Raw genomic sequence first — 87388 nt, 5'->3', positions numbered from 1 at the left:
ACCTTGTAACCCAGACCACGCACCGTCACCAGGTAACGCGGCGCACCCGGATCCGGCTCGATCTTGGCGCGGAGGCGCTTGACGTGGACATCGAGGGTCTTGGTGTCGCCGACGTAGTCCGCGCCCCAGACCCGGTCGATGAGCTGCATACGGGTGAGCACGCGGCCCGCGTTGCGCAGCAGCATCTCCAGAAGGTCGAACTCCTTCAGCGGCAGGTCGACCTTGCCGCCCCCGACCGTGACCACGTGGCGGTCGACGTCCATGCGGACCGGGCCGGCCTCCAGGGCGGCCGGGGTGACCTCCTCCGGCTCGCCGCGGCGGCGCAGGACCGCGCGGATCCGGGCGACCAGCTCCCGCGAGGAGAAGGGCTTGGTGACGTAGTCGTCGGCTCCTATCTCCAGGCCGACGACCTTGTCGATCTCGCTGTCCTTGGCGGTCACCATGATCACCGGGACGTTCGAGCGGCCGCGCAGCTGGCGGCACACCTCGGTGCCGGGCAGGCCCGGCAGCATCAGGTCAAGGAGGACGAGATCCGCTCCGTTGCGCTCGAACTCGTCGAGGCCGTCGGGCCCGGTCGCCGCCACGGCGACCTCGAAGCCTTCCTTGCGGAGCATGTACGACAGGGCGTCGCTGAAGGATTCCTCATCCTCGACGACAAGCACACGGGTCACGGAAGGACCTCCGGGGCGATGAGCGATTCGGTCATGAGTTCTGGTGTAGTTACGTGGGTGGCGGAGGCCGCTGCCGGGGCGGACCGATCGCCGCCGCCGACGCGCCCGTTGCCGCCGTGGTGTCCACGGGTGTCGCCGTGGTCACCGTCACTGCCATGGCCGTTGCCGAAGCCGTCGCCGTCACCACCGCCGGCACCTTCGGTGAAGGCGTCTTCCGCGTCGGGATCGGCGTCGAAGTCGTCTCCGGCGTAGTCCCCACCGGCGCCGGCGGCGCCGGCGGTGTCGGCGGAGCGCCGGGAGCGCGCCGCGCCCGCCTCCGGCAGCCGCAGGGTGAAGGTCGAGCCCTGGCCCTCGGTGCTCCACACCGTGACCTCCCCGCCGTGCGAGGCGGCCACGTGCTTGACGATGGCGAGGCCGAGCCCTGTACCGCCGGTGGCCCGGGAGCGGGCCGGGTCTACCCGGTAGAAGCGTTCGAAGATCCGCTCGCGGTCCCGGTCGGAGATGCCGATGCCCTGGTCGGTCACGGCGATCTCGATGAGGTCGCCCCCGGGGGCCGCGACGCGGCGGGCGGCGATACCGACCCGGGTGCGGGCGGGCGAGTAGTTGACGGCGTTCTCGACGAGGTTGCCCAGGGCGGCGGCGAGCTGACCCCGGCTGCCCCAGACATGGAGATCGGCCGCGCCTCCGGCGGCCATGGTGATCTGCTTGGTGGAGGCGGTGTGCCGGGAGCGGTCGATCGCCTCGGCGACCAGTTCGTCCACCCGTACCGGCTCGGAGTCCTCCAGCGGGTCGTCGTTCTGCACCCGGGAGAGATCGATGAGTTCCTGGACGAGGTTGGTCAGACGGGTGGCCTCGATCTGCATCCGCCCCGCGAAGCGGGTGACCGCCTCGGGGTCGTCGGAGGCGTCCATGACCGCCTCGGAGAGCAGGGAGAGCGCTCCGGTCGGGGTCTTCAGCTCATGGCTCACGTTGGCGACGAAATCGCGCCGTACCGCTTCGATCCGGCGGGCCTCGGTGAGGTCCTCCACGAGCAGCAGTACGAGCCGGGAGCCCAGCGGGGCGACCCGGGCGGAGACCGCCAGGGCCTCGCCACGACCGGTACCGCGCCGGGGCAGGTCGAGTTCGACCTGCCGTATCTCTCCGTCGCGACGGGTGTCACGGGCCATGTTGAGCATGGGCTCGACGGCCAGTTTCCCGCCGCGGACCAGGCCGAGCGCGTACGCCGCCGAGCTGGCCTTGACCACGGAGTCGCTCTCGTCGAGGACCACCGCGGAGGACCGCAGCACGGAGAGCACGGTATCGACGCCGGGCGGCAGCACGGCGTCGGTGTGCAACGAGGTACGGGTGGGTTTCGCCTGGTCGCGCTCGCTCCAGCGGAACGCCAGCATGGCGATCACGCCGGTACATACTCCGGCGATCGCGGCCAATGCGGCAACCGCCGCGTTCACGTCCATGCGTCCAGGTTATGCGGGTCCGCCGACACTCTCCCAGCCGTCACGGTGACTGCTCGAACACTCGTCGCCCAGAGTTCACCGAGGGGACGGATGTGATTCACATGCCACGGAGGGCAACGGAAGCCGCGTCGCCCAGAGTTCACCTGGAAGACGCATCCGGTTCACGCGGGCGGCCGGATCAGGACGCGTACGGGCCGGACCGTGGGAGCGTGGGGGTCCGAGCCCTCGCGGGACGGACCGATTCCGGGAACGATGCCGGGGCCGATTCCGGGCCGATTCCGGGCCGATTCCGGGACCGGTGCCGCACGAGGACCCGTACGGCACCGGGCACGGGACCGGAGCCAGGCCCGGGCCCGGTTGTACGGCCTTCGGACCACGGGCTCCGAGCCGGCCGCCCACGCTCCAGCAACGCGACGCGACGAAGGGACACCCATGCGGGACGCGTACCACGAGGAACTTGACTCGATAGGCGAGGGCCTGGTCGAGATGGCCCGCCTGGTCGGGTCCGCGATCGGGCGGGCCACCACGGCCATGCTGGACGCCGACCTGAAGCTCGCGGAGCATGTGATCGCCGCGGACCGGAAGGTCGACGACCTCCAGCACGACCTGGAGGCGCGCGCGATCGCGCTGCTCGCGCGACAGCAGCCGGTGGCGACGGATCTGCGGATAGTGGTGACCTCGCTGCGGATGAGCGCCGACCTGGAGCGCTCGGGCGACCTGGCCCAGCACGTGGCGAAGCTGGCACGGCTGCGGTTCCCGAACCGCGCGGTGCCGGACGACCTCCACGCGACGATCCTGCAGATGGGACAGCTCGCGCAGCGGCTGATGGCGAAGGCCGCCGAGGTCATCATCACCAAGGACGTCGATCTCGCGCTCCAGCTGGAGCAGGACGACGACGAGATGGACCTGCTGCACCGGACGCTGTTCCAGCACCTGATGGACGACCGCTGGAAGCACGGCATCGAGACGGCCGTGGACGTCACCCTGCTCGGCCGTTATTACGAGCGGTTCGCCGACCACGCGGTGTCGGTCGCGAAGCGCGTGGTCTACCTGGTGACGGGCGAGCACGCGGACGAGCTCCAGCCGGTGGAGACACCCGTCGAGGGTGCCTAGCCGTGTCCGACGCGTGAGGGCGCGCGGGGGCGCGTGAAGGGCAGGGAGCGCGGGGCGTACGGGTGTGCCGGAGCAGGGCTTCGCACACCCGTGCGCCGTTGATGCGCCGTACGGGACAGGGTTCGAATGACGGGAGGGCGAGGTACGCCTCTCACGGAGCCAGGGAGGAACCCCATGGCCGAATCCGCTCCGAACACCGTCCCCCCGATACCGGAGCCCGCGCGTGTCGCGAAGTTCCTGCCCGTCCTCGGCGCCTGCGGGTGCGGTTCGGGCTGCGGCTGCGGCTGCCAGTCCGGCGGGTCGTGCAGCTGCGGCGGCAGCTGCGGCTGACCGCCGGCGCCGCCGACTGCGGCTGCGACTGCGGCTGCGGCTGCGACTGCGGCCCGTGCGGCTCCCGCCGGTTGTGACGGTGCGGGCCCCGCTCTCCTGACAAGCGGGGCCCGCCCTGTCACGCGCCTGAGACCGCGCCTGTGGCGGTGGCGGTGGCGGCGTTGCCTGGGGTGCTGCCGGTGGTGCTGCCGGCGCTCAGGTCCAGGACGCCCACCGCCTGGTCGCCCGCCCTCTCTCCGGTCTCCCGGAAGCCGAGCTCGCGGTAGAAGGCGCCGGGGCCGTGCTCGCCTTGATGCCAGGTCACGTACATCTCGTACGTCCCACGCCGCCGCAGTTCCTCGGCGACGGCCCCGACGGCGTACCGCCCGTACCCCTTGCCCTGCTGCCCGGCCTCGATGTTCAGCCGCCATAGGCCGCTGCGGCGCCCGGCCGGACCCGGGGCGTCGTCGCCGCTCCACGGGAGATCGAGAAAGGCCATCAGGAATCCGACGAGCCGGTCCCCGTCGAAGATCAGCCGGGGCCAGGCGCTGTCCCCGTACGCGTACGCCTCGGCGAGCGAGCGGACGACGGGCGCGACGTTGTCCTCCTGGTGGGGGTGGACCCGCAGGTCGAGGGCGGCGTCGACGTTTCCGGGGGTGACGGGCTCCAGCCGGAGGCTTTCCGGGCTTTCCGTGGTCATGCCACAGGACGCTAGACGAGCCGGGGTCTCCCCCGCGCGCGAATATGCCGGCCCGGCCCTCCGTCCGGCCCTCTGTCGCTCAAGGGCGCCGTCGCCCAGGATGGCCGCCATGACGTCGTCCGCACCCGCGCCCCTTTCCCGTACACGAACCACCGCGCCCTCCGGCTCCGGCGTGCTCCTCGACCGGGCGGCGACGCCCGGAGAGGTCCCGCCCGGCCTGCGGCGGCGGCTGATCGACTGCTGGATCGCGGTGACGAACGCGGGTGGCGCCGCCGGGTTCCCCTTCCCTCCGGTCGGGGAGGCGGAGGTCGCCCCGGTCCTGGACAGGCTGCTCGCCCGGCTCGCCCCGGACGGCCACCGGCTGATCACCGCGTCCGCCGGCGGCGCGCTCGCCGGCTGGGTCGTCCTCGGCCGCGACCGGGACCCGCTCGTCGCGCACTGGGGCACGGTCCACCACCTCCAGACCCACCCGGACTTCCGCGGCCGAGGCATCGGCACCGCCCTCATGCGCGAGCTCCACCGCGTCGCCCGCGAGGAACTCGGCCTCGACCACCTGCGCCTGGCCGCCCGCGGCGGCGAGGGCCTGGAGTCCTTCTACTCCGCTCTCGGCTGGCACGAGACCGGCCGCTGGCCGAACGCCCTGCGTCTGCGCCCCGACGACACCCGGGACGAGGTGCTGATGCGGTACGACTGCGAGGGTGCGGGCTGACCCGTTCCCCCCGCGCGTACGGAGAACGCATACACGGAGCGCGTACGAGGAAGGGGACGCCGCGCGGCATCCCCTTCCTCACCCCCCGGGGCGGTCAGTCCCCCTTCTCCAGGAAGAGCACCGAGCGCAGCTTGAGCCGGTCCGTGGCGGGGCGGCCGTGCGGGCGCAGTTTCCAGGAGTCGCCGCCGCAGTCCCGCCCGGTGAAGACCAGCGCCGGCGCGTCGGTGTCGTTGTGCGGCGCGAAGGCCGGTTCGGAGGCGCCCTGGTCGGCGACCTCGGGCAGCGTGACGCACTTGCCGGTCTCCGGGTGGTGCAGGACGGCCGACCGGGGTTTGCCGTCCGGCCCGGCGAAGCGGTAACCGAAGTCGCCTTGGGCGGCGAAGGCGGGCGCGGCCAGAACGGCGGCGAGCGCGAGAGCGCCGCACGCGGCGGTGACGGTGTGCCGAAGGCGCACGGGGAAGTCTCTTTCGTCAGCGGAGAACAGCGGAGAACGGTGACCATCGAGGTCACCCGTTTCCCTGCGCCCCTGGAACCCCACCCATACCCCGCTCCCCTGCCGGAAGGTTTCTCCGTCCCCCATCCGGGCTAACGGCAGGATGGCCCGCTTTGCACCCCCACTCCTCCGTGCTTGATGCACACTGTGTGACGGATTGACGCGGAGTGTCGCCGGGCGTACCCTCTGGACATACCCCGCCGGGTCTGCAAGGCCCCGGTTTGACGGCCCCGTAAGGGGCCGTTTTTGTATTCAGGCAGGTTGTGCACGATCGGGAACGAATCTCTTCGCTTCCTTCGCAGACGAGCGCATCCGCTGCGGGAGGGCAACGCCGCATGGCGCATCTGATCGCTTACGTCGACGGGTTCAACCTGTACCACGGCCTGCACGGCAAGTACCGGCACAGATACCTCTGGCTGGATCTCGTGGCCCTCACCCGCAGCCTCCGCCCTCGGGACGAACTGGTGAAGGTGAAGTACTTCACCGCTTCGGTCATGAACGACCCGAGCGCACTCAGCCGACAGGAGACCTACCTTCAGGCCCTCGCGGCGCATTGCGGGACGCAAATCGAGATCGTCATGGGGCGCTACCAGTCCAAAGAGGCCCGGTGCCGCAGTTGCGGTGCCACATGGACCCGCTACGAGGAGAAGGAAACGGACGTCAACATCGCGGTCTCCCTCGTCGCCGACATCGCGACGAAGGCGATGGACTCGGCCGTGATCATCAGCGCGGACAGCGACCTCTCCCCCGCGGTACGTACGGCGCGGGCTCTCGCGCCGGGCGCTCACATCGTCGCGGCGTTCCCTCCGGCACGGTTCTCCCATGAACTGAAGAGGATCATGCCTGCCTCCTTCACCATCGGCCGAGCGAAGTTCTCCGGTGCGCAGCTGCCCCGGACCGTCACAGACCCGCTCACCGGGCACGCCCTCGAACGCCCCCGGAAGTGGGCGGCCGAAGCGGTCCCTCCCCCTCGGCAGAACACCGAAGCACCCTCCCGGCCCCGTACCCACACCTGCTGAAAAGGCCCTCACCTGCCAAGAACGCAGGTGAGGGCCCAACAGCGCGCGTGCTTACTTCTTCTTGCCCTGGTTCTTCACGGCCTCGATGGCGGCCGCCGCGGCCTCCGGGTCGAGGTAGGTGCCGCCCGGGTTGAGCGGCTTGAAGTTCTCGTCGAGCTGGTAGCTCAGCGGGATGCCGGTCGGGATGTTGAGGCCCGCGATGTCGGTGTCCGAGATGCCGTCGAGGTGCTTGACGAGCGCGCGCAGGCTGTTGCCGTGGGCGGCGACCAGGACCGTGCGGCCGGCCAGCAGGTCCGGGACGATGCCGTCGTACCAGTACGGCAGCATGCGCTGGACGACGTCCTTCAGGCACTCGGTGCGCGGACGGAGCTCCGGCGGGATCGACGCGTAGCGGGCGTCGCCGGCCTGGGAGTACTCGTTGTCGTCGGCGAGGGCCGGCGGCGGGGTGTCGTACGAGCGGCGCCACATCATGAACTGCTCCTCGCCGAACTCGGCAAGGGTCTGCGCCTTGTCCTTGCCCTGGAGCGCGCCGTAGTGGCGCTCGTTCAGACGCCAGGAGCGGTGCACCGGGATCCAGTGGCGGTCGGCGGACTCCAGCGCGAGCTGCGCCGTGCGGATCGCGCGCTTCTGGAGGGAGGTGTGGAGCACGTCGGGCAGCAGGCCGGCGTCCTTGAGCAGCTCACCGCCGCGGACCGCCTCCTTCTCGCCCTTCTCGGTGAGATTGACGTCCACCCAGCCGGTGAACAGGTTCTTGGCGTTCCACTCGCTCTCGCCGTGGCGGAGGAGGATCAGCTTGTACGGTGCGTCGGCCATGCGTACGAGCCTAGACGACGCCGGTCAGCGGGCTCCGCATGCCCGACGATTGACGCGCACCGTCAATTCACTGGCGCCCGGGACGGCCGCTGCGTAAGTTACGAGAGCCATTAGAGGCACTTACACGCAGCATGATCACACAGTACGCCGCAGGGGGCCGCCCGCTCATGTCCATCGCCGCACTCAGACGTTCCGCACGCGCGACGGTGTCGGGCTTTCCCGGGGGATTCTGGTGGCTCTGGCTGTCGACCCTGGTCAACCGGACCGGCGCCTTCGTCCTCACCTTCCTCTCCCTCTATCTGACCCAGGAACTCGGCCACTCCGCCTGGTTCGCCGGACTCGTCGTCGCCCTGCACGGTCTCGGCGGCGTCGTCGGATCCCCGCTCGGCGGCTCGCTGACCGACCGCTGGGGCCGCCGTCCCACCATGGTCGCCATGCACCTGGCGGCGGCCGGCTGCGCGGCGCTGCTCGCGTTCGTCACCAGCGCCTGGGGCGTCGCGCTCGTCGTCCTCCTGATGGGCGTCGCCATGCAGGCCGTCCGGCCCGCGATCAACGCCGCCATCGCCGACCTCGTCCCCGCCGCCGAGGTCCGCCGCGCCTACGCGCTCAACTACTGGGCCCTCAACCTCGGCTTCGCCATCGCCGCCATCGGCGGCGGCGCCGCGGCCCTCCTCGGCTATCACACGCTCTTCCTGATCGACGCCGCCGCCACCGTGCTGTGCGCGCTGATCGTCTTCCTCCGGCTGCCGGAGACCCGGCCCGAGGCCGCCACCACCCCCAGCACGGGGAAGGGCTCCGGGAAGCCGCGGGCCGAGTCCGAGGTCGGCATCGGCACCGTTTTGCGCGACGCGCCGTTCCGCACCCTGGTGACCCTCAACCTGCTGGTCTGCCTGGTGTTCACGGCCCCCTGGATCGGGCTGCCGCTCACCATGACCGCCAAGGGCCTCGACCCGTCCGCGTACGGTGTCGTCATCGCCGTCAACGGCGTCGTGATCGTCGCGTTCCAGCTGCTGGTCAATCGGATCACGGACAAGCGCTCGCCCGTGATGCTCCTGACGGTCTCCTCGCTCCTCTTCGCCGCCGGCACCGGAGCCACCGCGCTCGCCGGGAACTCGGTCGCGTTCGCCGCGACCGTCGTCGTCTGGACGATCGGCGAGATGGTCCACGTCCCGACCAACGCCGCCGCCACCGCCCGGCTCGCGCCGGAGCACGCCCGCGGCCGCTACCAGGGCGTCATGGGCATGTCCTGGTCGGTCGCCGGGTTCGTCGCCCCGGTCCTGGCCGGCTGGATCGTCGACGGCCCCGGACCGGTCATCCTGTGGATCGCCTGCGCCCTGATCGGCGCCGTCGCCGCCGTCGGCTACCAGACCCGGCTCCGCAGCGTCCTCGCCGACGCCGACGACGACCCCAAGGACCCCAAGGCCCCCAAGGACCCCAGGGACCTCAGGGACCCCAAGGACGACATCAGGGGTGACGGTACGGGTGAGAGCGCGGACACAGGCAGCAGGAAGGGCGAGGGGGCTCCGGAGCCCCGGGCCGCCGTTGTCGCCACCGCCGACGCCACCGTCTGAACCCTTACGGGTCTACGGGTCTACCGGTCCACGGGTCCACGAGCCCGTCGGCCCCCGGCCGGCGGGCGCTCAGCTCGCCGGCTTGCCCGTCAGGTTGCGGAAGGCGTCGAGGTTACGGGTCGACTCGCCGCGCGACACCCGCCACTCGTACTCCCGCCGGATCGCCGTCGCGAACCCCAGCTCCAGGAGGGTGTTGAAGTCGCCGTCCGCCGCCTCCAGGACCGAGCCGAGCAGCCGGTCCAGTTCCTCCGGCGTGACGGCGGCCAGCGGCAGCTTGCCGGCCAGGTAGATGTCGCCGAGCCGGTCGATCGCGTAACCGACGCCGTACAGCTTGAGATTGCGTTCGAGCAGCCAGCGGTGGACGCCGGCCTCGTTCTCGTCCGGGTGGCGGACGACGAAGGCGTTGAGGGAGAGGGAGTGCCGGCCGGCGCGCAGCGACAGCGTCGTGAAGAGCTTGTGCGTGCCAGGGAGCCGTACGACGTAGGAGCCCGGTTCGGGGGACTCCCACTCCAGTTCCGCGTCCTTGAACGCGTCCTCGATGATCCGCCGGACGCCCTCGGTGTCGACCTCAGCCATGGTGCGAGCGTACGCGACGGCGCTGCTCGCGGTGTTCCCGGTGATCACGCAGCCGGTGGTCGTGGATGGCGGCCGTGTACACGTCCGCCGTCCGCCCCGCCGCCGCGTCCCAGCCGAACGAGCCGGCGTGCCGGGCCGCCGCCTCGCCCATCCGGGCGGACAGCTCCGCGTCGCCCGCGAACCGGGCGAGCATCCGGGCGTAGTCCGCCGGGTCATGGCCCTGGACGAGGAAACCGGAGACCCCGTCCCGTACGGCCACGGGCAGACCGCCCACCGACGCCGCGACGACCGGGGTGCCCGCCGCCTGCGCCTCGATGGCGACCAGGCCGAAGGACTCGCTGTACGAGGGGACGACGAGCACACTGGCCGCGCGGAACCAGTCCGCGAGCCGGTCCTGCCCCACCGGCGGCTGGAAGCGCACGACATCGCCGATGCCCAGCTTGGCGGCGAGCTTCTGAAGCTCCTCCGGCTTGGCGAGACCGCTGCCGCTCGGCCCGCCGACCACCGGCACCACCATCCGCGAGCGCAGCGACGGATCACGTTCCAGCAGGAGCGCGATGGCACGCAGCAGGATGTCCGGCGCCTTCAGCGGCTGGATACGGCCCGCGAAGGCGGGGATGAAGGCGTCCTCGGGGAGTCCGAGACGGGCCCGGGCGGCGGCCCGGCCGTCGGCGGGGCGGAAGCGCTCCAGGTTCACGCCCGGGTGGACGACGGCGATCCGGGCCGGGTCGGCCTCGTAGAAGCGGGCGAGTTCGCCGGCCTCCTCCGCCGTGTTGGCGATCATCCGGTCGGCCGCCGAGACGATCTGGGTCTCGCCGATCACGCGGGCGGCGGGCTCGGGCGTGTCGCCCTCCGCGAGCGCCGCGTTCTTGACCTTGGCCATGGTGTGCATGGTGTGGACGAGCGGGACGCCCCAGCGCTCGGCGGCGAGCCAGCCCACATGGCCGGAGAGCCAGTAGTGGGAGTGCACCAGGTCGTAGTGGCCGTGGCGGTGGCCCGCCCAGGCCTGCATCACTCCGTGCGTGAACGCGCACAACTGGGCCGGCAGCTCCTCCTTCGCCAGGCCCTCGTACGGACCGGCGTCGACATGCCGGACCAGGACACCGGGCGCCAGCTCGACCACCGGGGCGAGGCCGCCGGCGGTGGCCCGGGTGAAGATCTCGACCTCGACGTTGATCGCGGCGAGCCGCTTGGCCAGCTCGACGATGTAGACGTTCATGCCACCCGCGTCGCCGGTGCCCGGCTGATGCAGGGGGGAGGTGTGCACGCTGAGCATGGCCACGCGGCGCGGCCCGCGCTGCCGGCCGGGGAGCCGGAGCCGGGGCGGCACCGCCAGAGTGCCGGCGAACCGGGACACGTACTGGCTCACGTCGGCGATCCTTCCGCTGTCGGGCTGAGGGCTGTCGGGCTGAGGCTGGTGTTGGTGTGGGTGTTGGTGCTGGGGCGGGCCGGCTCGGTCCGGGCGGGCCGGGGCCGGCGGTGGGGCCGGGCGGGGCGGACCGTTCCGGGCTGTCGGTCGGAGGCGGGCGGCGGGTCGGCAGGCGGCTGGCGGGGCGGCTGCCGGTCGTCGGCAGGCGGTAGGACTGTCGGGGCCGGTCCGGCCCACCCTGGCGGGGCGGCGCGGGGGCGCCGGCGCAAAGGCGTACCGAACAGACGGGCGATCCCGCCCGCCAGCTCCGACAACACCGGGCCGGCTCGCTTTCATTTCCGCCGCCTCGGGCGTTTTGCCAATTCCTTACCGTCCATTGTGCGGGTTCGCCCGAAAGTCATGGGTGGGTCAGGGGCGGGCCGGTCAGGGGCGGGGGGACGGGGGTGTACGGGGAGCGAGAGCGGTGTCCTCGGGCCTCGCGCCCACCCCGTACGCTCGTCGTATGGCCCCGCGCACCACTCGCCCCGTCGGCACCGTCACCCGCGGGACCACCAATCCCAACCGGCTGCGCCGCCAGGACCGCTGGATCGCCGCCGTCCACGGCCCCGCGCTGCGCCGCTCGGGCCCGCCCCCGCTCGCCGTCGACCTCGGGTACGGCGCCGCGCCCTGGACCGCCGTCGAACTGCTGGCGCGGCTGCGTACCGCCGACCCTCGCACCCGGGTCGTCGGCATCGAGATCGAGCCGGCCCGGGTCGCGGCGGCGCAGCCGTACGCGCGCGAGGGGCTGGAATTCCGGCACGGCGGCTTCGAGGTGCCGGTGCCCGGCGAGGTCGCGCTGATCCGGGCCGCGAACGTGCTGCGTCAGTACGACGAGGCGCAGGTCGCGGACGTCTGGGCGCGGCTGTGCGCCCGGCTCGCGCCGGAGGGGCTGCTCGTGGAGGGGACCTGCGACGAGATCGGCCGGCGGCACGTCTGGGTCGCTTTGGACCGGACCGGGCCGCGTACGGTCACCTTCGCCACCCGGCTCGGCTCCCTCGACCGGCCCTCCGACCTGGCCGAACGGCTGCCGAAGGCGCTCATCCACCGGAACGTGCCGGGCGAGCCGGTGCACGCCTTCCTGCGGGACTTCGACCGGGCGTGGGCGGCGGCGGCCCCGTACGCCTCGTACGGGGCCCGGCAGCGGTGGATCCGTACTGTGCGCGACCTGGCGGCGGACTGGCCGGTGACGGACGGTCCGCGGCGGTGGCGGCAGGGCGAGATCACGGTGCGGTGGGAGGCGCTGGCACCGGTCGGGGGCTGACGGCGACGGGACTCCGGTTTCGGTTTCGGCTCCGGCTCCGGCTCCGGCTCCGGCTCCGGCTGGACGCTGATGGCGCGCCCGCCCTGGCTACTCCCGACACCCCTGGCACACCTGGCACACCTGACGCACCGGCCACCCGCGCCGCCCCGGCCGCTCCCGTCACGTCCGGACCCTCCCGGCACACCGGGCGCACCACTCTCTCCCGGCCTCGGAACCTTCGGGGCGTGCACGGCGCGCACGCGGCGCGGAGCACTCGCGGGGAACGCATCACGCGCCGCACTCGTCCCTGAGAGGGGAACTGACCCCGCAGGCTCTGTGTCCCCCTGTTGCTTTCGGGGCTCTCATGGCACTATCGCCAAAGGTCACACCCAAGTTACTGACGGTAAGTCAGTTTTGTCGACCGGCCGCACACACGACCAGACCAGACACGGGTGCCGCGCGCGCCCGAGGGGGAGCCAGTGAACCGACACCGCCATGCCCTTGCCGCGTTCACCGTGGCCTGTGCCCTGACCGTGCTGGCCTCGCCCGCCCTCACCCTCCAGGCGACGGCGGCCCCGCTGCCCTCGCCGCCGCCGCTGCCAGAGAAATCCCTGGAAGAGGTGCGGCTGGAGATCGACGGCCTCTACCGGGAGGCGGCCACCGCCACCGACGCCTACAACCTCGCCGAGGAACGCGCCAAGCGGCAGTCCGGCGAGATCGTACGGCTGGCCCGGATGATCGAGAACGGCCGGAAGCGGATCGAGGGGCTGAAGGCGCAGGCGGGCGCCGCGGCCCGCGCCCAGTACCGCAACGGCGGGCTGCCGGAGGGCGCCCAGCTGGTCCTCACCAACGACCCCCAGCTCTTCCTCGACAACGCCGGCCGTCTGCAGGAGGGCCAGAAGGCCACCAAGGACCTGATCTCCGACCTGACCCGCACGCAGGACGAACTGACCACGTACGCCAAGGAAGCCGGCGACAACTGGACCAAGCTGGAGGCCGGCCGGGTCAAGCAGGCCCAGGCGAAGAAGGAGATCAACGACAAGATAGAGGCGGCGAAGAAGCTGGAGTCCAAGCTCGCCGCCGACGAGCTGGCCCGGCTGCACGCCCTGGAGCTGCGCGAGCAGAACCGGGCGCAGACCGCCTGGCTCGGCTCCGGCATACTCGCGGGCCTGAGCGAGCGGACCAGCCCGGAGGCCAAGCGGGCGGTGGAGTTCGCCACCGCGCAGATCGGCAAGCCGTACGTGTGGGGGGCCGAGGGCCCGAACTCGTACGACTGCTCGGGGCTCACCCAGTCCGCCTGGATCGCCGCCGGCCGCACCATCCCGCGCACCTCGCAGGAGCAGTGGCGGCTGCTGCCGCACATCGACATCAAGGACATGCGCCCCGGCGACCTGATCATCTACTTCCACGACGCGAGCCACGTCGGGATGTACGTGGGGGACGGCCGGATCGTGCACGCGCCGCGCCCGGGGCGGGACGTCACGATCACGGGCGCGGGGACGATGGACATCCTCGGCGTCGTACGGCCGGGCTGACGGGTTCCGGCCCAGGGCGGCCAGGGCCCGTACGGGCCGGCGGACCGGCGCGGGTCCCGGCGCGGGCCGGCGGACCGGCACGGATCGGTTCGGCTGCCCCTACGGGTCGGCCGACCGGCGCGAACCGGCTCTCCCCGCGTATCGGCCCCCTAAGGGTCGGGCTGCCCTTACGGGTCGCCCGACCGGCCGTTTCCCCCTGCACCACGGCGTTCCGGGGAGTGACGTTCGTCATCGCCGACCGTCGCTTCCGGGGTGCATGTAAGGCGGCTACCTCCCCTTCCGTGGCATATGCCATACGAATCGGGCGCTTCCCGGCCCGTCCGGCGTTCCCCGGCGGACGGCGCACCCACTAGGGTCGGTCCCCGGCCCTCGGGGGGAGGGAAGGAAACAGACCGATGCCCGTACCCGTACCGCGCCAGAGGACCGAGACTCTCGCGGCACCGGCACCCGGAACGCACGGCGTCGCCGGGGACCTCACGCTGCTGGTCGTCGAGGACGACCCGGCGGGTGCCCTCGCCGTACCCGAATTGCTCGACGCGGCCGGCACCCGCGTCCGCATCCGCACCGCCCGCAACCTCACCGAGGCGGAGCGGCTGCTCACCGACGACGTGCACTGCGTTCTCGTCGACCTCGCCCTGACCGATCCGCGCGCGGCCACCGCCGACGACCCGCTCGCGCCACTGCGGCACGTCCTGCGTCTCGCGCCGCGCCACGCCGTCCTCGCCCTCGCCCCGTCCGCGGACGCGGAACTCGCGGCCGAGGCGGTACGGGTCGGTGCCCAGGACCACCTCTTCCGCGAGGAGCTGGACGGGCGGGTGCTCAGCCGCGCCATCCGGTACGCGGTCGAACGCAAGCGGGCGGACGTCGTCCAGGTCAAGCTCACCGAGTCCCGGCTGCGCGCCCAGGAGAACGCCCGCCTGGAGCGCGGGCTGCTGCCGACGCCCCTGCTCGACGGTTCCGATCTGCGCTTCGCCGCCCACTACCGGCCCGGCCGGTCCCGGGCGCTGCTCGGCGGCGACTTCTACGACACCGTCCGTACCTCCGACGGCACCGTTCACGCCATGATCGGCGACGTCTGCGGCCACGGCCCCGACGAGGCCGCGCTCGGCGTCGCCCTGCGGATCGCGTGGCGCGCGCTGATTTTCGCGGGGCTGTGCGGCGACGAGCTGCTCTCCACCCTCCAGCAGGTCCTGGAGCACGAGCGCGAGAGCGACGAGATCTTCGCGACCCTCTGCACCCTCGACATCGCCCCCGACGGCCGGCGCGCGGGCCTGTGCCTGGCGGGCCACCCCTCCCCGCTGATCGCCCGGCACGGGCGGGCGGCCCAGCTGCTGCCGTACGAGGACGGGGGGCCGGCCCTCGGGCTGCTGCCGCGCGCCCGCTGGCCGCGCCGGCAAGTGGACCTCGGGGCGTCCTGGAGCCTGCTGATGTACACGGACGGCCTGATCGAAGGCCGTTCGGCGGGCCCGGGTTCGCCGCGGCTCGGTCAGGAGGGGATGCTCGACATGATCAACCGGCAACTGGCGGCGGGACTGCGCGGCGAGCCGCTCCTGGAGGCGGCCGTCACGGAGGTGCGGTCGCTCAACGGCGGCGAGCTGACGGACGACGTGGCCGTGCTGGCCCTGGAGCGGCTGGAGACCGCCGCCGGACCGGGAGTTCTCTCGGGTCCGGGAACCGGGACCCTGGCGGCGGAACGCGGCAGGGCCTGGGGATAGGCCCCCAGGCCCTGTGTCCGCCGGTCCCCGCCGCGTCCGCGTCGGGTCCCAAGTTGTTCCGGCCCCGGCGGTCGGCGGCGGGTGTCAGCACTTGGCTCCGACGTGGCCGGGTGTCAGCGGCCGCCGTTGTAGGGGCCGTACGGGCCGTCGCTGCTGGAACCGCCGCCGCGGCGGCGGCCACCGCCGGTGACCTCGCGCAGCGCGGGCCGTACGTCGACCATGAAGACGATGGCGGCGACGAGCCCCGCGATCTGGAACATCATGAACATCGGCCCGAGCAGCCCCGCGCCCACCAGGTTGACGACGAGGTTGCCCCCGAGCAGCAGCAGCCAGAACTTCTTCGTCTTCTTGTCGGCGGCGCGGTAGGCGTCCTCACGGCCGAGGGCGGCGAAGACGAGCGCGACGACGGCCATGCCGAGGAGGACGAGCGTGGTCACGACCCACAGGGCGCTGTCGAACTTGTCCATCAGCATGCTGGGCACCGCCTTGAGGAGCTGGAGGGGGAACGCGAGGCGAGAGGGACGGGAGCGGGGAAAAGAAAGGGAAAGCCGCCTCCCGGCCAAGGTACCTCGTACGACGCGGCCGGCACTGGTGGACGGCCCGGACGGTCTGGACGGCCCGGCCGGACGACCGAGGACGCGATCACGCCCCGCCCGGTCGTCCGTCGTCCGCCCGCTCGTCCCGTCCGGTGCCTGCCGGCCCTGCCGGCCTCGGCTACTCCGCGCCGTCCGCCGCTTCCGCCGCCACGCCCTTCTTGCGGGCGGCCTCGGGCTTGCCCGCCGGCTCGGACTCCCCGGCCGTCTCGGGCTCGGCGACCGGCTCGGTCACCAGCACCGGCTCGGTGACGGGCTCGGTCACCGGTTCCGGCTCGACGGCGATGGCGATCTCGGTGCTCTCCTCGGCTCCGTCGCCGCGCCACGTCCGGACGGTCTCCTCGCCGTGCGCGGCGAGCTCCTCGTACTTCTCCCGGGCCTTGACCGCGTACTCGGCGGCCACGCCGACCCCGCGCAGCGCCAGGTCCTGGGCCTGCTCGCCCAGCTTCTTCAGGTCGGTGTCGAGGCCGCCGACGAACTCGGCGAACTTCGCCTGCGCCTTCTCCTGCACCGCCTTCGGGTCCGTCTTCCGTACGGCCTCGATCCGCGCCGGCGCCTCGGCGGCCAGCTGCTCGATCAGTCCGGGCACCTTCTTGGCCTGCTGCACGGCGAGGTCGGCGGTGCCGGCGGCGAAGTAGAGGGGGGTGCGCAGTTCGTCGATGATGGCCATGGTCGTGGTCCTCCCAGAGGTTCTACGAGGTGCTACGTATCGGTGGAGTGCCGTGCGGCGTTCTCCGCCGCCTTCTCGGCGGCGTTCTCCTTGCGGAAGGAGTCGTAGATCTGGAGCAGCACCTGCTTCTGCCGCTCGTTGATCGAGGGATCGGCCAGGATGACGGCGCGCGTCTCCAGCTCCTCCCGCTCCTTCTCGTCGAGGATCCCGGCCCGCACGTACAGCGTCTCGGCGGAGATCCGCAGGGCCTTCGCGACCTGCTGGAGCACCTCGGCGCTGGGCTTGCGGAGCCCCCGCTCGATCTGACTCAGATACGGATTCGACACGCCCGCGGCCTCGGCGAGCTGCCGCAGGGACAACTGCGCGGTCCGCCGCTGTTCGCGGAGGTACTCACCGAGATTGCCGACGTTGAGCGATGCCATGCTCCGACCCTGCCACTCGTTGCTAACTATTGCAAGCAGACGCTTGCAATAGTTCTGTCACAGCCGCCGGGGCGGGGTCGCCGGCCATGGGCCCGGCCCGAAAGCTGTGGACCGGTGGGCGCGGCGGTGGCATCGTCGGCGCTCGTGACCGAGTACGGAGACGGGTTCCTGGCGGTGGCGCCGCAGCGCACCTCGACGCGCGAGCTGCTCGCGGCGGCGGCGCGGCGGCGGGGGATGCCGGTGGAGGCGCTTCCCGCTCCCTCCCGCGACGGCGCGGTGGCGGTGGACGGGGGCGGGCGGTCCGGTGGCCACTACTACGGTGGGCCCGCCTTCGGCGCGCGGGTCGTGGACGCCCTCGGGGTCGCGCTCCTGGAGCCCTCCGACGACTGGCTCACCTCGCTGCCTCTCGCGTACACCGGGCGGCAAATCACCCTGGCGACCCTGGGCGAGGCGCGCCGGCTGACGCGGCCCGCGTTCGTCAAACCGCCGAGCGACAAGAGCTTCCCGGCCGCCGTGTACGCCGACGGCCGCCGGCTCCCCGTACGGCCGGAGCTGCCGCCGGACCTGCCGGTGCAGATCGCGGACGTGGTGACCTGGGCGGCGGAGTTCCGTCTGTTCATGCTCGACGGCGAGGTCCGGACGGGCTCGCAGTACGCCACCTTCGGCCGGCTGGACGCCCGGCCGCTGGACGGGCACCGGCAGGAGCACGCCGTCCGGGAGTTCGCCGCCGGCCTCCTGGCCGCGTGCGGCGACGGTCTGCCCAGCGCGGTGGTCGTGGACGTCGGGCTCCTGACCCCGGCCGAACCCGGCGGCAGCGGGCACAGCGCGGGTGATCAGTGGGCCGTGGTCGAGGCCAACATGGCGTGGTTCAGCAACTGTTACGCCGCCGATCCCGACCGCGCCCTGGACGTCGTCCTGCACGCCGCCGGGCCTCGCACGCGGCTGGCCGAGCGCGACCGCCGGTTCTGCCGGCATCTGTGACCGCAGGCGCACTCGTACGTACGCCTCCTAAGCCCTCCCGCTCTCGCGCACCCGTAAAGTCGGTTGGCTCCGCTCCCCCCAGCGGTGAGACTGCCGGGCGTGACGCTTCACGAGAACGAGATCCCGGCCGACGAGACGCTCGTCCGCTCGCTGCTGGCGGCGCAGCGGCCGGAATGGGCCGACCTGCCGCTGTCCCGCGCGGGCGCGGGTACCGACAACACCATGTACCGGCTGGGTGACGACCTGCTCGTACGGCTTCCGCGCACCGCCGAAAAACAGCGGTCGCTGCGCAAGGAGCGGGATTGGCTGCCCCGGCTGGCGCCCCATCTGCCCCGCCCGGTCCCCGAGCCCGTCCACGCCGGGGAGCCCACCGACGCGTTCCCGCTGATCTGGTCCGTCTACCGCCGGCTCGACGGCGCCGAGGCCGGACCGGACACCGTCCAGGGCTGGGCCGCGTTCGGGGCCGACCTGGCGGAGTTCGTCCGGGAGTTGCACCGTGCCGACCTCATGGGAGCGACCCGCGAGGACGGCCTCGACTGGTATCGCGGCGGCAGTCTCAAGCCCTGCGACACATGGGTCACCGACGCGTTCGAGGACTGCCGACGTCTGACGGGCCCCGGCTCTCTCGACCTCGCTCTCGATGTCGACACGCTGGAGAAGCTGTGGCGGGACGGGCTCGCGCTGCCCGATTCCCCGACTCCCCAGGGGTGGTTGCACGGCGACCTCAAGCCGTCCAACCTCCTGGTCCAGGACGGCCGGCTCCACGCGGTCATCGACTTCGGCGGACTCTCGATCGGCTTCCCCGACGCCGAGCACGCCACCGTCTGGGACCTGCCGGCCCCGGCCCGGCGGGCCTATTGGGACGCCCTGGACCTCGACGACGCGACCTGGACCCGCGCCCGTGCCTGGGCGGTCGCGGTGGCCGTCAGCGGCATCGCCTACTACTGGGACACCTTCCCCGCCTTCGTCGCCGAGTGCCGCGCCCGCGTCGATTCGATCCTGGACGACGCCGCGACCCGCTGACGCCCCCTCCCCATGGCCCAACTCCCCATGGCCAACAGCCCGATGCTCAGACGCTCATGTCCGGGGTGCCGCGCACCGCGTACGCCGGGAGTCAGGCGCGCCCCGGGCCTAGAACACGCCGGCGGGCGGGTGTGAGCCGCGACACATGCTGTCACAGGTGTCACGGACCCGGTGTCTTGAGGCCGAACCCTGAAACACAGGGGGACGGAGGAGGGACACCATGAACACCGAGAACAGCACCGGCATCGACACCAAGGCCACCGCCGAGACCCGGGTCGTCGTGATCGGCGGCGGATACGCGGGCGTGATCGCCGCCAACCGGCTCACCCAGAACCCCCGGGTCCGCGTCGAACTCGTCAACCCGCGCCCCGACTTCGTCGAGCGGATCCGGCTGCACCAGCTGGCCGGCGGTACGCACGCGGCGGTCGCCGACTACCGGCAGCTGCTGGCCGGGCGGGTCCGGCTCGTCGTCGGCAAGGTGACCCGAATCGACGCCTCCGCCCGTGAGTTGACGCTCGCACCGCCCGACGAGGGCGCGGCCAAGGGCAAGAACGAGGGCGTGAACAAGGAGGAGCGGACGCTTCGTTACGACTATCTCGTCTACGCGGTCGGCAGCGGCAGCGCGGACCTGGACGTGCCGGGGGCGGCCGAGTTCGCGTATCCGCTCGCCAGCCTGGAGGAGACCCGGCGGCTGCGGACGGTCCTCGACGCCACGCCCGCCACGCACACGGTCACCGTCGTCGGCGCCGGCCCCACCGGCATCGAGACGGCGGCCGAACTGGCCGAGCAGGGCCGCCGGGTGACCCTGGCCTGCGGCGGGACGCTCGGCCCGTATCTGCACCCGAAGGCCCGGCGCACGGTGGCCCGCCGGCTCGCCGCGCTCGGGGTGACCGTGCTCGCGGGGCCCGGTACACGGGTCGCGGCCGTGGCGCGCGAGAGCGTCACGCTCACCGACGGGCGCGAGCTGCCGAGCGCGGTGACCGTGTGGACCGCCGGGTTCACGGTGCCGGACCTCGCCGTCCGCAGCGGGCTGCGGACCGACGCCCTCGGCCGGCTGCTCACCGACGAGACGCTGACCAGCGTCGACGACGACCGGATCGTCGCCGCCGGCGACTCGGCGGCCCCGTCCGGTCTGCCGCTGCGGATGAGCTGCCAGATCGCGATGCCGCTCGGCGCGCACGCCGCCGACACCGTGCTGCGCCGGATCGGGGACGAGCAGGCGAAGCCGATCGCGATGGGTTTCGCCGGGCAGTGCCTGAGCCTGGGGCGGCGAACCGGGCTGTTCCAGATCTCACACAGGAACGACGTCGCGCGCTGGATCCACATCTCCGGGCGGCCCGGGGCTCATCTGAAGGAGTCCATCTGCGCCGGCATCGTCAAGCAGCTGGTGCGGGAGGGGGAGAAGCCCGGTTCGCTGAAGTGGGAGTGGGCGAAGGACCCGAAGCGCGCGGAGCAGCTGCGTACGCGGGCCGCCACCGGGCAGGATCACAAGGCTGTAGCCTCCCATCCCAACGCCAACTCCGTTGGTATCAACCTGTCCTGATGTTACGTCAGCCCTCCGGAAGGATGCCGTCGTGGATGCCGCCGACCCGGCGACCGAGAGCTTCGTCGCCCATCGCAACCTGCTCTTCACCGTCGCGTACGAGATGCTCGGGTCGGCGGCCGACGCCGAGGACGTCCTCCAGGAGACCTGGCTGCGCTGGTCCGGCGTCGACCTGACGGAGGTCCGCGACCAGCGCGCGTACCTGGTCCGGATCACCACCCGGCAGGCCATCAACCGGATGCGGACGATGAGCCGCCGCAAGGAGTCGTACGTCGGCCCGTGGCTGCCCGAACCGCTGCTCACCTCCCCCGACGTGGCGCAGGAGGTCGAACTCGCCGAGAGCGTGTCGATGGCCCTGATGCTCGTCCTGGAGACGCTGGCGCCGACCGAACGGGCGGTGTTCGTGCTGCGCGAGGTGTTCGACGTCGGGTACGAGGAGATCGCCGCCGCCGTCGACAAGACCCCGGCCGCCGTCCGCCAGATCGCCCACCGCGCGCGCCGCCACGTCGAGGCCCGCCGCCCCCGCGAGGTCGTCCCGGCGAAGGTCACCCGCGCGGCTCTCGACTCCTTCCACGGCGCCCTCGTCACCGGCGATCTCCAGGGCCTGCTCGACGTCCTGGCCCCCGATGTCGTCCTGCTGGGCGACGGCGGCGGCATCAAGCAGGCGGCCCGCCACCCGGTCCTCGGCGCGGACAAGGTGGCACGCTTCCTGCTGGGCGGCATCGGCAAGCACGGCGTCGCCTTCTCCGTGACACCGACCCTCGTCAACGGCGCACCGGGCCTGATCATCACCGTCGGCGGCGAGGTCGAAGGCGTCCTCGCGTGCCACGTCGAGAGCGACCGGATCGCCGGCCTGTACTTCGTCCGCAACCCCGAGAAGCTGACCAGGATCGGGGAGGAGACGCCCCTGTCGCTGCGCTGACCAGCGGCTCGGGCGCGGATCCGGTCCCGGCGGCTCGACGGCTCCGGGGTACGGGCCCGGGGTACGGCCGGGGACCGGCGGCCCCACGGCTCCCGCGTACGGCTCCGGCCCCGGCGCTCCGGTCTACGGCTCCGAGGGCGACGACCCGTCCCACGTACCGAGCGCCCGGGCCAGCTCGTCGTTCCGCTCCCGGGTGATGCCCGCCGCGAGCCGCACGCCGGAGCGCGGGCTCCACTCGCCGTCGCAGTGCAGGATGCCGGGGTACGGCTCCCCGCCGCCCGACAGCGGGGACGCCTCGGCGGGCGCCCAGGTGACGGGCTCCCACAGCGGGTGGTCGGTCAGGAGCAGGCGCGCCAGCCGCCGCACGCCCGCGACCGGGGCACCCACCCGCACGAGGGCGTCGGCGACCATGCCGAAGGCCTCCGCGGGCAGGTCCTCCTCGCCGAGTACGGGCAGCAGAAGCAGCAGTCGGGCATCCGCGTCCCGTACGTCGGAACCCCTGAGGGTTCCGGACCCCCCGGACTCGGGGCCGGTCTCGGGGTCAGGGCCGGTCTCAGAGTCGGACTCAGGGCCGGGGCCGGACTCAGGGTCGGAGTCAGGGGTACGGGCGATATGGACCAGCTCCCGCCAGGCGAGGCCCGGCCCGGCCTGGTGGCCGTCGATCGTGGCCAGTTGGCCGGTGCGGTCCCAGGCCGGGTGCGTGACGACGTACTCCGTCCCCTGGTCCTCGGGCATGTTCCGGCCCAGCACCACCACCGAGTGCCCGCCACCGAACGCGATCCGGAAGACCGGCCACCGCTCCGGGTCGCTCAACGCCTCGTAGGCAGCGCCCATATCGGCCTCGTCCGCCCCGAACCAGGCCGGGTCCGGCTCCAGTTCCGAGTCCGGATCCTCGTCCGCGCCCTCGCCCTCGCCCTCCGTGAGCCAGAGCAGATACGCCGCCCAGAAGCCCGGCAGAGCGAGCAGCGACTCTCCCCCGACGAGCGGCGCGTCCTCGTAGTCGGCCCCGTACGCGCCCCTGTATCCGTCCGCCTGCCCGCTCATCTCTCCGTACCCGTACCCATGCCCATGCCCATGCCCTTGCCCAGCCGCCGGCGTCAGGCGGTCACTCTCCCACGTACCGCGCCAAGTGCTCCCCCGTCAGGGTGGACCGCGCCGCCACCAGCTCCGCCGGGGTGCCCTCGAAGACGATCCGGCCGCCGTCGTGGCCCGCGCCCGGCCCGAGGTCGATGATCCAGTCGGCGTGGGCCATGACGGCCTGGTGGTGCTCGACCACGATGACCGACTTCCCGGAGTCGACCAGCCGGTCGAGCAGCCCCAAGAGCTGTTCGACATCGGCGAGATGGAGGCCGGCGGTGGGCTCGTCGAGGACGTACACGCCGCCCTTGTCGCCCATGTGCGTGGCCAGCTTGAGCCGCTGCCGTTCGCCGCCCGAGAGGGTGGTCAGCGGCTGGCCGAGGGTGAGGTAGCCGAGGCCGACGTCGGCGAGCCGCGTGAGGACGCGGTGCGCGGCGGGCGTCCGGGCCTCGCCCTCGCCGAAGAAGGCGGCGGCCTCGTCCACCGGCATCGCGAGGACCTCGGCGATGTTCCGGCCGCCGAAGCGGTAGTCGAGCACCGCCGCCTGGAACCGCCGTCCCTCGCACTCCTCGCACTCCGTCGCGACCCCGGCCATCACCGCCAGGTCGGTGTAGACGACTCCCGCGCCCTTGCAGGTCGGGCAGGCGCCCTCCGAATTGGCGCTGAACAGCGCCGGCTTCACGCCGTTGGCCTTGGCGAACGCCTTGCGGATCGGGTCGAGCAGACCCGTGTACGTGGCCGGGTTGCTGCGCCGCGAGCCGCGGATCCCGCTCTGGTCGACCGACACCACGCCCTCGCCCGCCGGGACCGAGCCGTGCACCAGCGAACTCTTCCCGGAGCCGGCCACCCCGGTCACCACCGTGAGCACGCCGAGCGGGATGTCGACGTCGACGCCCCGCAGGTTGTTCGCACTCGCGCCGCGGATCGCGAGGACGCCGTCCGGCTGCCGTACGGCGTCCTTGTCCTTGACGCGGGCACGGTCGCCGAAGTGCCGCCCGGTGACCGTGTCGCTGTCCTTCAGCCCGTCCACCGTGCCCTCGAAGCAAACGCTGCCGCCCGCCGTACCGGCGCCCGGCCCGAGGTCCACCACATGGTCGGCGATCGCGATCGTCTCCGGCTTGTGCTCGACCACGAGCACCGTGTTGCCCTTGTCGCGCAGCCGCAGCAACAGCGCGTTCATGCGCTGGATGTCGTGCGGGTGCAGCCCGGTGGTCGGCTCGTCGAAGACGTACGTGACGTCGGTGAGCGACGACCCGAGGTGCCGCACCATCTTCACGCGCTGCGCCTCGCCGCCCGACAGGGTCCCGGCGGGGCGGTCGAGCGCGAGATAGCCGAGGCCGATCTCCACGAACGAGTCGAGGGTCTGCCGCAGATTCGCGAGCAGCGGCGCGACCGAGGGGTCCTCGATCCCCCGTACCCATTCCGCCAGATCGCTGATCTGCGTCGCGCAGGCGTCCGCGATGCTCACCCCGTCGATCTTCGCCGACCGCGCGCCCTCATTCAGGCGGGTGCCGTCGCACTCGGGGCAGGTGGCGAAGGTGACCGCGCGCTCCACGAAGGCCCGGACGTGCGGCTGGAGCGAGTCGACGTCCTTCGAGAGGACGGACTTGCGCAGCTTGGGGATCAGGCCCTCGTAGGTGAGGCTGACGCCCTCGACCTTGATCTTGGTCGCCTCGCGGTGGAGCAGGTCGTCCAGCTCGCGCTTGGTGTACCGGGCGATCGGCTTGTCCATGTCGAAGTAGCCGCTGCCGGCGAAGATCCGGCCGTACCAGCCGTCCATGCTGTAGCCGGGGATGGTGAGCGCGCCGTCGGCGAGCGACTTCGTGTCGTCGTACAGCGCCGTCAGATCGATGTCGGAGACCGTGCCCCGGCCCTCGCAGCGCGCGCACATGCCGCCGGTGACGGTGAACTCGCGGCGCTCCTTCACCGTCCGCCCGCCCCGCTCGAAGGCGACCGCACCCGCCCCGCTGATCGAGGCGACATTGAACGAGAACGCCTTCGGGCCGCCGATGTGCGGCGTCGCGAGCCGGCTGAAGAGGATGCGCAGCATGGCGTTGGCGTCGGTGGCGGTGCCGACGGTGGAGCGCGGGTCGCCGCCCATGCGGCGCTGGTCGACGCTGATGACGGTGGTCAGACCGTCGAGGACGTCGACGTCGGGGCGGCCGAGGGAGGGCATGAAGCCCTGGACGAAGGTGCTGTACGTCTCGTTGATCAGGCGCTGCGACTCGGCGGCGATCGTGTCGAAGACCAGGGAACTCTTGCCGGAACCCGAGACTCCGGTGAAGACGGTGAGCCGGCGCTTCGGGATCTCGATCCCGATGTCCTTGAGGTTGTTCTCGCGCGCGCCGTGGACGCGGATCATGTCGTGGCGGTCGGCGGCGTGCGGGGTGTTCGTGTCCGCGCTCGTGCTCGTGCCCGTGCCCGTCTTCGTGCTCATGTCCGTGCTCATGTCCGTGCTCATGCTGTGGCGTCTCCCCTGGTCTCGGCCTCGCGGTCAGACTAGGCACGCGGGGACGGGGAAGGCTTCTCCATTCCTGACTTCCCGCTCCGGCTCCGGACCCGGTGCGGCAGGCTGGGCGCGTGACTCCGACCCTCGACGACCTCGTACGACTGCGCCACGCGCGCGACATGATGGACCGCGACTACGCGGATCCGCTCGACGTCCCGGCCCTGGCACGGGCCGCGCTCATGTCACCGGGCCATTTCTCGCGCAGTTTCCGGGCTGCGTACGGGGAGACGCCGTACGGCTACCTCATGACGCGCCGCGTGGAGCGGGCCAAGACGCTGCTGCGGCGGGGCGACTTGAGCGTCACCGAGGTCTGCTTCGCGGTCGGCTGTACGTCGCTGGGGTCGTTCAGCTCGCGTTTCACGGAACTCGTCGGGGAGAGCCCGAGCGCGTACCGGGCGCGCGACCACGAGGCGGGGGAGGCGATCCCGGGGTGCGTGGCGATGTACCTGACCCGGCCCACCCGGGCCGGATCGGCGGGCCGGCCCGGGGCAGCGGACTGACGGGTCGGGGCGGACTGACGGGTCGGCCGCCGCAGGGCCGACGGGCCTGCCCGCGCCGGTTCCGGAACCGGTCAGGAATGGAGAAGCGGACCCGTCCGGCCGCCTCGTAACGTCGACGCCATGAACACCGACACCAGCCACACCAGCCACACCATCAACCTCGCCCAGTGCTTCATCGCCGTGGACGACCACGACAAGGCGCTCGCCTTCTACCGCGACGCCCTCGGTCTGGAGGTCCGCAAGGACGTCTCCTTCGAGGGCATGCGCTGGGTGACCGTCGGGTCGCCCGCGCAGCCGGATGTCGAGATCGTCCTCGAACCGCCGCTCGCCGACCCGAACGCCCCCGCCGCCGACCGTCAGGCCGCCGCCGAACTGCTCGCCAAGGGCATGCTGCGGGGCGTCAACTTCCGTACGGACGACGTGGACGCGACCTTCGAACGCGTCCGCGCGGCGGGCGGCGACGTCCTCCAGGAGCCGATGGACCAGCCGTACGGGACGCGGGACTGCGCGTTCCGGGACCCGGCGGGCAACATGCTGAGGTTCAGCCAGCCGCGCGGGTGAGCCGGGGGCGTCCGGGGCCGGGGGCGTCCGGGGCCGGGAGCACCCGGGCGGCTTTGGCCGGCGTACTCAGTCGCTCCCGTACGCCATCTGGTCCAGCCATGCCGTGACCGCCGTGTAGTCGGCGTCGCCGAGCCCGGTGCACGGGTCGACGCGGTGCAGCAGGGCCGGGGCCGGGTGGTGGGCCGTGGCCCAGGCGCGGTCGGCGGGGCCGATCTCGTCGTCGAGCCAGACGTACGGCCGCCCGGCGGCCCACACCGACAGCGGGCGGGTCTTCCAGTGGAGGCCCGCCCGCACGTTCTCCAGGTCCGCCCAGTCGGCCAGATCCCCCGGGCCCTCCTCCGGCCAGTCGACGACCGGCAGCGGCGGCAAGCCGAGCCGGGGCGCCATGATCGCGTTCGCCTCGTCTCCCCACGTCGTCGCCCAGACCAGCTCACAGCCGAGCGCGGCGAGCCGGGGGCCGTGGGCGGGATCCACCCGGTACAGGAGGGGATGGGAGCCGGGCGGCGGGACGGGGGCGTGGGAGGGGTACGTGTACGGGGGCGGGGCGCCGAACGGGATCAGGGGGCCGTCGACATCCAGGAACAGCAGAGGCCGCATGCCGCCCAGGGTGCCACCGTTCCACCGGCCGCCACAGCCGCCCCTCGGGTCAGGGGGCCAGGTCGTCCATGGGTCCCGCACTCCCCGTCAGCCCTCACCGGTACCCACCAGCGCCGCCGGCAGCGGACGGGCGTGGACCAGGTCCAGGCGGGAGACCGCGCGGGTGAGGGCCACGTACAGGCGGTGCGGGCCGCGCTGTTCGGCGGCCACGATGGCGGCGGGCTCGGCCACCACGACGTGGTCGTACTCCAGGCCCTTGGCGAGCGAGGCCGGGACCACGGTGACCCGGTCGGCCGGAAAGCCGTACTCCCGCAGCGGGCCGACGGCCGCGTCCGCCGCGATGACGCCGATCGAGCCCTCCTCGGCGAGCGCCGCCCGGACCGCCTCGGCCACGCCGGCCGGGACATCGTCCACCGGCCGTACGGTCACCTCGCCGCCCGCGCGCAGCGAACGCCCCGCCCAGTCGGCCGCGCCCAGTTCCGGCAGCAGCCGGTTGGCGAGGTCGACGACGGCGGCCGGGACGCGGTAGCCGGTGGTGAGGGGCACGATCGTCGCGTCCGGCTTGCCGAGGTGGGCGAGCTGGGACGGCCAGTCGCGGGCGGCCCACGGGGTGGTGCCCTGGGCGAGGTCGCCGAGGACGGTGAGGGAGCCGAACCCGGCGCGGCGCGCGATGGCCCGGCACTCCATGGGGGACAGGTCCTGGGCCTCGTCGACGACGAGGTGCGCGTAGCCCTCGGGGCGTTCGATCAGACCGGCGAGTTCGTCGAGGAGGACGAGGTCGGCGGCGGTCCAGCGGGCGCTCCGGTACGAGCGCGGGGGCCTGGTCCAGCGGATCGCGGCGCGTTCGGCGGGCGTGAGCCCCACCCGTACCCCCTCTCCCGCGCCCGCCGGGTCAGCCGAGTCCGCCGGATCCGCCGGATCCACCGGATCCACCGGGGGCTCGGTCAGGACCTCGGCGAGGACCTCCTCCGGGGTGACCTTGGGCCAGCAGGCGTCGAGGCAGGCCGTCACGGGCCGGGCCCGCTCGATGCGGCGCGTCCAGGCGGCACCGAGCACCCCGGCCCGGCGTTCGGCGCGCAGCTGGAGGGCGCGGACGACGCGGGCGCGGACCCGTTCACGCCCGGTGGCGTAGGGCGGGGCCTCCTCCCGTACCGCCGCGACGATCCCGGCCAGCTCGCGGGCGGGGACCCGCCATTGGTACGAGCCGTCCGGCACCACCAGGTCCTCGGCCCCGGCCGACGCCTGGTCCACGCGCGCGTAGAGCGCCCGGCGCAGCACCTCCGCCATCCGTATGTCGTGCTTGACGAGGGCCGCCGCCTCGTCGTCCTCGGCGCGCACCTCGTGCCGGGCGATCTCGTCGTGGACGGTGGACTGGCGTACGCCGGTCTCGCCGAGCGCGGGCAGCACCTCGGCGATGTAGGAGAGGAAGGTGCGGTTCGGACCGAGCACGAGAAGGCCGGAACGCCGCAGCCGCTGCGGATGCGTGTACAGCAGATACGCGGCGCGGTGCAGGCCGACGGCGGTCTTGCCGGTGCCGGGGGCGCCCTGGACGCAGATCGAGGTGGCGGGGCCGGAGCGGACCAGATCGTCCTGTTCGGGCTGGAGGGTCGCGGCGATGTCGCGCATCGGACCGACGCGGGGGCGCTCGATCTCCCCGGCGAGAATCGCGCTCGGTGGGCTCGGTGGGCTCGGTGCGCTCGGTGGGCTCGGTGCGCTCGGCTCACCCTGCGCGCGCGGCCCACCCGGTACATCGGCACCGGCCCGCTCCCCCGTACGCCCGTCCCCCAGGTACTCGTCCTCCAGCGCCGTCAGATCCTCCGACGCCCCGAGGCTGCCCGGCGCCCAGCCGAACCGCCGCCGTCGTACGACGCCCTGCGGGTCTTTCGCCCCCGCCTGGTAGTACGCGCGGCAGACCGGCGCCCGCCAGTCGACGACCAGCGGCGGCGCGGCCGGGTGCTCGGCGACCCGGCGCCGGCCGATGTGGTGAATCTGGCCGTCCGTACGGTCGAGACGGCCGAAGAAGAGCGGCCCGGGCGGCATCTCGCGGAACACCTTGGCGCGGCTGCGCAGGTGGTAGCCGAGGGCCTCGGCGTCCGCGCCGGAGGCGGCGGTGTCCTCGCCGGTGACAACCTGCTCCTCGACGCCCTCGATCATCCGGGCGAGGGCGGCGCGGCAGGCGTCGTGGTGGTCGCGTTCCTCGTCGAGGTCGTACCGGAGCGGGTCGTGACGGAGCGGCTGCATGCCGCCAGGGTCCCTCGGGATCCGACAGAAATGCAACTCGGTTACCTTTTTTACTTGGTCAGCACAGGTCGAGCCTCGCGCGGTCCGTACGAACGACAATCAGTACGGCAGGCCCTCCGCCAGCTCCCGGAACGCCTCCCGCGTCGCCGTCACCGCCCCCGGCAGCACCGTGTCGACCGGCTCCCCCGCCGTGATGCGCCGGATGTTGTCGTCCGCCAGGACCCGGAGCACCACCACGATCTGCGCCGCCGCGAGCCGCGCCCGCAACGGAACCCCGGCCGGACCCCCGGCCGCCCCTTCAAGTGGGTCCGCCCCTCCGAGCCCTTCGAGCGCGGCGGCGAGCACCCCCTCCGAACGCGCCTGGAACGCCTGCATCCGCGCCACCAGCGACGGCGTCCCGTACAGCAGCCGCAGGAACGCCAGCACCTGCGGCGCGTCGTTCAGCCCGGTCACCGGGTCGCGCCGCTCCAGGCCCGCGAGGACGTGGTCGCGCAGGGCCGTGAGCGGCGGCACCCCGGCCGCCCGGGCGGCGGCCACCACCCGGGCCGGCTCGCCCTCGTGATCGGCGAACCGGTGCAGGACCAGGTCCTCCTTCGCCGGGAAGTAGCGAAACAGCGTCGGCTTCGACACCTCGGCCGCCGCCGCGACCTCCGCGACCGACACCGCGTCGAACCCCTTCTCCAGGAAGAGCGCGATCGCCACCTCCGAGAGCGTCTGCCGCGTCCGCTCCTTCTTCCGCTCCCGCAGTCCGCTCATCTCCCGGAACCCTCCACCTGTCGCCACCACCGTCGTCTTCCGCCGATCAGAAGACGTCCATGCTCCACGGTCGGCGCGAGGTCCGCAGCAGCAGGTCCGCCCGCGCCGCCGCGCCGTCCGTCGCCTCCTCGATCCGGCCGAGCGCCGCGAGCCGCACCGCGGACTCGTCGCCGAGCGCCAGCGTGGCCAGCTCCGCCACGTCCAGGACCAGGTCGGGGACCGACGACACCGGCGTACACGTCCCGCCCTGCGGGGAGGCGTCGAGCCGGAAGCGTCCGCCCGCGAACCCGGCCGCGTCCTTCACGTCCAGGACCAGCGTGCCCTCGGTCGCGTACGTACGCGGCTCGAAGACCTTCGGCACGTCCAGGACGCGCAGCCACAGCATGTCGGCGTGGGTGAGGACACGCGCGGCGCGCGGGTCGGGGAGCAGCAGCGGCACAAGGTCGTCGGGGGCGCGGTAGCCGGTACGGACCTGGGTGATCCAGTCGATCGAGCAGACGTACCGCCACAGGGCGCGCTCGGCGGCCGGGGTGACGGCGACCAGATCACGCACGCGCAGGGTGTTGTGCGGCTGCTTGCCTTCGTTCCACTTGCCGTCGGCGAGGTACGCGACGTAGCCCTCGGCCTCGCCGGAGTCGCCGCGGTAGACGGCGTAAAAGGGCTCGGTCCACGGCTCCACCGGATAGGCGTTGCCGGTGCCCATGTCCCAGCCGCGCTGGGTACGGCCGGTGATTCCGGCGCGGCTCGCGGCGAGCCGGCGGTGCAGCGCGGGGCCCTCCTTGCGGATCTGGGCGCCGTCGGCCAGCTCGATCCGGCCGCCGCCCTCCTCGGCGGTGGGGCCGGACCACCGGCGGTCGAAACCGGCACGGGCGACGTCGATCGTCCACTCGGTGAGCCAGCTCGCCGGACCGAAGCCGAACCGGCCGTAGATCGGGTACTCGGCCGCGACCAGCGTCGCGCACGCGTCGCCGCGCTCCTTCGCCGCCGCCAGGTCGCCGGCCAGCATCCGGCTCAGCAGGCCGCGCCGGCGGTGGGTCGGGGAGACGGTGACACCGCTGACCGCGTTCGCGGCGAGGTCGGCGCCGCCGACCGTGCTCAGCGTCTGGTCGAAGGAACGGTACGTGGCGACCATCCGGCCCTGGTCGAAGGCGGCGAACACGCGGGACAGGTCGTGGTGCGGGAGCCGGTCGGCGACCTCTTCCTCGGACACCACCGGCTGGACGAGGAAACCGACCCTTCTGACCCGCAGCCATTCGGGGAACTCGGACTCGTCGACAGCACGCACTTCAAGGCTCATCGCCCAAGGCTAGAAAACCGCGCCCGCCGCCCGCACTCCGGTTTCGGCGGCGGGTGGCGCCCCTGGTGTGCCACCGTGGCTCCCGCGCCGCGACCCGGGTCGTCACCCGGGTCGCAACCCAGGCCGTAACTCGGGCCGTAACTCGGGCCGTGCCAGGGGCTCTTGCGTCACAGCCTCACGGCCTCACAACCGCGCAACCTCACGGCCTCACGGCCTCACGCCAGCAGGTCGTCGACCTGCGCCTCGCCCTCCCGGTAGCGGCGGGCGATCTCCCCGCCGCAGTCGTCGGCGGTCCGCTGAAGCTGGTGCCGGCGCCGCGACACCTGCTGCTCGCAGCCCGCGAGCCGGGCCATCGCGGTGTGCAGTTCCTCGTCCGTACGGGCCGACAGGTCCGACAGCTCGACCTCCGACAACGTCTCGGCCGCCAGCCGCCGGTACTCCTCGCCGCGCGGCGTCGACAGGGTCACGTGCCGCGCCGAACGAGCCGCCACCCCCGGCCCGAGCGGGGTGTCCGCCAGGATCTCGGAGAGCCGGTCGACCACCGGGGTCTCGGGGGCGCAGCGCCGGGCCAGTTCGGCCCGCAGGATGTCGATCCGGCCCTGGAGCATCCGCCGTACGTAGCTCAGATCGGCCTCGTCGCGCTGCGCGTCACGGCGCAGCGCCCGCAGCTCGGGCAGCCGCAGCGTGCCGAGGTCCGAGCGCGGCTGACCGGAAGGCTGATCGGAGGGACCGGGCAGACCTGGCAGGCCGGGCGGGCCCGGCAGCTCGGCCAGGCCCGGCAGATCGGGCTCGGCGGTCCGCTGTACGGGTGGCCGCGCGACGGCGCCGGCCGTCCTCCCGTCCGTGGTGACCCCACCGGCGGCGACTCCACCGGCGGTGGCCCCATCGGCTGTCAGTCCACCTGTGGTGACTCCACCGGCTGTCATTCCACCGGTCGTCGTTCCACCGGTCGTGGCGCCGCGGGTACGGGCCAGCGGTACGGAACCGGACGGCGTGGGCCCGTTGCCAGATGCACTCATGAGAATCGTCCCCTCGACCGGTGCGGGCGAAAACGCACCGTCTGACAGGCATGGTGCCACTGGAGCACCGGCCGACGCAGGCGGTCTGCACCCGTTCGGCCCTGCCGGTGTCGGCCGGGCGACGGGTCGGTAGGTTGGTCCGTATGCGAGCGGTGGTGCAGAGAGTCGACGGCGCGAGTGTCGTCGTCGCAGGGGAGACCGTCGGCGAGATCGCCGGCGAGGGGCTGTGCGTGCTGGTCGGGGTGACCCACGACGACACGCCGGAGAAGGCCGCGCAATTGGCCAGAAAGCTCTGGTCCGTACGGGTGCTGGACGACGAGAAATCCTGCTCCGACGTCAACGCTCCGCTGTTGGTCATCTCCCAGTTCACCCTCTACGGCGACGCCCGCAAGGGCCGCCGTCCCACCTGGAACGCCGCCGCCCCCGGCCCGGTCGCCGAGCCCCTCGTCGACGAGGTCGTCGCCCAGCTGCGCGATCTGGGCGCTCGTGTGGAGACCGGCCGCTTCGGCGCGGACATGCGCGTATCCCTCACCAACCAGGGCCCGTTCACGGTGCTGCTGGAGGTGTAGCCGCCGGCCGCTCCTCACTCCCCCGGGCGAGACGGCTCCCCCGGGCGAGAGCGAAGAGTGCCGTGACCGGCGCCCGCGAACGAGGACTTCCGCCGCGTGCTGTCCGAAGCGTTCACACCGTGCCCCGCCCTTCCTCCGTGATGCCTTCGCCGAGCAGAGCGTCCGCCCTCCCCCGCCCCGGCGGAAGGATCTCTTCCCCTCTCGCGCCCACGGCAGACACGCGACCGCTTCGTAAAGTCCCGCGTCCCGGCTCCGGGCGGCAGGCGGTGGGCGGTGGGTCGGCGGGCTTCACTCGTACGGCGGAGCCCGCGCTGCCGCTGTCCGGCGGCGGCCCGGTTGCCGGGGCGAGGGGCCTCCTGAAGATGGGAGGCAGAGGTCCGGGGGATCGACGGGCGAGCCCAGAGGAGAATGCCGTGAGACAGAAGGTACTGCTGACCGTGGCGGCGGCGGGCGGTGTCGCCGCCGTGCTGACGCTCGGGGCGTGCGGGAATTCGAACCCGGCCCCCGCCACGAGCCCCTCGCCCACCGCGACCGCCACGGCGACCGCGACCGGTGGGGTGCCGCTGTATCCCGGCGCCACCGAGACCCGTCACACCGGCTCGACCACCCTGCTGAGCACCAACGACTCGGTGAAGCAGGTCGGCACCTTCTACGCGGACGCGCTGAGCCGGGACGGCTGGAAGACCGTCTCCAAGTACGTGGGCGACTTCAGCGCCAACATCGTGGCCCGGCGCGGGCACGACGGGGTGACCGTGCAGGTCAACCCGATGGGCTCGCACACCTCGATCTCGATCTCGACGTACCCGACCGGCTGACCCCGGCCGGCCCGGGCGTCCCACGCGGACCCTGGCCGGTCCGAGCCGAGCCGGCCTGGCCGCCTCGGCCGGCCCGGCCCCACCCGCCTACGGCTCGACGATCGTCTCCTGCGCCGCGGCCGTCGTCCCGACGATCAGCTCGGCGTCCACCGGCACGTTGCGCTTCACCAGCGCCAGTGCGATGGGGCCCAGCTCGTGGTGGCGCGCCGAGGTCGTGACGAAGCCCAGCCGGCGGCCCTCGGGGCCGTCCGCCGCGAGGCGGATCGGGTCGCCGTGGGCGGGGAGGTGGACCTCGCTGCCGTCCAGGTGCAGGAAGACCAGGCGGCGCGGCGGCTTGCCCAGGTTGTGCACCCGGGCGACCGTCTCCTGGCCCCGGTAGCAGCCCTTCTGGAGGTGGACGGCGCTGCCGATCAGGCCGATCTCGTGCGGGATGGTCCGGTGGTCGGTCTCGAAGCCGAGCCGCGGCCGGTGGGCCTCCACCCGCAGCGCCTCGTACGCGAGGATGCCGGCGGCCGGGCCGTGGGCCGCCGCGAAGTCCGTCAGGTCCGCGCGCGGCAGGAACAGATCGCGGCCGTGTGCCGTCTCCCGTACGACCACGCCCTCGGGCACGGCGGTGATCGAGCCGGCCGGGAGGTGGACGACGGCGAAGTCGTCGGTACGGTCGGCGACCTCGACCCGGTAGAAGAACTTCATCGACTCCAGGTACGCGACGAGCGCCTCGCGCGTCCCGGGCTCCACATGCGCCCACACCGTCTCGCCGTCGTCGACGAGGTACAGGGCGTGCTCGATGTGCCCGTTCGCGGAGAGGATCAGCGCGTCGGCGGCCTGGCCCGCCGGGAGTTCGCTGACGTGCTGGGTGAGCAGCAGGTGCAGCCAGCTCAGCCGGTCGTCGCCGGTGACGGTGACGACCCCGTGGTGCGACAGATCGACGAAACCGGCGCCGTCGGCGAGGGTCCGCTGCTCGCGGAACAGGTCGCCGTAGTGCGCGGCGACACCTTCGTCGCGGCCTTCGGCGGGAACGGCGCCGGGCAGGGACAGCAGAGGGCTCTTCGTGGACATGGGAAAAGCCTACGACGACGAGCGACGGGAAACCGGAGGCCCTGGGCCCGGCGGCTTGCGGCTTGCGGCTTGCGGCTTGCGGCTTGCGGCCTATCGGTCCGGCGGCCCGGGGCTCAGCCCGCGGACTGGCCGGTCTGCGGCTCGGCCGGCCGCTCAGCGGCGTCGGCCGCCCGCTTCGCGCAGTCCCGGCACTGGCCGAAGATCGCGAAGTGCTTCATGTCGGTCTCGAAGCCGAAGGTCTCCCGGAGCTTCCCGGTGAACTCGGCGGCGACCTCCACGTCCGCCTCGATGACCCCCGAGCAGTCCCGGCAGACCAGGTGCAGATGGTGGTGCCGGTCGGCGAGGTGGTACGTGGGCGCCCCGTGCCCCAGATGGGCGTGGCTGACGAGGCCCAGCTCCTCCAGCAGCTCCAGCGTCCGGTAGACGGTGGAGATGTTGACGCCGGAGGCCGTCTTGCGGACCTCGCAGAGGATGTCGTCGGGCGTCGCGTGTTCGAGCGCGTCGACGGCCTCCAGGACAAGCTGGCGCTGAGGCGTCAGGCGGTAGCCGCGCTGCCGAAGGTCGCTCTTCCAGTCGATGCTCACCACGCCCCCAGTGTAGGAGGGCGTGGTGGGCGTCGAACCGCTGTGTGAGCAGGGTGACCTGAAGAGGGCCCGCGCGGGAGGATCCGCGCGGGAAAGGCCTCCTCGGCCGGCTCGGACCCGACCGGCTCGGACTCGGCCTACTTGAAGAAGGCGATGCCGTCGTCCGGCATGTCCGGAAGGTTGCGGGCCATCTCGGCCACCTCCTCCGGGGTGACGACCTTCTTCAGGTGCGCCGACATGTACGGGCGCAGCGGGACCTCGGGGGTGGCCTTCTCGCCGACCCACATCAGGTCGCCCTTGACGTAGCCGTACAGACGCTTGCCACCGCTGTACGGGCCGGAGGCGGCGGTACGCGCGACGGCGTCGGTCGCGATGTCGATCTGCGGCTTCTGGTCGGCCAGCTCGCCGTACCAGACCTCGACGATGCCCTGGTCGCGGACCATGACGATCTCGACCTTGCGGTCCTTGTCGATGCGCCAGTAGCCGCTCTCGCTCTCCAGCGGGCGGATCTGGTTGCCGTCGGCGTCCAGGACCCAGGAGTGCGAGTGGTACTCGAGGAAGTCCCGACCGTCGTGGCTGAAGGTCACGGACTGGCCGAAGTTGCACTTCTCGGCGCCGGGGAAGTCGGACACACCCGCGCCCTCCCACGTACCCAGCAGGAACGCGAGGGGGACGAGGTCCGGGTTGAGGTCGGACGGGATCTCGATCATGGGCGGCTCAGGCGATCTGTGTCTGGTCTGGGCGGGGACGGGGTCGGTCGCGGACGGTCACGGGCGCGGCGGGCGCGCCCATGGGTCAGCGCTGGCCCTGGTACAGCTTCTTCACGGCCAGGAAGGCGAAGCCGGCAACCGCGACGCAGACGAGCGCGAGCAGCGTTTCGAAGAAGACGATCACTTGGTGCTCCTCGATGAGCGTGAAGGCAGTAGGGGCCGGCCCCCAGCTTAGTCGGCGGGGGGCCGGCCCTCTCGATGAGGTGGGTCGGGTACGGGATAAGTCCGGGATCGCCCCGGGGCGGGGTCCGGGGCCGCCCCCGGATCGGGTCGGGGACGGGTCCGGGATCGGAACCGCCCCTGACCGCCCTGGCCGCCCCTGACCGCCCCTGACCGCCCCTGACCGCCCTTCCGGGTCCCCGTACGGGATCCCGGAGGGGTGCTCAGCCCAGGAGCTGGTTCTGCAGGGCCACCGTCTGCCGGAACGGGACGGTCGCGGCGCCGCCCTTCTGGGACTGCACGACCAGACCGAGCGTGTCACCGGCCTGGATGTAGGCCCAGCGGACCTGCTCGGCGCCGTACGGCTCCTCCTCGGCGAGCGCGTAGAGCGCCGTGCCCGGGACCCGGATGTGGGCGGAGATCGAATAGCGCTCGACGGAATCGGCGCCCACCAGCGGCACCGTGCGGTCCGAGCCGGCGTCCAGCACGTTGTCCTTGAACGACTCCGAGAAGCCCACGGACTTGAAGCGCAGCAGGTAGACGGCGCTCTTCGTGCCGTCCGGCATGGTCCAGGAGCGGACCGCGACATGCCGCAGCGCGGAGTCCTCGATCGCCTGGCGCAGGTCGTCCCGCTTGCTCTTCTCGTAGAGGGCCACGTAGTCGTCGACGCTCACCCAGTCGCCGTCCCGCTTCGGATCGACGCGCGCGCCGGCCGGCGCGGGCAGCAGCAGCGCGCGCAGGTCCGCGTGGTGGATCTCGCCGAAGTTGTCGGAGGTGAACGGGCGCGGGGAGCCCGCCGGAAGCTGCGGCAGGGTCAGCTTCGGGTAGTCCCAGCGGCCGTCGCTCTCGGTCGCCAGACCGGGCACGTCGGTGCGTTCCATGGACGTGATCGCGGCGGCCGTCCCGGTCGCGAGCCCGCCGCACACGACGACGGCGGCGGTCCACCGCGCGACGGCCGCCAGGACCGGACGCGGCTTGCGGCTCTTGCCGTCGCCGGCCTCCGCCGGGGCCGGGGCGACCTCGGGGGTGGCCTCAGGGGTGGCCTCAGGGGCCTGGGGCTGCTGGGTCTCGCTCATATGTACTCCCCCGGGGACTTGAGGTGGTCCAGCTGCTGCTTGACCAGATCGGCGATCTCCGAACGGTCCAGCGGTCCGGCGCCCGTGGCGTCGACGGTCACGATGTACTCCCCCTCGTACGCGGAGCAGGTCATGCCGTCGATGGGCTCGATGTCCCGGTCCCGGTCCCGGTCCTTGTCCTTCTTCGACTTCGGCTTCATGAAGCAGGACGCGTTCTTGTGGCCCTCGATCTTCGGGCCCTTGCCCAGGTGCAGGAACGAGGCGAGATCACGCTGGACCGCGAGCGACTCACGGCCCACCCGCTGGTCCGTCACCCGCTGGACCTGCACATTCACCAGCCGGTCGGACTGGTCGGAGACGTACGAGCGGACAGCGACGCCCTTGATGCCGAGCTTCTCGATCCGCCGGTCGAACTCGCGGCGCTTGCTGCCCGCCAGCCCCTTGCCCGCTTCCTTCGCCAAGGCGATGGCGTCGTCGCCGGTCAGCTCGCTGTCGTTGCCGTACTGCCCGACGTCGGGGCCGAGCCGGTATCCCCCGGGCACGGGCAGCAGCATCTTGCTCAGCGGCGTCGAGGACCGGCCGCGCCGGGCCTCGGTGGCGGCCGGGTCCTTGCCCGCCTCCGGGAGATCCGCCCACTCGACCGTGGGCGCGTGCCGGTCGGCCCGCGCCACGGTGACTCCGGTGTACGTCGCGCCGCCGGCGACGCCGAGCACGAGCACGCCGCCGAGGACGTACGGGAAGACGCGACGCGGCTTGCGCGCGCCCGCAGGCGCTCCGGGCGCCGCCGTCGCGCCCGCCGTCTCGTCCGCCGTCGCGTTGACGGATCCGGCGGTGCCGTCGGCGGTGGCGACGGCGGTGGGCTCGGGCGTCACGGAGATGGGCTTCTCAGGGTTCTCGGCGTTCACAGGCGCTCCAACTGCCGCTCGGCCAGCGAGGCGATCTCCTTCTGGCCGACCTTCTTGGTGTCCGACACGAAGATCTCGACCATCACGTCGCCTCGGTGGAACACCGCGTAGGCCGTGTAGTAGTCGAGAAAGCCGGCCTCGCGGTCCACGGGCAGCAGATACGTCCGGCCCTCGGGGCTCCCCTTGATCAGGCCGACCTCGCTGCCGCTCTCCGCGCCCTGGTAGGAGCGCTGGTCCTCGGCGTGCGCGGCGGCAGGCTCTCCGCTGCCGCTCCGGAACTGGATCAGGTTGATCTCGGTGATCTTGCCCTTGCCGTTGCTCCAGGTGGTGGCGACGACACGACGGATGTCGTCCTCCAGCAGGTAGGTGAGGGCCCCGCCCGGATTCCGGTAGTTGCCCGCGTACGAGGCGATGCTCAGCCGGCCGTCCTTGACGAAGAACGGCGCCTTCTTCGCGCCCTTCGGCTTCGGCAGCAGCAGGTCGCGCAGATCGCCCTCGGTCTTCAGGCCGCGGTCCTCGGCCGCGGTCAGCGGCTTCGGCTCCTTCCCCTTCGGGAGCGGCTTGGCCGGGTAGGCGAGAGACGGCTGGTTGAGCGCCGGGAGCGCGGTCGGAGGGCGCTGGGCCTGGACGCCGTAACCCACCGCCGTACCGGCGACGATGCCGAGCACGGCGGCGACACCGAGCAGGGCGACGGTACGGCCGCCACGGCGGCGCGGCGCCGGGACGGGCTCCGCGGCCTCCGGAGACTCCGAAACCGTGTCGGTCTTCGTCTCGGCCTGCGCCCCGGGCGCCACCGCGGACGCCGGGTCCGCCGATGGCGTCGGATCCGGCTCGGACGGAGGTCCGCTCTCGATCGGTTCCGTCACTTCCGTGGTTGTCACGACAGTCCCCCCATGAGACGTGAAGCACGAATTCCGTTATCCGTGCACCCCGCTGACTGGTGAGGGGCGCATAAGGTTGCCTCACTTCGCATTACAGTTCGGCATATGGCGAAGAAGCTCGTGATCAAGGTGACCGCCGGGGCCGACTCCCCCGAACGCTGCTCCCAGGCCTTCACGGTGGCCGCCGTCGCCGTCGCCAGCGGCGTCGAGGTCTCGCTGTGGCTGACCGGGGAGTCCTCGTGGTTCGCGCTGCCCGGGCGCGCCGCGGAGTTCGAACTCCCCCACGCCGCACCGCTGCCGGACCTGCTCGACTCGATCCTGGCGGCGGGCCGCGTCACGCTGTGCACGCAGTGCGCGACCCGCCGCGAGATCACCGAGGACGACGTCCTCGACGGCGTCCGTATCGCGGGCGCCCAGGTCTTCGTCCAGGAGGCGATGGCCGACGAGACGCAGGCGCTCGTCTACTAGACGCGGACTGGGCGCGGACTAGGCGCGTTCGGCAGAACCGCCGGGCGTGAATGTCGGGGCCGTCGCGACGGCGGACAGGACGACCGGAGCCGCGGCGAGGGCGAACAGCGCCGGCAGAGGCATATGCCCAATCAGCAGTCCGGCGGCGGCCGTCGACCCCGACGAACCGGCGTTGAACGCGGTGTTGACCCACGCGCCCGCCTTCGTGCGGGCGCCCGGACCGGCGGACTCGTCGGCGATCAGATAGGCCGTCGTGAGGGCGGGGGCCACGAACAGCCCGCCCAGCGCCGCCCCGGCGACGAGCGCATAGGGATGCGGCGCGAGACCGGTCGCGGCCACGACGAGCCCGAGCGCGACCGCGAGCGCCGCCAGTCGGCGGCCGATCGGGGCACGCCACGAGACCGCGCCGTACGCGAGCCCGCCGACCGCGCTGCCCGCGGAGAGCGCGGCCATGATCCAGGGGATCGTGGAAGGGGCGTCGTGCTCCTCGGCGAACGCGATCACCAGAAGGTCCAGCGCCCCGAGCCCGATCCCCAGACCGGCGGTGACGGCGATCGCCTGCCGCAACCCCCTCCCGCCGCCCAGCGGACTGAACAGACCTGCCAGACCTGACAGTCCGAGCCGGCTGGACCGGCTGGACCGGCGACCCAGCCGACCAGACGCCGCAGACGCCGCAGACGCGGAAGTTTTTGGCACCCCGCCGGCGACCGGATACTCCCGGACCGCCGGAGACGCGACCAATGAGAGCGCCCCCACCAGGACGAGGACGGCGCTCACCCCCAGTCCCACCGACGGCACGGTGACCCTCATCAGGACGCCCACCAGCAACGGCCCGGTGACGAAGAGGAGTTCCTCGGCCACCCCGTCCAGGCTGTACGCGCGCTGGAGCAGCGGCCGGTCGGACAGCAGCGTGCTCCACAGCGTCCTCATCACCGGCCCCAAGGGCGGCGTGGTGGCACCGGCGGCACTGGCCAGGACGGCCAGCAGGAGGCCCGGCGCGCCGGGCCACGCGGTCGCGAAGGCCAAGGCGGTGAGCAGCACCGCGTATACGCAGGCCATGGGCGCCAGCACCCGGCGCGGCCCGTGACGGTCGATCAGGCCGGCGCGCGCCGGGGAGAGCAGGACACTGGTCAGTCCGAAGACGGCCATGACGGTGCCCGCCACGGCGTAGGAGCCGGTGGCCGCTTTGACGGCCAGGACCAGGGAGAGCGGGGCCACCCCGTAGGAGAGACGGCCGAGGAGCGCGGCGGCGAAGGTACGGAGGGCATGGGGAGTGCGCAGCACGGCCGCGTACGACGGTGCCACTGAGGGCGAAGACATGAGTCTGTTCCTTGGAAGGGCGCGCCGGCCGCGGAACGGCGGCGCGCACGCGTGCGGGGTCGACGAAGGACCGCACCCTCAGGGGGCGCGGTGGAGCCGACTCCTACGCACGGGAAAGGAACATGCGGGCGAAGCTAGCAGAGCGGGGGCCGGGACGCAGCCCCCGTACTCCCCGTACGGGTCTACTCCTCCCGGTCCTCCCCCGGATCACGGTCCCGACCCCGACCCTGATCCCCACCCTCACCCCGGCCGGGGCGCGTCCTGCCGTCGAGCTCGTCCCACCACTCGTCGGACTGCTTGTCGCCGGTCGGGTCGTCCCACCAGCGGTCCTCCGGGCCGCGCCGGTTCGCGACCATGGCGGCGACCGGCGGGATGACCATGGCGACCACGCACATGGCCACGGCCGCCGGGACGGAGAAGAGCCGCACGACTGCCCAGGCGCCCACGAAGAGGGCCAGGCAGACGCCCATCATCCAGAAATAGACGCGCCGACGCCGTACGTACACACCTTCAGCGTACGACCGGACATGCCGGAGGGCCGTGCCACGTTCTGGTCGGCGTCCAACCCCCAGAGGCACGGCCCTCCGGCCGTTCACAGTCCGTGACGTCACCGCGGTGAGGTCACGGGTCCACCCGTCGGCGCGGGCGTCAGACCGCGATGGCGACCTCGGCCAGACCGCCCTGCTGGGCGACGACGGTGCGGTCGGCGGTGCCGCCCGGAACCAGGGCGCGGACGGTCCACGTGCCCTCGGCCGCGTAGAAGCGGAACTGACCGGTGGCGGAGGTCGGGACCTCGGCCGTGAACTCGCCGGTCGCGTCCAGGAGGCGGACGTAACCGGTGACGGGCTGGCCGTCCTTGGTCACGTAACCCTGAATCGTGGTCTCACCGGGCTTGATCGTCGAGGCGTCGGGGCCGCCGGGCTGTGCTCCGCACATGTCGGGAATTCCTTACGGTCGAGAGGGGAGGGAGAAGGGAGGGCGGGGGCGGTGCCGGCGCCGGCCGGGTGACAGGGCCAAATCGGAACCGGAACCCGGGGCTACTTGCCGGAGCCCAGCTCGATCGGCACGCCCACGAGGGAGCCGTACTCGGTCCACGAGCCGTCGTAGTTCTTGACGTTCTCGACACCGAGCAGCTCGTGCAGGACGAACCAGGTGAGCGCGGAGCGCTCGCCGATACGGCAGTAGGCGATGGTGTCCGTCGCGAGATCCACGCCCTCGGCGGCGTAGAGGGCGGTCAGCTCCTCGTCCGACTTGAAGGTGCCGTCGTCGTTGGCGTTCTTCGACCACGGGATGTTCTTCGCGCCGGGCACGTGGCCCGGGCGCTGCGACTGCTCCTGCGGGAGGTGCGCCGGGGCGAGCAGCTTGCCGGAGAACTCGTCGGGCGACCGTACGTCGACCAGGTTCTGGCTGCCGATCGCGGCCACGACGTCGTCGCGGAAGGCGCGCAGCGAGAGGTCCTGCGGCCGCGCCTTGTAGTCGGTGGCCGGACGGCTGGGGACCTCGGAGCCGTCGGCCAGGTCGCGGGCGTCCAGCTCCCACTTCTTGCGGCCGCCGTCGAGCAGCCGGACGTCCTGGTGGCCGTACAGCTTGAAGTACCAGAACGCGTAGGAGGCGAACCAGTTGTTGTTGCCGCCGTAGAGGACGACGGTCGTGTCGTTGGCGATCCCCTTGGCCGAGAGGAGCTTCTCGAAGCCCTCCTGGTCGACGAAGTCGCGGCGCACCGGGTCCTGGAGATCCTTGGTCCAGTCGATGCGGAGGGCGTTCCTGATGTGGTTCTTGTCGTAGACCGACGTGTCCTCGTCCACCTCGACGAGGGCGACCTGGGGGTTGTCGAGGTTGGCCTCGACCCAGTCGGCGTCGACCAGGACGTCGTTGCGAGCCATGCTGTTCTCCTCCGGGGCAGTGTGCGGCGGTGTGGTGCTGGTGGTGCGCGGCGGTGCGGATACGCGTCGGGAGTGCGTCCATGCGTACGTTCGACGGCGTAGGCGTACGACTGCGCGAAGTGGCCCCGGCATCGACGGGGATGGGGCCTCGGGGAACGCGGGGGAAGACCCTCCCGCTCAGATGGATCGACAGAGCATGGCGGCGACGCGGCACAGGTCTACTGCCCGCCGCTTCGTGAGTTCCGCCTGTCGCTCCATGCCCCGATCGTAGGGACGGCGTCCGGCCGTGTCACCGGCGTGTCGCATTTCGAGACGCGAAAATCCGCTATGTGGGACGGACAAAGGGTGCGGACCCTCTCCGGACCGGCGGCCGACCGCCTTCAGGGCCCGTCGTTCTGCGGATCGGATGAACTCGTCTCATCATGCGGACAATGGGTGTCCGAAAGCCCCTTGGGGCAGAGGCGGGGGCAGAACCAGGGGAGAACCAGGGCACGGCTCAGGGCCGGATCCGGGCCGTCATCAGGGTTCGGATCCGGGGAGGAAAACGGGACTCAGGGGGCAGGGCTCAGGGGCACTCAGGGCCCCCATGGGACGGGCCCCAGGGCCCCAGAGGCGCAGGACAGACCCGGGGCTCAGAACCCGGTCAGGGCGATGTCCTCGCCCGTCACCATCACCGCGAGGCCCTCGGGCCGGGGCTCGACCTTCGTCACCCGCATGCCCTTCGGCAGGCCCTCGACCCGCCGGTCGAAGTCGGTACGGGCCCGGACCAGCTCCTCCAGCCCCGGCATGCCCTCCCCCGGCACCGAGTCGGCCCGGACCCGGATGGTGTCCCCGCCGACCAGGGTCACCGTGGACGTCACGGTGCGGGTGATCGTCCGGCCGAGGACCCGTACCCCGCCCGTCACCTTCAGCTTGTTCTCGCCGCCGTACCGCACCGTGGCCTTCTCGCCCGAGGCGTCGACCAGGTCCTCGTACCGGATCAGGGCCGTGCCGTCGGCCGTACGGACCCGATCGATGCTGTAGTCGCCGTCCAGGGTGACATCGCGCAGCGCGACGGTCAGCTCACCGACGCGCACCGACTGGCCGCCCCCGGCGGACGCCTTGAGCCCGGTCAGCTTCAGGTCGACCTCGTCGAAGCGCCGGCCGGCGATCTGGGTCAGGAACGGGAAGCCCTTGATGTCGACCTCCGCCGACTCCGGCCGTGCGCTCGCCGCGGCCCGCACCCGGTCGGCGGCCTCCGACTCCACGTACCCGACCGCCAGCCGGTCCACGCCGACGAAGATCCCGCCGAGCACGACCGCCAGGATCAGCAGCACCCGTAGTGCCCGCATCGTTCGCCCCCACCATCCAAAGAGAAAACCGGCCCCCCGACACAAGATCGACGTGTCGGAGGGCCGGTCGGTTCCCCGGCGGACCGTCCGGCAGTGCGCCGGACGGTCCGCCCCGGGGTTACGCGAAGACGCGTCCCAGCAGGTAGACGGCGGGCACGGCGGCGGTGAGCGGAAGCGCGACCCCGGCTGTCATATGCACGAACCGCGACGGGTAGTCGTAGCTGGCCGTCCGCAGTCCGATCAGCGCGCACACCCCGGCCCCCAGGCCGATCAGCGCGCCGGGGACCGTGTCCAGGCCGGTGAACGAACCGCCCGCCAGGCCGCCGCCCGCCGCCGCGAGCAGCGCCACGACCACGGAGACCGGGCCGGGCAGCGGGAGCGCGCGGACGAGGACGCCGGCGGCGACCGCGAGGGCGCCGACGACCACCGCGTCCGGCTCGGCACCCAGGTAGCCGGTGGCCAGGACCGCGAGGGCGGCGGCCGCGACCGTCGCCATCAGGCCGTACATCCGCTCGTCCGGGTCGGCGTGGCTGCGCAGCTGGAGCACCACCGTCAGCAGCACCCAGACGCCGAGCGTGCCCGTGATCGCGCCGGCCGCGTGCTCCCGGCCCGCGACGAGCAGCGCCGCGTCGGCCACGACACCGCCGAGGAAGGCGAGGGCGATGCCCTGCCGGGCCGGCCACATGCCGTTCAGCCGGAACCAGCCCGCGGCGGTGACCGCCTGGAGCAGGATCAGCGGCACGAGCAGCGCGTACGAGCCGAACGCGGCGCAGCCGGCCAGCAGGACGCCGAGCGCCGCGGTGATCGCGGCCGGGCGCGAGCCGGGCGGGATGATCGGCGACCGGCCCTCGGCGCGGGCGCGCTGGGCGTCGGTGATCCGGGTGTCGCCGGAGGTGGTGGGGCTGGAGTACGCGGGCCCGGCGTCGGGCGCGGCGACCTCGGCGGCTCCGGCGTGCGCGGGCGCGTGAGCCGGTGTTCCGTACGGCGCGGAGGCCTGAGCCTGGTCCGGGGCCTGCCCCTGCGCCTCGTACGGCGACGGGGCCGGCGGGTACGTCGCCTCCGGCGGCAGCGGAAGCCCGCCCGTCACCGGCTGGTGCTGGTGCTGGTGCTGGTGCTGGTGCTGGTGAGCCTGCGACTGCTGGGCGGCCGGCACCGGAGCCATGTACGCCGTCGCGGCCGCGTCGGGATCCTGTGAAGCCGTCACCGGCGCCATGTACGCCGTCGCCGCCAGGTCGGGAGCCTGCGGCTGTGGCTGCTGTGCGTACGGCTGGGGCTGCGGCTGGGACTGCTGCTGCTGCTGCTGCTGCGCGTACGGCTGCTCCACCACCGGCTGGTACTGGGTGTCCCAGGTCTGCCCCTCCCACGTCTGGGCGACCTCGGCGTCCCCGTAGGACCCCTGCGGGGCTTGCGGATACGCGGCCGGACCCTGATGCGGGCCGGGGGTCGGGCCCTGAGGCGCTTCCGGGTACCGCGGGTCGTACGGGTAGTGCTGATCGCTGCTCATGGTCTTTCGGTTCACCCTCCTGCGAACGGGGGGAGCACCTCGACCGTGCCGCCCTCGGCCAGCCGTACGGTCTCATGCGCGCGGGTCCCCACCGGGTCTCCGTCCACCAGGAACGAACACCTTAGGAGGACCCGCTCCAGTTCGCCGGGGTGCCGCTCGCGGGCGCCGGCCAGCGCCTCGGCGAGCGTGCCGGCCGTGTACGGCTCCTCGGCCACTTGGGCGGCGGCTTTCGCCGCGGCCCAGTAGCGGATGGTCCCCGCTGCCATGACGGCGCTCCCTTCGTTCGTCTGCGCGCCGCCCACCATCATGGGCTATGCCCGGACCAGCCAGGCCCCGAGGCGGTCCAGCAGGTCCTCGTCGGCCGCGTTCTCGGCATGGCCCATGCCGTGCTCCAGCCACAGTTCCGCCGTACCGCCCGACGCACCCGACCCGCCCGACATGCCGGCCGCCGCCATGAGGCTGCGCGGGTGGTCGAGCGGGAAGTACGGGTCGCGGTCGCCGTGCACGACGAGGAGCGGCGTCGGCGCGATCAGCGGCACCGCCTCGACCGGCGACATCGGCACCGGGTCCCACGCCTTGGTGTCGATCCGGGTGTGCAGCCCGTACCGGCCGACGAGCCGGCCGACCGGCCGGGTCACCACCCAGTGCACCCGGCGCATCGACGGCGTCCCCCGGTAGAACCAGCGCGCGGGCGCGCTGACTGCGGCCACCGCGTCCGTCCGCGCGTCCGTCCCGCGCTCCAGCGCGGCGTGCCGCAGCACGACCGAGCCGCCCATGGAGAAACCGACCGTCACCACGCGCGCGTGGCCGAGCCGGCGCGCCCAGCGGACGGCCGCGGCCAGGTCGAGCACCTCGCGGTCGCCGACGGTGCTGACCCCGCCGGAGCCGCCGTGGCCGCGGAAGGAGAAGGAGACCACCGGCGCGTGGGCACGCAGCGCCTGGACGGCGCGCCGCAGCGCGGGCCGGTCGGCCGATCCCGTGAACCCGTGCGCGACCACGATGGCGGTATCGGTGGCGGGATCGACGGCGGTATCGGTGACACTGGGAGGGGCCGCTTCGTAAACCGCCTCGATCCGGACACCGTCCTCGGTCCGCAGACCGGTCCGGAGCACACCACGCGGCGGCCCGGCGGGTGTGCGGCCGGAAGGTGTACGGGAAGTGAGCGAGGAAACATCCACCATGTGAAATCCGCCCTCTGCCTCGGAACTCATGTGGGCTATTGTGCTGGCGGAGGATCCGGGCATCGCAGCCCCCGGGTCCTTTTGTGTTTCCGGTCCTTTGTTACAGGCGGATGAACAAACGCTCTCGGGGCGCGAGAGCCATAGGCACCCCTACGTGAGCCACCCCACGGGTACCCCTGAGGGCACCCCCGCGGACCGGCCCCCGGACCCCTCCGGCGGGCCGCCCCGAGGGCCGTCCCCCAAGGGTCGCCCCCGAGCCACCCGCAGACGTCCTCGCACGGACCGAGGAGGAACCGACGTCATGGACGAGCGAACCCCCCACGAACGCCGCCGCCGCGCGGCGGCCCCGCCGACGCCTCCGCCGCCTTCCCCCGCGACCCGGGCGGACGGTGGTGCGCGATGAGTTCGCTGCTGCTCCTCACCAACGCCCTCCAGCCCTCCGCCGAGGTGCTGCCCGCCCTCGGGCTGCTGCTGCACACCGTGCGGGTGGCGCCCACCGAGGGCTCGGCCCTCCTGGAGACGCCCGGCGCCGACGTGATCCTCGTCGACGGACGGCGCGACCTGCCGCAGATCCGCTCGCTGTGCCAGCTGCTGCGTTCCACCGGCCCCGGCTGTCCGCTGATCCTCGTCGTGACGGAGGGCGGGCTCGCGGCCGTCACCGCCGACTGGGGCATCGACGACGTGCTGCTCGACACGGCGGGCCCCGCCGAGGTCGAGGCGCGGCTGCGGCTGGCCGTCGGCCGCCGGCAGCAGGGCACCGACGACTCGCCCATGGAGATCCGCAACGGCGATCTGTCGGTCGACGAGGCCACCTACAGCGCCCGGCTCAAGGGCCGGGTCCTGGATCTGACCTTCAAGGAGTTCGAGCTGCTCAAGTACCTGGCCCAGCACCCGGGCCGGGTCTTCACGCGCGCGCAGCTGCTCCAGGAGGTGTGGGGATACGACTACTTCGGCGGCACCCGCACGGTCGACGTGCACGTGCGGCGGCTGCGGGCGAAGCTCGGGCCCGAGCACGAGTCGCTGATCGGGACCGTCCGCAATGTCGGCTACCGCTTCGTCACGGTCGAGAAGGCCGAGAAGTCCGCTGACCGGGGCGCGCGGGGCCCGGAGGGCACACGGGACACCAGAGGCGGACGGGACGGCCGAGGCAGCCGGGACGGCCGGGACGCGCAGAGCACCCGGGACCTCAGCCCGGCGAAGAGCACCCGCGACCGCTGATCGCGGGGCGACCGCGAACCGCCGGAAAGACGCCGGGGCCCACCGGAGTACGCCACTGGAGTGCGCCACCGGAATGGGCCGCCGATCGCCGGGGCACGCCCGGATCCGGCGGGGATCCGGCGGGACACGTGGGGACCGACCGCCCGCCCGGGTGACGGCCCGCGGGCCGGCCGCGTGACGGCGCGGTGACCGTGGGGTGACGCGCCCTGCCGGAAGCAAGGTCACCCCGCGTAGACTGCCGCGCGTGGCCAAGGTGACGCGGGACGACGTGGCGCGACTGGCGGGTACTTCCACCGCGGTCGTGAGCTACGTGATCAACAACGGACCCCGGCCGGTCGCCCCGGCCACGCGCGAGCGTGTCCTCGCCGCCATCAACGAGCTGGGCTACCGGCCCGACCGGGTGGCGCAGGCGATGGCGTCCCGGCGCACCGACCTCATAGGCATGATCGTGCCGGACGCCCGCCAGCCCTTCTTCGCGGAGATGGCGCACGCGGTCGAACAGGCCGCCGCCGCGCGCGGAAAGATGGTCCTGGTCGGCAACTCCGACTACCGGACCGAGCGCGAGATCCACTATCTGCGGGCCTTCCTCGGCATGCGCGTCTCCGGTCTCATCCTGGTCAGCCAGGGCATGAGCGAGCAGGCGGCGAGCGAGATCGAGGCGTGGGACGCCCGGGTCGTGCTGCTGCACGAGCGTCCGGAGGCGATCGACGACGTCGCCGTCGTCACCGACGACATCGGCGGCGCGCAGCTCGCCACCCGTCACCTCCTGGAGCACGGTCACCCGTACGTGGCGTGCCTGGGCGGCGTCCCCACCACCCCCTCCATCGGCGACCCGGTCACCGACCACGTCGAGGGCTGGCGGCGGGCCATGGTGGAGTCCGGGCGGTCGACCGAGGGACGTCTCTTCGAGGCCCCGTACAACCGCTACGACGCCTACCAGGTCGCCCTCGGCCTGCTGTCCGGCCCCGACCGGCCGCCGGCCATCTTCTGCTCGACGGACGACCAGGCGCTCGGTGTCCTGCGGGCGGCGCGCGAGCTGCGGATCGACGTGCCGGGGGAGCTGGCGGTGGCGGGCTTCGACGACGTCAAGGAGGCGGCCCTCGCCGACCCGCCGCTGACCACGGTCTACTCCGACCGTCCGGCGATGGCCCGGGCGGCGGTGGACCTGGTGCTCGACGACTCGCTGCGGGTGTCGGGGTCGCGGCGCGACCGGGTCCGGCAGTTCCCGTCGGCGCTGATCGTGCGCCGGTCCTGCGGCTGCGGCTGACCCCGCTCGGACCCCCGGCCCGGTCCGGGCCGGGCCGGCTCCGCACTGGCGGACCGGCCCGCCCGCCAACTATCCGGAACCTCCGACTCCGCTCCGCCTTTATTTCGGGCATACGGGGTTCTGCCGGGCTTCTCACCGCGTCCTCAGACGGCTCTCATGTACGGCTCCGACAGTCGTAGCCATGACGGACTTCCCGGAGCACCAGCCGCAGCAGCCCCAGCCCCAGCCGTCCTGGCAGTCCTGGCCGCCGAGGACCGGGCGGACCGGGCCCGAGGAGCAGCCGGGCACGTCGGCCACGGCGGCCATGCCGCCCGTACCGCCGACGCCGCCGATGCCCCCGATGCCGCCGTACGACCCGGCCCGGCCGTTCCACACCGGCGCCCCCGGCGCGTACGAGCAGCCCGCCCCGCACGGGCGGACCCGGCGGACCCGGCGGCGCGGCGCCGGCCTGCTGACCGCCGTCGCGATCGCCGCGGCCGCGATCGGCGGCGGCACCGCGACCCTCGTCGAGCGGTGGACGAACGACTCCCCCGGCATCACCGCGGCGCCGAGCCCGGTGGACGGCACCACCGTCGCCGCCGGGAGCAAGGGCACGGTCGCCGGGGTCGCCCATGCCGTCTCGCCGTCCATCGTGGAGATCTCCGCGACGGGCTCCGGCGGCAAGGCCACCGGCTCCGGCGTGATCATCACCTCCGGCGGCGAGATCGTCACCAACAACCATGTGATCTCCGGCGCCTCGACGCTCACCGTCCGGCTCAGCACCGGCAAGACGTACGCCGCCGAGGTCGTCGGCACCGACCCCGCCAAGGACCTCGCCCTGATCAAGCTGCGCGGCGCGGCCGGGCTCAAGGCCGCCACCCTCGGCGACTCCGCCGGTCTCACGGTCGGCGACCAGGTCGTGGCCATCGGCTCCCCCGAGGGCCTGACCGGCACCGTCACCAGCGGCATCGTCTCCGCGCTCGACCGGGACGTGACCGTCGCCCGCGAGGACGGCGGCCAGAACGGCCAAAGCGGCCAGAGCGATCAGGGCCGGCAGTGGGATCCGCGGCAGGGCTGGCCGTTCGAGTTCGGCGGGCAGCGCTTCAACGGCGACACCGGCTCCTCCAAGACCACGTACAAGGCGATCCAGACCGACGCCTCCCTCAACCCGGGGAACTCCGGCGGCGCGCTGATCGACATGAACGGCCGGATCATCGGCATCAACGCGGCGATGTACGCGCCCGGCTCCGGCGGCGACTCGGGCACGGCCGGCAGCGTCGGCCTCGGCTTCGCGATCCCGGTGGACACCCTCAAGGCCGACCTGCCCGCCCTGCGCGCGGGCGGCGGCAGCTGACCCGCGTGAGCGACCCATGGGACGCTGACCCCATGAGTGGCATCGTGGGGCAGCACACCGGAGCGCACGCCGGAGCGCAGGCGGGGCAGCAGACCGACAGCGGCGGCGGCACCGAGCGCATCCTCATCGTCGACGACGAGCCGGCGGTGCGCGAGGCGCTGCGCCGCAGCCTCGCCTTCGAGGGGTACGGGACCGAGGACGCCGTCGACGGGCTCGACGCGCTCGCCAAGCTGGCGGCGTACGCCCCTGACCTGGTCGTCCTCGACGTCCAGATGCCCCGCATGGACGGTCTGACCGCAGCCCGCCGGATCCGGGCCGGCGGCTCGACCGTGCCGATCCTCATGCTCACCGCCCGCGACACGGTCGGCGACCGGGTCACCGGCCTCGACGCGGGCGCGGACGACTACCTGGTCAAGCCCTTCGAGCTGGACGAGCTGTTCGCCCGGATCCGGGCCCTGCTGCGGCGCAGCTCGTACGCCGCCGCCCGGGCCGCCGCGGCCGCCGAGCCGGCCGGCGGGGGCGACGTGCTCGCCTTCGGCGATCTGCGGATGAACCTCGCGACCCGCGAGGTGACCCGGGGCGGCCGGGCCGTGGAGCTGACCCGGACCGAGTTCACGCTCCTGGAGCTGTTCCTGGCGCACCCGAAGCAGGTGCTCACCCGCGAGCAGATCCTCAAAGCCGTCTGGGGCTTCGACTTCGAGCCCAGTTCCAACTCGCTGGACGTGTACGTGATGTATCTGCGGCGCAAGACGGAGGCGGGCGGCGAGCCGCGGCTCGTGCACACCGTGCGGGGCGTCGGGTACGTACTCCGGACCACCGGCACGGGTACGGGCGCGGGCTCCGGCACGAGCGGGGGCACGGACGGGGGTGCCGGCGCCGTATGACCGGACCCGTCGCCTGGTTCCGGTCCCGGCCGCTGCGCTCCCGGCTCGCCCTGCTGACCGCCCTCGCCGTGGCGGTCGCGGTGGCGGCGGTGTCGCTGGCCTGCTGGCTGGTGACCCGCGCCCAGCTGGAACACGAGCTGGACGCGTCGCTGCGCGGCAGCAAGGTGGACGACCAGTACGTCAACCTGGTGCTCGCCGGCTGCCGCACCGAGAGCCCGGTCCCCCCGCTGCCCCCGTACACCGTGCAGGTCGTCCTGCCCGACGGCACCGCCTGCACCTCCGGCAAGGCCGCCATCCCCGTACAGAACGAGGACCTGCGGGTCGCCCAGGGCCTCGTCCCGGACACCCTGCACACCACCCGGGACGCCGACGGCCGCGCGATGCGCGTCTACACGTACCACCAGCCGGGCCGGTACGGCATCGCCGTGTCGCTCGCCCGGCCGCTGTCCGAGATCGACAACTCGCTGTCCACCCTCGGCTGGGTGCTGCTCCTCGTCTCCGGCATCGGCGTGCTCGGCGCGGGCGCGGCCGGGCTGTGGGTGGCGCGCACCGGGCTCGCGCCCGTGGACCGGCTGACCGGCGCGGTCGAACACGTCGCCGCGACCGAGGACCTGACCGTACGGATCCCGGTGGAGGGCGAGGACGAGATCGCCCGGCTCTCGCGGTCGTTCAACATGATGACGGCCGCGCTCGCGACCTCCCGCGACCGGCAGGCCCGGCTGATCGCGGACGCGGGCCACGAACTGCGCACCCCGCTCACCTCGCTGCGCACCAACATCGATCTGCTCGCCCGCAGCGACGAGACCGGGCGCGCGCTGCCGCCGGACGACCGGCGGGCCCTGCTGGCCTCGGTCAAGGCCCAGCTGACGGAGTTGTCGTCGCTGGTCGGCGACCTCCAGGAGCTGGCCCGCCCCGAGGCCGTCACGCCCGGGCCGCTGGAGGTGGTGCCGCTGCACACCATCTTGCGCGCGGCCCTGGACCGGGCCCGGCTGCGCGGGCCGGAGCTGGCCTTCGAGACGGACCTGGCGCCCTGGTACGTCCGGGCGGAGCCCGCCGCGCTCGAACGCGCCCTGGTGAACGTCCTCGACAACGCGGTGAAGTTCTCGCCGCCGCGCGGCACGGTCGAGGTACGGCTGATGCGTGGCGAGCTGACTGTACGGGACCACGGTCCGGGCATCGCGCCCGACGAACTCCCGCACGTCTTCGACCGCTTCTGGCGCTCCCCGTCGGCCCGCAGCCTGCCCGGTTCGGGGCTCGGTCTGTCGATCGTGGCCCGTACGGTCGGGCAGGCGGGCGGCACCGTCGCGCTCACCCCGGCGGACGGCGGCGGCACCGTCGCCACCCTCCGCTTCCCGGGCGCCCCGACCCCGCCGCCGGACCGGCCCGCCGCCGTCTGACGACCGCGCGCCGACCCGCGTACGCGCCCCGCGCGCCCGCCCTTGAGCGATCCGCGTCAGCTGTTGGACCAGGAGCGGGTGCAGAGCACCAGCCGGTAGCCGTCCGGGTCCTGGAGGGTCACGCCCCAGGTGTCCCAGTACGGGTTGTGCGCGGGCACCCGCGTCCCGCCCGCCGCTTCGAGCCGGGCCACGAGGTCGTCCGGCACGGGGCCGTCCAGATAGACCACGAGCAGGTCGTCGGGGGTCGGGGTCGGTTCTAGGCTGTGTCTTCAAACTGCCGCCTGCCGTGCGACGCCTGGCACGCACGCTCGCTGCGTTGTCGGATCACCCAAGTACATCCAGTACAAGGGCGAACCTCCGCCTTGCGATCGCACGCACCAGACGCCGCACGGCCCGGCCTGCGGCCGGACGACGGCAATTTGAAGACACAACCTAGGGGCGCGGCGGGGTCCCGGGTCAGTTCCAGGTGCCAGCCGGCGTCCCGCCAGCCGACCATCAGCAGCGAGTGGAGCCGCTCGCCGCCGTCCGCCTCGTGCGCGTACAGCACGTCGAGGCCGAGCCCTTCGACCCAGAAGCGCCGGGCCGCTTCCAGGTCGCGGGAGGGGCGGGCGACGCGCATATGCGCGGTCGAGATCGCTGACATCCTGTCGGCTCCTTGGGTCCCTGGGTCCTGGGGGCGAGCTGCGCCGTCGTACGAACGTCCGTCGGTCCGGAGCGTAGTCAGCGGTACGGCATATGCCATCGGGCGCCGGTCGTAGGTCCGCCGCCCGAGCCCCGTAAGCCGCCCTGGTCTCGTTAAAACCCCCGCCGCCCCGCCCCTCACACCGCGCTCTTCTGCTCCGCGACGACCCGTGCCCGCTCCCCGAGAGACCGCACGACCCGGCTCCGCGGCTGCGCCGCGACATGCCCGCGCAGCACCGCGAAGTGCTCGTCGCCGCGCGCGGTCGACAGGGCGGTGTAGTCGTCCAGGAACCGGTCCCAGGTCACGCACGCCGCCTCCACGTGCCCCCGCTCCCACTGCCGGGCGGCGAGCACCCCGTGCGCGTGGACCCGGCCCTGCCGCTCGTGCGCGGAGCGGACCCGGTTGGACCGCTGGAGCGCCATGATCGAGCCCGGCAGATCGCCCAGCTCGTACAGCACGTGCGCGACATGGAAGTGGTACGCGGCCTGGTCGTACCCGCCCACGGCGTCGTTGCGGCCGTCCGCGCGGGCCAGCGCCGCCTCCGTCTCCCGCAGCCGGTTGAACGCCTGCCGGCGGTCCTTCACCAGGGCCGCGCCATGCGCCTGCTGCCCGCGCAGGAAGGCCACGAGCCGGGGCCCGGCGGCCGGGGCCGCCTCGGCGGCGGAGTCCGCGTACTCCAGGGCCCGGGCCCCGTAGCGCAGGTTCGCCGCCTGGAGCGCCATGCCGCGCAGGGTCCGGCAGTACGTGAGGTGGTCCTGGGCGTCCCGGGCCAGCTCCAGGGCCTGGACGAAGTAGCGCTGCCCGAGGCCGTGCGCCCGCTCGTACATCGCCATCCACCCCGTCAGATAGACGAAGTCCGAGGCGGCGGCCTGCATGTCCCGCTTCACCGCCGCCGAGGCGTCGGCCCGCAGCCAGGACAGCACCGTGTTCGTCAGGAAGGCCGCGGCCATCGGACGGGCGTGGCCGCCGCCGAGATCGTCCAGGATGATCGCGATGTGCTGGGTCATCGTCCGGACGGTGGCGACCTCGCCCGCGCCGATCCGGACCGTACGGCCGGCCGCGGTCTCCTCCCCGGCGGGCTCGGGCGGTGTCCCCGGGTCCGCGAACCCCGGCACCGTCAGGGCCGCCGAGTACAGCCCGGCGGTGAGCACCCCCCGCCGCGACGGGTCCATGTCCTTCCCGGCCAGGTCGGCGAGACCGCGCGTGCCGGTCGCGGGCGCGATGAGCGCGCCGTCCGCCCCGCCCTCCCCGGCGCCGCCCGCGCCACCGCCGTCGGGCCCGGCGAACCCGAGCTCCGCGCAGCTCACGGGCCGGCCGAGGCGCCGGGACAGGGCCTCGGCGACGACCGGCCGGACCGGTTTCTTCGGCAGGGAGCCACGCAGCCAGTACGTCACCGTGCTGGCGGAATGGCTGAGGGTCAGCCCGGCCTCGGCGCCGGCGCGGTTCACCGCGCGGGCGAGCTGCCCGTTTCCCCAGTCGGCCTCGGCCATCACGCGTGCGAGGGCCGTGTTCGGCGTGCGTCCCATCCCAGCTCCCTGGCGTTCAACGCATTCAACGACGTGCACAGCATGAGGCGCTCTCCCCGTCGGTGTACCCCCGTTGAATGACTATCAGCCATCCGCGCCAACGGATGTCCTCGGAAAGGAACGCCGCCATGACCGCCGCCGATCCCTGCCCCTGTGCGCCGAGCCGCGCACTGCGCGACCGCGCGGCACGAGGGTGGGAGAAGTTCGTGCACCGTGCCACCGCCGGACTCCAGGGCGCGCCCGGCCACCCGGTCGACTCCGCCGGTCACGAGCAGCATCCGCTGGTCAACAGCCTGGTGCGGGACATTCCGAGCGGCAAGGAGGGGGTCCTGCTCGCCGTCACCCACGAGCCGCACCCCGACGGACGGGTGGTGCGCATCGCCCACATCCGGCCCCTCTCGGGCGTCGAGTGGTCGACGGCGGCCGACAACGTGCAGGCGGTCCGCTGAGCGCGCCGGGCCCGCGGCCGTGCGCCCGCGCGGACGCAACCGCACGTACACACCCGTCCACCCGCATGACACGAAAGAGGGCGGCCTCCGCCGAAACGGAGACCGCCCTTACGCGCGCTTACACGCGGCCGGGCATATGCCCGGCTTTCCTCTGCTTACTGAAGGACCTGTTTACTGAACGACCTTGATGCGGTCGGTCGCCGGCACCGCGAGCGGGGCCGAGGCGGAGGAGTTCGCCGCCAGGTAGGCGTTGAAGACATCCAGGTCCGAGGCGCCGACGAGCTTGTTCGTACCGGCCGCGAGGGCCGCGAAGCCGTCGCCGCCGCCCGCGAGGAACTCGTTCATCGCGACACGGTAGGTCTTCGACGGGTCGATCGCCGCACCGTTCAGCTTGATGCTGTCGGTCACCACACGGTCCGCGCCCGACTTGGTCAGGTCGAGCGTGTAGGTCAGGCCCTTCGAGACCTGGAGGATCTTGACCGCGTTCAGGTTCGCACCGCTGACCTGCTGCTTCAGCGCCTGGATCAGGTTGGCGCCGGTCAGGTCGACCACGTTCATCATGTTGGTGAACGGCTGCACCGTGAAGGACTCGCCGTAGGTCACCACGCCGTCGCCCTCGGCGCCGGAGGCCTTGTAGACGAGGTCGGAACGGATACCGCCCGGGTTCATCAGCGCCACCTGGGCGCCGCCCTTGTCCGCCGGGGCCAGGCCCGCGAGCTGCGCGTCGGCGATCACGTCGCCGAGCGGCTTCTCGTACGCCGTGGAGCCGCGGCCGTTGATGTCGGCGGCGATCCAGCCCTGCGGCCGGTTCGCGATCGGCGCCGCCAGCTCCTGCCACTTCCCGATCAGCCGGGTCATGTCCTCGGCCTTCGGGACGTCACGGGTGACGGCGTGGTTGGCCGAGTCGACGGCGGTGCGCACGATGTCGCCGGTGGCGCGGTCGTACGTCAGCGTGGTGTCGGTGTACAGCCGGCCGAACGACGCCGCCGAGGTGACCAGACGCGGCTTGCCCGCCGGGTCGGGGATGGTGCACACGTACGCGTTGTGGGTGTGACCGGTGACCAGCGCGTCGACCTGCGGGTCGACGTGCTTGGCGATCTCGGTGATCGGACCGGAGATCCCGCCGCCCGCGGCCGGGCTGTCACAGTCGTAGTCGTAGTTCGCGGAGGCCGGCACACCGCCCTCGTGGACCAGGGCGACGATGGACTTGACGCCCTGCCGCTCCAGGATCTTCGCGTACTTGTTGATCGTCTCGACCTCGTCGCCGAACTTCAGGCCCTTGACGCCCTCGGCGGTGACGATGTTCGGGGTGCCCTCCAGGGTCACACCGATGAAGCCGATCTTGACGCCTTCCTTCTCCCACACGAAGGTCGGGTCGAGCAGCGGCTTGCCGGTCTTCTCCTCCGTCACGTTGGCGGCGAGGTAGGGGAAGTCGGCGCCGCCGAACTTCTTGTCGGCGGTGAAGCAGCCGGCCGTCGGGTGGCAGCCGCCATTCCGCATACGGGCCAGCTCGACCGCGCCCTCGTCGAACTCGTGGTTGCCGACCGAGGTGACGTCCAGGTCCATGCCGTTGAGCGCGTCGATGGTCGGCTCGTCGTGGAACAGGCCGGACAGCAGCGGGGACGCGCCGATCAGGTCACCGGCGGCGGCGGTGATGGAGAAACGGTTGCCCTGACGGGCCTGACGCAGGTGGGTGGCGAGGTACTCGGCGCCGCCCGCGTCGATCTTCTCCGTGGTGCCGTCCGCCTTCACCCGGCTGACCTGGCCGGACGAACCGGCCGGGGGCTCCAGGTTGCCGTGCAGGTCGTTGAAGGAGAGCAGCTGGACGTCGACCATCCGCCCCCAGCCCTTGCCGTTGGTGCCGCCCTGCCCGGCGGCGGTGTCCTGCGCCGCGCCGGCCGGCATCGCGGCGACCAGCGCGCCGACGGTGGCGAGGCCCGCACCGGCGGCGAGGATGCGCCGTCCGGCCTTGTTCTGCTTCCTTGTCCCTGCCATTTTTCCGAGTTTCCCCATTTTCTGAACGATTTCCGCTGCTGCTCGCGCAGCCTAAGGTCAACGCGCGTAGCGCAACAGGGGGGATCGGGTTACGAGAGTCGAACAACTTCAAGGTCCCCGCCCCGCCCCACACCTGACAGTCTCGCGTCCGTATCCCGCGGGCCCGCGCCCGCCCCCCGTACGCTCGTCACCATGACTTCTGACGCGGCGCCGGCCCTCGAACCCGGTCGGCAGATCACCATCCACGAAGAACTGACCCCCCAGCAGATCCAGGACGTCCTGGATCTGCTGGAAGCCGCCGACCACGCCGACGGCGTCCACGCCGTGTCGGAGCAGGGGCGGCTCTATCTGCGCCACGGCCGGCGCGAGGGCGTCCGGCACCTCCTGCTCACGGTCGGTCCGCGGCTCTACGGCTACGCGCAGGTCGAGGAGACCGACCCGGTCGAGGCCCCGGCCGCCGAGCTGGTCGTCCACCCCGCGCACCGGGGCCGCGGGCACGGACGGGCGCTCGGCCTGGCGCTCCTGGAGGCGACCGGGAAGCGGCTGCGCGTGTGGGCGCACGGCGGCAAGCCGGCCGCCCGTCACCTGGCCCAGGTGCTCGGTCTGACCCTGTTCCGCGAACTGCGCCAGATGCGCCGCTCGCTGGTCCCGCTGGACCTGCCCGAGCCGGTGCTGCCGGAGGGCGTCACCGTGCGTACATTCTCGCCCGGCGCGGACGACACGGCCTGGCTGTCCGTCAACGCGACCGCGTTCGCGCACCACCCGGAGCAGGGCTCGCTGACCCAGCGCGACCTGGACGACCGGATGGCCGAGCCGTGGTTCGACCCGAAGGGCTTCTTCCTCGCGGAGAAGGACGGCCGGATCGTCGGCTTCCACTGGACGAAGACGCACGCCGAGGAGCAGCTGGGCGAGGTGTACGTGGTCGGCGTGCTGCCCGACGCGCAGGGCGGCGGCCTCGGCAAGGCGCTGACGGCGACGGGCCTGCGGCATCTGGCGGGCGAGGGGCTGCCGACGGCGATGCTCTACGTGGACGCGGACAACACGGCGGCGGTCACGGTGTACGAGCGGCTGGGCTTCCGTACGCACGAGGTGGACCTGATGTACCGCGCGGAGTCCTGACCGGGCACCACCGCCCGTAAGAACCGAGGCGAACTCGCCTGAAGAAGGGGACGGTTGACACCGTCCCCTTCTTTGCACCACCCTTTCACTACTTGATTAGTGAAAGGGTGGTGCAAGCGCGTGCTCGCCTACCGCATCGACCGGCGCAGCGGGGTCGCCACCTACCTCCAGATCGTCCAGCAGACGCGACAGGCGCTGCGCATGGGCGTCCTGACCCCCGGCGACAAGCTGCCCACGGCCCGCGAGGTCGTCGAGGCGACCGCCATCAACCCCAACACGGTCCTCAAGGCCTACCGCGAACTCGAACGCGAAGGGCTCGTCGAGGCCCGCCGGGGCCTCGGCACCTTCGTCCGCGCCACTCTCGGCAGCGCCGCCCCGGCCGACTCGCCGCTGCGCGCCGAACTCGCCGACTGGGCCCGCCGGGCCCGCGCGGAAGGGCTGGACCGCGAGGACGTGGCGGCGCTCTTCACATCCGTACTGAACGAACACTTCCAGGGGGACGCATGACCGAGGGACACAGCACACACAGCGGCGACGGGCCGCCCGCGCTCACGGCCGACGGACTCGGACTGCGCTACGGCGGACGGTCCCGCCCCTGGTCCCTGCGCGACTGCTCCTTCACCCTGCCCGCCGGCCGGATCTGCGCCCTCGCCGGGCCCAACGGCGCCGGAAAATCCACCCTCCTCGCCCTCGCCGCCGGGCTGCTCCGCCCCACCGAGGGCACGATCGGCGCCCCGGAGCGCGAGCGGATGGCGTACGTCGCCCAGGACCGCCCGCTCTATCCCCAGCTCACCGTCGCCGAGACCATCGACCTGGGCCGCGAGCTCAACCCGGGCCGCTGGAACGCCGACGCCGCGCGCGCCGTCGCCGAGGGCCTGGACTGGAAGGCCCGCGTCCGCTCGCTCTCCGGCGGCCAGCGCACCCGCCTCGCGCTCGCGCTCGCCCTCGGCAAGCGGGCCGAACTCCTGCTCCTCGACGAGCCGATGGCCGATCTCGACCCGCTCGCCCGGGTCCAGCTGATGGGCCTGCTGATGGCCGACGCCGCCGAACACGGCACCACGATCGTGATGTCCTCGCACGTCCTCGGCGAACTCGCCGACTCCTGCGATCATCTGCTGCTCCTGCACGGCGGCCGGATCCGGCTCGCCGGCGCCGTCGACGACCTGCTCGACGCGCACACTCTGCTGACCGGCCCGGCGGCGGACGCCGACCTCACCTCGTACGAGGTCGTCGACTCCCGCACGACGGGCCGCCAGTTCACCGCGCTCGTCCGTACCGGGGGCGCCCCGGTCCCGGACGGCTGGCAGCGCACCGAGCCGTCCCTCGAAGAACTCGTCCTCGCCCACCTGCGCGCGGCCGCCGCCACGCCGGAAGGAGCCGCAGCATGAGCGCCCCGACCCTGACGAACCCGGGCCCGGGTCCCGCCGGCCCGGCGAACCCCGCCCCTGCCCCTAAGGGCCCGTCCCCCAGGGGACTTTCCCTACGGGCCTTCGCCAAGGTGACGACCCGCCAGCACCGCTGGACGGTGGTGGCGGCGCTCGGTCTGGCCGTGATCGCGGCGGCCGTTCTGCTGGCCACCGTCTACGTGTCCGACCAGGCCACGGACGTCCTCAAGGCGGCCGGATGCGTGAAGGACACCCACGATCACGGCTGTGCCCAGCCGGTGCGCGAGTATTTCGACGCCCAGTATCTCGCCAGTCGCCTTCCGGAGTACGTCGGCCTCGGCATACTCCTCCTGCCCGCCGCCGTCGCCGGCTACATGGCGGGTCCGCTCGTCGCCCGCGAGCTGGAGACCGGCACGTACAAACTGGCCTGGACCCAGTCCGTCTCCCCGGCCCGCTGGCTCGCCGCCAAGCTGGCCGTGCCCGCCGCGTTCACCGTCGCGCTCATGGTGGTCCTCAACCTGGTCTTCGGGTGGTCCTGGCCCAACGGCTCCCAGGACGACTACCCCGGCCGCTGGTACGACCACCTGTTCTACGTCTCCCTGCCCGGCACCGTCCCCGTCGCGACCACCCTCTTCGGCCTGGCCCTCGGCGCCCTGCTCGGCCTGCTGATCCGCCGCACCCTGCCCGCCCTGCTGACCTCCACCCTGCTCACCTGCGGCGTGATCGCCGCCTTCGCCAAGTACCGCCACCTGCTGTGGCCCACCGAGACCCTGACCGGGCCGACCGCCTTCATCGGCTCCGACCGCACATGGACGGTGAAGTGGGGCAGGCTCGACCCCTCCGGCCGGAAGGTCGACCTCGTGGACTGCAAGTGGGACGCGGCCTGCCGCAAGGGCCAGGACGGCTTCACCGACTACGCCGAGGTCCACCCCCAGAGCCACTTCTGGCCACTCCAGCTCGTCGAGACCGGCGTCCTGCTCGCCCTCGCCGCCCTCGCGGTCCTCGCCGCGTTCCGCGTCCTGCGCTCCCGGCTGCCGTAGGCCGGGTCCCGTAGGGGGTGGGGCCCGCGCCGGGGACGGGCCCCACCCCCCTACGGGCATCCCCGGACCACCCCTGGCCACCGCCCCGACCGCCCTACAAACCCGGCCCCCGATTCCCGCACGTCACGTCCCCGTTACCGGCCATTCAGAAGCGCTTGCGAAGCTCACGCAATGAAGCGCTCCGTGCCCGCCCGCGCCCGCGCCCTCCCCAAGGGGAGGCTTCCCTCCCCCACGGCCCGCTCCGACGCGCCCGACCACCCCTTCGCGCGGAAGAATGGGCTTATGAGCCAGCAGCCCGCCGAGGTACCGGTCACGAACCCTAAGAACGCGCCCGCTCCGGCGGCCCAGCCCTCGCTGGGTTCCATAGCCGCGCACCGGCCGCAGACCGTGCACGGCGGCCCCGTGAGCGAGCTCGCCCCCGACCTCGACGCCGACCCCGACACGTACGAGGACGACGAGGCCGGCGAGCTGCCCCAGGGGCGCTTCCTCGACCGCGAACGCAGCTGGCTCGCCTTCAACGAACGCGTCCTCGAACTCGCCGAGGACCCCGCGACACCGCTTCTCGAACGAGCGAACTTCCTCGCGATCTTCGCCTCGAACCTCGACGAGTTCTTCATGGTCCGCGTCGCCGGGCTCAAGCGCCGCATCGCCACCGGCGTCGCCACCCGCTCCGCCTCCGGCCTCCAGCCGCGCGAGGTGCTCGACCTGATCTGGACCCGCAGCCGCGAACTCATGGCCCGGCACGCCGCCTGCTACCAGCAGGACGTCGCCCCGGCCCTCGCCGACGAGGGCATCCACCTCATCCGCTGGCCCGAGCTGACCGAGAAGGAACAGGCCCGCCTCTTCACCCTGTTCCGGCAGCAGATCTTCCCGGTCCTCACGCCGCTCGCCGTCGACCCGGCGCACCCCTTCCCGTACATCTCGGGGCTCTCGCTCAACCTCGCCGTCGTCGTCCGCAACCCGGTCAGCGGCCACCGCCACTTCGCCCGCGTCAAGGTCCCGCCGCTGCTCTCCCGCTTCCTGGAGGCCTCCCCCGAGCGTTACGTCCCGCTGGAGGACGTCATCGCCGCGCACCTGGAGGAGCTGTTCCCGGGCATGGAGGTGCTCGCGCACCACATGTTCCGGGTCACCCGCAACGAGGACCTGGAGGTCGAGGAGGACGACACCGAGAACCTGCTCCAGGCCCTGGAGAAGGAGCTCATGCGGCGCCGCTTCGGGCCGCCGGTGCGGCTGGAGGTCGAGGAGTCCATCGACCCGTACGTGCTCGACCTGCTGGTCCGCGAGCTGAAGGTCTCCGACTCCGAGGTCTATCCGCTGCCCGGCCCGCTCGACCTCACCGGCCTGTTCGGCATCGCCTCGCTCGACCGGCCCGAGCTCAAGTACGCCACGTTCGTCGCCGGCACCCACCGTGACCTCGCCGAGGTCGAGTCGGCGTCCGCACCCGACATCTTCGCGGCCGTACGCGAGCGGGACGTGCTCCTGCACCACCCGTACGACTCCTTCTCCACCTCCGTGCAGGCCTTCCTGGAGCAGGCGGCGGCCGACCCGTCCGTCCTCGCCATCAAGCAGACGCTGTACCGCACCTCCGGCGACTCGCCGATCGTCGACGCCCTGATAGACGCCGCCGAGTCCGGCAAGCAGGTCCTCGTCCTCGTCGAGATCAAGGCCCGCTTCGACGAGCAGGCCAACATCAAGTGGGCCCGCAAGCTGGAGGAGGCCGGCTGCCATGTCGTCTACGGCCTGGTCGGTCTGAAGACGCACTGCAAGCTGTCGCTCGTCGTCCGCCAGGAAGGCGACGTCCTGCGCCGCTACAGCCACGTCGGCACCGGCAACTACCACCCGAAGACGGCCCGGCTCTACGAGGACCTCGGCCTGCTCACCGCCGACCCGCAGGTCGGCGCGGACCTGTCCGACCTGTTCAACCGGCTCTCCGGCTACTCGCGCCGCGAGACCTACCGACGGCTCCTCGTCGCCCCCAAGTCGCTGCGCGACGGCCTGGTCTCCCGGATCACCAAGGAGATCGCCCACCACCGCGCCGGCCGGCCCGCGTACGTCCGGATCAAGGTCAACTCGATGGTCGACGAGGCCGTCATCGACGCCTGCTACCGCGCCTCCCAGGCCGGTGTGCCGGTCGACATCTGGGTGCGCGGCATCTGCGCCGTACGCCCCGGTGTCGAGGGCCTGTCCGAGAACATCCGGGTCCGCTCGGTCCTCGGCCGCTTCCTCGAACACTCCCGGATCTTCGCCTTCGGCAACGGCGGCGAACCCGAGGTGTGGATCGGCAGCGCCGACATGATGCACCGCAACCTCGACCGCCGTATCGAGGCCCTGGTCCGGGTCACCGACCCCGGCCACCGGGCCGCTCTCTCCCGGCTCCTGGAGACCGGGATGTCCGACACCACCTCCTCCTGGCACCTGGGCGCCGACGGGAACTGGACGCGGCACGCGACCGATCCCGAGGGCCGGCCGCTCCGGCACGTCCAGGAGATGCTCATCGACGCGCGGAGGCGCCGGCGTGCCCAATCCTGACCCCACGCAGGACATCACGCGAAACGACGTCGCTCGGGAACCCCTACGGGGTCCCGTACGAGGTCCCGTACGGACCCCCGTACGGGGCCTCGCACCCGATGTCACCGCGGGCGAGATCCTCGCCCCCTACCTGCACGCCCGCGCCGCCGACTTCCTGCGCGGGATCCGGCTGCACACCGAGAGCGGCACCGGCACCGCAAGCGTGGAGGAGGCCGCCGGCACCCTGCGGGCGGCGGCCCGCCGGATCAGCGGCACCCTGCACACCTTCCGGCCGCTGCTCGACGCCGCCTGGGCCGACCAGCTGCGCGCCGAGCTGGCCTGGCTGTCCGGCACCCTCGCCCTCGAACACGCCTGCACCTCCCGGCTGGTCCGGCTCGCCGACGCGCTGTCCCGGCTGGCCGGCGTCGGACCGGCGGCCACCGCCTCCGCCACCGCCGCCGTTCCCGCCGCGCGCGGGAACGGAGACGCCGAGAGCGGCCGGGCCCTGACCATCGGCGCCGCCCGGGCCGGCGCCCTCCTGGAACGCCAGCTCACCCTCGCCCGCACCCGCGCCCACTCCGCCGCTCTCCAGGCCCTCGGCTCCGCCCGCTTCCACGCCGTCGCCGACGCGGTCGCGCTGCTCGCCTCCGAGGTCCCGCTCAGCCCGGCCGGCGCCGCCCGCGCCGACGAGGTCCTGGACGCGCCCGCCGCCGTCGTCGAACGCCGGCTGCGCGACGCGGTCGGCGTCCTCCCGCTCGCCCGGGCCGCCGCCCCGTACAACGCCACCGCCCTCGGTCTGAGCGCCGGCGAGTCCCAGGACGCGCCCTGGCACCAGACCCGCGGTCTGCTCCGGCTGCACCGGTACGCCGGGGAGGTGCTGCGCGGCGGCGCGGAGGGCGACCCCGTCCTGTCCGAGGCCGCCCGCGCCCTGGACCGGCACCGCGACGCCGCCGAGGCCGCCGCCGCGGCCTCGGCCGCCGCCCGTACCCCGCGGATCGCCCCGGCCACCGCGTACGCCCTCGGGGTCCTGCACGCCGACCAGCGCCACGAGGTCGAGGCCGCCCGCTTCGCCTTCCAGCGCGCCTGGTCCCGTACCCCGGCGGCGGTGTGGTGACCGGCCCGTCCGGCTCGACCGCCGTGATCGTCGCGGCGGGGGCCGTGCTGTGGCGGCCGGCCCGCGCCGGGAGCGGGAGCGGGGGCGGGGGCGGGGGCGGGGGCGGGGGCGAGGGAGTCGAGATCGCCCTCGTCCACCGGCCCAAGTACGACGACTGGTCGCTGCCCAAGGGGAAGCTGAAGCGCGGGGAGACGCTGGCCGCGTGCGCGCGGCGCGAGGTCCTGGAGGAGACCGGGCAGTCCTGCGCGCTGGGCACCCGGCTGCCCATCGTCCGCTACCCGGTGAACGGGCGGCCCAAGGAGGTCACCTACTGGACGGCGCGCGCCCTCGGCGGCGCGTTCACCCCGAACCGGGAGGTCGACACACTCCTGTGGCTGCCCCCGGCCGCCGCCCGGCTCCGGCTCACCCAGCCCCGCGACCGCGCCCTGCTGACCTCGGCGCTGCACCACGCGGCCTCGGACACGGACAGCCGGGCATGAGACGACTCCGCCCTTCCCCTACGGGCGTCCTCAAGCGGCCCTGAGCCGGCCCCGGGCCCATCCCCGAGAGCCTCCCGCAAGGGACGGATGGCGTCCCCTCGCCAACTTCCCCCGGCCGTACTGACGCGGGGAAACCGTGCCCCTTACGTTCGTCTTGGTGACGCTTGCGGTCATCTCGTCACCTCTTCGCCTCTTCATACGACTCACCGTCGCCCCCCTGCCCACCCGCCCTCCGTCCGGAGTCCGGCGGCACGAGCGTGCGCGGACACGAGACCACCGGGCCACCGGGCCCCCCGGCCACCCGGCCACCCGGCCACCCGGCCACGAACCCCCTGCTCGGCGCGGCGGCGCGCTCCGCACCTCACCTTCCGGCACGGTTCACTTGCCGTTCACTCTCTTCCATGGGTCGCTTCACCTGTTCTGCCTAATTTCAGCCTTACGAGGTGCTCGGCCCGAACCGGACCGGCGCCCCACCACCCGACACACGCCGCCACGGATACGTTCAGGACATCAAGGTCCACGGCAAGGCGGCTCCTGGAAGGAACACCCGAAAGTGAAGCTTTCGCGCAAGAACGGGCTTCGCGCCTCCGCGATCGGCGCCCTCGTCGTCTCCGGCGCGCTCGTCCTCTCGGCGTGTGGTTCGGACAACAACAGCGAGCCCACCAAGGACGGCGGCACGTCCGCGTCCGCCGCGGCGTCGAACATCAAGTGCGACGGCGCCAAGGGCCAGCTGCTCGCCGCCGGCTCCAGCGCGCAGAAGAACGCGATGGACCTGTGGGTCAAGAACTTCCAGGCCGCGTGCGCGGGCGTCGAGGTCAACTACCAGGCCATCGGCTCCGGCGGCGGTATCACCAAGTTCACCCAGGGCCAGGTCGCCCTCGCGGGCTCCGACTCCGCCCTGAAGGACGAAGAGGTCGCCGCCTCGCAGAAGGTCTGCAAGGGCGGCAAGGGCATCAACCTCCCGATGGTCGGCGGCCCCATCGCCATCGGCTACAAGCTGAACGGCGTGGACAACCTCGTCCTCGACGCCCCCACCCTCGCCAAGATCTTCGACGCGAAGATCACCAAGTGGAACGACGAGGCGATCGCCAAGCTGAACCCGGGCGCCAAGCTCCCGTCCAGCACCATCCAGGCGTTCCACCGCTCCGACGAGTCGGGCACCACCCAGAACCTCGGCAAGTACCTGTCGACCGCCGCCGCGGCCGACTGGAAGTACGACCCGAAGACCAAGTCGTGGCCCGCCCCGGGTGGCCAGGCCGCCAACGGCTCCGCCGGTGTCGCGACCGCCGTCAAGGGCGCCGAGGGCTCCATCGGCTACTTCGAGCTGTCGTACGCGACCGCCAACCAGATCAGCACGGTCGCCATCAACACCGGCGCCTCCGCCCCGGTCGCCGCGACCACGGAGAACGCCTCCAAGGCCGTCGCCGCCGCCAAGGTCAAGGGCACCGGCAGCGACCTGGCCCTGTCCCTCGACTACGCCACCAAGGCCGAGGGCGCGTACCCGATCACCCTGGTCACGTACGAGATCGCCTGCGACAAGGGCAACAAGGCCGACACCCTGCCGACCCTGAAGGCGTTCCTCAACTACACCGCCAGCGAGGAGGGCCAGAAGGTCCTCTCCGACGCCGGCTACGCCCCGCTCCCGGCCGAGATCGCGGCCAAGGTCCGCGAGATCGTCCCGACCCTGTCCTGACCCCACGCCGGGGACGGCCTCTTCCGCCTCCCGCCACAAAGAGCGAAGAGGCCGTCCCCGGCATCCGGTGCACCGCCGCCAGGAGCCCGCACCCCGCGCCGCACGCACGCCCGTCCCAACCCCCGCGCGCGACCGTACGGCTCCGCAGACCGGAGAAATCAGATGGCTACGACCACACCCGACACACCCGACACAGGGGAGCCCCGCCGGCTCTCCACGTCCACCGGCCGCGCCGGTGACCGGATCTTCATCGGTCTGTCCCGCGGCTCCGGCATCACGCTCCTCGTGATCATGGCGGCCATCGCGGTCTTCCTGACCTACCGCGCCGTCCTCGCGATCTCGAAGGACTCCACGAACTTCTTCACCACCTTCGAGTGGAACCCGGCCGGCCACCCGCCGGTCTTCGGCATCGCGGTCCTCGCCTTCGGCACGATCGTCTCCTCGGTCATCGCCATGGCCATCGCCGTGCCCGTCGCGATCGGCATCGCGCTGTTCATCTCGCACTACGCCCCGCGCAAGCTGGCCAAGCCGCTCGCGTACGTGGTCGACCTGCTCGCCGCCGTGCCCAGCATCATCTACGGCCTGTGGGGCGCGATCTTCCTCGTCCCGTACCTGGGCGGGCTCAACGCGTGGCTCGACCAGTACCTGGGCTGGACGTACCTCTTCGACCGCTCCAGCGACGGCGTCGCCCGCAACCTGTTCACCGTCGGCATCCTGCTGGCGATCATGATCCTCCCGATCATCACCAACGTGACCCGTGAGGTCTTCCTCCAGGTCCCGCGGATGCACGAGGAGGCCGCGCTCGCCCTCGGCGCGACGCGCTGGGAGGTCGTCCGCATGTCGGTGCTGCCCTTCGGCCGCTCCGGCATCATCTCCGCCTCGATGCTCGGCCTCGGCCGCGCGCTCGGCGAGACGATGGCCGTCGCCGTCGTCCTCTCCCCCAGCTTCCTCATCTCGGGTCATCTGCTCGACCCGGGCGGCGGCACCTTCGCCCAGAACATCGCCGCGAAGTTCAACGAGGCCGACGCCTACGGCCGGGACGCCCTGATCGCCTCCGGTCTCGTCCTCTTCGCCATCACGCTGCTGGTCAACGGCGCCGCGCGCATGATCATCGCGCGCCGCAAGGAGTACTCGGGGGCCAGCGCATGAGCCACGCGATACAGGACCGTCCCGTCACCGCGACGCGTCCCCGCCGCCCGCTGTCCCAGGCCCGCCTGCCGCGCTGGACCCCGGCCGCCGTCGCCGCCGGGTCGATCGCCGCCGGCTGCGGCCTCGGCCTCGCCGCCGGCTGGCACAGCAAGGTCCAGTGGGGCCTCGTCTCCGCGCTGCTCTTCGTCCTCGTCACGTACGCCGTGACCACCAAGGTCGAGGGCGCGCGCCAGGCCAAGGACCGCGTCGCCACCAGCCTCGTCTGGGTCTGCTTCGTCCTCGCCGTCATCCCGCTGCTCTCCCTCGCCTGGGTCACGATCAGCAAGGGCATTGAGGTCCTCGACCCGTACTTCCTCAGCCACTCGATGAACGGTGTCCTCGACGCCGAGACCGGCGGCGGCGTCTACCACGCACTGCTCGGCACCATCGAGCAGGTCGGCATCGCGACCCTGATCGCCGCCCCGATCGGCCTGCTCACCGCGGTCTATCTGGTCGAGTACGGCGGCGGGACGCTCGCCAAGGCCGTCACCTTCTTCGTCGACGTCATGACGGGCATCCCGTCGATCGTCGCGGGCCTGTTCATCCTCGCCACCTGGAACCTGATCCTGGGCTTCGGCCCCTCCGGGTTCGCCGGCTCGCTGGCCCTCGCGATCCTGATGATGCCGGTCGTCGTCCGCTCCACCGAGGAGATGCTGAAGCTCGTCCCGAACGAGCTGCGCGAGGCCTCCCTCGCCCTCGGCGTCCCCAAGTGGCGCACGATCCTGAAGGTGGTCCTGCCCACCGCGATCGGCGGCATCACCACGGGCGTCATGCTCGCGATCGCCCGAATCACCGGTGAGACGGCCCCCGTGCTGCTCCTGGTGTTCGGTACGCGACTGATCAACCCGAACCCCTTCGAAGGCGCCCAGTCCTCCCTGCCGCTCTACGTGTACGAGCAGTACGCGGTCGGCACCGACGCCGCCGTGGCCCGCGCCTGGGCCGCCGCGCTCGTCCTGATCGCCTTCGTCATGATCCTCAACCTGGTGGCCCGCGGCATCGCCCGCTGGAAGGCCCCCAAGACCGGCCGCTGACGCGGTCAACGGAAGTGAATTGATATGGCCAAGCGAATCGACGTCAGCGGCCTTTCCGCCTACTACGGCAACCACAAGGCGATCGACGACATCTCGATGACCGTCGAGCCCCGCTCCGTGACGGCCTTCATCGGCCCCTCCGGCTGCGGCAAGTCCACCTTCCTGCGCACCCTGAACCGCATGCACGAGGTCACCCCCGGCGGCCGCGTCGAGGGCAAGGTGATGCTCGACGACGAGAACCTGTACGGCGCCGGCGTCGACCCGGTCGCGGTGCGCCGTACCGTCGGCATGGTCTTCCAGCGCCCCAACCCCTTCCCCACCATGTCGATCTTCGACAACGTGGCGGCGGGCCTGCGCCTCAACGGCTCGTACAAGAAGTCCGAGCTGAGCGAGATCGTCGAGCGGTCCCTCAAGGGCGCCAACCTCTGGAACGAGGTCAAGGACCGGCTGAACAAGCCGGGCGCCGGCCTCTCCGGCGGCCAGCAGCAGCGGCTCTGCATCGCCCGCGCCATCGCGGTCGAGCCCGAGGTGCTCCTGATGGACGAGCCCTGCTCCGCGCTCGACCCGATCTCGACGCTCGCCGTCGAGGACCTGATCGGCGAGCTGAAGGAACAGTTCACGATCGTCATCGTGACGCACAACATGCAGCAGGCCGCGCGTGTCTCGGACCGCACCGCGTTCTTCAACCTGGCGGGCGTGGGCCAGCCGGGCAAGCTGATCGAGCTGGACGACACGGCGCGCATCTTCTCCAACCCGAGCGTCCAGGCGACCGAGGACTACATCTCCGGCCGCTTCGGATAGACCGCGCGCCGCGCGCTCCACTCGCTCCGCGGCTTCACGGCTTCACGGCTTCACGGCTCCACACCGCTCCACCCACCCAGACGTCCCGCCCATGGGCGGCCGGCGGACACCGGGGGCACGGCACACGCCACGCCCCTCCCGGTTCCGGCCCCGGCCACCCGCCCATGGACCGGGCACCCACGCCGTACGGTGCTGCATGGCGGTGCCGCCGTACGACGAACCGGGCCCGGCTCCCCTCGCGAGGGGAGCCGGGCCCGGCCATGTGTACGGGGTCTTCGGGCGGCGTCAGCCGAAGAAGATCTTGACGACGTAGTAGCTCGCCGCGGCGACGATCGCGGCGGCCGGCATGGTGATGAACCAGCCGAGGATGATGTTCTTGGCCACGCCCCAGCGCACCGCGTTGACGCGCTTGGTGGCACCCACACCCATGATCGCCGAGGTGATGACATGGGTCGTGGAGATCGGCGCCTTGAAGAGGAACGCCGTGGTGAACATGATCGACGCGCCGGTCGTCTCGGCGGCGAAGCCCTGCGGCGGATCCAGCTCGATGATCTTGCGACCGAGGGTCCGCATGATCCGCCAGCCGCCCGCGTACGTACCGAGCGAGAGCATCAGCGCGCAGGAGATCTTGACCCACACCGGGATCGGCGCGTCGGCGCTCTGGACGTCGCCGATGACCAGCGCCATCACCACGATGCCCATCGTCTTCTGGGCGTCCTGGAGGCCGTGGCCGAGCGCCATGCCCGCCGCCGACACGGTCTGCGCGATCCGGAAGCCGCGCTTGGCCTTGTGCGGGTTGGCCTTGCGGAACAGCCACATGATCAGCGTCATCACCAGGTAACCGGCGATGAGGCCGACCACCGGGGACAGGAACATGGGGATGACGACCTTCTCGAGGACGCCGGACCAGATGACCTCCGTGCCACCCGCGAGCGCCGCGCCCACCATGCCGCCGAACAGCGCGTGCGAGGAGGACGAGGGAAGACCGAAGTACCAGGTGACGAGGTTCCAGACGATCGCGCCGAGCAGGGCGGCGAAGAGGATGCCCATCCCCTTGTCGCCGGTCGGCGTGGCGATCAGGCCCTTGCTGACGGTGTGCGCGACGCCCTGGCCGAGGAAGGCGCCGGCGAGATTCATCACGGCGGCCATCGCGAGCGCGGCCCGCGGGGTCAGCGCCCGGGTCGACACCGAGGTGGCGATGGCGTTCGCCGAGTCGTGGAAACCGTTGGTGTACGTGAAGCCGAGCGCGACACCGATGGTCACGATCAGCGCGAAGGTGTCCACGGAGCTCAGGACTCCTTGACGGCGATGGTCTCCACCGTGTTCGCCACGCGCTCGAAGGCGTCCGCCGCCTCTTCGAGGACATCCACGATCTGCTTGAGCTTGAGCACCTCTATGGCGTCGTACTTGCCGTTGAAGAGGTGGGCGAGCAGCTTGCGGTGGATCTGGTCCGCCTGGTTCTCCAGGCGGTTGATCTCGATCCAGTACTCGGTCATGTTGGCCATGGTCCGCAGGTTCGGCATGGCCTCGGCGGTCAGCTCCGCCGCCCGCGACAGGACCTCGATCTGCTGCTCGACGCCCTTGGGGAGTTCCTCGACGTTGTAGAGGACGACCAGGTCGACGGCCTCCTCCATGAAGTCCATGATGTCGTCGAGGGAGGACGCGAGGAGATAGATGTCCTCACGGTCGAACGGCGTGATGAAAGAGGAGTTCAGCTGGTGGAAGATGGCGTGGGTCGCGTCGTCGCCGGCGTGCTCCGCTGCCCGCATCCGTTCCGCGATCTCGGCCCGGGCGGAGGTGTCCGCTCCGAGCAGTTCCATCAGGAGTTTCGCGCCCGTGACGATGTTGTCCGCGGACGCGGCGAACATGTCGTAGAAGCTCGTCTCCCTGGGGGTCAGACGAAATCGCACGTGGGGTCCTCGGGGTGCTGGGTTCGGTCAGGCTGATGCTAGGCGCATCATCCGGCCACGGCTAACCGGCGTCTTTCAGTGTCGCCCATCAGGCACAGTGATCTACCACGGGCCCCCGCCCCGATTCGCGGAGGTCGGTACCCTATACCCATGAGGGGTATACCCCCTCTTTCTGGACAACGGGAGGACCCGATGACGACCACCGAAGCCGGCCAGCTCACCCCCGAGACCGCGGTCGACGCGGCGGTCGCACCCGCCTCCGCGGCGCCGGCCGGGGCAGGATCCAAGGCCGCGTCCGGCGCCGGATCCAAGGCCGAGACCATCCCCTCGGCCAAGCCGGCGAACCCGACGAGCCCTTCGGCGGGCAGCGGCGAGGGCCACGACCACCCGGTGCACGGCTACCACAACCAGAAGGACGAGCACCTCAAGCGGCTGCGCCGGGTCGAGGGCCAGATCCGCGGTCTGCAGCGGATGGTCACCGAGGACACGTACTGCATCGACATCCTCACCCAGGTCTCGGCCTCCACGAAGGCCCTGCAGTCCTTCGCGCTCCAGCTCCTGGAGGAGCACCTGCGGCACTGCGTCGCGGAGGCCGCGATGGAGGGCGGCACCGGGATCGAGGCGAAGGTCGAGGAGGCCACCAAGGCCATCGCGCGCATGATGCGCACCTGAGGCCGCGCCCCCGGGGACGCGTCGGGGGCGGGAGCGGGTTTCAGGGATTCAGGAGTACGGGCTCCGGCGGCACGGAGTCCGGGGTGACGGCCCGGCGGCGGCTCGGGGGCCGGGATGCGGGGGCCAGGAGGCCCTGGGGTGGGGTACGGCCTGCGGGGGCGGGGACGACGGCCCTCGGGCATACGGGCCTCAGCGGCCGTGCGCGCCGACCCGCAGCACCTCGTCGATCCGGTCGGGGCTCAGCCGCTCCTCCCCGTCGGCGGCGGAGGCCGCGATGATCAGCTCCCCGCACAGCTCTATCTCGGCCAGGGCGACACACTCGAGGTCGCCGGGGGACGGAGCCGGAACCAGGTGCGGGCGCGCGGCGCCGGTCGCGGTACCGGGCGGCGGAACCATGCGCGTACACCTCTTCCTGTCGGCGTGCTGTCGGGCTGACGGGCTGCTCTCCGGGGCCTGGCATCCGGCCGTCGCACGGCGTACGGCTGCGCCCTCCAGCGTAGGAAGCGCTTCCCTCGCCGCGCATGACACGTCCGGACCATTTGCGATGGCCCGGGCGAAGGGCCACAAGCCCCTCGCCCGCCGAAACCGGGCCGCGCACCGCCCGCCGGGCTACGCCTCGATCCTCCCCGTGTAGATGTCCTTCCGGTCCGGCAGCGTCACCGTGACCGGCGTGCCGAAGCCGTACAGCAGCGTGGTCGAGGCGACCTCGACCGTGCGGCCCTGGTTGCTGAAGCTGAACTGGTGGCGGACCTTGCGCAGCCTGCCCGCGCCGTCCAGATACGCGTCGAACGCCACCGTGTCCGTGGCGAACCCTTTCGCCGCCGCCGCGAGCGCCCCGCGCACCTGCGGCGAGGCCAGCCGGGCGGCCTCTTTGATGTGGGTGATCCCCCGGTAGTGCCGGACCGTCACCCCGGCGAGGTCGACCTCGTCCACGTACGCCACCTCGCGGGCGCCGCGGAGCAGTTCGGCGGCGGCGGCCGGGTCGGTGGCGCCGCCGGTGACCAGGTTGCCGTCGTCGAGGGCGGTGGTGTCGACCCGTACCCACTTGTCGGCGGGGACGCCCGCGCCCCGGTTCTTCATGTAGAGCGCGCCGGGGACGAGCAGTTCGGTGATCGGGCGCTGCGGGCCGCGCTCCTCGTCGGCGCCCTTCGGCAGCATCACCCGGAAAGTGCCCGTACGACGGCGGAAGTCGTAGTCGCCCTCGCCGCGGATGGTGACCTGGGTGCCGCCGGACGCCATCTCCATCGAGGTGCTGGCCTTCGCCGACCCGGCCCTGGCCAGCTCCTCGGCCGCGCCGCGGACGGCCCGCCGCGGATCGCCGCCGGGGACCCCGTCGTCCTCGGGGGCCGCGCAGCCGGCGGCCGTCAGCGCCACCGTCCCGACCAGCACCAGGGCGCCCGCCCACGCGCCGCCCGTGCGTCCCTTCCGCACCACCATCGCCCGCCAACCCCCAACGCCCGCCGCTTGTCCGTCCGAAACCCGCCCGACCGGATAACGACGGTCCGCACCCGCCGTCACGCCGCAGTACCGTGGAGGACGTGCATGATCAGGCCCTGCCGCCCGCCCCGCGGCACACCCCGCACCTGACGGAGACGACCGAACGGGGCGCGTTCGCGCTCGCCCGCTGCAGCTGTGGCTGGACCGGCCCGGCCCGCCGCTCGCGCGACCGCGCCCGTACGGACGCGACGGACCACGCGGCGGCGCCACCGCCGGTGGAGGGGCAGGGGTAGGGGCGGGGGCGTTCCCCCGCCACGCGGGCGGCCGGCTCGGGTGGCTCGCCCGGGCCCTTCAGGCCGTCCGCTGGACCGGTCCGCTCAAGCGAGACGTTCCCACCGTCCGGCCGGGCAGCCCGGCCGAGCGATCCCACCGAATCGATCCGGTCACGTCGATCCGGTCATGCGAGCCAACCGAATCGATCCGGTCGCACCGGTCCGGTCGAACCGATCCGGTTGAACCGGTCCGCTCAGGCGGCGAGGTCGCGATCGCGCTCGCCCGCGCCGAGCAGGGGCTCCGGCAGGCCGATCGATCCGGCCACGGCGTGCCCGCCGGCGGCCCGCCGGGAGCGCACGAGCCGGCCGCCGTGCCGGCTGCGGGCGACGGCCGTGACGACCGGCGTGAGCAGCGCGAGCGCGACCGGGGCGAGCAGCAGCGCGACGGCGGTGCCGAGCGCGAGACCGCCGACGACGTCGGTCGGATAGTGGACGCCCATGTACACCCGGCAGAAGCCCTCGGCGAGGGCGAGACCGATGGCGGCGAACCCGAAGCGGCGGTGGGCGATGAAGATGCCGATGGCCAGCGCCATGGTGAGGGTGGCGTGGTCGCTCACGAAGGAGTAGTCGGTCTTGCCCGCGACCAGGACGTCGAGACCCTCGTGATCACGGAACGGCCGGGGGCGTTCGACGAAGCCGCGGATCGGGATGTTGACGAGCAGGGCGATCCCGGCGGCGAGCGGCGCCCAGATCAGCGCGGCGATTCCCGACACCGAGTCGGCCGCGGTGCCACGCCGGCGGACGCTCCACCAGCAGCCGAGGACGACGAGGACGAGGCCGAGCACGATGCCGTACTCGCCGGTGAACTCCATGACGCGGTCGAACCACGGCGGGGCGGCCTTGGCCAGCCCGTTGATGTCGTAGAGCAGGCTGACATCGGGGTTCGAACCGTCCGATGCGAGTCCAGCCATGTGCTGCTGCCCCTTGCTGTGTGGTGGTGTCCAACCCCCGTGGTCGGGTTGGTCGGATCGGGAAACGATCCGGCCGAGGGGAGCGTTCCGCTCCGGCCCCGGGATCGCCGGGACGTTATCGAACGGTGACGGGGCACGGCGGCCCCGGGCCGCGGCCTCACGGAACGCGCGCCCCGCCATACCTCCGCCGGCACCCGATGGCCGTCCCTGAGATCGTCCCGGCGCGCGGCCCGGGGCCCGTCCCGGAGCGCGCCCACGCCCTTTTGGATCACGGCTGCGGAAGGTGGGTGGGCAGCGCGGCCGCGCCCGCCGCCGTGACCCGGGTCGCGCCGAAGTAGTCCGGTGTGTCGATCCGGTCGAAGCGGATGACGGCGCCGGTGCGCGGGGCGTCGATCATGTACCCGCCGCCGACGTAGATGCCGACGTGCCGGATGGCCCGCGAATTGGTGAGGTCGTCCGAGAAGAACACCAGGTCGCCCGGCAACAGCTCGTCCCGGCTCGGGTGCGGCCCGGCGTTGTACTGGTCGTTGGCCACGCGCGGCAGCCCGACCCCCACACTGTCGTACGCCGCCTGGGTCAGCCCCGAGCAGTCGAACCGCCCGTTCTGCGCGGCCGTGCCCGTACCGCCCCACAGATACGGCGTCCCGAGCTTCTGCTGCGCGTAATAAATGGCGGAGGCCGCCTGCTTGGAGGGCTCGACGCGGCCGATGGGGCGGGCGAAGCTCTTCTCCAGATCGCGGATGATCCGGACGTAGTTCTGCGTCTCGCTGATCCCGGGCACTCCGCCGGACCGTATGACGCGGTAGGCGCCGGCGTTGTACGCGGCGAGCATGTTGTTCGCGACGTCGCCCGGCACGTCCTTCACATAGCGCGCGAGTTCGCAGTCGTAGGAGGCCGCCGACGGGATCGCGTCCTTGGGGTCCCAGATGTCCCGGTCGCCGTCCCCGTCCCCGTCGATCCCGTGGGTGGCCCAGGTGCCGGGGATGAACTGGGCGATGCCGCGGGCGTCGGCGGGCGAGACGATGGTCGGGTTCCAGCCGCTCTCCTGGTAGAGCTGGGCGGCGAGCAGCGCGGGGTTGATGGCGGGGCAGAGATTGCCCCACTGCTGCACCAGGCCCTGGTACGCGGCGGGCACGGCCCCCTTCGCCAGCCCGACGGTCCCATTCCGCCCGTTGCCGGCGCCGCCGAAGAGCCCGGCCGCGGCGGAGTACGTACCGACGACGAGCAGCAGCACGAACAGCAGGCAGACTCCCGTCGCCCCACCGCCCACCAGCCACGCCACCCGCGCCTTACGCACCGTCAACCACCCCTTGGCTCCGGTCAGTACGCACCGGACATCAGTCTAGGCGGGCACCTTGCGCTCAGGGGGTGGACGAACCGGACGGAACAGCGCCGTCCGACGGCCGAAAATCGACCCACGGGCCGGGAACGGACTCACCGGGCCCACGGGGCGAGAGGGCGTCGAGGGAGGACTTCACCCGTACGTCCCGCTCACGCTGCTCCTCGGCGACCTCGCGCAGCGCGGGAGCGAGCGCGCCGCACTCGTCCCCCACGGCTCCGATCCGCTCCTCCCAGGACGCGAGGACGGCCTTCAGGGCAGCCGCACACGCCAGCCCGCGCAGCGCGCCCGACACCCCGTCATGGGCCGTGGTCAGCCTGCCCTTGGCGGCGCCCATGCCGGCCTGAAGGGATTCGGCCACCCCGGCCGCCTTGAGCCACGGCCCGGCACTGTGGCGCAGCACGCCGTCGCCCACCGCGCCTTGCCCGGTCCCCTGCCCTGCCGCCGAACGTCCACGTGAGCTCATCAGGCTCCCTCTCTCTCCTCCGCCGAAGGTCGGCGAAGGTCGGCGCGGACGCTAACAGCGGCAGCCCCCACCCTGCGCATGCGCAAATCCAGGAGTCCGAACCGAACTTGCGCCGCGCCCAAGAGCCCCATGGACACCCTCCGCACCAGCAAACACCGCACTCTCACCCGAAAGAGTGAGCCCTCGGGGCAAACGGCCCCGCCCGCTCTCCGGCCGTCCTCCGACGGGCCCTCCCTACACGCCTTCTGATGGGGCGTCGAACAGCGCCCCAAAGGTGCCAGAACGACAATCATTGCCCGGAGTCACGCCCCGTGATACACAGAGTGACCAACGCTTCTTCGTAGGGGAACCGGCCACGCCGCCGCAGGTCAAGACGGTCAGATCGGACATGCCTGCGGGGATCGGGTAAAGAGAGCCGCCAAGCCGTCACACGCGAGCGGTTTCATCAGCGAAGATAGGGCGACGACCCATGCCGTCCGGCAGGGGCGACGAACTACCCAACAGGGGCGGTGAGTTACATGTACCTGGCGGCCGAAAAGGGCGACATCAACACCATTATCGGTGGAATCGCCCCGAACTGGGGGCCTTTCGGGAGCCTGGGCGCCGAAGCCAAGGTGATGATCGAGGTCGTGATGGCCGTGGCCATTCTGCTCTGTCTCGGCATCGCCATCTGGGGCGCGGCCAAACAGCGTATCGGCGCCACCGCCCTGCGCGACACCTTCAGCGCCGAACAGGGCAAGGGGCTGATCGTGGCCGGCCTGACCGGAGTCTTCATCATCGGCTCCCTGGGAACGCTCTTCACCATCGTGTACGGGATGGCCGTCTAACTCTTTTTCTCACCCCCGAGGTCGCGCTCCCTGATGTCCAGTCACCACGCAACGCCCACACGGCAGCCGGCGACACCGCCGCCTGCGGCGCACCCGTACACCTGTACCGAAGGGGCGTACCCGGCATGAGCCTCGGCGACGACCACGACGGCCAGACCCGCACCCGCCTCCCCGAGGGCAACACCGGCGACCCGTACGGCGCCCCGCGCCGTTCCGCCGGCCGGAGCGGGCGCTCCCTCGCCGTGGTCGTGGGCGTGGTGGCCGTCCTCATCGCCGCGATCGCCTTCGCGAACCGCGGCAACGACACCCCCACCGGCTCCGGCTCCTCCCCCGGCGGCGGCCCCGGCGCCCCGGCGGGCGCCGCCCCCACGGCCGCCACCGGCACCCGCCCCGTCACGGGCAAGAACACCGTGAACGGCACCCTCGCGGCGGGCTTCGCCCACGACGAGCAGGGGGCACAGAGCGCGGCGGCGAACTACGCGGTGGCGCTCGTGTCGGCCGACATCCTCAAGCCGGACCGCCGCGGCGGCATCGTGCGGGCCATGTTCGCCGCCGACACGGCCGGCGAGATGGAAGCCAAGCTCGACAAGGCGTACAGCAAGGAGTTCCTCGGCAAGCTGGGACTCGACGCACGGGGCAACGCCGCGTCCGGTATGACGTACGTGTCCCGCACCGCCCCTGTCGGCACCAAAGTGACCCGGTACTCCGCCGAGGCCGCGACGGTCGAGGTGTGGTGCACCGGCGTATTCGGCACGGCAGGCGTCAGCTCGACCAACCCGGTGACGAACGACTGGTTCACCATGACCCTCGCCCTGCGCTGGACCGACGGGGACTGGAAGGTCGATTCCTTCTCCCAGAAGGAAGGACCCGCTCCGGTGAACACGGACCGCACCGCCTCCGATGCCGATGCCATCGCCAAGGCCGTCCAGGAGTTCGGAGGCTTCACCTATGCGCGCTGACTCCCGTGCCGGGCTCCGTCTGGCAGCGGCTCTCGTGACCGTCCAGACCACCGCCGTACTACTGGCCTCCCGGGCGTACGCGGACCCCACCCCGACCGCGCCCGCGTCTCCCACGCCTTCGGCGACGCCTTCCCCCTCGCCGTCCGCGCAGGGGGACTGCGATCTCATCGTCGGTCCCGCCCGCGAGTACTGCGAGAACGGGAAGCCCGGCTCCGGCGTCCGCATCGACGACCCCTCCGCCACTGTCGACCCCCTCTCCTCCCTCGCCAACGGCTGCGCCAAAGCCGCCGCCTGGGTCGTCGACACCCTCTCCAGCGCCGTGAAGCAGACCGCGACCGTCGACTTCACCAACAAGGAGTTCCTCGGCCGCTACGCCATCGTCTTCGCCGCCGCCACCTTCCTCACCCTCCTCCTCTGGCTGCTCGCCGTAGCCAAGCGCGCCATGCGCGGCGTCCCGCTCACCACCGCGCTCTCCGAGGCCATCGGCTTCCTCTGGCTGACCGTCCTCGCCTCCGCCTTCACGCCGCTGATCCTCTACACCGTCGTCAACGCCGCCGACGCCATCACCGAGGTCATCGCCTCCGGCACCGGCCAGCAGAGCGACGTCTTCTTCGGCAGCTTCAAACAGGCCCTGGAGAAGGGCGACAGCATCGGCGGCGGGCCGATCATGCTGATCATCGTCTCGCTGGTCACGATCCTCGCCGCCGGTGTGCTCTACCTCGAACTGGTCCTGCGCGCCGTGCTCCTCTACGTCGGCGCGCTGCTCGGCGTGGTCGTGTACGCCGGGCTCGTCGACAAGAACATGTGGGGCCACGTCCGCCGCTGGGCGGGCATCATGATCGCGGTGATCCTGGTCAAGCCGGTGATCGTGATCGTGCTCGGCCTCGCCGGCGCGCTGTCGTCCGGCACCGGCCCGGACGCGTTCTCCGCCGTGGTCTCGGGTCTGGCCATCGTCCTGCTCGCGATCTTCGCCTCCGCGATGATCTACCGCTTCGTCCCCGGCTTCGGCGACGAGATCGTGGCCTCCCGCAACAATCGTCTGCACCGCGCCGGCGAGAACGCCGCGGCCGCCGTCATCTCCACCCCCGCCTCCCTCGTCTCCCAGGGCATCAAGACCCACAGCAGCCGCGGCGGCGACGGCGGCGGACAGGCGGCCGCCAAGAGCGCGCCCCGCCCCGCCAACCCGCTCTCCGGCGGGGTCGCGGCCCACAGCAGCCGAGGCACCTCAGGCAGCATCTCGGGCGGCTCCGGCGGCGGTGCGACCGGTGGCACAGGCGGCGCCACCCCCGCGCCCCGCAGCGGCAGCCCCACCACGAACACCCCCCACTCCAGCCGAACCGGCAACACCGGCAACACCAGCAGTAGCCGCAACAACTCAGGAGGTGCAGGGCGTTGACGACCCAGTCCCAGCCGGTCTCGCCCCGCCGCACGTATCTCATCGGCCGCGCCCGTCCGAACGCGATCGTCGGCAAGAACCGCGAGACCGGCGAGATCGCGCTCATCATCGTCGGCGCCTTCCTCGGCATGATGAGCGGACTGCTGGTCCCCCTGCTGCCCCTGCGCATCGGACTGCTCTCCGGCTTCCCGGTGCTCGCGCTCGCCGCGGTCTACGTCCCGTACAAGCACCGCACCTTCTACAAGTGGTTCGAGATCAACCGCAGCTACAAGCGGACGCTCAAGCGCGGCAGCGCCTACCGCTCGACCGCCACCGAGGCCGGCACCCGGCTCGACGGCCGTGAGGTCGAGATCGGCCCGCCGCCCGGCATCGGCGGCGTCAGCTGGCTGACGGCGCCGTTCGGCCCCGACGAGATCGCGGTCCTCCTGCACGCCGACCGCCGTACCGTCACCGCCGCCATCGAGATCGAGGGCCCGGGCGTCGGCCTGCGCGACTCCGAGGACCAAGAAGCCCTCGTCGACCGCTTCGGCACCCTTCTCAAGCACGTCGCCAACGGGGACGGCTTCGTCACCCGTCTCCAGATGCTGGCCCGTACGCTGCCCGCCGACCCCGACGCCCACGCCAAGGACGTCGCCCAGCGCGGCGACCACCAGGCCCCGGCCTGGCTCCAGGAGTCGTACGACCAGCTCCAGTCGATGGTGTCGACCTCCAGCGAGCAGCACCGCGCCTATCTCGTGGCCTGCATGCACTACACGCGCGAACTCGCCGCCGAGGCCAACGCCATGGCCCGGGCCACCCGCCACGCCTCCGGCGCCCGCCGGCTCGACCGCGACGGCGGTCTCGCCGTCGTCATGGCCCGCGAGCTGACCGACATCTGCGCCCGCCTGGCCGAGGCCGACATCCGGGTCCGCCAGCCGCTCGGCCAGTCGCGGCTGGCCTCCCTCGTGCACTCGATGTACGACCCGGACCACCCCATCGACCACATCCAGGCCATGTCGAAGCGCAACGCCTGGCCCGCCGAGCTGGACGCCCTGGAGCCGACGTACCTCCAGGCCAAGACCCGTGAGTCCGCCACCCGCGAGCCCTGGTGCCACGCCACCGCGTGGATCAAGGAGTGGCCGATGACACCCGTAGGCGTCAACTTCCTCGCCCCGCTTCTCGTCCACACCCCCGACGTGATCCGCACCGTCGCCGTCACCATGGACCTGGAGCCCACCGAGGTCGCCATCGAGCGGATGCTCACCGAGAAGACCAACGACGAGGCCGAGGCCTCCCGCCAGTCCAAGATGAACCGCACCGTCGACCCCCGCGACATCGCCGCCCACGGCCGTCTCGACCAGCGCGGCGAGGACCTCGCGAGCGGCGCGGCCGGCGTCAACCTCGTCGGCTACATCACCGTCTCCTCCCGCTCCCCCGAGGCCCTGGCCCGCGACAAGCGCACGATCCGGGCCTCCGCCGGCAAGTCGTATCTGAAACTGGAATGGTGCGACCGCGAGCACCACCGTGCGTTTGTGAACACCTTGCCGTTCGCGACCGGCATCCGCCGCTAGGGCCGAAGGGGCACAGACCGATGCGAGATCCGCTGTCCGTCCTCACCGACGCCTTCACCTCCTTCCTCTTCGGAAAGGTGGAGACGACCCGCCTGCCCGTCCGCACCTCCACCGGGCAGGCCCAGGCCGTCTACCTGCCGACCGCCGCCCCCGGCCTCGGCGACTCCGGCGTGATCATCGGCCGTGAGGTCTACAGCGGCAAGGGGTACATCTACGACCCCTTCCAGCTGTACGGTCAGCAGCTCCCCGCCCCCCACTGGCTGGTCCTCGGCGAGTCCGGCAACGGCAAGTCGGCGCTGGAGAAGACGTACGTGCTCCGCCAGCTCCGCTTCCGCGACCGCCAGGTCGTCGTCCTCGACGCGCAGGGGGAGGACGGCGTCGGCGAGTGGAACCTCATCGCGCAGGAGCTGGGGATAACTCCCATCCGGCTGGACCCGACGGTCGCCAACGACTCCGGCATCCGGCTCAACCCGCTCGACCCGTCCATCACCACCACGGGCCAGCTGGCGCTGCTGCGCACCATCATCGAAGTGGCCCTGGGCCACGGCCTCGACGAGCGCTCCGGCTTCGCGCTCAAGGTCGCCCACGCCTACGTCAACGAGCACTCCACCGACCGCCAGCCGATCCTCACCGACATCGTCGAGCGGCTGCGCCACCCCGAGCCGGAGTCGGCGGAGGCGATGAACGTCGCCCTGGACGACGTACGGGCCTGGGGCCTCGACGTCGCCCTCGTCCTCGACCGGCTCGTCGACGGCGACCTGCGCGGCATGTTCGACGGCCCGACGACCGTCGGCATCGACCTCGACGCCCCGCTGATCGTCTTCGACCTCTCCCACATCGACCGCAACTCCATCGCCATGCCCATCCTCATGGCGATCGTCGGCGTGTGGCTGGAACACACCTGGATCCGCCCCGACCGGAAGAAGCGAATCTTCCTCGTCGAGGAGGCCTGGCACATCATCAACAGCCCCTTCGTGGCGCAGCTGTTCCAGCGCCTGCTGAAGTTCGGCCGCCGCCTCGGCCTGTCCTTCGTCGCCGTCGTCCACCACCTCTCCGACGTCGTCGACGGCGCGGCGGCCAAGGAAGCCGCGGCCATCCTCAAAATGGCCTCCACCCGCACCATCTACGCCCAGAAAGCCGACGAGGCCCGCAACACGGGCCGGGTCCTCGGCCTGCCCCGCTGGGCCGTCGAGATCATCCCGACCCTCACCCCCGGCATCGCCGTCTGGGACGTCAACGGCAACGTGCAGGTGGTCAAACACCTCATCACCGAACGCGAACGCCCCCTCGTCTACACCGACCGCGCCATGACGGAGTCCTCGGCCCCCTCCGCCCCCGACCCCGAGCTGGAGTGGGAGACGGAACAGCGCGCGATCCTCATCGAGCAGCAGATGAACAACCCATCCCAGTCGACGGTGGCGTAATCCTTGAGCACGAACCGAACCCAGCCCGGACCTCGCCAGACGGGCGGCGGCGGGATCCCCGACGGTTTCATCGTCGGCCTGTTCGTCCTCCTCTTCGGCATCGCCTTCCTCGTCTGGACGGCCACCGGCCTGTCCGGCCTGTTCACGCACGGCGGATGGCCGGACGGCGTCACCTTCACCCGCACGCCCCAGGCCCTGCCGTCCGTCCTGTCCTCGCCTGGCGACCTCCCGGCCGCCTGGCCGGACACCCCGCCGGAACAGCTCTCCGGATACGGGCTGTTCTGGGGCCTCGTCATCGGCGAGGCCCTGATACTCGTCGTCCTCGCGGTCTTCGTCCTCGGCACCGTGGCCCGCTGGCGCGCGGTCCGCGCGAACCGGAAGGCGGGCGGATACGAGGCGAAGCCCCGCCGCGCCGAGCAGCCGGCCGAACCGCCCCCCTTCCGCAAGGCACCGGCCCCGCGGTCGGCACCCCCCGCGCCCCGCGCCCCCGCCGACGCAACGCCCCCGGAGCCGGCCCCCGCACCCGCTCTCCCCAAACCGGAACCGGAACCGGAACCGATCCTCGACTCCGCACCCGCACCCGCACCCGTGCCCACGCCCACGCCCACGCCCACGCCCACGCCCACCCGGATCGTGTACGGCTCGGCCGAGGCCCGCCGACCGGCCGCCCTCCAGTCGGTGCACGACGCCGAAGGCGCCGCCCTCGTCGTGACCTCCGACCCCACCCTCTGGGAGGAGACGAAGGACGCGCGCGGCAAACTCGGCCCGGTCCTCGTCTACGACCCCGGCCATCTGTGCGAGACCCCCGCCCGGCTTCGCTGGAGCCCCGCCGAGGGCTGCGAGGACCCCGCCACGGCCCAGCGCCGGGCCGCCGCGCTGCTCACCCCGGTACGGCCGCAGGCACGGCTCGACGCGGCCATGGCGGACACCGCCGAAACGCTCCTGCGCTGCTGGCTGCACGCCGCCGCCATAGACGGCCGCCCGTTCAAGCAGGTCCACCGCTGGGCCCAGGGCTCCGACGCCCACGAGCCGGTCCGTATCCTCCGCACCCACCCCAAGGCCGCCTCGGGCCATGCCGGTCTGCTCGAATCCGCACTCACGGCCCACCCCGAACGCCGCCGCGCCGCCCAGGAACTGACGGCCCGCGCGCTGTCCGCCCTGTCCTCGATCCACCTCAGGGACGCGTGCACGGCGAACCGCGCCGACTCGCTCGCGCTCGCCTCGTTCCTCGCCGAACAGGGCACGCTCTACGTGATCGGCGAGCCGATCGAGGACCCCCGCACCCACCCGGGCGCGATGCCGCTCCTCACGGCCCTCGTCGCCACCGTCGTCGACCGGGCCCGCCACCAGGCCACCCGCTCCCCCGGCACGCGCCTGGACCCGCCGCTGAGCCTCGTCCTCGACGACATCGCGGCCGTGGCCCCCCTCCCCGACCTCCCCACGCTGCTGGCCGAGGGCCCCGCCCAGGGCCTGACCGCCCTGGCCCTGATGCGCTCCCCCACCCAGGCCCGGTCCCGCTGGCCGGAGCCGCTGCCCGCCCCCTGAGCCCCGGTCCACGCCTCCGATCCACGCCTCCGACCGCCCAGCGGCCCCCTACACGCCCCTCACCAGCTCGTACTCCCGGTCGTACCCCGGCACCGGCCCCGGCATCTCCGTCCGCACCCCGGTCCACACGAACCCGAACCGCCGGTAGAACGCCGCCGCCCGCTCGTTCTCCTCGTGCACATACAGCCGCACCCGCCGGATCTCGGGCCCCGGCACGCTCCACGACCACTCCACGGCCGCCTCGAACAGCGCGTCGATCACTCCGCTCCCCCGCGCCTCGGGCCGCATGTACACCCCCACCACATGCGTCTGGTCGACCTTCGCCGCCTCGCCGAATCCCAGCCGCCCCTCGTCGTCGGGCCGTTCGACCAGGACGGTCACGGTGCCGAGCCAGCGTCCCTCGGGGGTCTCCGCGACGAACTGCCGGACCCGCCCGTCCCCGTCCTCGCAGGCGCCCGCGGCCCGCTCCTGCCAGAACGCGTCCGGCCGCGCCGCCGCGTCGTCGTAGGTCTCCAGGAAGGCGAGGTGCGCGACGGGGTCCTGAAGCGCTTCGAGCCGCAGCTCGCGCGCCTTCTTCCACTCGTCGGCACGGATGACACGAATCGTATGGTCCATGCCACGATCCTGATCATGAAAACCCCCTCTGACAAGGGGGTTTCGTGGTACCCAGGTACGACGACAACGCCCTCACCCACGCCCTACGTTGACGGCGTGACGACGCAGCCGACGCAGACAACGCAGCCGGCGGTGGAGACGACGACGGGCAGCCGGTACGTACGGCTGCTGCTCGCCCGCCTCCGCGCGCTGGACACCGCGCACCCGTGGGTCTGGGACGCGGTGGTGACGGTGTCCTGGGCGATCGCCGCGCTCGTCGACGCGACCGGCGAGGGCTGGCGGACGACCGCCATGGATCCGACGCTCCCGACCTGGCTGGTCGTCGTCCTCAGTCTCGGCCTCACCCTGCCGCTGTACGGCCGCCGCCGGCACCCGATGGCCGTGCTGGCCGTGATGGCGGGCGCCGCGCTGGTCAGCGGCGCCTCGGGGGCCGTCCTCGAGGCCGGCGCCCTGCAGGTCTTCCCGCTGTTCCGCGTCGCGCTCACCCGCCCGCCCCGCGCGCTGCTGACGGCCGCCGCGTTCCTCGCTCCGCCCCTTGCCGCGGCCGCGATCCGGTTCCCGTCCGGCTACGGCTCCACCGGCACCGGCGGCTGGGATCTGCTGGTCGTCCCGTATCTGTGGGCGTACGCGCTGGCGGTCTTCGCCGGCCTCACCGTACGTTCCCGCAGGGAGGAACGCGCACAGGAGGTCCAGCTGGCGGCGGCGGCCGAACGCGACCGGATCGCCCGCGAGATGCACGACATCATCGGCCACAACCTGGCCGTGATCACGGGTCTCGCGGACGGCGGCCGGTACGCCGCGGCAGCCCGCCCGGAGCAGGCGGCCCAGGCGCTCGACGCCATCGCCGCCACGAGCCGCCAGGCGCTCGCGGAGCTACGGCGCGTGCTGCGCGCGCGGGAGCCGGCGGCGGTACGGAGTCCTCAGCCGGGTCTCGCGGAGCTGCCCGCGCTGCTCGACGGCGTCCGCGGCGCGGGGCTGACCGTCGAGTCCGAGCTCGAACCGAGCCCCCACCGGCTCTCCCCGGGCGCCCAGCTGACGGTCTACCGGATCGTGCAGGAAGCCCTGACCAACACCTTGAAGCACGCGGGCCCGGACGCCCGGGCCAAGGTGACGCTCACGTGGACCGCGGACACCGCCCTCGCCACGGTCACGAACACCGGAACCGTCCCCGCGCGCGGCCAGGGCCGGGGACTCGCGGGCATGCGCGAACGCGCGGCACTCTACGACGGCACCCTCGTGTGCGGTCCGCTGCCGGACGGGACCGGCTGGCGGGTACGGCTGCGACTTCCCCGGGAGGACTCCCCCTCGTGACGACCGTTCTGATCGCCGACGACCAGCCGATGCAGCGTTTCGGGTTCCGCATGCTGCTGGAGAGCCAGGCCGACATGTCGGTCACCGGAGAGGCCGGCGACGGCATCGAGGCGGTCCGGCTGGTCGACCGCCACCGTCCGGACGTGGTGCTGATGGACATCCGGATGCCGGGCCTGGACGGCATCGAGGCCACGCGCCGCGTCATCGCCGCGGGTGCGGCGACCCGGGTCCTCATCGTGACCACCTTCGAACTGGACGAGTACGCCTACGAGGGCCTGCGCGCCGGCGCCAGCGGCTTCCTGGTGAAGGACGCCCAGCCCGAGGAGCTTCTCGCCGGGATCCGCGCTGTCGCGGCGGGCGACGCGGTGGTGGCCCCAAGCCTGACCCGCCGGCTCCTGGACACCTATCTCCACCGGCTTCCACCGGCCCCCGCCGTGCCGGCCGGGCCGGCGAAGGCCGACCCCCGTCTGTCGCCGCTGACGGAACGGGAGCTGGAAATCCTCACCGCCGTCGCCCGGGGCTGGACGAACACCGAGATCGCGGGCCGGCTGCATCTGGCGGAGTCCACGGTGAAGACCCATGTCTCCCGTGTCCTCGCCAAGACCGGCTCCCGCGACCGCATCCAGGCGGTCATCCTGGGCTACGACACGGGCCTGGTCGCCGCGGACCGTCAGTGACCCATGTCTTTCCCTCCTCTCCACTCGTCCCCCGCCCCGGTTTCCGCTTCCTGGAAATGAACGCAAAAATGCCTCAACCCCCGGACAAAGTCCGGGGGTTGAGGCTAAAAATTGTTCGGCGGCGTCCTACTCTCCCACAGGGTCCCCCCTGCAGTACCATCGGCGCTGAAAGGCTTAGCTTCCGGGTTCGGAATGTAACCGGGCGTTTCCCTAACGCTATGACCACCGAAACACTATGAAGTTGAACTCAACCGGCAAAGGGAGTTCGTTACTTCAGAACTAACACAGTGGACGCGAGCAACTGAGGACAAGCCCTCGGCCTATTAGTACCGGTCAGCTCCACCCATTACTGGGCTTCCACATCCG

85 protein-coding genes, 1 rRNA gene and 2 pseudogenes are annotated in these 87388 nt (G+C 72.4%); 44 read left to right on the top strand and 44 right to left on the bottom strand.

Annotated features, from left to right (window positions below):
- Together ACGFRB_RS00440 and ACGFRB_RS00435 are read right to left on the bottom strand one after the other, a co-directional pair.
- A partial coding sequence (locus tag ACGFRB_RS00440; protein ID WP_393237073.1) for a response regulator occupies nucleotides 1-671 on the bottom strand: 671 nt, incomplete at its 3' end.
- Complete coding sequence (locus ACGFRB_RS00435; RefSeq protein WP_393237070.1) at nucleotides 668-2125, bottom strand: sensor histidine kinase; 1458 nt, start codon at nucleotides 2123-2125, stop codon at nucleotides 668-670. The genes ACGFRB_RS00440 and ACGFRB_RS00435, both read right to left, overlap by 4 nt.
- 432 nt (nucleotides 2126-2557) lie before the next feature.
- Between ACGFRB_RS00435 and phoU the strand changes: the two genes are divergently transcribed.
- Together phoU and ACGFRB_RS00425 are read left to right on the top strand one after the other, a co-directional pair.
- Nucleotides 2558-3238, top strand: a complete 681-nt coding sequence (gene phoU / locus ACGFRB_RS00430; protein WP_363001965.1) for a phosphate signaling complex protein PhoU — start codon at nucleotides 2558-2560, stop codon at nucleotides 3236-3238.
- Between the two features lie 260 nt (nucleotides 3239-3498).
- A complete protein-coding gene (locus ACGFRB_RS00425) occupies nucleotides 3499-3645 on the top strand; it encodes a hypothetical protein (RefSeq protein WP_393238236.1) in 147 nt (48 codons plus the stop codon).
- Between the two features lie 41 nt (nucleotides 3646-3686).
- On the opposite strand, the gene ACGFRB_RS00420 is transcribed toward ACGFRB_RS00425, so the two are convergent.
- Entirely contained in the window at nucleotides 3687-4247 is a 561-nt protein-coding gene (locus ACGFRB_RS00420; protein ID WP_393237067.1) for a GNAT family N-acetyltransferase, read from the bottom strand.
- A gap of 109 nt (nucleotides 4248-4356) precedes the next feature.
- Between ACGFRB_RS00420 and ACGFRB_RS00415 the strand changes: the two genes are divergently transcribed.
- Nucleotides 4357-4956 carry a GNAT family N-acetyltransferase gene (locus ACGFRB_RS00415; protein WP_393237064.1) on the top strand — a complete coding sequence of 200 codons (600 nt, stop codon included), beginning with the start codon at nucleotides 4357-4359 and terminating at the stop codon, nucleotides 4954-4956.
- Between the two features lie 94 nt (nucleotides 4957-5050).
- Here the strand turns inward: ACGFRB_RS00415 and ACGFRB_RS00410 are convergent, their stop codons facing one another.
- Nucleotides 5051-5410, bottom strand: coding sequence for a hypothetical protein (locus tag ACGFRB_RS00410; protein WP_393237061.1), 360 nt, complete (start codon nucleotides 5408-5410; stop codon nucleotides 5051-5053).
- 374 nt (nucleotides 5411-5784) lie between these two features.
- Here ACGFRB_RS00410 and ACGFRB_RS00405 point away from each other — a divergent pair, with 374 nt between their 5' ends.
- Complete coding sequence (locus ACGFRB_RS00405) at nucleotides 5785-6468, top strand: NYN domain-containing protein (protein ID WP_393237058.1); 684 nt, start codon at nucleotides 5785-5787, stop codon at nucleotides 6466-6468.
- A 51-nt stretch (nucleotides 6469-6519) separates the two neighbouring features.
- Here the strand turns inward: ACGFRB_RS00405 and ACGFRB_RS00400 are convergent, their stop codons facing one another.
- The gene (locus tag ACGFRB_RS00400) at nucleotides 6520-7281 is read right to left on the bottom strand and encodes a phosphoglyceromutase (RefSeq protein ID WP_361231939.1); all 762 of its coding nucleotides are present in this window, start codon (nucleotides 7279-7281) and stop codon (nucleotides 6520-6522) included.
- 167 nt (nucleotides 7282-7448) lie between these two features.
- Between ACGFRB_RS00400 and ACGFRB_RS00395 the strand changes: the two genes are divergently transcribed.
- Nucleotides 7449-8852: an MDR family MFS transporter gene (locus ACGFRB_RS00395; RefSeq protein ID WP_393237055.1), complete on the top strand. Its 1404-nt coding sequence runs from the start codon at nucleotides 7449-7451 to the stop codon at nucleotides 8850-8852.
- A gap of 69 nt (nucleotides 8853-8921) precedes the next feature.
- Here ACGFRB_RS00395 and ACGFRB_RS00390 read toward each other — a convergent pair whose 3' ends face one another.
- Nucleotides 8922-9428 (bottom strand): YbjN domain-containing protein, encoded by a 507-nt coding sequence (locus ACGFRB_RS00390; RefSeq protein WP_361231936.1) that lies wholly within the window; start codon nucleotides 9426-9428, stop codon nucleotides 8922-8924.
- A complete protein-coding gene (gene mshA / locus ACGFRB_RS00385; RefSeq protein ID WP_393237051.1) occupies nucleotides 9421-10797 on the bottom strand; it encodes a D-inositol-3-phosphate glycosyltransferase in 1377 nt (458 codons plus the stop codon). Before mshA ends, ACGFRB_RS00390 begins: the two co-directional genes overlap by 8 nt.
- Nucleotides 10798-11299: 502 nt before the next feature.
- On the opposite strand from mshA, the gene ACGFRB_RS00380 reads away from it, so the two are divergent.
- The 3 genes from ACGFRB_RS00380 (at nucleotide 11300) to ACGFRB_RS00370 (ending at nucleotide 15326) form a co-directional block, all read left to right on the top strand.
- A complete protein-coding gene (locus tag ACGFRB_RS00380; protein WP_363001948.1) occupies nucleotides 11300-12097 on the top strand; it encodes a class I SAM-dependent methyltransferase in 798 nt (265 codons plus the stop codon).
- 458 nt (nucleotides 12098-12555) lie between these two features.
- Nucleotides 12556-13611, top strand: a complete 1056-nt coding sequence (locus ACGFRB_RS00375) for an NlpC/P60 family protein (protein ID WP_393237047.1) — start codon at nucleotides 12556-12558, stop codon at nucleotides 13609-13611.
- Between the two features lie 395 nt (nucleotides 13612-14006).
- Nucleotides 14007-15326: a PP2C family protein-serine/threonine phosphatase gene (locus ACGFRB_RS00370; RefSeq protein WP_393237044.1), complete on the top strand. Its 1320-nt coding sequence runs from the start codon at nucleotides 14007-14009 to the stop codon at nucleotides 15324-15326.
- A 113-nt stretch (nucleotides 15327-15439) separates the two neighbouring features.
- Here the strand turns inward: ACGFRB_RS00370 and ACGFRB_RS00365 are convergent, their stop codons facing one another.
- The 3 genes from ACGFRB_RS00365 to ACGFRB_RS00355 form a co-directional block, all read right to left on the bottom strand.
- Entirely contained in the window at nucleotides 15440-15799 is a 360-nt protein-coding gene (locus tag ACGFRB_RS00365; protein ID WP_393237041.1) for a DUF2516 family protein, read from the bottom strand.
- Between the two features lie 241 nt (nucleotides 15800-16040).
- Nucleotides 16041-16589, bottom strand: a complete 549-nt coding sequence (locus ACGFRB_RS00360; RefSeq protein ID WP_363001941.1) for a hypothetical protein — start codon at nucleotides 16587-16589, stop codon at nucleotides 16041-16043.
- Between the two features lie 32 nt (nucleotides 16590-16621).
- Nucleotides 16622-17011 (bottom strand): helix-turn-helix domain-containing protein, encoded by a 390-nt coding sequence (locus ACGFRB_RS00355; RefSeq protein ID WP_393237037.1) that lies wholly within the window; start codon nucleotides 17009-17011, stop codon nucleotides 16622-16624.
- Between the two features lie 144 nt (nucleotides 17012-17155).
- Here ACGFRB_RS00355 and ACGFRB_RS00350 point away from each other — a divergent pair, with 144 nt between their 5' ends.
- The 4 genes from ACGFRB_RS00350 (at nucleotide 17156) to ACGFRB_RS00335 (ending at nucleotide 21480) form a co-directional block, all read left to right on the top strand.
- Nucleotides 17156-17992 (top strand): ATP-grasp domain-containing protein, encoded by an 837-nt coding sequence (locus ACGFRB_RS00350; RefSeq protein ID WP_393237034.1) that lies wholly within the window; start codon nucleotides 17156-17158, stop codon nucleotides 17990-17992.
- A gap of 99 nt (nucleotides 17993-18091) precedes the next feature.
- Nucleotides 18092-19015 (top strand): aminoglycoside phosphotransferase family protein, encoded by a 924-nt coding sequence (locus tag ACGFRB_RS00345; RefSeq protein ID WP_393237031.1) that lies wholly within the window; start codon nucleotides 18092-18094, stop codon nucleotides 19013-19015.
- Between the two features lie 220 nt (nucleotides 19016-19235).
- Complete coding sequence (locus ACGFRB_RS00340; protein ID WP_393237028.1) at nucleotides 19236-20558, top strand: NAD(P)/FAD-dependent oxidoreductase; 1323 nt, start codon at nucleotides 19236-19238, stop codon at nucleotides 20556-20558.
- A 31-nt stretch (nucleotides 20559-20589) separates the two neighbouring features.
- Nucleotides 20590-21480: an RNA polymerase sigma-70 factor gene (locus ACGFRB_RS00335; RefSeq protein WP_363001934.1), complete on the top strand. Its 891-nt coding sequence runs from the start codon at nucleotides 20590-20592 to the stop codon at nucleotides 21478-21480.
- A 123-nt stretch (nucleotides 21481-21603) separates the two neighbouring features.
- On the opposite strand, the gene ACGFRB_RS00330 is transcribed toward ACGFRB_RS00335, so the two are convergent.
- Together ACGFRB_RS00330 and ACGFRB_RS00325 are read right to left on the bottom strand one after the other, a co-directional pair.
- Entirely contained in the window at nucleotides 21604-22524 is a 921-nt protein-coding gene (locus ACGFRB_RS00330) for a hypothetical protein (protein WP_393237025.1), read from the bottom strand.
- Nucleotides 22525-22585: 61 nt separating this feature from the next.
- Nucleotides 22586-24994, bottom strand: coding sequence for an ATP-binding cassette domain-containing protein (locus ACGFRB_RS00325; protein ID WP_393237022.1), 2409 nt, complete (start codon nucleotides 24992-24994; stop codon nucleotides 22586-22588).
- Between the two features lie 191 nt (nucleotides 24995-25185).
- Between ACGFRB_RS00325 and ACGFRB_RS00320 the strand changes: the two genes are divergently transcribed.
- A complete protein-coding gene (locus tag ACGFRB_RS00320) occupies nucleotides 25186-25566 on the top strand; it encodes a helix-turn-helix transcriptional regulator (RefSeq protein WP_393238155.1) in 381 nt (126 codons plus the stop codon).
- Nucleotides 25567-25686: 120 nt separating this feature from the next.
- Nucleotides 25687-26127 (top strand): VOC family protein, encoded by a 441-nt coding sequence (locus ACGFRB_RS00315; protein ID WP_393237019.1) that lies wholly within the window; start codon nucleotides 25687-25689, stop codon nucleotides 26125-26127.
- Between the two features lie 66 nt (nucleotides 26128-26193).
- On the opposite strand, the gene ACGFRB_RS00310 is transcribed toward ACGFRB_RS00315, so the two are convergent.
- From ACGFRB_RS00310 to ACGFRB_RS00290, 5 genes are all read right to left on the bottom strand, one after another.
- On the bottom strand, nucleotides 26194-26724 hold the full coding sequence (locus ACGFRB_RS00310) for a hypothetical protein (protein ID WP_393237016.1): 531 nt from the start codon (nucleotides 26722-26724) through the stop codon (nucleotides 26194-26196).
- Nucleotides 26725-26811: 87 nt separating this feature from the next.
- Nucleotides 26812-28965, bottom strand: coding sequence for a HelD family protein (locus tag ACGFRB_RS00305; protein WP_393237013.1), 2154 nt, complete (start codon nucleotides 28963-28965; stop codon nucleotides 26812-26814).
- Between the two features lie 99 nt (nucleotides 28966-29064).
- Nucleotides 29065-29721 (bottom strand): TetR/AcrR family transcriptional regulator, encoded by a 657-nt coding sequence (locus tag ACGFRB_RS00300; RefSeq protein WP_393237010.1) that lies wholly within the window; start codon nucleotides 29719-29721, stop codon nucleotides 29065-29067.
- Nucleotides 29722-29767: 46 nt separating this feature from the next.
- The gene (locus tag ACGFRB_RS00295) at nucleotides 29768-31018 is read right to left on the bottom strand and encodes a GNAT family N-acetyltransferase (protein WP_393237007.1); all 1251 of its coding nucleotides are present in this window, start codon (nucleotides 31016-31018) and stop codon (nucleotides 29768-29770) included.
- A 215-nt stretch (nucleotides 31019-31233) separates the two neighbouring features.
- Complete coding sequence (locus tag ACGFRB_RS00290) at nucleotides 31234-31944, bottom strand: ABC transporter substrate-binding protein (RefSeq protein WP_393237004.1); 711 nt, start codon at nucleotides 31942-31944, stop codon at nucleotides 31234-31236.
- Between the two features lie 236 nt (nucleotides 31945-32180).
- Here ACGFRB_RS00290 and dtd point away from each other — a divergent pair, with 236 nt between their 5' ends.
- A complete protein-coding gene (gene dtd / locus ACGFRB_RS00285) occupies nucleotides 32181-32606 on the top strand; it encodes a D-aminoacyl-tRNA deacylase (protein WP_393237001.1) in 426 nt (141 codons plus the stop codon).
- Between the two features lie 413 nt (nucleotides 32607-33019).
- Entirely contained in the window at nucleotides 33020-33421 is a 402-nt protein-coding gene (locus ACGFRB_RS00280) for a hypothetical protein (protein WP_363001914.1), read from the top strand.
- 87 nt (nucleotides 33422-33508) lie between these two features.
- Here ACGFRB_RS00280 and ACGFRB_RS00275 read toward each other — a convergent pair whose 3' ends face one another.
- The 6 genes from ACGFRB_RS00275 to ACGFRB_RS00250 form a co-directional block, all read right to left on the bottom strand.
- A complete protein-coding gene (locus ACGFRB_RS00275) occupies nucleotides 33509-34480 on the bottom strand; it encodes a YgfZ/GcvT domain-containing protein (RefSeq protein ID WP_393236998.1) in 972 nt (323 codons plus the stop codon).
- Nucleotides 34481-34593: 113 nt separating this feature from the next.
- The gene (locus tag ACGFRB_RS00270) at nucleotides 34594-35067 is read right to left on the bottom strand and encodes a transcriptional repressor (RefSeq protein ID WP_363001910.1); all 474 of its coding nucleotides are present in this window, start codon (nucleotides 35065-35067) and stop codon (nucleotides 34594-34596) included.
- 134 nt (nucleotides 35068-35201) lie between these two features.
- On the bottom strand, nucleotides 35202-35774 hold the full coding sequence (locus tag ACGFRB_RS00265) for an FABP family protein (protein WP_363001908.1): 573 nt from the start codon (nucleotides 35772-35774) through the stop codon (nucleotides 35202-35204).
- Nucleotides 35775-36217: 443 nt separating this feature from the next.
- Nucleotides 36218-37069: a hypothetical protein gene (locus ACGFRB_RS00260; protein ID WP_393236994.1), complete on the bottom strand. Its 852-nt coding sequence runs from the start codon at nucleotides 37067-37069 to the stop codon at nucleotides 36218-36220.
- Nucleotides 37066-37974, bottom strand: coding sequence for a hypothetical protein (locus tag ACGFRB_RS00255; protein ID WP_393236991.1), 909 nt, complete (start codon nucleotides 37972-37974; stop codon nucleotides 37066-37068). Before ACGFRB_RS00255 ends, ACGFRB_RS00260 begins: the two co-directional genes overlap by 4 nt.
- Nucleotides 37971-38855 (bottom strand): hypothetical protein, encoded by an 885-nt coding sequence (locus tag ACGFRB_RS00250; protein ID WP_393236988.1) that lies wholly within the window; start codon nucleotides 38853-38855, stop codon nucleotides 37971-37973. Before ACGFRB_RS00250 ends, ACGFRB_RS00255 begins: the two co-directional genes overlap by 4 nt.
- A 105-nt stretch (nucleotides 38856-38960) precedes the next feature.
- Here ACGFRB_RS00250 and ACGFRB_RS00245 point away from each other — a divergent pair, with 105 nt between their 5' ends.
- On the top strand, nucleotides 38961-39323 hold the full coding sequence (locus ACGFRB_RS00245) for a DsrE family protein (protein ID WP_361231878.1): 363 nt from the start codon (nucleotides 38961-38963) through the stop codon (nucleotides 39321-39323).
- Nucleotides 39324-39341: 18 nt separating this feature from the next.
- Here ACGFRB_RS00245 and ACGFRB_RS00240 read toward each other — a convergent pair whose 3' ends face one another.
- The 8 genes and pseudogenes from ACGFRB_RS00240 to ACGFRB_RS00205 form a co-directional block, all read right to left on the bottom strand.
- On the bottom strand, nucleotides 39342-40643 hold the full coding sequence (locus ACGFRB_RS00240) for an MFS transporter (RefSeq protein ID WP_393236984.1): 1302 nt from the start codon (nucleotides 40641-40643) through the stop codon (nucleotides 39342-39344).
- Nucleotides 40644-40897: 254 nt separating this feature from the next.
- Nucleotides 40898-41149, bottom strand: a pseudogene (locus ACGFRB_RS00235) (DUF3099 domain-containing protein); the annotation flags it as partial.
- A 142-nt stretch (nucleotides 41150-41291) separates the two neighbouring features.
- Entirely contained in the window at nucleotides 41292-41579 is a 288-nt protein-coding gene (locus ACGFRB_RS00230) for a DUF1416 domain-containing protein (protein ID WP_363001898.1), read from the bottom strand.
- A 101-nt stretch (nucleotides 41580-41680) separates the two neighbouring features.
- On the bottom strand, nucleotides 41681-42526 hold the full coding sequence (locus ACGFRB_RS00225; protein WP_363001896.1) for a sulfurtransferase: 846 nt from the start codon (nucleotides 42524-42526) through the stop codon (nucleotides 41681-41683).
- A 632-nt stretch (nucleotides 42527-43158) separates the two neighbouring features.
- On the bottom strand, nucleotides 43159-43857 hold the full coding sequence (locus ACGFRB_RS00220; protein ID WP_363001894.1) for a DUF2993 domain-containing protein: 699 nt from the start codon (nucleotides 43855-43857) through the stop codon (nucleotides 43159-43161).
- 118 nt (nucleotides 43858-43975) lie between these two features.
- Nucleotides 43976-45361: a hypothetical protein gene (locus ACGFRB_RS00215; RefSeq protein ID WP_393236979.1), complete on the bottom strand. Its 1386-nt coding sequence runs from the start codon at nucleotides 45359-45361 to the stop codon at nucleotides 43976-43978.
- 11 nt (nucleotides 45362-45372) lie between these two features.
- Nucleotides 45373-45627, bottom strand: a complete 255-nt coding sequence (locus ACGFRB_RS00210; protein WP_393236976.1) for a MoaD/ThiS family protein — start codon at nucleotides 45625-45627, stop codon at nucleotides 45373-45375.
- A gap of 45 nt (nucleotides 45628-45672) precedes the next feature.
- A complete protein-coding gene (locus tag ACGFRB_RS00205; protein ID WP_393236973.1) occupies nucleotides 45673-46572 on the bottom strand; it encodes an alpha/beta hydrolase family protein in 900 nt (299 codons plus the stop codon).
- Between the two features lie 369 nt (nucleotides 46573-46941).
- Here ACGFRB_RS00205 and ACGFRB_RS00200 point away from each other — a divergent pair, with 369 nt between their 5' ends.
- From ACGFRB_RS00200 to ACGFRB_RS00180, 5 genes are all read left to right on the top strand, one after another.
- Complete coding sequence (locus ACGFRB_RS00200) at nucleotides 46942-47760, top strand: response regulator transcription factor (RefSeq protein WP_393236970.1); 819 nt, start codon at nucleotides 46942-46944, stop codon at nucleotides 47758-47760.
- 244 nt (nucleotides 47761-48004) lie between these two features.
- Entirely contained in the window at nucleotides 48005-49027 is a 1023-nt protein-coding gene (locus ACGFRB_RS00195) for a LacI family DNA-binding transcriptional regulator (protein ID WP_363001888.1), read from the top strand.
- A gap of 181 nt (nucleotides 49028-49208) precedes the next feature.
- The gene (locus tag ACGFRB_RS00190; RefSeq protein WP_393236965.1) at nucleotides 49209-50360 is read left to right on the top strand and encodes a S1C family serine protease; all 1152 of its coding nucleotides are present in this window, start codon (nucleotides 49209-49211) and stop codon (nucleotides 50358-50360) included.
- A 32-nt stretch (nucleotides 50361-50392) separates the two neighbouring features.
- The gene (locus tag ACGFRB_RS00185) at nucleotides 50393-51244 is read left to right on the top strand and encodes a response regulator transcription factor (protein WP_393236962.1); all 852 of its coding nucleotides are present in this window, start codon (nucleotides 50393-50395) and stop codon (nucleotides 51242-51244) included.
- Nucleotides 51241-52641, top strand: a complete 1401-nt coding sequence (locus tag ACGFRB_RS00180) for a sensor histidine kinase (RefSeq protein WP_393236959.1) — start codon at nucleotides 51241-51243, stop codon at nucleotides 52639-52641. The genes ACGFRB_RS00185 and ACGFRB_RS00180 overlap by 4 nt, the downstream gene beginning before the upstream one ends.
- A gap of 56 nt (nucleotides 52642-52697) precedes the next feature.
- On the opposite strand, the pseudogene ACGFRB_RS00175 reads toward ACGFRB_RS00180, so the two are convergent.
- From ACGFRB_RS00175 to ACGFRB_RS00165, 3 genes and pseudogenes are all read right to left on the bottom strand, one after another.
- Nucleotides 52698-52901 (bottom strand): annotated as a pseudogene (locus ACGFRB_RS00175) (VOC family protein); the annotation flags it as partial.
- On the bottom strand, nucleotides 52898-53284 hold the full coding sequence (locus tag ACGFRB_RS00170; protein WP_393236956.1) for a VOC family protein: 387 nt from the start codon (nucleotides 53282-53284) through the stop codon (nucleotides 52898-52900). The gene ACGFRB_RS00170 and the pseudogene ACGFRB_RS00175, both read right to left, overlap by 4 nt.
- A 176-nt stretch (nucleotides 53285-53460) precedes the next feature.
- Nucleotides 53461-54849 (bottom strand): hypothetical protein, encoded by a 1389-nt coding sequence (locus ACGFRB_RS00165; protein ID WP_393236953.1) that lies wholly within the window; start codon nucleotides 54847-54849, stop codon nucleotides 53461-53463.
- Nucleotides 54850-54977: 128 nt separating this feature from the next.
- Here ACGFRB_RS00165 and ACGFRB_RS00160 point away from each other — a divergent pair, with 128 nt between their 5' ends.
- Complete coding sequence (locus tag ACGFRB_RS00160; protein ID WP_363001876.1) at nucleotides 54978-55298, top strand: hypothetical protein; 321 nt, start codon at nucleotides 54978-54980, stop codon at nucleotides 55296-55298.
- 171 nt (nucleotides 55299-55469) lie between these two features.
- On the opposite strand, the gene ACGFRB_RS00155 is transcribed toward ACGFRB_RS00160, so the two are convergent.
- Complete coding sequence (locus ACGFRB_RS00155; protein ID WP_393236950.1) at nucleotides 55470-57293, bottom strand: bifunctional metallophosphatase/5'-nucleotidase; 1824 nt, start codon at nucleotides 57291-57293, stop codon at nucleotides 55470-55472.
- A gap of 192 nt (nucleotides 57294-57485) precedes the next feature.
- Here ACGFRB_RS00155 and mshD point away from each other — a divergent pair, with 192 nt between their 5' ends.
- From mshD to pstB, 11 genes are all read left to right on the top strand, one after another.
- Complete coding sequence (gene mshD / locus ACGFRB_RS00150) at nucleotides 57486-58412, top strand: mycothiol synthase (protein ID WP_393236947.1); 927 nt, start codon at nucleotides 57486-57488, stop codon at nucleotides 58410-58412.
- Nucleotides 58413-58532: 120 nt separating this feature from the next.
- Entirely contained in the window at nucleotides 58533-58919 is a 387-nt protein-coding gene (locus ACGFRB_RS00145) for a GntR family transcriptional regulator (protein ID WP_393236944.1), read from the top strand.
- A complete protein-coding gene (locus ACGFRB_RS00140; RefSeq protein WP_393236941.1) occupies nucleotides 58916-59800 on the top strand; it encodes an ATP-binding cassette domain-containing protein in 885 nt (294 codons plus the stop codon). The genes ACGFRB_RS00145 and ACGFRB_RS00140 overlap by 4 nt, the downstream gene beginning before the upstream one ends.
- Nucleotides 59797-60837, top strand: a complete 1041-nt coding sequence (locus ACGFRB_RS00135; RefSeq protein WP_393236938.1) for a hypothetical protein — start codon at nucleotides 59797-59799, stop codon at nucleotides 60835-60837. Before ACGFRB_RS00140 ends, ACGFRB_RS00135 begins: the two co-directional genes overlap by 4 nt.
- Before the next feature lie 282 nt (nucleotides 60838-61119).
- On the top strand, nucleotides 61120-63366 hold the full coding sequence (locus tag ACGFRB_RS00130; RefSeq protein ID WP_393236936.1) for an RNA degradosome polyphosphate kinase: 2247 nt from the start codon (nucleotides 61120-61122) through the stop codon (nucleotides 63364-63366).
- A 115-nt stretch (nucleotides 63367-63481) separates the two neighbouring features.
- Nucleotides 63482-64459 carry a CHAD domain-containing protein gene (locus ACGFRB_RS00125; RefSeq protein ID WP_393238152.1) on the top strand — a complete coding sequence of 326 codons (978 nt, stop codon included), beginning with the start codon at nucleotides 63482-63484 and terminating at the stop codon, nucleotides 64457-64459.
- The gene (locus tag ACGFRB_RS00120) at nucleotides 64456-64938 is read left to right on the top strand and encodes an NUDIX hydrolase (RefSeq protein ID WP_393236934.1); all 483 of its coding nucleotides are present in this window, start codon (nucleotides 64456-64458) and stop codon (nucleotides 64936-64938) included. Before ACGFRB_RS00125 ends, ACGFRB_RS00120 begins: the two co-directional genes overlap by 4 nt.
- Before the next feature lie 553 nt (nucleotides 64939-65491).
- On the top strand, nucleotides 65492-66631 hold the full coding sequence (gene pstS, locus ACGFRB_RS00115; protein ID WP_393236932.1) for a phosphate ABC transporter substrate-binding protein PstS: 1140 nt from the start codon (nucleotides 65492-65494) through the stop codon (nucleotides 66629-66631).
- 162 nt (nucleotides 66632-66793) lie between these two features.
- Nucleotides 66794-67780, top strand: a complete 987-nt coding sequence (gene pstC / locus ACGFRB_RS00110) for a phosphate ABC transporter permease subunit PstC (RefSeq protein ID WP_363001860.1) — start codon at nucleotides 66794-66796, stop codon at nucleotides 67778-67780.
- Complete coding sequence (gene pstA, locus ACGFRB_RS00105; RefSeq protein WP_363001858.1) at nucleotides 67777-68850, top strand: phosphate ABC transporter permease PstA; 1074 nt, start codon at nucleotides 67777-67779, stop codon at nucleotides 68848-68850. Before pstC ends, pstA begins: the two co-directional genes overlap by 4 nt.
- 24 nt (nucleotides 68851-68874) lie before the next feature.
- Nucleotides 68875-69651: a phosphate ABC transporter ATP-binding protein PstB gene (gene pstB / locus ACGFRB_RS00100; RefSeq protein ID WP_363001856.1), complete on the top strand. Its 777-nt coding sequence runs from the start codon at nucleotides 68875-68877 to the stop codon at nucleotides 69649-69651.
- A gap of 285 nt (nucleotides 69652-69936) precedes the next feature.
- On the opposite strand, the gene ACGFRB_RS00095 is transcribed toward pstB, so the two are convergent.
- Together ACGFRB_RS00095 and ACGFRB_RS00090 are read right to left on the bottom strand one after the other, a co-directional pair.
- Entirely contained in the window at nucleotides 69937-70935 is a 999-nt protein-coding gene (locus ACGFRB_RS00095; RefSeq protein WP_363001854.1) for an inorganic phosphate transporter, read from the bottom strand.
- A 5-nt stretch (nucleotides 70936-70940) separates the two neighbouring features.
- Nucleotides 70941-71561 carry a DUF47 family protein gene (locus tag ACGFRB_RS00090; protein WP_361238585.1) on the bottom strand — a complete coding sequence of 207 codons (621 nt, stop codon included), beginning with the start codon at nucleotides 71559-71561 and terminating at the stop codon, nucleotides 70941-70943.
- A 192-nt stretch (nucleotides 71562-71753) separates the two neighbouring features.
- On the opposite strand from ACGFRB_RS00090, the gene ACGFRB_RS00085 reads away from it, so the two are divergent.
- Nucleotides 71754-72233, top strand: a complete 480-nt coding sequence (locus ACGFRB_RS00085) for a metal-sensitive transcriptional regulator (protein ID WP_363001852.1) — start codon at nucleotides 71754-71756, stop codon at nucleotides 72231-72233.
- Between the two features lie 189 nt (nucleotides 72234-72422).
- Here ACGFRB_RS00085 and ACGFRB_RS00080 read toward each other — a convergent pair whose 3' ends face one another.
- Both ACGFRB_RS00080 and ACGFRB_RS00075 read right to left on the bottom strand, forming a co-directional pair.
- A complete protein-coding gene (locus ACGFRB_RS00080; RefSeq protein WP_363001850.1) occupies nucleotides 72423-72629 on the bottom strand; it encodes a hypothetical protein in 207 nt (68 codons plus the stop codon).
- 213 nt (nucleotides 72630-72842) lie between these two features.
- Nucleotides 72843-73670 carry a hypothetical protein gene (locus ACGFRB_RS00075; RefSeq protein WP_363001848.1) on the bottom strand — a complete coding sequence of 276 codons (828 nt, stop codon included), beginning with the start codon at nucleotides 73668-73670 and terminating at the stop codon, nucleotides 72843-72845.
- Nucleotides 73671-73771: 101 nt separating this feature from the next.
- Between ACGFRB_RS00075 and ACGFRB_RS00070 the strand changes: the two genes are divergently transcribed.
- Nucleotides 73772-73963, top strand: coding sequence for a hypothetical protein (locus ACGFRB_RS00070; protein WP_393236928.1), 192 nt, complete (start codon nucleotides 73772-73774; stop codon nucleotides 73961-73963).
- 233 nt (nucleotides 73964-74196) lie between these two features.
- Here the strand turns inward: ACGFRB_RS00070 and ACGFRB_RS00065 are convergent, their stop codons facing one another.
- From ACGFRB_RS00065 to ACGFRB_RS00055, 3 genes are all read right to left on the bottom strand, one after another.
- Entirely contained in the window at nucleotides 74197-74913 is a 717-nt protein-coding gene (locus tag ACGFRB_RS00065) for a phosphatase PAP2 family protein (RefSeq protein WP_363001844.1), read from the bottom strand.
- Between the two features lie 268 nt (nucleotides 74914-75181).
- Complete coding sequence (locus ACGFRB_RS00060) at nucleotides 75182-76216, bottom strand: NlpC/P60 family protein (protein ID WP_393236926.1); 1035 nt, start codon at nucleotides 76214-76216, stop codon at nucleotides 75182-75184.
- Between the two features lie 58 nt (nucleotides 76217-76274).
- On the bottom strand, nucleotides 76275-76718 hold the full coding sequence (locus ACGFRB_RS00055) for a hypothetical protein (protein WP_393236924.1): 444 nt from the start codon (nucleotides 76716-76718) through the stop codon (nucleotides 76275-76277).
- 518 nt (nucleotides 76719-77236) lie between these two features.
- On the opposite strand from ACGFRB_RS00055, the gene ACGFRB_RS00050 reads away from it, so the two are divergent.
- The 6 genes from ACGFRB_RS00050 (at nucleotide 77237) to ACGFRB_RS00025 (ending at nucleotide 84419) form a co-directional block, all read left to right on the top strand.
- On the top strand, nucleotides 77237-77545 hold the full coding sequence (locus ACGFRB_RS00050; protein WP_093874928.1) for a hypothetical protein: 309 nt from the start codon (nucleotides 77237-77239) through the stop codon (nucleotides 77543-77545).
- 125 nt (nucleotides 77546-77670) lie between these two features.
- Nucleotides 77671-78504, top strand: coding sequence for a hypothetical protein (locus ACGFRB_RS00045; protein ID WP_393236922.1), 834 nt, complete (start codon nucleotides 77671-77673; stop codon nucleotides 78502-78504).
- On the top strand, nucleotides 78494-79900 hold the full coding sequence (locus tag ACGFRB_RS00040; protein ID WP_393236920.1) for a hypothetical protein: 1407 nt from the start codon (nucleotides 78494-78496) through the stop codon (nucleotides 79898-79900). The genes ACGFRB_RS00045 and ACGFRB_RS00040 overlap by 11 nt, the downstream gene beginning before the upstream one ends.
- The gene (locus tag ACGFRB_RS00035; RefSeq protein ID WP_363001834.1) at nucleotides 79897-81450 is read left to right on the top strand and encodes an SCO6880 family protein; all 1554 of its coding nucleotides are present in this window, start codon (nucleotides 79897-79899) and stop codon (nucleotides 81448-81450) included. The genes ACGFRB_RS00040 and ACGFRB_RS00035 overlap by 4 nt, the downstream gene beginning before the upstream one ends.
- A gap of 20 nt (nucleotides 81451-81470) precedes the next feature.
- Nucleotides 81471-82874: an ATP-binding protein gene (locus ACGFRB_RS00030; protein ID WP_393236918.1), complete on the top strand. Its 1404-nt coding sequence runs from the start codon at nucleotides 81471-81473 to the stop codon at nucleotides 82872-82874.
- A gap of 3 nt (nucleotides 82875-82877) precedes the next feature.
- On the top strand, nucleotides 82878-84419 hold the full coding sequence (locus ACGFRB_RS00025) for a type VI secretion protein (RefSeq protein WP_393236916.1): 1542 nt from the start codon (nucleotides 82878-82880) through the stop codon (nucleotides 84417-84419).
- A 48-nt stretch (nucleotides 84420-84467) separates the two neighbouring features.
- Here the strand turns inward: ACGFRB_RS00025 and ACGFRB_RS00020 are convergent, their stop codons facing one another.
- Complete coding sequence (locus ACGFRB_RS00020) at nucleotides 84468-85034, bottom strand: GNAT family N-acetyltransferase (RefSeq protein ID WP_393236914.1); 567 nt, start codon at nucleotides 85032-85034, stop codon at nucleotides 84468-84470.
- A 96-nt stretch (nucleotides 85035-85130) separates the two neighbouring features.
- Here ACGFRB_RS00020 and ACGFRB_RS00015 point away from each other — a divergent pair, with 96 nt between their 5' ends.
- Together ACGFRB_RS00015 and ACGFRB_RS00010 are read left to right on the top strand one after the other, a co-directional pair.
- Complete coding sequence (locus tag ACGFRB_RS00015) at nucleotides 85131-86345, top strand: sensor histidine kinase (RefSeq protein WP_393236912.1); 1215 nt, start codon at nucleotides 85131-85133, stop codon at nucleotides 86343-86345.
- Nucleotides 86342-87022, top strand: a complete 681-nt coding sequence (locus ACGFRB_RS00010; protein WP_393236910.1) for a response regulator — start codon at nucleotides 86342-86344, stop codon at nucleotides 87020-87022. The genes ACGFRB_RS00015 and ACGFRB_RS00010 overlap by 4 nt, the downstream gene beginning before the upstream one ends.
- Before the next feature lie 113 nt (nucleotides 87023-87135).
- Here ACGFRB_RS00010 and rrf read toward each other — a convergent pair.
- Nucleotides 87136-87252, bottom strand: a 5S ribosomal RNA gene (rrf, locus tag ACGFRB_RS00005).
- Nucleotides 87253-87388 lie beyond the last annotated feature (136 nt).

Source organism: Streptomyces sp. NPDC048718 (assembly GCF_043198875.1).
Lineage (GTDB): Bacteria > Actinomycetota > Actinomycetes > Streptomycetales > Streptomycetaceae > Streptomyces.
Note: the sequence above shows the minus strand (reverse complement) of the source record. Positions and strands in the feature narration are given on the sequence as shown.

Coding starts and splice junctions, on each gene's coding strand:
- ACGFRB_RS00435 (WP_393237070.1), bottom strand. CDS start 2,125: ATGGACGTGAACGCGGCGGTTGCCGCATTGGCCGCGATCGCCGGAGTA.
- phoU (WP_363001965.1), top strand. CDS start 2,558: ATGCGGGACGCGTACCACGAGGAACTTGACTCGATAGGCGAGGGCCTG.
- ACGFRB_RS00420 (WP_393237067.1), bottom strand. CDS start 4,247: ATGACCACGGAAAGCCCGGAAAGCCTCCGGCTGGAGCCCGTCACCCCC.
- ACGFRB_RS00415 (WP_393237064.1), top strand. CDS start 4,357: ATGACGTCGTCCGCACCCGCGCCCCTTTCCCGTACACGAACCACCGCG.
- ACGFRB_RS00405 (WP_393237058.1), top strand. CDS start 5,785: ATGGCGCATCTGATCGCTTACGTCGACGGGTTCAACCTGTACCACGGC.
- ACGFRB_RS00400 (WP_361231939.1), bottom strand. CDS start 7,281: ATGGCCGACGCACCGTACAAGCTGATCCTCCTCCGCCACGGCGAGAGC.
- ACGFRB_RS00395 (WP_393237055.1), top strand. CDS start 7,449: ATGTCCATCGCCGCACTCAGACGTTCCGCACGCGCGACGGTGTCGGGC.
- ACGFRB_RS00390 (WP_361231936.1), bottom strand. CDS start 9,428: ATGGCTGAGGTCGACACCGAGGGCGTCCGGCGGATCATCGAGGACGCG.
- ACGFRB_RS00380 (WP_363001948.1), top strand. CDS start 11,300: ATGGCCCCGCGCACCACTCGCCCCGTCGGCACCGTCACCCGCGGGACC.
- ACGFRB_RS00370 (WP_393237044.1), top strand. CDS start 14,007: ATGCCCGTACCCGTACCGCGCCAGAGGACCGAGACTCTCGCGGCACCG.
- ACGFRB_RS00365 (WP_393237041.1), bottom strand. CDS start 15,799: ATGCTGATGGACAAGTTCGACAGCGCCCTGTGGGTCGTGACCACGCTC.
- ACGFRB_RS00360 (WP_363001941.1), bottom strand. CDS start 16,589: ATGGCCATCATCGACGAACTGCGCACCCCCCTCTACTTCGCCGCCGGC.
- ACGFRB_RS00355 (WP_393237037.1), bottom strand. CDS start 17,011: ATGGCATCGCTCAACGTCGGCAATCTCGGTGAGTACCTCCGCGAACAG.
- ACGFRB_RS00340 (WP_393237028.1), top strand. CDS start 19,236: ATGAACACCGAGAACAGCACCGGCATCGACACCAAGGCCACCGCCGAG.
- ACGFRB_RS00330 (WP_393237025.1), bottom strand. CDS start 22,524: ATGAGCGGGCAGGCGGACGGATACAGGGGCGCGTACGGGGCCGACTAC.
- ACGFRB_RS00325 (WP_393237022.1), bottom strand. CDS start 24,994: ATGAGCACGAAGACGGGCACGGGCACGAGCACGAGCGCGGACACGAAC.
- ACGFRB_RS00320 (WP_393238155.1), top strand. CDS start 25,186: ATGATGGACCGCGACTACGCGGATCCGCTCGACGTCCCGGCCCTGGCA.
- ACGFRB_RS00315 (WP_393237019.1), top strand. CDS start 25,687: ATGAACACCGACACCAGCCACACCAGCCACACCATCAACCTCGCCCAG.
- ACGFRB_RS00310 (WP_393237016.1), bottom strand. CDS start 26,724: ATGCGGCCTCTGCTGTTCCTGGATGTCGACGGCCCCCTGATCCCGTTC.
- ACGFRB_RS00305 (WP_393237013.1), bottom strand. CDS start 28,965: ATGCAGCCGCTCCGTCACGACCCGCTCCGGTACGACCTCGACGAGGAA.
- ACGFRB_RS00300 (WP_393237010.1), bottom strand. CDS start 29,721: ATGAGCGGACTGCGGGAGCGGAAGAAGGAGCGGACGCGGCAGACGCTC.
- ACGFRB_RS00295 (WP_393237007.1), bottom strand. CDS start 31,018: ATGAGCCTTGAAGTGCGTGCTGTCGACGAGTCCGAGTTCCCCGAATGG.
- ACGFRB_RS00290 (WP_393237004.1), bottom strand. CDS start 31,944: ATGACAGCCGGTGGAGTCACCACAGGTGGACTGACAGCCGATGGGGCC.
- dtd (WP_393237001.1), top strand. CDS start 32,181: ATGCGAGCGGTGGTGCAGAGAGTCGACGGCGCGAGTGTCGTCGTCGCA.
- ACGFRB_RS00275 (WP_393236998.1), bottom strand. CDS start 34,480: ATGTCCACGAAGAGCCCTCTGCTGTCCCTGCCCGGCGCCGTTCCCGCC.
- ACGFRB_RS00265 (WP_363001908.1), bottom strand. CDS start 35,774: ATGATCGAGATCCCGTCCGACCTCAACCCGGACCTCGTCCCCCTCGCG.
- ACGFRB_RS00260 (WP_393236994.1), bottom strand. CDS start 37,069: ATGAGCGAGACCCAGCAGCCCCAGGCCCCTGAGGCCACCCCTGAGGCC.
- ACGFRB_RS00245 (WP_361231878.1), top strand. CDS start 38,961: ATGGCGAAGAAGCTCGTGATCAAGGTGACCGCCGGGGCCGACTCCCCC.
- ACGFRB_RS00240 (WP_393236984.1), bottom strand. CDS start 40,643: ATGTCTTCGCCCTCAGTGGCACCGTCGTACGCGGCCGTGCTGCGCACT.
- ACGFRB_RS00230 (WP_363001898.1), bottom strand. CDS start 41,579: ATGTGCGGAGCACAGCCCGGCGGCCCCGACGCCTCGACGATCAAGCCC.
- ACGFRB_RS00225 (WP_363001896.1), bottom strand. CDS start 42,526: ATGGCTCGCAACGACGTCCTGGTCGACGCCGACTGGGTCGAGGCCAAC.
- ACGFRB_RS00220 (WP_363001894.1), bottom strand. CDS start 43,857: ATGCGGGCACTACGGGTGCTGCTGATCCTGGCGGTCGTGCTCGGCGGG.
- ACGFRB_RS00215 (WP_393236979.1), bottom strand. CDS start 45,361: ATGAGCAGCGATCAGCACTACCCGTACGACCCGCGGTACCCGGAAGCG.
- ACGFRB_RS00210 (WP_393236976.1), bottom strand. CDS start 45,627: ATGGCAGCGGGGACCATCCGCTACTGGGCCGCGGCGAAAGCCGCCGCC.
- ACGFRB_RS00205 (WP_393236973.1), bottom strand. CDS start 46,572: ATGAGTTCCGAGGCAGAGGGCGGATTTCACATGGTGGATGTTTCCTCG.
- ACGFRB_RS00200 (WP_393236970.1), top strand. CDS start 46,942: ATGAGTTCGCTGCTGCTCCTCACCAACGCCCTCCAGCCCTCCGCCGAG.
- ACGFRB_RS00190 (WP_393236965.1), top strand. CDS start 49,209: ATGACGGACTTCCCGGAGCACCAGCCGCAGCAGCCCCAGCCCCAGCCG.
- ACGFRB_RS00185 (WP_393236962.1), top strand. CDS start 50,393: ATGAGTGGCATCGTGGGGCAGCACACCGGAGCGCACGCCGGAGCGCAG.
- ACGFRB_RS00180 (WP_393236959.1), top strand. CDS start 51,241: ATGACCGGACCCGTCGCCTGGTTCCGGTCCCGGCCGCTGCGCTCCCGG.
- ACGFRB_RS00170 (WP_393236956.1), bottom strand. CDS start 53,284: ATGTCAGCGATCTCGACCGCGCATATGCGCGTCGCCCGCCCCTCCCGC.
- ACGFRB_RS00165 (WP_393236953.1), bottom strand. CDS start 54,849: ATGGGACGCACGCCGAACACGGCCCTCGCACGCGTGATGGCCGAGGCC.
- ACGFRB_RS00160 (WP_363001876.1), top strand. CDS start 54,978: ATGACCGCCGCCGATCCCTGCCCCTGTGCGCCGAGCCGCGCACTGCGC.
- ACGFRB_RS00155 (WP_393236950.1), bottom strand. CDS start 57,293: ATGGCAGGGACAAGGAAGCAGAACAAGGCCGGACGGCGCATCCTCGCC.
- mshD (WP_393236947.1), top strand. CDS start 57,486: ATGACTTCTGACGCGGCGCCGGCCCTCGAACCCGGTCGGCAGATCACC.
- ACGFRB_RS00140 (WP_393236941.1), top strand. CDS start 58,916: ATGACCGAGGGACACAGCACACACAGCGGCGACGGGCCGCCCGCGCTC.
- ACGFRB_RS00135 (WP_393236938.1), top strand. CDS start 59,797: ATGAGCGCCCCGACCCTGACGAACCCGGGCCCGGGTCCCGCCGGCCCG.
- ACGFRB_RS00130 (WP_393236936.1), top strand. CDS start 61,120: ATGAGCCAGCAGCCCGCCGAGGTACCGGTCACGAACCCTAAGAACGCG.
- pstC (WP_363001860.1), top strand. CDS start 66,794: ATGGCTACGACCACACCCGACACACCCGACACAGGGGAGCCCCGCCGG.
- pstA (WP_363001858.1), top strand. CDS start 67,777: ATGAGCCACGCGATACAGGACCGTCCCGTCACCGCGACGCGTCCCCGC.
- pstB (WP_363001856.1), top strand. CDS start 68,875: ATGGCCAAGCGAATCGACGTCAGCGGCCTTTCCGCCTACTACGGCAAC.
- ACGFRB_RS00085 (WP_363001852.1), top strand. CDS start 71,754: ATGACGACCACCGAAGCCGGCCAGCTCACCCCCGAGACCGCGGTCGAC.
- ACGFRB_RS00080 (WP_363001850.1), bottom strand. CDS start 72,629: ATGGTTCCGCCGCCCGGTACCGCGACCGGCGCCGCGCGCCCGCACCTG.
- ACGFRB_RS00075 (WP_363001848.1), bottom strand. CDS start 73,670: ATGGTGGTGCGGAAGGGACGCACGGGCGGCGCGTGGGCGGGCGCCCTG.
- ACGFRB_RS00065 (WP_363001844.1), bottom strand. CDS start 74,913: ATGGCTGGACTCGCATCGGACGGTTCGAACCCCGATGTCAGCCTGCTC.
- ACGFRB_RS00055 (WP_393236924.1), bottom strand. CDS start 76,718: ATGAGCTCACGTGGACGTTCGGCGGCAGGGCAGGGGACCGGGCAAGGC.
- ACGFRB_RS00050 (WP_093874928.1), top strand. CDS start 77,237: ATGTACCTGGCGGCCGAAAAGGGCGACATCAACACCATTATCGGTGGA.
- ACGFRB_RS00045 (WP_393236922.1), top strand. CDS start 77,671: ATGAGCCTCGGCGACGACCACGACGGCCAGACCCGCACCCGCCTCCCC.
- ACGFRB_RS00040 (WP_393236920.1), top strand. CDS start 78,494: ATGCGCGCTGACTCCCGTGCCGGGCTCCGTCTGGCAGCGGCTCTCGTG.
- ACGFRB_RS00030 (WP_393236918.1), top strand. CDS start 81,471: ATGCGAGATCCGCTGTCCGTCCTCACCGACGCCTTCACCTCCTTCCTC.
- ACGFRB_RS00020 (WP_393236914.1), bottom strand. CDS start 85,034: ATGGACCATACGATTCGTGTCATCCGTGCCGACGAGTGGAAGAAGGCG.